Origin of the sequence: Bacillus sp. JNUCC-21 (assembly GCF_041222765.1) — a bacterium.
In the GTDB taxonomy this organism is placed as follows: Bacteria; Bacillota; Bacilli; order Bacillales; family Bacillaceae; genus Bacillus; species Bacillus velezensis.
In genome coordinates, this window is record NZ_CP166019.1 from 287,844 (window position 1) to 403,186 (window position 115,343).

Here is a 115,343-nt window from a genome sequence, read left to right on the forward strand (position 1 = left end):
CAAGCTCAGGATTCTTCTGTTCAGGGGGTGAAGTAAATGGACAGATTGCCTAGAATTCCGTTAGCAGATATCGTTGACCGGTTTGTTGACTGGCTTACCATGACGTTCGGAGGTTTCTTTGACGGAATCTCAAACGGTTTGGCCGCTTTCGTAAACGCGATTGTGAGCGGTTTGGGTTTCATCCCGTCTATTTTATTGACTGTTATTTTTGCAGCTCTCGCTTGGTGGATCAGTACGAGAGGAATTGCACTCTTTACGTTAATCGGATTCCTTGTTATTGATTATTTGGGCTATTGGTCGCCGATGCTGCAAACGTTGGCGCTTGTCGTCACATCTGTTTTGATTTCCATTATTATCGGGGTTCCGATCGGCATATGGGCGTCTCAGAAAGAAACGGTCCGCCGCATTGTTACACCGATTCTGGATTTAATGCAGACCATGCCGGCTTTCGTATATCTGCTGCCTGCAATTTTCTTCTTTAATATCGGGGTTGTGCCAGGCGTCGTGGCATCTGTTATTTTCGCGATGCCTCCGACGATCCGCATGACGGTTCTCGGTATTAAACAAGTTCCGGCTGATTTGATCGAAGCGACGGAAGCATTCGGTTCAACGACGTCTCAGCGTCTGTTCAAGGTGCAGCTTCCGCTTGCCACAAAAACAATTCTTGCCGGTATTAACCAAAGCATCATGCTTGCTTTGTCAATGGTCGTTATCGCGGCCATGGTCGGTGCGCCGGGTCTCGGTTCTGAAGTATACAGCGCCGTGACACAGTTGAAAACCGGTGTCGGAGTGGAAGCGGGTATCGCGATCGTTATCGTAGCGATTACACTCGACCGTATCACGCAAAACATTAAAGTGAAGAAGAAGAGCAGGGGGAATGCCTGATGCTTAAGAAAATCATCGGTGTCGGCGTTACCGCTGCGCTGGCTCTTTCTTTGGCTGCCTGCGGTTCGCAGACTGATGGTAAGGCAACGGCTGCGGACCAGGTGAACAAAACCATTATCGGTATTGATCCGGGATCGGGGATCATGGCCCTGACGGATGAGGCCGTGAAGGATTACGGATTGAAAGACTGGAATGTCGTCACGGCGTCAAGTGCCGCCATGACGGCGACATTGAAGAAATCATATGACCGGAAAAAGCCGATCATCGTAACGGGCTGGACGCCGCACTGGATGTTCTCCAGATACAAGCTGAAGTTCCTTGATGATCCGAAAAAAACGTACGGAACTGCCGAGCAGATTCATACAATTACAAGAACCGGCTTCAGTAAGGAACAGCCTAACGCGGCCAAAGTTCTCAGCCAGTTCAAATGGACGCAGGACGATATGGGAGAAGTCATGATTGCCGTTGAAGAAGGCGAAAAGCCGGCCAAAGCCGCTGCTGAATATGTGAAAAAACACAAAGACCAAGTGGCTCAATGGACAAAAGGCGCCCATAAAGTTAAAGGGGATAAAATTAACCTGGCTTATGTGGCATGGGACAGTGAAATCGCAAGTACGAATGTAATCGGAAAAGTATTTCAAGACCTCGGCTATGACGTGAAGCTGACGCAAGTGGAGGCAGGACCGATGTGGACTGCGATTGCGACAGGCAGCGCGGATGCGTCATTGTCTGCTTGGCTTCCGAATACCCATAAGGCATATGCGTCTAAATATAAAGGCAAATATGAAGATGTAGGAACGAGTCTGACAGGCGTCAAGATGGGTCTGGTCGTTCCTCAGTATATGAAAAACGTCAATTCAATTGAAGATTTGAAGAAATAACGAAGAAAAGCAGCCCTGTAACGGGCTGCTTTTTTTATGCTTCAAACGATTTGAGGACGGCAGCCGTTAATATCTCAACGCCTGTAAAGATGGCGCTTCGGTCAAATGTCATTTGGGGATGGTGAAGCCCCGGCTGCAGACCGCATCCTAGGCCGAGCATCGTCGTTTTTAAGTTCGGCACCTTTAACCCGTAAAAGTGAAAATCCTCTCCTCCGGTTGTCAAAAGAGGTTCATCCACATGTTCTTCTCCGAGAATGCCGCTTATCGCAGATGCCATGATGGCTTCCGCCTCCTTGTTTCGCTCGGCTGCCGGGAGGCTGTGTTCTTTTTGCAGTTCGATTTTTGCTCCGAATGCGGCAGCCGCCGCCTCACAGGCTCTTTCGGTTTCGGCGGTTAATTTCTCCATGGCGGCATTGGTTTGTGCGCGGAGATCAAGGCTGAACGATGCTTTTCCCGGAATGATATTGGAACTCTCACCGCCTGCCTGAAGCTTTGTCATCTTCACGGAATGCGGGATGCCGGGATCAAGATGAATGAAGCTGAGTTTTTGGACGAGAAGAGCGGCGATTTCGATACTGTTAAGGCCGAGATGCGGTCTCGCGCCGTGGGCTTCTTCTCCGATAATCAGGCCTTCTATATGCTGGCTTGAGCCATGCAGAATGGACGGTGCGCATCGGCCGTTTGCCGTTTCCTGTACGGGGCGCACGTGCACGCCGTATAAGAAGTCAACATCATCCAGTACGCCTTTTTCAATCATTTTCAGCGCTCCGCCTCCTTTTTCTTCAGCCGGCTGAAAAATAAAGCGGATGGTGCCCTTCGGAAGTTTCGGCTGACTCTTTAAAAGCATCATCGTGCCGAGCGCCATCGTCATATGTGAATCATGTCCGCATGAATGGTTCGCCTGAAAGACACCGTCCACTTCCTGCCACAGCGCGTCAATATCCGCCCGGACAGCCACAACGGGCGAGCCTTCTCCGATTTCGCCGACAACACCGGTACAATCATCAAACGTGCGGGTCCGGCAGCCGGCCTCTTTCAGTTTTTCAGTCAGATATTCAGTTGTTTGATATTCTTTCCAGCTTACTTCGGGATTGGCGTGCAGGTGGTCAAAAATATCCATAATGACTTGCTTTTCATGCGCTGTGAGTCTGTTCATGCCGTAAGTCCTCCTTCAAAAGCTGTCTATTTTTTATTTTTGATATTGAAAACAGGCAATCGGTCTGTATATAATATAGCACATATCTGTATTTTCTGAATAGTTTATAAATTTAAAGCGGGATGGTGATGTTATGGCTGTGCCGAAGGCCGAACCTGTATTGAAAAAGAAGAAATTGTTTGTGATGCCTGATGCTTATGTGCTGCTGTTCATTGTCGCTTTACTATGCGCGATAGCGTCGTACATCGTTCCCGCGGGGGAATTTGACAGGGTGACAAAGGGCAGTGTGACGTCCGCCGTCCCGGGAAGCTATCATTCTTTAGACCAGTCTCCTGTCAGCCCGATCGCTTTTTTTACCGCGATTCAGGAAGGGATGACAAGTTCCGCGCCGATTATTTTTTTAATCCTGTTTACGGGCGGCACCATTGCGATTTTGGAGAAAACGGGCGCCATCAATGGATTGATCAGTAATGTCATCAGTACGTTCCGCACAAAACAGCTGCTGTTTATTGCGATTGTCGGATCTCTATTTTCGATCCTCGGCACAACCGGCATCGTCGTTAATTCCGTGATCGGTTTTATTCCGATCGGCCTGATCGTCGCCCGCTCGCTGAAATGGGACGCCGTGGCCGGAGCGGCCGTCATTTATATCGGCTGCTATGCCGGGTTTAACGCGACGATTTTATCACCTTCACCGCTCGGGTTATCACAAAGCATCGCGGAGCTGCCGCTGTTTTCCGGTATCGGCCTGCGGATTGCCGTCTACATTTGTTTTCTGTTATCATCTATTTTATATATTTATCGGTATACGAGAAAACTCAGAAAAGCAAAGGACGCCAGTCTGCTGGGGAACGATTGGTTTCCGGCGGCAGGTTCATTCCCGCAGGTTTCTGAGCCGGAGGACAAGCATGTCCCGTTTACCGTCCGCCATAAATTGATTCTGGCTGTTGCGGCTTTGTCTCTTGCCGGCTTTTTATACGGCGCGCTTACTCTTGGCTGGTCTGATTCAGAGATGGCCGCCGTGTTCATTTTTATCTCAATCGTGTCAGGCCTGATTGCGGGAATGGCGGCAAATGATATCGCAAAAACGTTTATTACAGGCTGTCAGGGGCTCGTTTACGGTGCGCTGATCGTCGGAATGGCGAGAAGCATTTCCGTTATCCTGGAACATGGAAAGCTGCTTGATACGGTAGTCAATGGACTTGCGTCACTGCTGCACGGTTTCAGCCCGATGGCAGGCGCCATCGGAATGTATATTTCCAGCGCTCTGCTTCATTTTCTGATTTCATCGGGCTCAGGGGAGGCGGTCGTATTTATTCCGATCTTGGCGCCGCTTGCCGATCTGATGGGCATCACGAGACAGGTCGCGGTTGAAGCGGTCATGCTCGGAGAAGGCGTCGTAAACTGTGTCAATCCGACTTCCGGTGTGCTGATAGCCGTACTGGCTGCCAGCGGCATTCCGTACGTAAAGTGGCTTCGCTTCATGATTCCGCTGGCGCTGATTTGGTTTGTCATCGGTCTCGTGTTTATCTGCATAGGCGTCCTGATCAATTGGGGTCCTTATTAACATTTTTGTCAATGATATTTCGGTTTATCATTATGAATCGGCAAGATATAATGGGAGTTGTAAGCCATTCTTAATAGTACGGGAGGAAGTCATGAATCAGCGTCGGAACGGACTTTCAAACGTGAATGGAAAGAGTGAGAGTGTGAAAGAGAAAGAACGAATGATTTGGTCAGAAGTCGGAATGCTTGTGGGCACACTGTCTTTGCTTGACATCATCGTACGCGGACTTGTTCTGAACTGTCCGTTTAGGGAATGGGCCGGAAGCTTGGCGGTTTTCTTCATTATAATTGTTTATTATTGCATCAGGGCGGGGGCGTCGGGAATGCTCATGCCGAGAATAGACACCAAAGAAGAACTGCAAAAGCGGGTGAAGCAGCAGCGGATAGATTCAATTGCGGTCACTTTTGCGGCAGCGGCGATTACGATGTACGACAGGGGGTTTCCCCATACATTCTTTGCTTGGCTGAAAATGATCTTTCTTTTTATCGTCTGCGGAGGCATTCTGTTTCTGCTTCGGTATGTCATTGTGAAGCTGTCTTACAGAAGAGCGATAAAAGAAATAAAAAAGAAATCATCTTGACAGGTGGTTTCTTTTTTTGTTTGAAAGCGGGAAGTCTTTTTAATTGATAGGAATATAGATTTGAATTCACTCTGTCACGTTGCTTTGATAGAGAGTGTGTGATAAGTTGAAATGTAAGCGTTAACAAAATTCTCCAGTCTTCACAACAGTTGAAAGGAGCTGAAGAAAGAGTAAGAGGAATTTTTGACTCCGCAGTCAGTCTTCAAAAATGAAATAAGGAGTGTCAAAAATGTTTGAAAAACGATTCAAAACCTCTTTACTGCCGTTATTCGCCGGATTTTTATTGCTGTTTCATTTGGTTTTGTCAGGCCCGGCGGCTGCAAACGCTGAAACTGCAAACAAATCGAATAAGGTGACCGCGTCATCGGTCAAAAACGGGACCATCCTTCATGCATGGAATTGGTCGTTCAATACGTTAACACAAAATATGAAAGATATTCGTGATGCGGGCTATGCAGCCATTCAGACGTCTCCGATTAACCAAGTAAAGGAAGGGAACCAAGGAGATAAAAGCATGAGGAACTGGTACTGGCTGTATCAGCCGACATCGTACCAAATCGGAAACCGTTACTTAGGCACTGAACAAGAATTTAAGGACATGTGTGCAGCCGCGGAAAAATATGGCGTAAAAGTCATTGTCGATGCGGTTATCAATCATACTACCAGCGATTATGGCGCGATTTCTGACGAGATTAAGCGTATTCCAAACTGGACCCATGGAAACACACAAATTAAAAATTGGTCGGATCGATGGGACGTCACTCAAAATTCATTGCTTGGGCTGTATGATTGGAATACACAGAATACTGAGGTGCAGGCCTATCTGAAACGTTTCTTGGATAGAGCATTGAATGACGGAGCAGACGGGTTCCGCTATGATGCCGCCAAGCATATAGAGCTTCCGGATGATGGGAATTACGGCAGCCAATTTTGGCCGAATATCACAAATACATCGGCGGAGTTCCAATACGGAGAAATCCTGCAAGACAGCGCGTCCAGAGATACTGCTTATGCGAATTATATGAATGTGACGGCTTCTAACTACGGGCATTCCATCAGATCCGCTTTAAAGAACCGTAATCTGAGTGTGTCGAATATCTCCCATTATGCATCTGACGTGTCTGCGGACAAGTTAGTCACATGGGTGGAATCACATGATACGTATGCCAATGATGATGAAGAGTCCACATGGATGAGTGATGACGATATTCGTTTAGGCTGGGCAGTGATTGGTTCCCGCTCAGGAAGCACGCCTCTTTTCTTTTCCAGACCTGAGGGCGGAGGAAATGGTGTAAGATTTCCCGGAAAAAGTCAAATAGGAGATCGCGGGAGCGCCTTATTTAAAGATCAGGCGATCACTGCGGTCAATACATTTCACAATGTAATGGCCGGGCAGCCTGAGGAACTCTCGAATCCGAATGGGAACAACCAAATCTTTATGAATCAGCGCGGCTCAAAAGGCGTTGTGCTGGCAAATGCAGGATCGTCTTCTGTCACCATCAATACTTCAGCGAAATTACCTGACGGCAGGTATGATAATAGGGCCGGCGCCGGTTCATTTCAAGTAGCGAACGGCAAACTGACAGGTACGATCAATGCCAGATCGGCGGCTGTTCTTTATCCTGATGATATTGGAAATGCGCCTCATGTCTTTCTTGAGAATTACCAAACGGGGGCAGTCCATTCTTTCAATGATCAGCTGACGGTCACCCTGCGTGCAAATGCGAAAACAACAAAAGCCGTTTACCAAATCAATAATGGGCAGCAGACAGCATTTAAGGATGGAGACCGACTAACGATCGGGAAAGGAGATCCAATCGGCACGACTTACAACATTAAATTAACCGGAACGAACGGCGAGGGTGCAGCGAGAACCCAAGAATACACGTTTGTTAAAAAAGACCCGTCCCAAACCAACATCATTGGCTATCAAAATCCGGACCATTGGGGCCAGGTAAATGCTTATATTTACAAACATGATGGAGGCAGGGCCATAGAATTAACCGGATCGTGGCCGGGGAAAGCCATGACTAAGAATGCAGATGGAATGTACACGCTGACGCTGCCTGAGAATGCGGATACGGCCAACGCCAAAGTGATTTTTAACAATGGCAGCGCCCAAGTGCCCGGACAGAACCAGCCCGGCTTTGATTATGTGCAGAATGGTTTGTATAACAATTCTGGTTTGAATGGTTATCTTCCGCAATAATGGATAGGGCTATCATCACATCAGCGTGCCGGAAAACCCCCGCTTCTGGGAAAGGGACAGCGCGTCTTCAATCACGCTGAAAATGTGACAGCATCCTAAAACGGTTCCGTTTTAGGATGTTGTCAACAATCCGGAAACCATCACCGATATTTTTTTGTCCAAAAATCAAACTTTTCTCTTGCAAAAGTTTGTGAAGTATTGCACAATATAAATGTGAAATACTTCACAAGATAAAAACAGACACCACGAAACACTGGAGGATGAGCATACATGATGAACGAACGAGTGAACAAAGTAGCATTAATCGGAGCAGGTTTTGTTGGAAGCAGTTATGCATTTGCGTTAATTAACCAAGGGATCACAGATGAGCTTGTGATCATTGATGTAAATAGAGAAAAAGCCATGGGAGATGTCATGGATTTAAATCACGGAAAGGCATTTGCGCCTCATCCGGTCAAAACGTCTTACGGCACATATGAGGATTGCAAGGATGCCGATATCGTGTGCATCTGTGCAGGGGCCAATCAAAAACCGGGCGAAACGAGACTTGAGCTGGTCGAAAAAAATCTCGCCATTTTTAAAAGCATTGTCGGTGAAGTAATGGCAAGCGGATTTGACGGCATCTTCCTCGTTGCCACAAACCCGGTCGACATTCTCACTTATGCGACATGGACATTCAGCGGGCTGCCGAAAGAACGCGTCATCGGCAGCGGCACGACACTGGATTCTGCGCGATTCCGTTATATGCTGAGTGAATACTTCGGAGCCGCTCCGCAAAACGTACACGCCCACATTATCGGCGAGCACGGCGATACCGAGCTTCCTGTATGGAGTCACGCCAATATTGGCGGAGTGCCGGTGCAGCAATTGCTGGAGAAACATGCAGCTTACAAACAGGACGAGCTGGATCAGATTGTTGACGATGTGAAAAACGCGGCCTACCATATTATCGAGAAAAAAGGTGCGACATATTACGGAGTGGCGATGAGCCTCGCCCGCATCACAAAAGCGATTTTGCGTAATGAAAACAGCATTTTAACCGTCAGCACATATCTGGACGGCCAATACGGTGTAAACGACGTCTTTATCGGCGTTCCGGCCGTCGTCAATCGGAACGGCATCGCAGGTGTGACGGAACTTGAGCTGAATGAAACAGAACAGGCTCAATTCAGCCGCAGCGCAAACGTGCTGAAAGATATTCTCGCTCCGCATTTCGCAGAGTAAACAAAAAAGCAGTACATGGCAAACGCCATGTACTGCTTTTTTTTAATTCGCTTTTTTCGCCATTTCCTGAGAGGTTTTTACTCTCGCTTTTCCCATAAACAAAATGGTAACGGCCGCAATGACGATCGGCGCCAGCGCAAGCGTAAATACATATGTGATGCTTTGCGACATGGCGTCAATAATGCGATCCAGAATGTGCGGCGGAATATGAGCGCGCGTGCCGGCCTGGAAAATCTCCTGCGGATTTCCGATGTTCTGCATCGCGCCGCCCGCTCCTTTCATGCCGCTGAATGAATCTGTGAGCTTGTTGGTAAACACATTCGTCTGGATGGTTCCGAAAATCGTCACACCGAGCGTCATACCGAATGATCTCAAAAACGAGTTTGTTGAGTTGGCGCTTCCGCGGTAACGCGGCTCCAGATCGTTCATGGACGCAGCCGGCAGCAGTGAGAAGTTGAAGCCGACGCCGAATCCTGAGATCAGCATGAATACCGTCAGCATCGTACGCGCCGTATCCGGTGTCATATTGGAAAGCAGCAGCATTCCGATAAAGAAAGCGACCACGGAAATCAGCATTAAAGTGCGGAACCGCACTTTTGTCTGGAAAATTCCGCCGATCATACTTCCGATAACAGAACCGATCATCATCGGCGTCAAAATAAAGCCCGCGCTTGTCGCGGTGCTTCCGTACACAGCCTGAACGAAGATCGGGATAAACACCGCTAAAATGACGAACGTGGCTCCGTAAAGGAACGCCAGAATCTGTGCCGTAGCAAATAAACGGTTTTTAAACATCCAAAATGAGATAATCGGTTCTTCCGCTTTTCTTTCCACAATAAAAAAGGCGATAAAGAACACGGCGAACACAGCGAACAGACCGATGATCTGCACGGAGTTCCAATCATACGTTTTTCCGCCGAGCTCAAGAGCGAACATCAGACCGACAATGGAAACCACCAGCGTGATTGCGCCGGCCCAGTCGATTTTCTGCTTCTTGTGTTCAAGGGATTCTTTATAATAACGAAGAATGAAAAACAATGATAAAATACCGATCGGCACGTTGATGTAAAACACCCAGTGCCAGCTGATGGAGTCGGTAATGAGCGCGCCTAAAAGCGGCCCGAGAACGCTGGACAGGCCGAAAACGGCACCGAACATGCCCGACATTTTTCCGCGTTTTTCCGGCGGAAATAAATCAAAAATGATCGTGAAGGCGATCGGCATCAGCGCGCCTCCGCCGATTCCCTGAATGACGCGGTAAATAATGAGCTGATCCATTGTTTGGGCGATTCCGCATAACGCGGATCCGATTAAGAAAAGAATAAGACCGAATAAAAAGAAGCGTTTCCGTCCGTACATATCGGACAGTTTTCCGTAAATCGGCATACCGGCCATAACGGCTACCATGTATGATGCCGTCACCCACGCGAACTTATCGAAACTTCCGAGGTCCGCCACGATATTTCCCATCGCAGTGGCAACGATTGTATTATCCATAGCCGACATTAAAATGCCCAGCAAAAGACCGATGACGACAAACTTCGTCGAGGCGTCCTTCGCGGCTGTTTGTTCCATGCTTTTTCCTCCCATACTTACTTTTGATCATTAAATTTGCTATGATCATATTAGATTTGCCGAAAATTATCTTGATCGTCAAGATAAATTGATTTTATAGGGAGGCCTGTCAGTTGTCAACAAGAAATACCAGAAGCGAGACGGAGGAAACCGCGATACAGTTATTCCGAAAGATGGCCACAAGGACGATCCTGTTTCATCAGGCGGCCGCTCAATCTCTCGGTCTGTTTCCGACCGATTTAAAATCAGCTGATATCTTAAATGAAGCAGGCCCGATGACCGCAGGTGAGCTTGGGAAAAAAACCGGTCTCAGCACAGGTTCGGTAACGGCGCTCATTGACCGGCTCGAAAAAGCGGGATATGTCATGAGGAAAAAAGACCCCGAAGACAAACGTCGGGTGATTATCGTGCCGCTGACAGCCGGAAAGGCGAATGTGAAGCAATTGTTCAGCTCCTTATCCCAGTCCACGATCAGCCTTTGCCGACAATATAAAGAAGAAGAACTGCGGCTGATATTCGATTTTTTAGGAAAAGCGACGGACATGATGGAAGACGAGCTTGAGAAATTAAAATAATATATCATAGCACGGCCCATTCATGAATAACTTGTACAAGTTGCATGAATGAGGGGGAAGCCAATGAACATCTTTTTAAGCTACATCGTTCTCGGGCTGTCATTGTCAGCACCTGTCGGACCGGTCAATGCGGCGCAAATTGACAAAGGCATCAAAAACGGCTTTTGGCATGCATGGATTTTCGGTCTTGGCGCCATGGCCGCGGACGGGCTGTATATGATTCTGATCTATTTCGGGCTGTCTCAATTTTTGACCGCTCCTTTTGTAAAAACGTTTTTGTGGCTCTTCGGTTTTTTCGTGCTGACCTATACGGGAGTCGAAACGCTAAAAAATATCAGGGAAGCCATGAATGTCAGAAGCGGAAAAGGAAAACCGGCTTTTTACAAAACATTCGGCGCGGGATTTTTTATTTCTCTTTCCAATCCGCTGAGCATTTTATTCTGGCTCGGCATATACGGCAGCATCCTCGCTAAAACCGCTGAATCCTTCGATGCAAATCAGCTTTTGATTTACAGCTCCGGCATTCTTCTCGGCATTTTGATCTGGGATTTCTGCATGGCGGTCGCCGCGAGCACTTTCAGAAATCTCCTTCATGAAAAAGCGCTCCGCTGGCTGACGGGAGCGGCGGGTGTGTCTTTGATCGTTTTTGGGTTTTATTTCGGATGGCAGGGGATTCAAATGCTCATCTCATAAATAGAAGAGTCACCCATCGCCTATCTTCATCATAACGTATCATGACGATACTGGAGGTGGGCCGATGACAAGCGGGCTGTACACAAAAAGTTGCCTTGAGGAAAAGTTATTGGATCTGCCAAATTGGCAGAGAATCGCTTTTGAGCTTCTATCAGAAACAATAGGTGATAAAGCGGATACGTTTCCGTGCATTCCCGGACGTCAGGGATTTTTGACAGATCAGCTCCGGATATCTTTTGCGGGTGATCCCCGCGAAGAGGGAACCCCGGAGGAAGTGGGGATGCTGCTGTCCGAGTACGGAAAGATCTCAAGGAATACCGGAAGATACGCGTCGCTGCTTGTGATTTTTGATACGCCTGAGGATTTAGCTGAGCATTATTCCGTTGAGGCGTATGAAGAGCTGTTCTGGTCTTTTTTAAACCGGCTGAGCGGCTGCGACCCGAAAGACTGGCCGGAAGACATGCCGGAAGACCCTGAACATTATAAATGGGAGTTCTGCTTTGACGGCGAGCCGTATTTTATTCTGTGCGCGACGCCTGCGCATGAAGCGAGACAAAGCAGAAGCTTCCCGTTTTTTATGCTGGCGTTTCAGCCGAGATGGGTTTTCGAAGGATTAAACGATTCAACCGCGTTCGGACGAAACATGAGCCGGCTGATCAGAAAACGTTTAGAGGCATATGACGAAGCCCCTCTTCATCCCCGATTGGGGTGGTACGGAGGAAAAGACAATTTAGAATGGAAGCAATATTTCCTCCGTGATGATGAGACGGAAGTGTCAAAGTGTCCCTTTTCTTATTTGAAGAGGCTGTTTAAACCGACGAAATAAGCTATGATCCGGCAGGGCTGTGTCCCTGCTTTTTTTGTACGATCCATGTCACGATCGCAATGACGGCGAGAAAACAAAGGCTGACCAGAAAACCGGGCCGGCTCGATTTCTCAAACAGCGTCCCGGAGACGGCCGCGACAATCAGCACAAGGGCGATAACAATCTGTACGGTTCCCATCTTTGTCGTTTCGAGCAGTTTCTTGCCCGAGAACAAAATGAACAGCCACGTATAAAGAAGCATCAGGCCCGCCGCGGTTGTCATGTGTTCATATATATTTTTCGGCAGCACCAATGACAGGATGATGGAGACGATGAGTCCGGCAAACGTCAATCCGAGCGCAGGCCAGCAGATTTTTTTGTTTTCCTTTAATCTGAAGCATTTCGGCGCATCTCCGTCATCTGCCATCGTACAAAGCAATGTCGTCACGGCAAACAGCGAGGCGACGAGCGTGGAAAATCCCGCAATAATAAAAATCCCGTTAAAAATATCAAGAATGATATCTAAATGAAAACCCTTCAGCGATGTAATAAACGGGCTGTCCTGTTCGGTGAATTTGCCCAGCGGCACTAACAGCAGCGCCAGGCCGAGAGAAATGACGTAAATCACCGCAAGAACGGCAAGCATCAGCCGGCCTGATTTTGAGGCTTCCTCCGGCTTTTTTAAATGCACGGTCATCAGCCCCAAGACTTCAATTCCTCCGAAGGCGTAAAACGCATAAATCAGTCCCGTCCATAACCCCATCGCTCCGTGCGGGAACAAATCCTTAGATTCGTTCGGCACCTGCACATCCGGTTTATGAGAAAATATACCGCACAGCGCCAATATGGCGATCACGATAAACATAAAAATCGCCGCCGTCTTGACAACAGCGAGCACATTTTCCGTTTTTTGAAAAACGGACAGCCCCGTAAATATAATCAAAAGACCGAGCACCGCATAGATGGAGGCGAAAATCCACAGCGGCACATTCGGAAACCAATGCTTCGTAAACAGCGAGATCGCTGTCAGCTGGCTTCCAGTGATCAGCATCTCGGACGACCAGTACACCCATCCGTTGCTGAAACCGGCCCAAGTGCCGAAAGCCTTTCTCGCATAAGCGCAAAAAGACCCCTTTTCGGGCTGTTTGGCCGAAAGCTTCGCGAGCTGCTCAAAGACAAAATAGGTGCCAAGCCCGGCAATAAGAAATGAGATCAGCGCGGAATATCCGCTTTTGACAATAGCGATGCCGGACCCGAGAAAAAAGCCCGTCCCGATTGTGCAGCCGACGCCGATTAAGGAGAGCTGCCACCAAGCGAGATTTCCTTTAGGCTGGTCCTGTGATTTACCCATGAAGTTCAACCCCTTTATCAAAGCTTAGATTGCGGCCGTCAGAAGGGGAATATACATCCAATAAATTGCTTTACATGAAACAAACGGCCGAAGTTCATAATAGAAGAAAAAAAGGAGCAGTCTGATGACACAGCAATTTATCGTACCGCCGAAAAAAGGGCTCGGCCTGAAGGTTCACAAAGGGCAGATTATAAAAGTAGTCGATGTGGAAGGGCAGCAGGTGGCTGATTTTACGGCGTATCATGCCAAGGACTTTTATGAACATCTTGATCAGGGCGCGACGATTGATGCCAACCAGTCCATTCATGTAAAAACAGGTGATCATATTTATTCGAATTTATACAAGCCGATGCTGACGCTGATTGAGGATACAGTCGGCAAGCATGACCTGCTGCTTCCCGCCTGCCGTCCGGATATGAACAGGCTTTTATACGGAAAGCATAAAGACGAGCTCCAGGATACGTGCTATGACAATATGAGCGGGGCGCTTGAACCGTTCGGGGTGCCGCGGCCGCATATGCATTACCCATTTGCCATCTTTATGAACACGGTGCTCGATGAGAAGGGGAACTTATCAGTCGAAACCCCTCTTTCTGACGCGGGTGATTATGTACGGCTCCGTGCGGAAATGGATCTCGTCGTCGCGTTTTCATCCTGTCCGATCGAAAAAGGGAAATGCAACGGAGACAGCATCACGGCGCTGCGGGTGGAAATCAGCTGATCCCGGTGTATTTGGTTCACTTAAAAACTGCACCTGTGCTATATTTAACAAAGAGTCGTACATAGTGGCATGATTCATTTTCAGTATGAACGGGAAATGAATCATAAAGAAACAATGCAGGAGGAGTGATTGGGATGAGCATCCAGAAACAAATTATGAATGATCTCCATGTAAAACCCTCAATTGATCCGAAACAAGAAATTGAGGACAGAGTGAACTTTCTGAAACAATATTTGAAAAAAACAGGTGCCAAAGGCTTTGTGCTCGGCATCAGCGGGGGGCAGGATTCCACGCTTGCGGGACGCCTCGCCCAATTGGCGGCTGAAAGCATCAGAGAAGAAGGCGGAAACGCTGAATTTATCGCCGTCCGTCTTCCGCACGGCACACAGCAGGATGAGGATGACGCCCAATTGGCGCTCAAATTCATTAAACCTGATAAATCATGGACATTTGATATTAAGTCCGCTGTCAGCGCGTTCGCTGATCAGTATAAGAAAGACACGGGCGATCAGCTGTCTGACTTTAACAAAGGAAATGTAAAGGCCAGAATGAGAATGATCGCTCAATATGCCATCGGCGGACAAGAGGGGCTGCTTGTCATCGGAACCGACCATGCGGCCGAGGCGGTGACCGGTTTCTTCACGAAATACGGTGACGGCGGAGCTGATCTGCTGCCGCTGACCGGATTAACGAAACGCCAGGGCAGACGTTTATTAGAAGAGCTCGGCGCGCCGGAACGCCTGTATTTGAAATTACCGACGGCCGATCTGCTTGATGAAAAACCGCAGCAGACTGATGAGACCGAACTCGGCATCACATACAATGACATTGATGATTATTTAGAAGGCAAGGACGTTTCTTCCGAAGTGATTGAGGCGCTGGAAAAACGCTACCTCACTACAGAGCATAAGCGCCAGGTGCCGGCATCGATGTTTGATGATTGGTGGAAATAGAATGAAAAAAACCTCCCTTTTGAAAGGGAGGTTTTTTGTTTATCTCATTTTTATTTATCTACACTTTCATAAATCCCTACCCAATACCCTTTGCTGCTGTCGTAGTATTTGCTTTTGAAAATCCATTTTGTCCCATCTAAAACGAAAGAAGCAGCGAAGTTGCCGTTAGGGCTTTGAACGAGTTTGATGGCATTAATGCCGGCATCTGCTTTCGTTGAGATTGGGCTATTTTCCGCGGATGCGGATGCTGTTGGTGATGCGGCAAAGGCAGGAGCGGCAGACATCAGTAAGGCAAGAGACAGCGCAGAACCGGTTAACACTTTTTTGAATTTCATTTCGAGCACTCCCTTTTCAAATGAAATGTGTTACAGTGTTAATAATTAGATTATTATCCATAAAATTCCTTCTGCATTTCTAAAATTTTTTTCTTAACCTTCAGAGGGGCTTTTTATTTATTGATCCATTTGCATGGATCAGGGACATGTTTTCAAAACGTTTTTTTATTTGATACGGATATGATTCAGCTTCACCATCAATCTGTCGGTGAATCTTCGAAGGCTTCCTCTCGAATCAGGCTCAAGAGGCAGATTTGCTTGGGCAGCGATCGTTTCTGCGACCTGCTGAATAGACATTTGGTCTGTATGGAGATGTTCTGTGAAGAGGCTATCAGACAGGCTGTTGATGCAGCGGTCGATTTGTTTTGCGGCCCAGGAGTTTTTTCCTTCCGCTCTGGTGCGCAGGCGTTTCAGCAATGTTTCCTTTGAAGCCAGCAGGGTAAAGTGGTGAATGGTCCGGCCATCCTGTCTCAGCCTGCTGATAATGTCATGGAAGTATTGATCGTTCGTAATGGTCATGGGCACAATGATGATGCCCTGATATGTATCTGACAAATAGGAAAGCATGCTGTAATTGAATTCCCGCCACAAAGGGTAGCTTTGAAAGTCATCTTCAGCGATATCCGGCGGTATCATCGAACGCATCGCAAACCCCATCTTTTCAGGATCATATATGTAAGACGGTTTCAGTCTTCTGTGCAGTTCAAACGCTGTTTGTGTTTTTCCGGAACCGAAAGCCCCATTTATCCAAATGATCATCATGATATCCCCCTTTTTCTATATGATACAAAAAAAGACCCTTCGATCGAAGAGTCAGCGGGAAAAAACAGACGTATATTCGCGGAGCGATTCCTTTATATGCGTAAAGGCATGTTCCCCAAAATACTCAAGAGAAACAAAACCGTCATATTGTCTGTTCATCAGCTCTTTTAAAAATGCTTTTTGATCGAGATCTCCTTGAAAAATCGGAGTTGGCTTGCTGAGATACCAGTTGTCAAAATTCCAGTGATAGTTTTTCAGATGAATGTGGCTGACGGTATGATACAGTTTTTCCAAAGCGGACATTTGGTCAACGTGATTGACGTGTAGGTTGGAGCCGTCAAAAATGGTGCGGACCCGCGGATGTCCGACATCCTCCAAAAATGCCAGAGCCGCCTCCGGTGTATCCGCGTACGTATCGTAATGAATCTCAAGCCCGATATCGACTTCATAGTCATCTGAGAGCCGTGCCGCCTGCTGAAATTGATCAACCGCACGTTGCCACTTTTCCGGTGACGTCCGGTGCGAAGGAAGATTGCCGGCAAAGACTCTGATCAAGGGACTGTGCAGCTGTCGTGCCGCGCTTAATGCCCTTTGAACATCCTTTAACGCCTGCCTTTCATCCTGAGTGGCGAAGTCAGTGTACAAACTGACGGCAGGCACCCCGATGCCTACCTCCTGAAGCTGCTGATAAAGCCTGTCGAGCGGGCCGATTTCCTCTATATATTGTTTAGCGTGTCCGTACCACAGTTCGATTCCCTCAAAGGAGTGCTCCTTCGCGAAAGAAATGATGTCGAAAATATGCTTTTTCTTAAATCCTGTCGTGCAAAAACTCAGTTTCATCGATAATCCTCCCGTAACTGTCTATCATATGTGTACTTTTTCCCCGGGTGCGATACGGATAAACAGGTGAAAAGGGCAGACACTTTTTTATAAGCGGGGTGTGTCTGCATCAGGTCAGTGCGGCACACAAATTGTTTAACGCTTTTTTGCGTCAAAGTATTAAATAATTAACCGAAGTGTTGTACAATTAATTTCATTCGAGTAAGGGGGGAGAAGCCATTGAAAAAAGAAACGGAGCTGAGGGCCTTCAGTCCCGTCCGCAATAAACCGACTCGCGCTCGTTATGTGATATTGGTTCTTTTGTTTTTTATCACTGCGATTAATTATATAGACCGAGCCAGTGTATCTATTGTCGGCCCATCCATTCAACATTCGCTGAACCTAAGCCCCGCGCTTTTGGGCATCGTTTTTTCTGCGTTCAGCTGGACCTATACGGGGATGCAGATTCCAGGCGGGCTCATTTTGGATAAATTCGGGTCAAAACGGACATACGGAATTTCTTTATTTGTGTGGTCGGTTTTTACCGGAGTACAAGCTTTTGCGACAAGTTTCGGGTTTCTATTCGGCTGCCGCCTGCTCATCGGCATAGCTGAATCGCCGGCGTTTCCGGCAAACAACCGGATTGTCACGACATGGTTTCCAAGGCGGGAACGCGCCTTTGCGACGGGTGTTTATACGGCGGGGGAATATGTCGGGCTGGCGTTTGCCACACCGGTTTTATTCTGGGTGTTAACGGCATTTGACTGGCGCGCCGTATTTATTTCCTCAGGGGTGCTCGGAATTGTTTTCTCCATTTTCTGGTTTAAAATGTATCACGAGCCGAACGGGTATCGGAAAGTGAATCGTGAGGAGCTTGATTATATTAAAGAAGGCGGCGGACTGACTGAGGTGTCTGATTCAGCCGGCGGGATATCGTGGGCGGATTTCGTCCAGCTGCTAAAATACCGCAAGCTTGTCGGATTGTATATCGGCCAATTCGCCGTAGCCTCCACGCTGTTCTTCTTTTTGACATGGTTTCCGACTTATCTGGCGGAGGCAAAGCACATGGCTTTCTTAAAAGTCGGCTTTGCCGCATCAATCCCGTATATCGCCGCTTTTTTCGGCGTATTGTTCGGCGGATTTTGGTCTGACGGCATGATGAAACGGGGGGTGTCGGTGAACGTTGCCCGGAAAACGCCCGTCATCCTCGGTCTTCTGCTGACAGGCTCCATCGTGCTTGCGAATGTTACGGATTCTGCTCCCGCGGTTTTGACGATCTTATCCATTGCTTCTTTTGCGCAGGGCATGTCCAATATATCCTGGACGATGCTGAGTGAGGTCGCGCCAAGCGAAACAATCGGATTGGCAGGGGGCGTCTTTAGCTTTTTCGCCAATATGGCCGGTATTATCACCCCGCTTCTCATCGGGTTTATCGTTTCTGCGACCGGTTCATATAACGGAGCGATTCTGTTTGTCGGCGCTGTCGCATTTATCGGGGCATTTTCTTATATTTTCATTGTCGGAAAGGTGGAACGCATTAAGCTCCGATAGAAAGAAAAACTCATCTCTTCTTATAAAGGATGGGTTTTCTTTCATTGCATTATCTCTATATTTCAATATTGAGTTATCATATAATAAACATAACTTTTTCATTTCTTAGGAGGATTTCGCCGAAGATGAACGCAAAACGTGCCATTCCCGTAAGAGAAAGAAATATCGTACTGATCGGATTCATGGGTGTCGGAAAGACAACAATCGGCCAGCTGGTCGCTAAGAAACTATACAGAGACTTTATTGATATTGATTTGCAGATTGAGAAAGATTTCAATATGTCCATCCCTGAAATGTTTGAGCAGAAGGGTGAAGCCTTTTTCCGTCAGACCGAAAAGGATTATATATTAGATATTTGCCGTAATACGAAATTCAAGATCGTGTCGCTTGGGGGCGGTTCGTTTAAACAAGAGGAAATCAGACAGTGCTGCCTTGAAAACTGCCTCGTGCTCCATCTTGATTTATCATGGGAGAATTGGAAGCAGCGGGCTGACCTGCTGATTGAAAGCCGTCCCGTTCTGCATAACCGTTCCATGGATGAAATGCAGCAGCTCTTTAACGAGCGCCAAAGCATCTATGATAAACATAATTCAAAAGTGGCGACGGATAATCTGGAACCAGAAGAAATCGCCGATTATATCGTAGAAACGTTAAAAATCGGCTGGGACCTGTATCAGCCGATGTAAAAAGAGCCGTGACGCTGTGAGCGCACGGCTTTTTTGTTTTTAAACAAACGTTTATTAAAATGTTTAGAAAATGAGTGTAAAATCGTGTTAAGATAGAGTCAGAAAATTAAATCTTATAAAACAAAGGAGAATAATCGGATATGCAATTATACGACTTGCCGCTCGACCAACTGCAAACCTATAAACCAAATAAAACCGCTCCTCATGACTTTTCGGATTTTTGGGCATCATCATTACATGAGCTTGCAAAGGAAGAGGCAAAGCCTGAATTGACGGCTGAAAGCTACCCGGCTGACGGCGTGAAAGTATTCCGGCTGACATACCGAAGCTTCGGCAAGGCGGAAATTGAGGGATGGTACGCCATTCCCGACCGGCAAGGACCGCATCCGGCCATCGTGAAATATCACGGCTATAATGCGAGCTATGACGGGGATATACATGACATCGTAAATTGGGCGCTTCACGGATATGCCGCGTTCGGCATGCTTGTCCGCGGCCAGCACAGCAGCACAGATACAAGCGTCTCACCGCACGGACACGTTCCCGGCTGGATGACGAAAGGGATTTTAGATAAAGATACATATTATTACCGCGGCGTGTACTTAGACGCCGTCCGGGCTTTGGAAGTCATCAGCGGCTTTGATGAAGTTGATGAAACGAGGATCGCCGTCATCGGCGGGAGCCAGGGAGGCGGACTTTCAATCGCCGCGGCGGCACTATCTGACATTCCGAGAGCGGTTGCGGCCGATTATCCTTATTTAAGCAATTTTGAGCGGGCCATTGATGTCGCTCTTGATGAGCCGTATCTTGAGATTAACTCCTTTTTCAGAAAGAACGGCAGCCCTGAAACGGAGAAGGCCGCGATGAATACACTGGCCTATTTTGATATCATGAATCTGGCGGACCGCGTAAAAGTTCCGGTGCTCATGTCCATCGGGCTGATTGACCGTGTGACCCCGCCGTCGACGGTATTTGCCGCGTACAATCATCTGGAAACGGAAAAAGAATTGAAGGTTTACCGGTATTTCGGACATGAATACATACCTTCTTTCCATACGGAAAAGCTGGCCTTTCTGAAAGCGCATCTGAAAGGCTGACGACAGCGAAAAGCCCAAGTACTTGGGCTTTTTTCAGGAATGATCACGGAAAAGGACGGATACAGATGAAACAAAGGATCATCGAAGAATTAAAACGAATTGAAGCACAGCACGGCGTCAAGGTGCTTTACGCCGTAGAATCAGGGAGCCGCGCATGGGGGTTTCCGTCAAGCGACAGCGACTACGATGTGCGGTTTCTCTATGTGCCGAAAAAAGAATGGTACTTTTCGATCGAACCGCATAGGGATGTCATAGAAGAGCCGATTCATGACATGCTTGACATCAGCGGCTGGGAACTGAGAAAAGCGCTTAGGCTTTTTAAAAAATCAAATCCGCCTCTTTTGGAATGGCTCTCTTCTGAGATGATCTATTATGAAGCTTTCTCAGCGGCTGAAAAGCTTCGAAAACTGAAAATCCGCGCCTTTTCGCCTGAAGCCGGCATCTATCATTATCTCAATATGGCAAAACGGAATGAAAAAACGGAATTGCGGGGCAGTGAAGTAAAGATTAAAAAGTATTTTTATGTTCTGCGTCCTCTCCTTGCCTGCAGATGGATTGAAACGTTCGGCTCCGTACCGCCGATGTCATTTCCCGTACTGGCCGATGCCTTATTGACGGATGAAGCGCTCATTTCTGAAATCAATACACTGCTTACAAGGAAAAAAAGCGGTCAGGAGCTGGCTCCGGAACCCAGAAATACGATCATTCATGCATTTATAGAAGAAGAAATAGAACGCATCGGGCACTATGTCAAAACGATCAAAACGCCGAAACCTGACATAACGGAGGAACTGAATCGGCTATTGATTCAGACCGTCGAAGAGGCGTGGGGGGAAAAAGGCGGAAATTGACGATTGCCGTCATTTCCGTCCGCCTTTTTTCGGCATAATCCGCCTGCTATCTAAGAAGCTGATTGTGGTAAAACCACAAAAATTTATCAGAATCTTTGTATTTTTAGAATATTGTGAGAGGATGTTTTGTCCATTTACAATAGACTCATACAAATACTTCTTAGATTGCGGGGTGTTAAGGTTGGAAGTGATTACAAGAGATTTTTTCTTATTTTTATCCAAGAGCAGCTTTCTCAATAAGATGGCGCGAAGCTGGGGAAGCCGTGTGGCAGCCGGCAAAATCATCGGAGGAATGGATTTCCGCAGTTCTATCCCGACAATCCGACATTTGAACAGCCAGGGGCTGTCAGTTACTGTCGATCATTTGGGGGAATTTGTCAACAGCGGTGATGTCGCGAAAGAACGCACCGAGGAGTGCATGCAGACCATCGCCTTAATCGCTGATGAACAGCTGAATTCCCAAGTGTCATTAAAAATGACGTCTTTAGGTCTTGATATAGATCTCGATCTCGTCTATGAAAATATGACGAAAATCCTCCAGACGGCTGAAAAACATAAAGTCATGGTGACGATTGACATGGAAGATGAAACGAGATGCCAGAAGACGCTGGATATCTTTAAAGACTTCCGAAGCCGGTATGAATATGTAAGCACCGTGGTGCAGGCCTATCTGTACAGAACGGAAAAGGATCTTGATGACCTCAGCCCGCTGAATCCGTTTCTGCGGCTTGTCAAAGGAGCCTATAAAGAATCGGAAAAGGTGGCCTATCCTGAAAAAAGCGACGTCGATGAAAATTATAAAAGACTCATCCGCAAACAGCTTTTAAAAGGACATTATACGGCAGTTGCCACGCATGATGACAAAATGATCGAGTTTACAAAACAGCTTGCCAAAGAGCACGGCATTCCAAACGACCGTTTTGAGTTTCAGATGCTGTACGGCATGCGCTCGCAAACCCAGCTCAGCCTGGTGGAAGAAGGATACCGCATGAGAGTCTACCTGCCTTACGGGGATGACTGGTACGGCTATTTCATGAGACGGCTCGCCGAACGCCCCTCAAACATCGCATTCGCCTTTAAAGGGATGACTAAGAAGTAAAAAAGGGAGAGATGACAATGACTACACCTTATAAACACGAACCATTCACGAATTTCCAAGATCAATCGAACGTTGAAGAATTTAAGAAAGCGCTTGCGACGGTAAATGAGTATCTGGGAAAAGATTATCCGCTCGTCATCAACGGTGAAAAGGTAGAGACGGAAGCGAAAATCGTTTCAATCAATCCGGCTGATAAAGAAGAAGTCGTCGGAAAAGTGTCAAAGGCGTCCCAGGAGCACGCTGAGCAAGCGATTGAAGCTGCTGCGAAAGCGTTCGAAGAGTGGAGATACACATCCCCTGAAGAAAGAGCGGCCGTTTTGTTCCGCGCAGCTGCCAAAGTCCGCCGCAGAAAGCACGAATTCTCCGCCCTGCTCGTCAAGGAAGCGGGAAAACCTTGGAACGAAGCTGATGCAGATACGGCTGAAGCGATTGACTTCATGGAGTATTATGCACGCCAAATGATCGAACTGGCAAAAGGCAAACCGGTCAACAGCCGTGAGGGCGAGAAAAACCAATATGTGTACACGCCGACTGGAGTGACAGTTGTTATTCCGCCGTGGAACTTCTTGTTTGCGATCATGGCAGGAACAACAGTGGCGCCGATCGTTACTGGAAACACAGTGGTTCTAAAACCTGCGAGTGCTACACCTGTTATTGCAGCAAAATTTGTTGAGGTGCTTGAAGAGTCCGGATTGCCAAAAGGCGTAGTCAACTTTGTGCCGGGAAGCGGAGCAGAAGTAGGCGATTATCTTGTTGACCATCCGAAAACAAGCCTTATCACATTTACAGGATCACGTGAAGTCGGTACGAGAATTTTCGAACGCGCGGCGAAAGTGCAGCCGGGCCAGCAGCATCTGAAACGCGTCATTGCAGAAATGGGCGGTAAAGATACGGTTGTCGTTGACGAAGATGCGGACATTGAATTGGCGGCTCAATCCATCTTTACATCAGCATTCGGCTTCGCGGGACAAAAATGTTCTGCAGGTTCACGTGCAGTTGTCCATGAAAAAGTGTATGATCAAGTATTAGAGCGTGTCATTGAAATTACGGAATCAAAAGTAACTGCTAAACCTGACAGTGCAGATGTTTATATGGGGCCTGTCATCGACCAAGGTTCTTACGACAAGATCATGAGCTACATTGAAATCGGAAAAGAAGAAGGCCGTTTAGTAAGCGGCGGCACCGGAGATGATTCAAAAGGCTACTTTATCAAGCCGACGATCTTCGCTGACCTTGATCCGAAAGCAAGACTCATGCAGGAAGAAATTTTCGGGCCTGTCGTGGCGTTTTCTAAAGTATCAAACTTTGATGAAGCGCTGGAAGTGGCGAACAATACTGAATACGGTTTGACAGGCGCGGTCATTACAAATAACCGCAAACATATTGAACGGGCGAAACAGGAATTCCATGTCGGCAACCTGTACTTCAACCGCAATTGTACGGGAGCGATTGTCGGCTACCATCCGTTCGGAGGCTTCAAAATGTCCGGCACTGATTCAAAAGCGGGCGGCCCGGATTATTTGGCCCTCCACATGCAGGCGAAAACAATCAGTGAAATGTTTTAAGAGGGACTGAATGGGCATCCTCCTCGCGGGGGGTGTCCATTTCACCATAAACATATAAAGCGGAGGAGGAAATGCCATAGCAAACATTCAGTTGATTATTTCCATTTGTATTTATATGGCGGGTATGCTGTTTATCGGTTATTTCGCCTACAGACGGACGTCAAATCTGACGGATTACATGCTCGGGGGGCGTTCTTTAGGCCCTGCCGTCACAGCGCTCAGCGCGGGAGCGGCGGATATGAGCGGGTGGCTCTTGATGGGGCTTCCGGGTGCTATGTTCTCGACAGGATTAAGCGGCGCTTGGATTGTGCTCGGGCTTGTGCTCGGGGCGTGGGCGAACTGGCTTTTCGTGGCGCCGAGACTGAGAACGTATACCGAAAAAGCGGGGAATTCCATCACCATTCCGGGTTTCCTTGAAAACCGTTTCGGTGATCATACGAAGCTTCTCAGACTGTTTTCGGGTCTTGTTATTCTCGTCTTTTTCACATTTTACGTATCATCCGGCATGGTATCCGGAGGTGTCTTATTCAACAGCATTTTAGGGTTGAATTACCACACGGGACTGTGGGTCGTGACAGGCGTCGTTGTCGCCTACACCTTGTTCGGGGGCTTTTTGGCGGTAAGCTGGACGGACTTTGTTCAAGGGATCATTATGTTTGTGGCGCTTATTCTTGTGCCGATTGTGACGATTTTCCATACGGGCGGCCCGGGGGAAACCGTTGCCGATATCCGTTCCGTCAACCCGGAACTGTTTAACATGTTCAAAGGGACGACCGTCCTTGGCATTATTTCTTTATTTGCGTGGGGGCTCGGCTATTTCGGGCAGCCGCATATTATTGTGCGCTTTATGGCGATCACGTCTGTGAAAGAAATCAAACGAGCCAGACGGATCGGAATGGGATGGATGATTTTGTCTGCACTAGGCGCGCTGTTTACGGGTCTTGCGGGAATCGCGTATTACCACCAGAACGGACTGAAGCTGGCTGATCCGGAAACCATTTTTATTCAGCTCGGCAACATTCTGTTCCACCCGATTATTACGGGATTTCTCATTTCTGCGATTTTAGCGGCCATTATGAGTACGATTTCGTCTCAGCTGCTCGTTACGTCCAGTTCTTTAGTAGAGGATTTGTATAAGTCCATGTTCAGGCGTTCGGCTTCTGATAAGGAACTCGTATTTCTGGGGAGAATGGCAGTGCTTGCGGTGTCAATCATCGCTTTGGTGCTCGCTTGGGAGAAAAACAACACGATACTTGGTCTTGTCAGCTATGCATGGGCGGGATTCGGCGCTTCATTCGGGCCGGTCGTACTGCTCAGTTTATTTTGGAAACGGATGACGAAATGGGGGGCACTCGCCGGCATGATTGCGGGAGCGATTACCGTAATCATTTGGGCGAATGCCGGTCTTTCAGACTTTTTGTACGAAATCATTCCGGGCTTTGCTGTAAGCCTTGCCGCTGTATTTGTCGTCAGCTTATTGACACAGGCTCCTTCAAAAGATGTCACAGATCAGTTTCATGAGTACCGTGATACACTTTCTCAATAAAAGCAAGGAACGAGAGGAAGAAGGGACCGCCCTTTTTCCTCTTTTCACGATACAGAATTCCGGATTATGCCGTTTTGGGAATATGTGAATTTTTTTCTATACAAAAAGTCACCCCGCAGAGTATGATAAAGATAAAAAGAGCATAGGAGAAATAGGTATGGAAGAGCTTTTAGAGAGAGTTTTTTCATTTACGGACATTGATAAATTAATTGATTTCATCAGTTATGAATTGCAGAAGCCCGTTATTCTGGAAAGCGCGGATTTCTTTTTGCTTGCCTATAATTCTTATTACATTAATCACTTCGACTCCGCCAACCAGCAGACGATATTTTCAAAAAAATGCCCCGTGCAGATTTTTGAAAGGTTTCTGAAGGACGGGGTGATCGAAAAGCTGAAAACCGTTCCTGAACCGTTCCGTGTCGAAAAAATAGACAGTATCGGACTGAATCAGAGAGTGGTTGTAAGCGCAAAACATAAAGGGGAAGTGATGGGCTACATCTGGATTCAGGAGCTCGACCGAAACTTGACGGACGAGGAGCTCGATTTTTTATATGAAACTTCATTCCATGTCGGAAAAATCATCTATAAAACGAACCGGCTGAAACAGGAAAAAGAAGAGAGAGCGGAAGACCTGGTGAAACGGGCGATCTTTCAGCAATTCTCCTCTGAAAAGGAGTTCAGGCGGGAAGCGGAAAAGATGAACGCCGTGCTGCCGTCGGTTTTTTCGGTAGTCGTCCTGCACGCCGCAAATGGGGATGGGGAGGCAGTCGAAGATGTGAAGGAAAATATCAAATCGTACTTGAATTTGCGGGATAAAGTCAGTCACGTCTTAACCATTGATTCCAATATTGTCATCGTCGTCGCAAGCTTCTCGCAAAAAAGCTCCGGCACTTCGGCAGCATCTGAATTCATCCACAAACTGCTGACTCATTTTCACTTTCAGAAGATCCCCACTCCCATCTATATCGGAATCGGCAATGAATACAGCAGCATCCTGAAGCTCGGCAAAAGTTATATAGAGGCCCTTGAAGTCATAAAGGCCGCCGAAATTACCGGAAACCAGGAAAATATTCCGTACGAATACAGTAAGCTCGGGATTTACCGCTATCTTGAAAGCATCGAAGAAAAAAACGCCTCACTGGAATATGTAAACGATGATTTAGCGTTATTAAAAGCCAAAGACAGAGAAAGCAGTACAGAACTGCTGAAAACGTTAGAAATCTATCTCCTCAATAACTGCAAAACAAAACCAGCCGCAGAACAGCTTTTTATTCATCAAAACACATTGAACTACCGTATCAAACAGATTCTTGACATGACATCAATTAATTTAAACGACTTCAGGACAAGGTGCCAGCTGTATCTCGATATCATGCTGATGAAAAAGAGATAAAAAAGAAACCAGTCGCCGTACTGGTTTCAGTTTTAATACCTTCCCGCTTATCAATCTCAGAACCTCACTTCTGAATCACTCCTTTTCCGCAAGAGAGAAATGAATAAACACTTCTCCTCAATATGTGTTATACTTTCATTGATATTGATTCTCAATTAAAAATGTTTGAAGTATAGATATAAACGGGAGGCAGAACGATGGCGGAAAATCATGAGGTGTATGACGTCACGATTATAGGCGGAGGCCCGATCGGCCTGTTTGCGGCTTTTTATTGCGGGATGCGCGAGCTGAAAACGAAAGTGATCGAGTTTTTGCCGCGGCTCGGAGGGAAAGTGTCTATGTTTTTCCCTGAAAAAATCATCCGTGATATCGGCGGAATACCCGGGATTGCCGGAGAACAGCTGATTAAGCAGCTGAAGGAACAGGCTGCGACATTTAAGCCGGATATCGTGTTGAATCAGCGGGTGACCGGATTTGAACGGCTGGAAGACGGAACCATTGTGCTGGAAAGTTCCAAAGGGGAAAAGCACTATACGCGCACGGTGATTTTGGCCGTCGGCATGGGGACGCTTGAGGTCAATGAACTTGACAGCGCGAATGCGAGCCGTTATTCGGGAAAGAACCTTCATTATAAGGTGGAGAAGCTTGATGCGTTTCGAGATAAGCATGTCGTGATTTCCGGAGGGGGAGATACCGCGGTTGACTGGGCGAATGAGCTGGAACCGATTGCGGCGTCTGTTACCGTCTTGCACCGCAGGGAGGAGTTCGGCGGTTTGGAAAGCAGCGTGGCGAAAATGAAGCGGTCTTCCGTGCGGGTGCTTGCGCCATATCGTCTGAAGCATCTCAACGGCACCGGAGAACGGATCGAGAGCGTCACCATTTGCCAAACCGAGTCCGGACTTTCTGAAGTCATCAAGCTTGATGAGCTCATTATCAACCACGGGTTTAAAATTGATCTCGGTCCGATGAAGGACTGGGGGCTTGAGATAGAAGAAGGCAGGATTAAAGCTGACAGACATATGCGGACGAATCTTCCGGGCGTGTTTGTCGCAGGTGACGCCGCCCATTATGAAAGTAAGCTCAGATTGATTGCAGGCGGTTTCACGGAGGGGCCGACCGCCGTGAACAGCGCCAAAGCCTATTTGGACCCGCAGGCGGATCAGATGGCGATGTATTCGACTCACCATAAAAAATTGGTGACACAATAAAAAAGGGCTGACCCCCGATGTTGAGTCTGGGGGGTCAGAAAAGCATTCCGGCGTATCAGCTGTGAACGAGCATGTCTTTCATTTCATTTCGTATAAACGCAAATAACTGTTCCTGATTTTTCACGGCGGTAAACCCGCAGCCGGCGGGGACGTCTTCGCCCATGCAGATGACGGGAGGGCGGTTTGCTGACGGATCCGGTGATATGCCGATTTGTTTTCCGGCGCTGATCAAATGCTGAGCGGATTCTTTGCCAGTACAGATAATCATTTGCAGAGGAGACTCACTGATCGTGCGTTCGATCATGGAAGTGAACCGCTCATCTGCGATATGTTCATGGGTGATATAAAACGGGCATGATTTTGAGTCTGACAAGTTTTCTGCTGCTTGACGGCTTCCTACAATGAGTGAATGCGGAGAATCAATTTGACATTCGGATAGGAGAAAGCCCCGTTTTGTCAGTTCCGTCTTTGCGGCTTCAGTCGCTGCATTCAGGCTTGAGGTCACCCGGCGGATGTCGATCTGCTTGAAAGCCAGTGTGTCAAAGAATTCGCATACCGCAAGGCGTGATGTGAAAAATAGTTGTTCAAAGGTACTGATCTGTTTCAGGATATTTTCGTTTGCGGGCATTTTTTTAACGATCCGCTTCGGCCATTCAATAACATCGGCGCCATATTCGCGCAGCTTGTCTGTCAATGTGTGTTCTTCATCGCCATGAGTGACAACCATGATATGCTGCCCGATGAACGGCTTGCTTTCAAACCAGCTGTGTGTTTGAAAATTGACAATATCACCGATGACGATAATGGCTGGGTTGGTGATGTTTTGGCTTTGAACTTTTTCATGGATATCCTGAAGCGTTCCTTTAACGCTCCGCTGCCGCCCCCACGTCCCCCATTGAATGACGAGTACGGGAACGGAAGGGGATTTTCCGTACTCCGTAAGCTTACGGCATATAAATGACAGATTTTTAACGCCCATATAAAACACAAGCGTTTGAACGCTTCGGGCAAGCCCTTCCCAGTCGAGATTCGGCCTGCCGTGCAATGATGTATCATGAGCGGTGATCATCGCGAAGGACGAAGCGAAATCACGATGGGTGACGGGGACTCCCGCATACAGCGGCGCTGCGATTCCCGAGGTGATGCCGGGCACCATTTCGTAGCGGATGCCGTGCTGATGAAGCGCCTCTGCTTCTTCGCCGACTCTGCCGAACACACTTGGGTCTCCGCCTTTCAAGCGGACAACGGTGAAGCCCTCCGCCGCTTTTTCAATTAGCAGGGCATTTATCTCAGACTGTTTCATAAAATGGCGGTCGGGCAGCTTTCCGCAATAAATGAACCGGCAGTCCGGTGAGGCATATTCAAGAAACTTTGGGTTTGCGAGCCGGTCATACAAAATAATATCCGCTTTCTCCAGAGCCTGTTTTCCTTTTACGGTGATCAGCCCCGGGTCTCCTGGTCCGGCACCGACAAAATATACGATTCCGTTTTTCATGATGGCCTCATCCCTTCAGCAATTTAAAAAATGAAGGACCACTTGAAAAAGTGATCCGGTCTTTGCTCAATACAGGAGGTATACATTCTCTCCTTCAATCAGTGTTTCGTATGTTTTGACACAGCCATGATCCGGCTCTTGGACTTTTCCGTCTTCTAAGGAGATTTTCCAGTCATGCATCGGGCAGAAGACGTATTCTCCGCTGACGATGCCTTCAGCCAGGACGCCCCCTTTATGGGGACAGCGGTTTTCGACGGCGCGGACGCTCCCGTCAGAAAGCTTAAATACGGCAAGCTCTTTATCTTCTATATATACGGTTTTTCCTAACTCCTCGGGTAATTCGTTTACTTTGCCTATGCAAACCTTTGTCATATCTTTATTCACCATGTCCGTTCCCCCTTACTGTTTTATGAAGTCGTGACGACATTTTCGAATAGATCTTTAGATGCTTTTTTATCTTTAAGGAAGTATTGCCACGGATCTTTGTGGACAGAGAGTGTCTCATTCATTCTGTCGTTGAGCTCCTGCCGTTTTTCCGGATCGTTTAATACGGATTGGACATGAGATAAACCGACGCGCTCAAGCCATGCGGATGTCCGCTCCAGATAGTTTGCCGTTTCTCTGTAGTACTGAAGGTAAGCCCCCGCATATTCTAAGACTTCTTCATTCGTTTTTACTTTCATCAGCAAATCACCGGCGCACAAATGGGTTCCGCCGTTTCCGCCGACATAAAGCTCCCAGCCTCCGTCGATGCCGACAACGCCAAGGTCCTTAATGCCTGATTCCGCACAGTTCCGCGGGCAGGCGGACACGGCCATTTTGACCTTATGAGGCGTATTGAGCCCTTCGAATTTTTTCTCAAGCGCAATGCCCAGTGCCATGGAGTCTTGCGTGCCGAAGCGGCAGAATTGTTCGCCTACGCACGTTTTTACCGTGCGGAGTGTTTTTCCGTACGCGTAGCCTGACGGCATATCAAGCTCGGCCCATACTTTCGGCAGGTCTTCTTTTTTGACGCCGATGAGATCAATTCGCTGGCCGCCTGTCATTTTAACGAGCGGGATCTCATATTTGTCGACGACATCGGCGATCTTGCGGAGATCTTGAGAGTTGGTCACGCCGCCGTACATCCGGGGCACGACTGAGTATGTTCCGTCTTTTTGAATATTGGCGTGCATCCGTTCGTTCACAAAACGGGATGTTCTGTCATCCTCGTATGTAGCCGGATTAATCATGCCTAAGTAGTAGTTGAGGGCAGGACGGCATTTGGAGCAGCCCTCCGGCGTTTTCCAGCCGAGCACGTTCATGATTTCTCTTGTATGGGACAGCCCTTTGGCTTTGATTTCTTCTACGACTTCATCTCTCGACAGTGATGTGCAGCCGCAAATCGCTTCTTTTTGCGCGGACGCGTCAAATTCTGAGCCCAGTGTATATTGAAGAATGTCTTCCACGAGCGGTTTACAGCCTCCGCAGGAACGGGATGCCCCGGTGCATGCTTTGATTTCGTCCGTAGATGTGCAGCCTTTTTCCTGAATGGCTTGAATAATCGCGCCTTTTGAAACGCCGTTGCATCCGCAGATGATTTCATCGTCGCTCATCGCCGCGGTCATGCTTGCGCCTGCTTCCTGATCAAGAGGCTGTAAGATTGATATTTTGGAAGTTTCGGAGATATCGGCTTCTTTTTGAATCATAGAAAACAGGCGGCCGCCCTCGCTGCTGTCGCCGAACAAAACAGCGCCGACAATTTGATTGCCCCTCAGGACGATTTTTTTATAAATGCCGTCCTGCTCATCGAACACTTTAATCGCTTTTTTGTCCTCTGATTCGTTAAAGTCACCGGCAGAGAAGACTTCGACGCCTGATACCTTTAATTGAGTGGAGAGAACGGAGCCTTCATACGGTTTTGTGTCAATGCCGCAAATATGTTTGGCCAGCACTTTTGCCTGTTCATAGAGCGGCGCCACAAGACCGTATGCGATTCCGCGGTGCTCGGCACATTCACCGACCGCGTAAATGTGCGGAATGTCAGTCTGCATATAATCGTTGACAATGATTCCGCGGTTTACCGGAATGCCGCTTTCTGTGCCAAGCTGTGTATTCGGGCGGATGCCGACCGCCATGACGACCAGGTCAGCTTCGATGCTTGTGCCGTCTTTGAAGCGTACGCCTTCGACACGGTCAGTACCGAGAATTTCTTCGGTTTGCTTTTCAAGGAAAAAGGTCATGCCTTGTTTTTCTAATTCGTTTTGCAGCAGGCGTCCCGCCGCTGCGTCAAGCTGGCGCTCCATCAGGAATGGGGCGAGGTGGATGACAGACACGTCCATTCCGAGATTCAGCAGTCCGCGTGCGGCTTCCAAACCAAGCAGTCCTCCGCCGATGACGGCTGCTTTTTTATATTGTTTTGACGCGGAGAGCATCGTGTCTGTATCTTTTATATCCCGGAATGCCGTGACGCCTTGTTTGTCTGCGCCCGGAATCGGAAGGATAAAAGGGACAGAGCCTGTCGCCAGGATGAGTTCATCGTAAGGCTGGATTCTGTCTGCATCGGTGATGACGGTTTTGTTTTCCGTGTCGACTTTGATGACTGTTTCACCGGTATACAGCTGAATGTTGTTTTCTTTGTACCAGTTCCAATCGTTTAACGTAATGTCTTGAATATCGGTATCGCCTTGCAGCACTTTTGACAGAAGGATTCGGTTATAGTTGGGATGAGGTTCGGCCCCGAATATTGTAATCTCGAATTCGTCTTTTGAAACACGCAGTATTTCTTCAATCGCTCTTACCCCGGCCATTCCATTTCCAACAAGAACTAGCTGTTTTTTTCCCATCAGATGATCCGCTCCTTATCTTTGTTTTTTTTAGCGTAGCACAGCAAAAACAAATATTTAAGATGCATGTTATGAAATGTAACAAAAAATACTAAAAAATCTAAAAATTTTATGAAAAATTATATAGGGCTGATTCGTACCGCACACATCTTAAAACCGGGCATTTTACAGTCCGGATCCAAGGCTTCACCAATTAAGTCGTTGACGTTTTGCGTGTCAGACCAATGGATGGGAACAAACAACGTGTCTTTTCGTACTTTCTCCGACCATCTGCTCCGGACCGTGATGCTGCCCCGGGGGGATTCTATTTTCACGAGAACACGGTCTTCGATATGATAGTCGGCCGCCGTTTTTGGATGGATTTCCACAAAGGATTCGAAATGTCTTGCAGCCAGGGCAGAGCTTTTTCTCGTTTGGACACCCGTTAAGTAATGAGACATCACCCTTCCTGTGATTAAATAAAGCGGATAGCCGGCGCTCGGTTTCTCTTTCGGGACGGCCGGTTCATTTGGAATCACGCTTAATTCAGCTCTGTGATCGGGATGGGCAAATGAGTGCTCAAACAATCGCCCGGTTCCGGGGTGATCCGCTTCAGGACATGGCCACTGAATGCCGCCTTCCCGCCTGAGCCTGTCATAGGTGATGCCAGAGTAATCAGCAATTCCGCCGCGGCTCGCTTCTCTCAGTTCGTTAAAGATTTCCTCCGACGACGTATAGGGAAAATAATGCCCTTTACCAAGAGCCGAGGCAATGTCACAGATGATCTGCCAATCATGTTTCGCTTCTCCGGGGCAGGTGCGGCTCGCTTCTCTTAATGTCACGCGGCCTTCTACATTTGTCATCGTGCCTTCGTCTTCCAAATAAGAGGAGGCGGGTAAAATCACATCCGCGAATGCCGCGGTCTCAGAAATAAATAAGTCAACTGCGACAAAGAATCTCAGTTTCTTGATTGCCTGCTTGACGAAATTCGCATTTGGGCCGGAAACAGCCGGATTGGAACACATGAGAAACAGTCCTTTGATGTCGCCGCTATCTATTTTTGCTATCATTTCATAGGCTGAGACGCCTTTGCGCGGCAGCTCATCCTGATGAATCCCCCACACCTTCGCAATGTGCGCCCGGTGTTCTTCAATTTCGATAGAACGGTAGCCCGGAAGCTGATCCGCTTTTTGGCCGTGTTCTCTCGCGCCTTGTCCGTTGCCTTGACCGGTAATCGCCCCGTAACCTGAGAAGGGCTTGCCGATTTTTCCCGTGATCAGCACCATATTTAAGAAAGCTTTCACTGCCGCGGTACCGTCAGTCTGCTGTTCGATCCCCCGCGCTGTAAACAGCATGCCGGATGTTTCCTTGGCAAACTTCACGGCGGCCTTTCGTATATGCTCCAAAGGAACACTTGTCTGCTCGGAGATCTCTTTCAGATCCAAAGCGTCGGTATGCCGTTTGAGCTTATCGAATCCGTTTGTGCGTGTGCGGATAAAGTCTTTGTCTGTAAGCTGTTCGTCAATGCAGATTTTGACGAGTCCGTTTGCCAGGGCTGCGTCTGTGCCGGGCTTGATTTTCAGGTGAAGATCGGCTATTTTGGTCGTCGCCGTTTCCCGGGGATCAATGGCGATAATGTAAGCCCCGTTTTCTTTCGCTTTATCAAAATACGGCATGATCGTCGGCTGGCATTCGGCGATATTGGTGCCTGCCAGGATGATGACACGTGTATGCGGGATGTCCGATAATGGATTCGTCAGGCCCCTGTCCGCGCCGAATGTCTGGCCGGCCGCCGTTGCTGCGGCAGACATACAGAGCCGCCCGTTGTAATCGATGTATTTCGTCTGTAAGCCGACCCGTGCGAACTTTCCAAGCAGATAGGCTTCTTCATTTGTAATTGAGGCGCTCCCATAGACAGCCATCGCATCATTGCCGTGTTCGGTTTGGATCAGATTGATTTGTTCCTTAATGCGATTCAGTGCTTCAGCCCAAGAGACAGGCACAAATTCACCGTTTTTTTTAAGCAGGGGGCGTGTAATGCGGGAAGAGTGCACGGCATGCTGATGGGCATTCATGCCTTTTGTACATAAACGGCCATGTGTCGTCGGATTATCAATGCCGATTGCAGTGTGTTTCTTCCGTGCCGCGAAGGTTTGTTCCGTAAGCTGCATTTTGCATTGCATGCTGCAGAACGGGCATTGCGTCTCATATGTTTTTTCCGATTGGACATCTTGCAGTTTGTCACGGAAATAACGGAGCATCGGTTCAGTCAAAAAGCTTCATCCTTTCGTATGGCGTTTTCCCGGCAGACAGGTTTTGCAGCAGGGATATGTCTGAACGGAGATTTTTCAGAAGCTGTGTCCGCATATCTTCTTCAAAAAGCATTTCTCTGATATGGACGAGGCCGAGTCTGTCAACCCATTGATAAATCGCTTCGTTGTAGTGAGCTGTTTCGCGATAATATTGAATAAGGCCTTTCATCATAGCGGCGGTACTGTCTTCGTTATCCGTCACACAAAAAAGGCTGCCGGCGCGGGCTTGTTTTCCGCGGACGCCCCCGATATAAATCTCCCAGCCAGTTTGTGTCTGAAGCGCGCCGATATCCTGAATGTAAGCATCGGTGCAATTGTTTTCACATGACAAGCTGACGGATACATAAGCGGGTACGGCAAGCGTGTCGGTATCTCGTTCAATCCTGCTTGCCAGCTCTTGAAAGGAGCGATGCTGTCCGCACGTACATGCTTTGATTTGCATCGTCCAGCGGTGCCGGGGGGAGAAAACCGGCATGTTCAGTGCTTTTCTGATGCTTGCAAGGTCATTTGGCCTTATTCCGGAAAGCCTCAGCCGGTGACTGTCAGTCATCGAAACCTCGGGGATGCCGTATGCTTCGATGACGTCTGCGATGTTTTTGAGCTCTGCCGCACTTGTCAGTCCGCCGTACATTTGCGGAATCAGGGTGCATGTCTCTTCTGCCGATATTTCATTGAACTGCATAAAATCAGGCCGCGTCCTTTCCAAGTAATAGTGAAGCGCCGGAATACAAATGCGGCAGCCGTTTTCTGTTTTCCAGCCGCTCTCTCTCATTACCTCGGCGGCATCAGTGAACGGACGGCGCCGAATTTCGGCGATGACTTCTTCTTCCGTCAAATCGGTGCAGCCGCAAAACGAAGGCTGGCGGGAGGGTTTTGTGTAATCATCGCTCGCCATATACTTCAGCAAGTCTTCAACGAGCGGCCTGCATCCTCCGCAAGATCCGGACGCTTTTGTCATGTGCTTCACTTCCTCCGCGGTTTTTAAGCCATATTTGTTCACCGCTTCTTCAATGGAGCCCTTGGTCACTGAGCTGCATTGGCAAATGGTTTCATGGGGAGGCATGGATTCAAAGGATATACCGCCCTGATCCGGTTCCATGAGCTGTTTTTTCACGATGGAAATATCTCTTTGCTTCACAAGACTGTCGAGAAGCCGCTGTTTACCGCGCGTGTCCCCGAATAAAATAAAGCCGGCCGGTTTATCGTCCTCAAAGAGCGCTTTTTTGTAGATGCCTGCATGCTCATCATGGAACAATATGCCGGCTGTGTGCTCATCCTCGTGCACCTTTCCTGCCGACCATACATCAATACCGGCTATTTTTAAGGCTGCAGATTGTGCAAAGCCTTGAAACCCTTCGCACGGGACGCCGCATAGATGCTGCGCGAGCACTTTTCCCTGTTCATAAAGCGGCGCCGCCAATCCGTATACAATCCCGTCATGCTCCGCGCATTCACCGACGGCATACACATTCGGTTTGTTCGTCTGCATGAATTGATTGACGATAATTCCTCTGTTCACTGAAAGTCCGGCAGATGGAGCCAATCGGATATTGGGCCTCACACCGGCGGCCATGACAATCAGGTCTGCTTCTATGGAAGAACCGTCTTTGAAACGAATGCCTTCCGCCCGTGAGTTCCCTGTAATGGATGCCGTGCCTTTCTCTAAAAGAAAGACTAAGCCTTTTCGTTCCAGCTCTTTCTGCAGCAGGCGGGATGCCGTTGGATCAAGCTGTTTTTGCATAATGGCGGAAGAGTGGTGAATGACGCTGACGTCCATGCCGAGCTGCCGTAAGCCGACGGCCGCTTCAAGACCTAATAAACCGGCGCCGATGACCGCCGCCTTTTGATACCGGCCGGCCGCATTGATAAGGGATTGGCAGTCTTCTATTGTCCGAAAGCCGTACACACCTTCTTTATCTGCTCCGGGTATGGGGAGAATATAAGGAGAGGAGCCCGTTGCAAGGATGATTTGATCGTAAGTCATGCTGCGCTTCCGATCCGTTGTGACAACCTGCCGTTCTGTATCAATGTGTACAACCGTTTCTCCTGTGTAAAGCGTAATTCCGTTTTTTTCGTACCATTCGCGGCTGTTCAGCGTAATGTCATCAAGCGAAACCTCACCTTGTAAAACGGAGGATAAGAGAATGCGATTGTAATTGGGATGAGGTTCGCTTCCGAAAATGACAATCTCAAACATGTCACGGTTCATCTTTAAAATGTGTTCAATACAGCGGATTCCGGCCATTCCGTTCCCTGCTGCAATTAATCGTTGTTTCTTCATTCGCCAAACCTCCTTTGCAGCTGCCTGTAAGATTGCTTCTCTATGAGAAATTATGGCACATTGCCTGATTAACGCATTAAATGTGTCGCATTATCTTACACATGTCTTTTCCGGTGAATGCCGGTCATATATTCTTGATTCAGCAATTTGAAATGATAGAAGACCGGAAAGGAGAATGTTATGAAGCTGTCGGAATTAAAAACAAGCGGTCATCCGCTCACTCTGCTCTGTTCCTTCTTATATTTTGATGTGAGTTTTATGATTTGGGTAATGCTGGGGGCGCTCGGCGTTTATATTTCTCAGGATTTCGGGTTATCTTCTTTTGAAAAAGGGTTTGTCGTGGCTCTGCCGATCTTATCAGGATCTGTGTTTCGGATCATTTTAGGTGTGTTAACGGACAGGATCGGGCCGAAGAAAACAGCCGTGATCGGGATGCTGATCACGATGATCCCGCTGCTTTGGGGGGCATTCGGCGGCCGTTCTTTGACTGAGCTGTATGCGATCGGCATTCTGCTGGGCGTAGCGGGCGCAAGTTTTGCTGTTGCGCTTCCGATGGCGAGCCGGTGGTATCCGCCTCACTTGCAGGGGCTTGCGATGGGGATAGCAGGTGCCGGCAACAGCGGCACTTTGTTTGCGACATTGTTCGGCCCCCGCCTTGCGGAACAGTTTGGGTGGCACAGTGTAATGGGAATTGCGCTTCTTCCGTTGATGATCGTTTTTATACTGTTTATCGTCATGGCGAAGGACTCTCCTGCACAGCCCGCACCGCAGCCGCTTAAAAACTACCTTCACGTGTTCAGGCAGAAGGAAACATGGTGTTTCTGTCTTCTGTACGGCGTCACTTTCGGAGGTTTTGTGGGATTATCAAGTTTTTTGGCGATTTTTTTCGTTGATCAATATCAATTGTCAAAAATCCATGCCGGTGATTTCGTCACAATATGTGTCGCAGCGGGCAGTTTTTTTCGCCCTGCAGGAGGCTGGATTTCAGATCGGGCGGGAGGTGCGAAAGTTCTGGCTGTACTGTTTGTCATCGCGGCTCTGTGTATGGCGGGAGTCAGCAGCCTGCCTCCGCTTTCAACGGTGATCGTTCTGCTGTTTATCGGAATGATGGCGCTCGGTATGGGCAACGGAGCGGTATTTCAGCTTGTCCCTCAGCACTTTGCAAAAGAAATCGGAATGGTGACGGGAATCGTCGGAGCAGCCGGCGGCATAGGGGGTTTTTTCCTTCCGAATATTTTAGGATCATTGAAGCAGATGACGGGAACGTATGCGATCGGTTTTATCTCTTTCTCATGTATCGCATTGCTCGCATTTGTGCTTGTTCTGGCCGCAGGCTATTTTTGGAGAAAAAGCTATGGCACTGAAAACAGTCCTGCGGATGTTTAAGTTTGGGCGGAAGACACGTATGACAGCGTGTCTTTTTTATGATTGATTATTTTTCACTTGATTTTAAACGGAGAATACATCAGAATAAATAGTAACGATTACGATTTATAATAATGTACATCATGGTGATAATAAGGCAGGTGCGGGGTGTAAATCGTAATCATTCTATTTTGTCAGGAGGCTATTTTATGAAAAAAATTCCGGTTACAGTATTGAGCGGCTATCTTGGTGCCGGAAAGACGACCGTTTTGAATCATATTTTACAAAACCGCAACGGTTTAAAAATTGCCGTCATCGTCAATGACATGAGCGAAGTAAATATAGACGCGGGCTTGGTGAAGCAGGGAGGCTGCTTGTCAAGGACGGATGAGAAACTCGTAGAATTATCCAACGGCTGTATCTGCTGCACGCTGCGTGAAGATTTATTAGTCGAAGTTGAGAAACTCGCGAAAGACGGCAGATTTGATTATATAGTGATTGAATCAACCGGGATCAGCGAACCGATTCCCGTTGCCCAGACATTTTCTTATATAGATGAAGAAATGGGCATTGATCTGACAACATTCTGCAGGCTGGACACAATGGTGACCGTGGTGGATGCAAACCGCTTCTGGCATGATTTCCAGTCCGGTGACAGCCTTCTTGACCGGAAGGAAGCGGCGGGAGAAGAGGATGAACGGGTGATTGCCGATTTATTAATTGACCAAATCGAGTTTTGTGATGTGCTCATTTTAAATAAATGCGACATGGTCGGCGAAAAAGAGCTTGAACAGCTGGAAACGGTTCTTCGCGCATTACAGCCCCGTGCCAGACTGATCCGGTCCGTCCGCGGAGAAGTGCCCGCCGAATACATATTGAATACCGGTTTATTTGAGTTTGAGGAAGCGAGTTCATCAGCAGGATGGATAAAGGAGCTGACGGCAGGTCATGAAGCGCACACTCCGGAAACGGAAGAGTACGGTATCACTTCGTTTGTGTACTCGCGGCGTTTGCCGTTTCATACCGTTCGTTTTGACAGCTGGCTGCATCAATCAATGCCTGACAACATTGTGCGCGCAAAAGGAATTGCTTGGTGCGCAACCCGCAACAGTCTTGCGCTGCTGATGTCTCAGGCGGGTCCGGCGGTTTCGATTGAGCCTGTTTCTTATTGGGTGGCGGCAATGCCGAAACTTGAGCAGGAGCAAATCAAACAGCAGGAACCGGAGATTCTGGAAGATTGGGACGACCAATTCGGAGACCGTCATACGAACCTGGTGTTTATCGGAACAGATTTAGATGAAGCAGCCATTACAAAGGAATTGGATCAGTGCCTGCTCACGCCGTCTGAGTTCGATTCTGATTGGTCGCAGCTTGAAGATCCTTTTCAATGGGATATTCAGCGGGCCGAATAACATACCGGCCAAGTTTAGAAGCAGGTGAAAAGGGAAGGAGTGATGAAAAAGGAGCTGACCAAGTGTGAAAGCACTGACATACCAAGGAAAAGAACATATGGAAGTGAAAGAAGTCCCGGCACCCGCCATTCAAGATGAGAGAGATGTCATCGTTCGAATCACCGCAACCGGGATATGCGGTTCAGACCTTCATTTATATAAAAACGGAATACCCGCCGATCCGGGTTATATCGTCGGGCATGAGCCGATGGGAATCGTTGAAGAAACGGGCAGTCAAGTCAAAAAGCTGAAAAAAGGCGACCGGGTCGTGATTCCTTTTAACATCGGCTGCGGAGAATGTCATTATTGCAAGCACCAGATGGAAAGCCAGTGTGATGAATCTAATCCAAATCCTCATACAGATGCCGGCGGCTTATTCGGTTTTTCGGAGTTTAACGGTAATTATCCCGGCGGGCAGGCTGAATATTTACGTGTTCCTTATGCTGATTTCTCTTCTTTTCTGGTTCCGGCAGACAGTGAGCTTGAAGATGAGCAGGTGCTGCTTCTGTCAGATGTCATGCCGACCGCCTTTTGGAGCGTCCAGCACAGCGGAGTGAAAAAAGGAGATACAGTCGTTATTCTGGGATCAGGTCCGATCGGTTTAATGGCGCAAAAATTCGCGTGTAAAAAAGGAGCAAAGCGGGTTATCGCAGTCGATCAAGTCCCGCATCGCCTTGAACATGCGAGACGCATAAACGGAGCAGAGACCTTCAATTTTTCAGAACATGATGAGATCGGGAAACTGCTGCATGAACAAACGTCAGGGGGCGCGGATGTAGTGATTGATTGTGTCGGAATGGACGGCACGCCGCTTTCAAAAGAAAAAACAGAGCAAAAACCGAATCAGTTCGGAACGATCAGTCCGATTCTTACAGCATCAGAAGCCGTTAAGAAGTTCGGAACCGTGCAGCTCACGGGCGCATACATTTCTGAAGCGGACGGCTTTCCGCTCGGTGATTTTTTCACACGCAACGTTTCTTTGAAAATGGGCCAGGCACCCGTTATTCATCTGATGCCGATGCTGTATCAAATGATCGAACAAAATGAAATTGATCCGACGGATATCATTACACACAAAATGAGTCTTGCGGAAGCTCCTGCTGCATATGATATATTTGACAAAAAAGAAGATGGCAACATTAAAGTGATTTTAAAGCCATAGCGAGGAGAAACACGATGAATATTTACAGACCGGCGGGATTTTGGATCAGATTGGGAGCCGTGGTACTCGACTATTTAATTACTTCAGTGCCTTTGGCGATTATTTTTATGCTGGCAACAGGAAAAGATCCGAATGAGAGCACAATGATCAGCATCATTTTGACTCTTTATGCTATTTTGCTCCCTGTATACTGGAACGGTTATGTTATCGGCAAAAAGATCTGCGGTATCCGCATCGTCAAAAAAGACGGCACTCAGGTAGGCTTTCTCACTATGATTTTGAGAGTGCTTGTGGGCGGCCTGATATATGGCGTGACGTTTGGAATCGGCGTGATCGTGAGCGCATTCATGGTCGGAATGAGAGAAGACAGACGGTCAATCCACGATTTTGTAGCGGGAACGTATGTCACATACGCGCTGCCGGACGAATCGATTGAAAAGAGCGAATAATTTCGCTCTTTTTTTTGCATAAAAAATGGATGAGGGAGCAACATATAACAAACGTTAAAGGAGGAAAGAGTCATGAAAAAAGCTGCATTGTCTTTAGCTGCGTTTTTCATTACAGCAATGGTTTTCACAATGCCGGCACACGCCGCCGGAACAAAAATGCCTTCAACAATGTCACTCACGGAACAGCAGAAAAAAGAAATTGAATCACTTGAAAAAGAAGTGCTCGAAAAACGAAAACATGTTATATCCAAATATGTTGAGTACGGGGTCCTGCCGAAAGAAAAAGCAGAACATATTAAACAGCATATGGACAGGCGCTTTAACATGATGAAACAAAATGGGTTTGTCCCGAAGCCTCCGCCTCATAAATTGGAAAAGCGGCATCATCATTCTTAAGCATCCGGCAAGCCGGATGCTTTTTTGTTTTTATCGGGATTGCTCTGAAACGCGTTTCATAACGTATGATATCAATATCATACGCATCAGGAGGATGAAACACATGATACATAAAAAACAGGGCCTGTTCCCTGATACATTTCTATGGGGGTCAGCCTCGGCTGCCTATCAGGTTGAAGGAGCCTGGAATAAAGACGGTAAAGGACCTTCAGTATGGGACTTATTCACGAAAATACCGGGTAAAACGTTTAAAGGCTCAAATGGCGATACAGCAGTCGGCCATTATGAGCGTTATAAAGAAGATATCGCCTTGATGGCAGAAATGGGTTTGAAAGCTTACCGCTTTTCTGTCAGCTGGCCGAGAATTTTTCCGAATGGCAGAGGGGAAATCAACGAATCAGGGATCGCATTTTACGAAGACCTGATCGATGAATTGATTTCTAACGATATTGAGCCGGTGCTGACTCTTTATCATTGGGACTTGCCTCAGGCGCTGATGGATGAATACGGCGGCTTTGAATCAAGAAAAATTATTGATGATTTTAATGATTACTGCATTGCGTTATACAAAAGATTTGCCGGCAAGGTGAAATACTGGGTCACGTTAAACGAGCAGAATTATAATTTTCATAACGGGTTTATTACAGCTGCACATCCGCCCGGCGTAAAGGACAGAAAACGATTTTATGAAGCGAATCATATCGCATTTTTAGCTAATGCCAAAGCGATTGAATCCTTCAGACAATATGTTCCTGACGGTTTGATCGGCCCGAGCTTCGCTTATTCACCGGCTTATCCGCTTACAAGTCATCCTGAAGACATAACTGCATTTGAAAACGCAGAGGAATTTATGAATCATTGGTGGCTTGATATGTATTGCCGGGGGACTTATCCGCAAATTCCTTTCAATTATTTAAAGGAAAAGGGCTGGGCGCCCGCCATTGAAGCCGGGGATATGGAATTGCTTGCAAAAGGCAAGCCGGATTTTATCGGTGTTAATTATTATCAGACGATTACGTACGAAAGAAATCCTCTTGACGGTGTATCGGAGGGGAAAATGAACACGACTGGTCAGAAAGGGACAAACCAGGATACCGGTATACCGGGGCTGTTTAAAACGAAAAAGAATCCTAACCTCGTGACGAGTAATTGGGATTGGACGATTGACCCGATAGGTCTGCGCATCGGCCTCCGACGTATAACGAGCCGCTATGAGCTGCCGGTTTTTATAACAGAAAACGGGCTGGGGGAATTCGATAAAATAGAAGAAGACGGCTCAATTCAGGATGACTACAGAATTGACTATTTACGCTCCCATCTTGAACAGTGCAGAGAGGCCATTAGTGACGGAGTTCATCTCATCGGCTACTGCAGCTGGTCATTCACGGATCTGTTAAGCTGGCTGAACGGCTATCAAAAACGCTACGGTTTTGTCTATATCAATCGAGATGAAGAAGATGAAAAGGATTTGAAACGGATCAGGAAAAAAAGTTTTTATTGGTACCAGAATGTAATTGAAACAAACGGTAAAAGTTTATAAAAGTTCCCTGAGAGAAATAAGATTCTCTCAGGGATTTCTTTTACATTGCGGCTGCATCAATAATATACGTATCCGCATGAAGATCGGATATTTCGGCAGGCACTGAATAACAGGTAAGGCTGTATCGGCCTTTCGGAATATTAAAAGAAAGCCGCTTTGACATCACGCTTTCAATCTCAATTCCATCTTTTACAGCCTCAAAGGGAACAGTCGCTTTTTTCTCATAGGATGGTACCGGTTCACTTGTGTTAAGCCTGAGGACGATAAATGCCCTCGTATTTCTCCTTGCCTCAAATGAAACAGCTCCGTCAGCTTCCGCATATCCTTTTTCAATGGCTTCATCGGTCCAATCGATAACAGGCGGTTCTGAATCTTTTTGGAAGATTGTAAATTGATGATAAGAAATGGCCAGTTCTTGCGGTTTCCATGATTTAATCAATGCGCTGTTCCTCCTGTTTTTTACTTAATTTTAAATAATACTCTTGTTCCGTCGGGATCATTGGTAAGCTGGTGTCCGACCCATGAGCCGGCTCCGCGGTTGTCTGCCGGAGAAATATATTCTACGGAGGCGTTGTTTCCGCCCTGTTTACAAACCGCCATCGGCCATTCATCCCTATCGTATCCCGTTTTGACGGGCACATGTTTAAGAGATTGCTCACGCCGCTTATGTACTCCGTCTCTGTCAATGGTGCATATGCTGGAATGTCCTTCTTTTATCGCGTCCTTAATATGCTTTGCTGTTTCCGGATATCGATCGGACGGAAATAAGATTACTTTGTCGTAATCACTCTTCTGAACGGTCTGCTCGTTATCTGAGAAAAGATCACCCTTGATCAGGGCCGCGACTGCTCCGGCAATGATGATAAGAACAAGCAGCAGTGCTTTTAATGTTTTCAAGAGTATCAATCACCTCCAGTTTTAATTGCTGTAAAGCTGGTCCAAGAATAAAGCAGAATCGGGTTGCTGTAAAGCTGTTAAAATATATTTCTCAGCCGCAATTCAGCTGAATATCTGTAAAACCATCCGCACAAATCAATTTTATTCATTAAAAATCCGATCAGAAAGTGTTTTTTGCCGTTTCCCTATTCAGAAATGAATGGTTGCGGGTATATCGTCAATTGACTTATTATAGCGATAAGCTCACCGGCAGGATATCTTCGTCTGCGAGTGTCCGACCCGAAAACCTTGGCCTGCGTGACCGTGCGCAACAAGACGATAAAAAGACGGCCATCTGATAAGAAGGCCGTCAGCAAATCATTCCAGATTCGCATGCTTTGTAAACATGTCTGCTGAATTCAATTCTTTTTTCTCCATGATTTTTAGAATAACCGCATCGTAAAACAGCAGAAGAGTTTGTTCGAATAAAGAACCCATCGGCTGAATCGTCTTTCTGTCTCCGCCGGTCTCTTCCTTAGGAGAGCCGGGAATCGTTATTGTAAGATCCGCAAGTTTGCCGAGACTTGAGTCGGGGTTAATCGTTAATGCAGTGATGATGCTGTTAAGGCTTTTGGCTTTTTCAGCCGTATGAAGCAGACTTTTTGTTTCGCCTGAGCCTGAGCCGATGATGACGAGACCGCCTTCTTGGAGGGGAGGGGTAAGCGTCTCGCCGACGATGTAAGCGTTCAGACCGATGTGCATCATCCTCATGGCGAACGCTTTAGCCATAAAGCCGGAACGTCCCGCTCCGGACGTGAAGATTTGATCTGCCGATAAAATCTGATCCGCAAGCTTGTCAGCTTCACTGTCGGATATTAATGCTGCGGTGCGGGATATTTCATTTAGTATTTCATGTAAGTATTCAGTCGTTTTCATGATCCTTGTGTGATCAGCTGTTTCATTTTAGCAGCAGCATCCGCTTTATTGTCAGCTCCCGTAATGCCTCCGCCGACAATGATTAAATCTGGGTTTTGTTTGATGGCTTCAGGAAGCGTATCAAGTTTAATGCCTCCGGCAATTGCGGTTTTAGCGCTCTTGACCGCTTTTTTAATCGCCGTCAGTTCCTCGAATGAATTTTTTCCTTCTGCTTGAAGATCATAACCTGTGTGAACACAAATATAATCAACACCGAGTTGGTCAATTTCTTTTGCCCGTGTTTCAAGGTTTTTTACGTTAATCATGTCGACGAGGATTTTTTTCTGCTGTTTTTTTGCTTCGGCAACCGCCCCTTTGATCGTTGAGTCGTCTGTCGCTCCTAAAACGGTGATGATGTCGGCTCCCGCTTCTGCCGCTTTCATAATCTCGTAACCGCCTGCATCCATGATTTTAAGATCGGCAAGCACTTTCAAGTGAGGAAAGGCTGTTTTCATTTCCTGCACGGCTTTCAGTCCTTCATTAATGACAACGGGAGTGCCGATTTCTACAACATCTATATATGGTTCGACCTCTTTCACAAGTTCAATTGCTTGCGGGATATTTACTAAGTCTAATGCCAGCTGTAATTCCACTTTATATCCACTCCTCTTTTTTATGTATTTTCATTCTATAGAGTGCCCCGCATGTTGAGAAGTACGCACTTTGAAGTCTAATAGTTACTTTGAGAATACTGTCCCCGCAGGCAATGCGCTTTGTTTCAGCAAAACTGCGTGGTAGTATAAACTGATGAAAGTTGTGTGAAAAAGTAAGCATGTATGAATAGATGATGACCGTACAAAAAGTAAGAGGAAGGAGAATTGTCCGTGAGCCGAATGGATGAGAAAACGTTTAATTGCGAAAAGGAATTGACGCTTGCCGTGATAGGCGGGAAGTGGAAAATGCTGATTATGTGGCACTTGGGAAAAGAAGGGACGAAGCGGTTTAATGAGCTGAAAGCTTTAATTCCGGATATTACGCACAAAATTCTTGTGAATCAGCTCAGGGAGCTGGAGCAGGATCTGATCGTTCACAGGGAAGTTTACCCTGTCGTCCCTCCGAAAGTGGAGTATTCTTTAACGGCGCAAGGAGAAAGCCTTATGCCGATTCTGGACGCCATGTATAAGTGGGGAAAAGATTATATGGAATTAATCAACATTGATAAAACTGCAATAAAGGAATCTTTTTGAAGTGCTCTATGTAAAATAGAGTGCTTTTTTTGCGGTTTAATGAAATCATATTGCGAACATTCGGACCGTCTGTTTCGGTTCTTGCGCTGTTTTTTCCGGGTCAGCTTACGTACGTAAATTTTTTTCATTCTGCCATAACTGGATATTCGACAGATTTTCATTATAGTTTAAAGATTTTTAATTTTACGTAAATAATATTTTTGAAAATAAATTGCGGGATGCCGCAAAATACCCTCTGGATTTGTCGGATTTTTTTTCGGTGTGCCGCATGAAACTTTTCACCCATTTTTCGGTGATAAAAACAATATTTTCATATAAAGTGAACGTAAGTAGATATATAGAAATACATGCAGAAATAGGTAAACCTTTCGTGCTTACAATCAATGGCTTTTTGTCTTGATTTCTCATAAATTTGATGCCGCATTTCGGACTGCGCGGGTGAACGGATGACGGATTTCGGCGGTGATTGAATCGGGATCGTTTTTGGAGGTAAGTGGTTCTTTTGGCTTGAGAATGAGTTAGGGACATAGAGGGAGGCTGTTTCTAAGGGAGAATTGACATCTTTATCTTAAAAAGGGGAGGCGCACACATATGGAAATAACTTTTTATCCTTTAACAAATGCTCAAAAACGTATCTGGTATACAGAAAAATTCTATCCGAACACAAGTATTTCAAATCTTGCCGGGTTCGGGAAACTCATTTCTGAAGACGGAGTACAGGCTCATTACGTTGAGAAAGCGATACAGGAATTCGTTCGGCGGTATGAGTCGATGAGAATCCGTCTGCGGCTTGATGATGAGGGGGAGCCCGTTCAATATGTGAGCGAATACCGTCCGCTCTCCATCGGGCACACAGATATCAGGCAAGCCGGCTGCTCTGCGGACGAGCTGTCAAAATGGGGGCGTGAAGAAGCTGGCAAGCCTCTGGCGTTATATGATCAGGATTTATTCCGTTTTTCCGTGCACACGATCAGTGAAAATGAGGTCTGGTTTTACGCTAATGTGCATCACATTATTTCAGACGGGATTTCCATGACGATTCTGGGCAATGCGATTACTGATATTTATTTGGAACTTTCAGGCGGAGCAAGTGAGGAACAAACGGAGATTCCTTCTTTTATCGAGCACGTGCTGACAGAGCAGGAATATGTGCAGTCGAAGCGGTTTAAGAAGGATCGGGACTTTTGGAACGGGCAGTTTGAGACCGTGCCGGAGCTTGTGTCCCTGAAACGGAGCCGGGCAGATGCGGGTCTTGATGCGAAACGGTTTTCTCAAGAAATTCCTCACGACTTATATGGCCGCATTCATTCATTCTGCGAGGAGCATAAAGTCAGCGTACTATCTCTGTTCCAGTCAGCTCTGATCACTTATCTCTACAAAGTGACCGGCCGGGATGACGTTGTCACGGGTACGTTTATGGGAAACCGGACGAATGCGAAAGAAAAGCAGATGCTCGGGATGTTCGTATCTACGGTGCCTGTGCGGACAAGCGTTGACGGAGGACAGTCGTTCTTGGAATTCGTTAAAGGCCGGATGAAGGATCTGATGAAAATTCTCCGCCACCAAAAGTATCCGTATAACCTGCTTGTCAATGATTTGCGCGCTTCGAAAAGTTCGCTGAGCAGATTGTTTACGGTGGCTCTGGAGTACCAGGTGATGCAGTGGCAGAAAAAAGAGAATCTGTCCTTCCTGACAGACCCTATTTTCAGCGGAAGCGGTACAAATGATATTTCGATTCATGTGAAGGAACGATGGGACACCGGGAAATTGACAATTGATTTTGACTATCGCAGCGACATTTTCAAGGGGGAAGAGATTGAATCTGTTTCTGAACGTTTGATCACGCTGATTGAAGATGCGATTTCATCTCCTGATCGCATAATTGATGAACTTACTCTTCTTTCTGAATCCGAGAAAGAGCGGCTGCTGAAACGGGCCTCCGGCAATCCGGTGAATTACCGCAAGGAGATGACGATACCGGGGCTGTTTGAAGAGAAAGTGAAGTCACTGTCTGACAAACCCGCGGTTGTGTATGAAGGCCGAACATTGTCCTATCGCACATTGCATGAACAGTCAGGCCGTATTGCCGGACGCCTTCTTCAAGCCGGGATATCAGCCGATTCTCCTGTCGCGGTGCTGCTTGGCCGTTCTGAGCGTGTCATTGCGGCAATATTGGGAATTTTGAAAGCGGGCGGCGCCTATGTGCCGATAGATCCTGACTTTCCGGCGGATCGGATTCAGTACATTTTAGAGGACAGCGGAGCGAAGGCTGTTCTGACGGAGGCCGGAATACAGGTGCCCGCAGCGGATGCCGAACGGATTGATTTTGACGAGGCTGTTCAGTATGAGACGGCTGCGGACGGTGTCAGCACACAATCAGACCGGCTGGCTTACATCATCTACACGTCAGGTACAACGGGGCGGCCGAAAGGCGTGATGATTGAGCACCGGCAAGTTCATCATCTGGTGCAATCACTGCAGCAGGAGATTTATCAATGCGGTGAGCAGACATTAAGAATGGCGCTTTTGGCTCCGTTTCATTTTGATGCGTCCGTCAAACAGATTTTTGCCTCGCTTCTTTTGGGACAGACGCTTTATATCGTGCCGAAAACGACTGTAACGAATGGCTCGGCACTGCTGGACTATTATCGTCAAAACCGGATTGAAGCCACTGACGGAACGCCTGCGCATCTGCAGATGATGGTTGCGGCGGGAGATGTCAGCGGAATTGAATTGCGCCACATGCTCATTGGGGGAGAGGGCCTGTCCGCCGCTGTTGCTGAACAGCTGATGGCGCTCTTTCATCAATCGGGCAGGGCGCCGCGTCTGACGAATGTCTACGGGCCGACAGAAACGTGCGTAGATGCGTCCGTGCATCAGGTGTCAGCCGATAACGGAATGAATCAACAGGCGGCGTACGTTCCGATCGGAAAACCGCTCGGCAACGCCCGTCTGTATATATTGGATAAGCACCAGCGGCTTCAGCCCGACGGCACGGCCGGTGAGCTGTATATCGCGGGTGACGGTGTAGGCCGCGGCTATTTAAATCTTCCGGATTTGACCGCAGAGAAGTTTTTGCAGGACCCGTTCAACGGAAGCGGCCGCATGTACCGCACGGGTGATATGGCGCGCTGGCTGCCGGACGGGACGATCGAATATATCGGCCGTGAAGATGATCAGGTGAAAGTCCGCGGCTACCGCATTGAGCTGGGAGAAATTGAAACGGTGCTCAGAAAAGCTCCGGGCGCGGCGCAGGCCGTCGTGCTGGCACGGCCGGATCAGCAGGGCAGCTTAGATGTCTGCGCATATATCGTTCAGGAAAAAGGAACCGAGTTTCACCCTGCCGAGTACAGGGAGTATGTGTCCAAGCACCTTCCTGATTACATGGTGCCCGCTTACTTTACAAAAACGGACGAAATTCCGCTCACGCCGAGCGGGAAGGCGGACCGCAAAAAGCTGTTTGCGCTTGATGTGCAGGCTGTCAGCTCATCTGAATATGCCGCGCCGAGAAATGAAACGGAGGAAACACTTGCCGTCATCTGGCAGGAAGTTCTCGGAATGGACAAGGCGGGCATTTATGATCATTTCTTCGAGTCAGGCGGTCATTCATTAAAGGCAATGACGCTTCTGACGAAAATTCATAAGCAAATGGGCGTTGAAATTCCGCTGCAATACTTGTTTGAGCATCCGACGATTGCGGCGCTTGCCGATTATGCGGAAAACCGAAACGAAGGACCGGCATTCAGGGCAATTGAGCCGGCTGAGAAGCAGGCGAGCTATCCGCTTTCGCTCGCTCAGCAGCGGACTTATATCGCAAGCCAATTTGAAGACGCGGGAGTCGGATATAACATGCCGGCTGCGGCCATGATTGAGGGCGCTTTAGACCGTGAAAAGCTTGAGCGTGCATTTTCTGCCTTAATCAGCAGGCATGAAGCGCTCAGAACATCGTTTCAATCAGAGGACGGCACGCCGAGACAAGTGATTGGCGAGCATGTTCCGTTTCATATTGAAATGATCGAAGCGCGCGGAAGAACGAATGAACAGGTCATGAAGGACTTTGTGCGCCGTTTTGATTTATCTGAGGCGCCGCTGTTCAGAATCGGCCTGCAAACGCTCGGTCACAATCGCCATATGCTGCTGTTTGATATGCATCACCTGATTTCTGACGGGGTGTCTATTTCCATCATGCTGAAGGAACTGGCTGACATCTACGGCGGAAATCAGCTGCCTGAATTGCGCATTCAATATAAAGATTATGCCGTATGGCAGGCGGAACGGGCGAAAGCAGGCTACAAGAAGGAGCGGGCGTACTGGAAAGAAGTCTTCAGCGGCGAACTGCCGGTGCTTCAGCTGCTCCCTGATTATCCGCGGCCGCAGGTGCAAAGCTTTGAAGGTGACCGCGTGTCCGCCAAGCTGCCGAAAATGCTGCGGGAACGGCTGCAGAAGCTTGCCGAGAAAAACGGGGCCACCCTTTACATGGTGCTGTTATCAGCATACTATACGCTGCTTTCTAAGTATTCGGGACAGGAAGACATCATCGTGGGAACACCGTCAGCGGGAAGAAATCACTCCGATACCGAGGGGCTTATCGGGATGTTTGTCAACACGCTTGCGCTGCGAAGCTCCGTGAAGCAGGATCAGACATTTGCCGGCTTGTTAGGTCATGTGCGCAAGCAGGTGCTGGATGCGTTTTCTCATCAGGATTATCCGTTTGAGTGGCTGACCGAGGAGCTGAACGTGCCCCGGGACATGAGCAGGCATCCGATATTTGACACGATGTTCAGTCTGCAAAATGCTTCGGACGGAATTGCGGAGATCGGTAATCTGACGCTGTCTCTTCATGAAACAAACTTCAATATCGCCAAATTCGACCTGACGATGCAGGCTCGGGAAACAGCGGAAGGCATTGCGCTTGATTTGGATTATTGCACGAAGCTGTTTAAGCGCTCAACTGCGGATCGCATGCTTGCGCACTATGTCCGTCTGCTGGAAAGCGCGGCAGCTCAGCCGGATGCGAAAATCAGCGAATATGATCTGCTTTCTGAACGGGAGGCTTTGAATCAATTACAGCGGTTCAACCCGGAACGCACGGTATACCCGAAAGAGCAAACGATCGTGCAGATCTTTGAAGAACAAGCCCGGAAGAACCCTGACCGGACGGCTCTACAGTTCGAAGGGGAAACCCTGTCGTATCAGCAGCTGAATGAACGCGCCAACAGGCTTGCGCGGCATATTCTTTCGGTCGGAGGCGGCGGAAAAACCGCGGCTGTTCTGTGTGAACGGTCAATGGATATGATTGTTTCCATTATGGCTGTGTTAAAAGCGGGGTCCGCCTATGTGCCGATTGATCCTGAGCATCCGGTTCAGCGGATTCAGCATTTCTTCCGCGACAGCGGGGCGAATGTGCTCCTGACTCAGCAAAGCCTCAAGCCGCTTGCGGAAAAGGCCGGTTTTCAAGGCGTCATTGTGCTTGCTGATGATGAGGCGAGTTATGAAAAGGACTCTCGCAATCCAGCATTGCCGTTTGATTCCAAAACGATTGCCAATCTCACTTATACATCAGGCACGACGGGAACGCCGAAAGGAAACATCGTCACACATGCCAACATTTTGCGGACGGTAAAAAACACGAACTATTTGACTGTTTCTGAAGAGGACACAGTGCTCGGTCTGTCAAACTACGTCTTTGACGCTTTTATGTTTGATATGTTCGGTTCGCTGTTAAACGGTGCAAAGCTTGTGATCGTCCCGAAAGATACGGTGCTGGATATGTCACGCCTGTCCCGTGTGATCAAACGGGAGAACGTCAGCATTCTGATGATTACGACGGCCCTGTTCCACCTGCTTGTTGATATGGAGCCGTCCTGTCTGACGACGCTTCGGAAAATCATGTTCGGGGGCGAAAGAGCGTCTGTAGAACATGTCAAAAAGGCGCTTGCGGCAGTCGGAAAAGGAAGACTGCTTCATATGTACGGCCCGTCGGAAAGCACGGTGTTTGCGACATACCATCCGGTGGATGTCATTGAAGAGGATACGCTCTCCGTTCCGATCGGGAAACCGGTCAGCAATACGGAAGTCTTTATCATGAACTCAGCCGGACGCATTCAGCCGGCGGGTATCGCGGGAGAGCTGTGCGTCAGCGGGGAAGGACTCGTAGAAGGCTACTACAACCGTCCTGAACTGACGGAAGAAAAATTTGTAAAGCATCCGTTTAAGGAAGGTGAACGGATGTATAAAACGGGCGACTTGGCCAGATGGCTTCCGAATGGCGATATCGAGTTTATCGGACGTATCGACCATCAGGTGAAAATCCGCGGTCAGCGGATTGAGCTTGGCGAAATTGAGCATCAGCTCCAAAGTCATGACCAGATTCAGGAATGTATTGTGCTCGCTGTAGATCAGGGTGCGGGTGACAAACTTCTTTGCGCGTATGTTGTCGGCCTCAGGGAAATCTCTTCCCGGGAGCTGAGGGAGCATACGGCGAAGGATCTTCCGGCTTATATGATTCCGTCCGTCTTTATTCAATTGGATGAACTGCCTCTTACAGGGAACGGAAAAATCGACAGGCGGGCGCTGCCGATGCCGGATGTGACCGCAGCGAATGCCGTGTCATATACGGCGCCGCGCAATGAAACAGAACAAAAACTGGCGGATATTTGGGCTGAGGTGCTGCAAATGGAGCGGGTCGGCGTCCATGACCAGTTCTTTGAGATCGGAGGCCACTCGTTAGCGGGGATGAAACTGCTGGCCCTTATCCAGAAGACATTCGGCGTGCAGCTTACCTTAAAGGATCTGTTCACTTCTCCGACGGCTGCGGGGCTGGCGAAGCTGATTGAAGGGGCTGAGCGGAAAACGGCAGAGAGCATCGCACCGGCGGCCGAGCGGGAAACGTATCCGGTTTCTTCACCGCAGAAGCGGATGTTCGTGCTTCAGCAGCTGGAAGGCGCTGAAACAAGCTATAACATGCCGTCTGTGCTCCGCTTAAAAGGAAAGCTTGATGCAGAAAAGCTGAAATCCGTCATGAAACAGCTGACAGAACGCCATGAAGCCTTCAGAACGACATTTGACATAAAGGATGGGGAAACGGTTCAGCGCATATGGACGGAAGCTGATATCGACATGGAATATTATGAAGCCTCTGAAGAAGATGCTGAACGGATTATTCAGAGCTTTATCCGGCCGTTCCGCCTGGATCAGCTTCCTCTCGTCAGAACGGGACTGGTCAAGCTGGCTGAACATGACCACCTGCTGCTGTTTGACATGCACCATATCATTTCGGACGGCGCTTCAGTCGGCGTGCTGATAGATGAACTGTCCCGCTTGTATGGCGGCGAAACGCTTGAGCCGCTGCGGATTCATTATAAAGACTATGCGGTATGGCAGCAGAAATTTATTCAATCAGAGCAGTACCGCAAGCAGGAGGAGCATTGGCTTCGGGAGCTTGACGGCGAGCTTCCGGTATTGACGCTGCCGGCTGATTACAGCCGTCCGGCCGTGCAAACCTTTGAAGGAGACAAGCTGGTCTTTTCTCTGACTGAGGAACAGACGTCGGCTCTTCGCAGTCTTGCGAAACAAACGGATTCTACCATGTACATGGTGCTGCTGGCGTCATACAGCGCCTTTCTCTCAAAACTGAGCGGACAGCATGACATCATTGTCGGCTCGCCGGTTGCGGGACGGTCACATGCGGATCTCGCAAACGTCATCGGTGTTTTTGTGAATACACTCGCGCTTCGTACGTATCCGGAAGCGGACAAAACGTTCACAGACTATCTTAAAGAAGTAAAACAAACCGCTTTACATGCATTTGACGCGCAGGATTATCCGCTTGAAAACCTTCTGCAAAAGGTTGAGGTGCAGCGTGATACGAGCAGAAATCCGCTGTTTGATGCGGTATTCTCAATGCAAAATGCAAATGCGGAAGATCTGGTCATGGAAGGAATTGAGCTGAAGCACCATCCGTTTGACAGAAAAACAGCCAAGTTTGACCTGACAATGACGGCTGAGGACACAGACGAAGGTTTAACGTTTGTGCTTGAATATAACACCGCGCTGTTTAAACCGGAAACGGCAGAGACATGGAAGCATTACTGGCTTCAACTGTTAGAAGCCGCAGCGGAAAATCCGGCTGCGAAGCTTTCTGAGCTTTCATTGGTGAATAAAACAGAAAAACAAGCTCTCCTCAACGCATGGAAGGGAAAAACACTTTCTGTGCCGCGGGACAAAACGGTTCACCGTCTCTTTGAAGATACGGCCGCCCGCTACGCGAACCGGCCGGCCGCGGCATACAACGGCGCGAAATGGACGTACGGCGAGCTGAACGCAAGGGCGAACCGGATCGCGCGCATTCTCATGGACTGCGGCGTCACGGCTGACGAACGTGTCGGCATTTTGACGAAACCGTCCTTGGAAATGGCCGCGGGCGTACTCGGCGTCCTGAAAGCGGGCACGGCATTTGTGCCGATTGATCCCGACTACCCGGAAGAGCGCATCAGCTACATTCTGCAGGACAGCGGCGCCAAGCTTCTTCTCACACAGGAAGCGCTCGACGTGCCGGAAAGCTACAACGGAGAAACGATTCTGCTTGACGGCAGCCGCTCCATTCTGAGCCTGCCGCTTGATGAAAACGATGAAGCGAACCCGCAGACGGAAACAACGGCGGATCATCTCGCTTATATGATTTACACGTCAGGAACGACCGGACAGCCGAAGGGTGTCATGGTCGAACACCATGCGCTGGTGAACCTGTGTTTCTGGCATCACGACGCATTCGCCATGACGGCGGATGATAAAAGCGCCAAATACGCGGGCTTCGGTTTTGACGCCTCTATCTGGGAAATGTTCCCGACATGGACCATCGGCGCGGAGCTTCACGTCATTGACGAAGCGATCCGGCTGGATATCACCCGCTTAAATCACTATTTCGAAGAGCACGGCGTGACCATCACTTTCCTGCCGACGCAGCTGGCCGAACAATTTATGGAGCTGGAAAATACCTCTCTCCGCATGCTTCTCGTCGGCGGCGACAAGCTGAAGCGGGCGGTGAAACAGCCGTACACGATCGTCAACAACTACGGCCCGACGGAAAACACCGTCGTCGCGACAAGCGGCGTCATCAATCCGGAGGAAGGATCGCTTTCGATCGGACGGGCGATTGCCAATACGAGAGTTTATATTCTCGGCGACGGCGATCAGGTGCAGCCGGAAGGCATTGCCGGTGAATTGTGCGTGGCCGGCCGCGGTCTGGCGCGCGGATACCTGAACCGTGAAGAAGAAACGGCGAAGCGGTTTACCGCAGATCCGTTCGTGCCCGGCGAGCGCATGTACCGGACCGGCGACCTCGTCAAATGGAACGCGCAGTGCGGCATCGAATACATCGGCCGTATTGACCAGCAGGTCAAAGTGCGGGGCTACCGGATCGAGCTTTCAGAAATCGAAGTCCGCCTCGCCCAGCTTGCGGACGTTCATGACGCAGCGGTGACGGCCGTGGAAGACAAAGCGGGCAATACCGCGCTTTGCGCCTATGTCGCGCCTCAGCAGGACGATATTGAAGCGCTCAAATCCGCGCTGAAAGACACGCTGCCTGACTACATGGTGCCGGCGTTCTGGGTGGAGATGGACGAGCTTCCGGTCACCGCAAACGGAAAGATTGACAAAAAAGCCCTGCCGGCGCCTGACATTGAAGCGGGAAGCGCCGTATATAAAGCGCCGGAAACGGAGATGGAGACGCTGCTTTCCGACATTTGGCAGGAAGTGCTCGGTCTTGATCAGATCGGCGTAAGCGACAATTTCTTCACGCTCGGCGGCGACTCGATCAAAGGCATCCAAATGGCGAGCCGTCTGAACCAGCACGGCTACAAATTGGAGATGAAAGATCTCTTCCAGCATCCGACCATCGAAGAGCTCGTCTCGTATGTGGAGCGGACGGAAGGCAAGCAGGCCGACCAGGGACCGGTCGAAGGCGAAGCGGCCTTAACGCCGATCCAGCGCTGGTTCTTTGAACGAAACTTTACCGACAAACACCACTGGAACCAATCCGTCATGCTTCACGCGAAAGACGGCTTTGATCCGGAGATAACAGAAAAAACATTACATGTCCTGACGGTGCACCATGATGCGCTCCGGATGATTTATCGTGAAAAAAAACCGTATTACAGAGGGCTTGAGGATGCGTCTGTTGAACTGAACGTCTTTGAGCTGAACGGACCTGCTGAAGACCATGAGGACCGTATCGAAAGGGAAGCAGACCGTCTTCAAAGCAGTATTTCACTGGAAACAGGACATCTCTTGAAGGCCGGGCTCTTCCGGGCTGAAGATGGAGACCACCTTCTTCTCGCAATCCATCACTTAGTCGTGGATGGTGTATCTTGGCGGATTTTACTGGAGGACTTCACGTCCGTTTATACGCAGCTGAAGCAAGGCAATGAACCGGCGCTGCCGCCGAAAACACATTCATTCGCCGAATTTGCCGAGAGAATCAAAGAATACGCAAATACGAAGGCGTTTCTGAAAGAAGCGGATTACTGGAGAGAGCTTGAGGAAAAAGAGGTATGCACTCAGCTTCCGAAAGACAGGCAGTCTGGTGATCAGCGCATGAGACATACGAGAACGGTCAGCTTCTCTCTGACGCCTGAACAAACTGAACAGCTGACGACAAACGTACATGAAGCCTATCACACCGAAATGAACGACATCCTGCTCACGGCGCTCGGACTGGCGCTGAAAGAGTGGACGGGTGAAGACACGATCGGCGTTCATTTGGAAGGCCACGGGCGCGAAGACATTCTTGACGGCCTGAATATCACCCGGACGGTCGGATGGTTTACGAGCATGTATCCGATGATCCTTGAGATGAAGCACGCCGACGATCTTTCATATCAGCTGAAACAAATGAAAGAAGACATCAGACACATCCCGAACAAAGGAGTCGGCTACGGCATTCTGCGTTATGTAACGGCGCCTGAGCATAAAGAGAATCTTTCATTTGAGATTGATCCGGATATCAGCTTTAACTACTTAGGCCAGTTTAATGAGATGTCGGATTCCGGCTTATTTACAAGATCCGGGATGCCGTCAGGACAATCGCTGAGCCCTGACACAGAGAAGCCGAATGCGCTTGATATTGTCGGATTTATAGAAAATGGGCAGATGACGATGACGTTTTCCTATCATTCTCTCGAATTTCATGAAAAAACCATTCAATCGTTCAGTGACAGTTTTAAAGGGCACCTCTTGAAAATCATAGATCACTGCCTGGCCCAAGACGGACCTGAGCTTACGCCTAGCGATCTTGGCGATGATGATCTGACGCTTGATGAACTTGATAAATTAATGGAAATTCTCTAACAGAAAAGACAGAGGTGACATATGAGCAAAAAATCGATTCAAAAGGTGTATGCACTCACACCGATGCAGGAGGGAATGCTGTATCATGCGCTGCTTGATCCGCATTCTTCCTCCTACTTCACACAATTAGAGCTTAGGATTCACGGAAGCTTTCAGCTGGAGCTTTTTGAAAAAAGCGTCAATGAGCTGATCCGGACATATGACATTTTGCGTACGGTATTCGTGCACCAGCAGCTTCAAAAACCGCGCCAAGTCGTATTGGCGGAGCGGAAGACGAAGGTGCACTATGAAGATATCAGTCAATTAGATGAATCGCGCCAAACCGAATATATTGAACGCTATAAACGCGGCGTGCAGCAGCAGGGCTTTCATCTGGCGAAAGATATTCTCTTTAAAGCGGCGGTGTTCAGACTCAGTGAGAAGGAGCTGTATCTCGTCTGGAGCAATCATCATATCGTCATGGACGGCTGGAGTATGGGCGTTTTGATGAAAAGCCTGTTCCAAAACTATGAAGCGCTTCGTGCCGGCCGGCCTGCCGGGGGAAGCCAAGGCAAACCTTACTCTGACTATATCAAATGGCTCGGAGGCCGGGATTATGAGGAGGCGGAACAATATTGGAGCAGCCGACTGGCGGATTTCGAACAGCCGAGCCTGCTCCCGGGCCGTCTGGCATCAGAAAAGAAAGACTACCAAAATGAAGAATATTCTTTTGTCTGGGATGAAGAGCTGGTCGCGCAGATTCAGCAGACCGCCAACCGGCATCAAGTCACGGGGCCTAACCTGTTTCAGGCCGTTTGGGGTGCGGTGCTCAGCAAATACAACTATACAGACGATGTGGTGTTCGGCACCGTCGTATCAGGCCGTCCTTCAGAAATCAACGGCATAGAAACGATGGCGGGGCTGTTCATCAATACAATTCCCGTCAGAATCAAGATTGACAAAGATGCAGCCTTTTCGGACGTGATGGCGGCAGTTCAGAAAAACGCCGTGGAAGCCGAGCGCTATGATTATGTGCCGCTCTATGACATTCAAAAGCGCTCCGCCCTGGACGGCAGCCTCTTAAATCATTTGGTCGCGTTTGAAAACTATCCGCTGGACAAAGAGCTGGAAAACGGGGGCATGGAGGAAAGACTCGGCTTTTCCATTAAAGTTGAACATGCTTTTGAGCAGACGAGCTTTGATTTCAATCTCATCGTGTATCCGGGAAAAACGTGGACTGTCAAAATCAAATACAACGGAGCGGCTTTCGCTCATGATGCCATCGAACGAACGGCGCACCATCTGACCCGCATGATGAAAGCCGCGGTCGGAACGCCTGACGCGCCCGTGCGGGAACTCGGCCTTGTTTCAGGCGAAGAAGAGCGGCAGATTGTTGAGATATTCAATGATACGAAAACGGCGCTTCCGGAAGAGGAGGCCGTTCACCGTTTGTTTGAAGCACAGGCAAACCGGACGCCTGCAAGCATCGCGATAAAAGAAGCGGGACGCGAATGGACCTACCGTGAAGTGAACGAAGCGGCCAACCGCCTGGCGAGACACCTTGTGAAGAGCGGGCTGGAAAAAGGCCGGACCGCTGCTATTATGAACGACCGGTCTGCGGAAACCGTTGTCGGAATGCTTGCCGTCCTAAAAGCAGGCGGCGCATATGTGCCGATTGATCCGGCTTTTCCGGAGGACCGTCTCCGCTTTATGGCGGAAGACAGCTCGATTCGGCTCGTGCTGACAGTTCAGGACTATCAAGAACAAGCGGGCACATTGCAAGTCCCGGTCGTCATGCTGGATGAAAGCGCGGATGAAACGGTAAGCGGAACAGACTTGAATCTTCCGACCGGCGGCAACGACTTGGCGTATATCATGTATACATCCGGATCGACCGGCAAACCGAAAGGCGTCATGATTGAACACAGAAATATCATCAGGCTCGTCAAACATTCGAATTACGTGCCGGTGCATGAAGAAGACCGGATGGCGCAAACGGGAGCCGTCAGCTTTGATGCCGGAACCTTCGAAGTCTTCGGCGCATTGCTGAACGGAGCGTCATTGCACCCGGTGAAAAAAGGGACGCTGCTTGATGCCGGACAATTTGCCCAATTTCTGAAAGAGCAGCGGATCACGACCATGTGGCTGACGTCTCCGCTGTTTAATCAGCTTGCCCAAAAGGATGCCGGCATGTTTAACACGCTCCGGCACCTCATCATCGGCGGTGATGCGCTTGTGCCGCATATCGTCAGCAAAGTGAGAAAGGCATCACCGGAGCTGTCGCTTTGGAACGGCTACGGGCCGACGGAGAATACGACGTTTTCGACGAGTTTTCTCATTGATCAGGACTACGACGGCTCGATCCCGATCGGGAAGCCGATCGGAAATTCCACTGCGTACATTATGGATGAAAACCGCAACCTCCAGCCGATCGGCGCGCCCGGTGAGCTGTGCGTCGGCGGAAGCGGAGTGGCAAGAGGCTATGTGAATCTGCCTGAATTAACGGAGAAGCAGTTTGTCCGCGATCCGTTCAGACCGGATGAAATGATATACCGGACGGGGGACTTGGCGAAGTGGCTTCCGGACGGCACGATCGAGTTTCTCGGCAGAATTGACAACCAAGTAAAGGTCCGCGGTTTCAGAATCGAGCTCGGCGAAATCGAGGCGAAAATCAGCCAGGCGGAGAATGTGACCGAATCTGCGGCTGTGATCCGGAAAAATAAAGCGGATGAAAATGAAATCTGCGCTTACTTTACCGCAGACCAAGCCCTTTCGCCGGAAGACCTGCGCAAAACGCTTTCGGAATCACTTCCGGAATATATGATTCCCGCGCACTTCATCCAGATGAATCAGTTTCCGCTGACGGCGAACGGAAAGATTGATAAAAAAGCGCTGCCTGAGCCTCAGGCTGAAGCCGTTCAAAAAGAATACGAAGCGCCGAAAACGGAAGCGGAGCAGAAACTCGCGGACATTTGGGAAGGTATTCTCGGTGTAAAAGCGGGTGTGACTGACAATTTCTTCACGATTGGCGGACATTCTTTAAAAGCCATGATGATGACCGCTAAAATCCAGGAGCACTTTCAAAAAGAAGTGCCGATTAAAGTGTTATTTGAAAAGCCGACCATTCAGGAGCTTGCGCATTATTTGGAGCATGAGAGCGAGGAGGAACAGCAGTTTGAACCGATCCGACAAGCGCCTTATCAGAAGCATTATCCTGTTTCCTCAGCACAGCGCAGGATGTATATCCTTAATCAGCTCGGACAGGCCAGCACGAGCTACAACGTCCCTGCTGTACTTCTGCTGGAAGGATCAGTAGACAAAAAGCGTCTTGAAGAGGCCATGCAGGCATTAATCAACCGTCATGAGACACTGCGTACGTCGTTTGACATGGCAGATGGAGAAGTTGTGCAGACCATTCATAAAAATGTGTCGTTTGAGCTTGAAACCGCCGAGGGCCGGGAAGAAGATGCAGAAGAGCTGACAAAAGCCTTTATCAGGCCGTTTGCGCTCAACCGCGCGCCGCTTGTCCGTTCGAAGCTGATCCGGCTTGAAGAAGACCGGCATCTTCTGCTGATTGACATGCACCACATTATTACGGACGGAAGCTCAATGGGCATTTTCATCGGTGATCTTGCGAAGCTTTATCAAGGCACGGAGCTTGCGCTGCCAAAGATTCATTATAAGGATTTTTCAGTCTGGCAGCGTGAAAAAGCAAATCTCGATCAGCATGAAGCCTACTGGCTTGATACGTTCAAAGGCGATCTGCCGGTGCTGGATCTGCCGCTTGATTTCCCGCGTCCTGCTGAGCGCAGTTTTGAAGGGGAACGCGTCATCTTCGGGCTTGATAAACAGGTGACGGCGCAGATTAAGAAGCTGCTGGCTGATACGGATACGACGATGTACATGTTCTTGTTAGCCGCTTTTCAAGTGCTGCTGTCCAAGTATTCGGGTCAGGAAGACATCATAGTCGGGTCTCCGGCGGCCGGAAGACAGCATCCTGATCTCCAAGACGTGCCGGGCATGTTTGTCAACACAGTTGCACTTCGGTCGCATCCTGCCGGCAAAAAAACGTTCAAGCAATTTCTGGATGAGGTGAAAACGGCGAGTCTTCAAGCTTTTGAGCATCAAAGCTATCCGCTTGAAGAATTAATTGAAAAACTGCCGTTAACGAGGGACACAAGCCGGAGTCCGCTGTTCAGCGTGTTATTTAATATGCAGAACATGGAGATCCCGGCCCTGCGGCTCGGAGATTTGGAGATTTCTTCATACTCCATGCATCATCATGTCGCTAAATTTGATCTTTCCTTAGAAGCGGCTGAACGCGGAGAAGAGGTCGGATTGAGCTTTGATTACGCGAAAGCCTTATTTGCGGACGAAACCATCCGCCGCTGGAGCGCTCATTTTGTCAATCTGATTAAAGCCTGCGCTGAAAATCCGGATATTCAGCTGGCCGACGCAAGCCTGCTGTCCGCTCCTGAACGGGAAGCGCTCCTTTCTGATGAAAAACGTACGGAAGCGGATCTGCCTGAGGGCACTTTTGTTTCGCTGTTTGAACGGCAAGCGCAAAAAACGCCTGATCTCACGGCGGTTGCGGGCGGAACAAGCCTGACATATCGTGAGCTTGATGAACGCTCGAACCGGTTTGCCCGCCACCTTCAGGCTTGCGGAACGGGCAGTGAGGACATCGTGGCCATTATGATGGATCGTTCGGCTGACTTGATTACCGCGATTCTCGGCGTCATGAAAGCCGGAGCGGCATTTCTCCCGATTGATCCGGAGACTCCTGAAGAGAGAATCCGCTACTCTCTTGAAGACAGCGGAACGAAGCTTCTGGTCGTCAATGAGAGAAACATGACCGCGGCCGCCGTTCATAAAGGAAAAACGGTCGTAATGGAAGACGGAGAATGGCAGAACGAAAGCGCCGGCCGGCTTGAAACGAAGCCCGGCGCCGACCAGCTTGCCTATATCATTTATACCTCGGGAACAACGGGCAAACCGAAAGGCGTCCAGCTGGAGCACCGCAATCTAATCAATTATGTCACATGGTTCAGCCGTGAAGCCGGTTTGACCGAAGCTGACAAATCTGTGCTGCTGTCTTCTTACGCATTTGATCTCGGCTATACGGCTATATTCCCGATTCTTCAGGCGGGCGGCGAGCTGCACATTGTGCCGAAAGAGACGTACACCGCGCCTGATCAGCTTGGTGAGTATATACAGAAAAACGGCATTACGTTTATGAAACTGACGCCGTCATTGTTCCATATGATCGTCAATACAGCCCGTTTTACGTCAGAACGCCGTTTCAGCCCGCTTCGTTTAGTGGTGCTCGGCGGAGAAAAGATCATCACGTCCGATGTCCGCAAGTTTCATGACGTATACGCCCATACCGACTTCATCAATCACTACGGGCCGACGGAAACGACGATCGGCGCCATTGCCGGACGGATCAATATGGAGCGCCTTGATCAATATGAGCAGCGTCCCGTCATCGGCCGCCCGATCGCGAATACCGGCGCGCTTGTATTGGACGGAGCAATGCAGCTCGTTCCTCCGGGCGCAAGCGGTGAGCTTTATATTACCGGGAAGGGGCTTGCCAGAGGATATCTTCACCGTCCGCAGCTGACGGCGGAGAAATTTCTCTCAAATCCTTTTTCACCGGACAGCCTCATGTACAAAACGGGAGATGTCGTCCGCAGGCTTCCTGACGGGACGATTGAATTTATCGGCCGTGCGGATGATCAGGTGAAAATCCGGGGCTACCGCATTGAATTAAAAGAGGTTGAAACCGTGCTGTTAAGCATAAACGGCATTCAGGAGGCGGTCGTTCTCGCAGTCAGCGAAGGCGGGCTGCCGGAACTGTGCGCATACTATAAAGCCGGCAGCGAGCTGAAAGGCTCTGAGCTTCGCAAACGGCTTTCCGAAACATTGCCGTCTCATATGCTTCCGGCTTATTTCGTGCAAGTAGACCGCATTCCGCTCACAGCCAACGGAAAAACCGATAAAAACGCCCTCCCGAAACCGGGCGTCAGCCAAACGGCGCAAACAGTTTCAGCCTTGCCGGAAACGGAATTGGAGGAAAAGTTGTGCCGCATTTGGAAACAGACACTCGGTACGGATACGCTCGGCATCGACGATAATTTCTTCGATTATGGCGGGCACTCTTTAAAAGGCATGATGCTCCTCGCCAATATTCAGGCTGAACTGGACAAAACGGTTCCGTTAAAAGCGCTGTTCGAACAGCCGACTGTCCGCCTGCTTGCCGCATATATCGAAAAATCGGCGGTATCTGAGGGATATCGGATGATCACGCCGGCCGACAGTGCAGACGCGTACCCGTTATCATCCGCCCAAAAACGGATGTACGTCCTGAACCAGCTTGACCGGGAGACAATCAGCTATAATATGCCGTCCGTTCTTCTGATGGAAGGAGAAGTCAATATTTCAAGGCTTCAGGAAGCGCTCAATCAGATGATCAATCGCCACGAATCTTTGCGGACGTCCTTTATCGATCAAAACGGCCGCCCGATGCAGCAGATCGCAGAACAGGCTGACATTGACCTGCACATCTTTGAAGCAGCGGACGAGGAGAAAGCGGATCTTATCATTCAGGCATTCATTAAGCCGTTCGATCTGAGTGCGGCTCCGCTCATTCGGGCCGCTCTTGTCAGACTGAATGAAAAGAAACACCTGCTGCTGCTGGATATGCATCATATTATTGCCGACGGCGTGTCCAGAAGCATGCTGGTCAAAGAGCTCGCTCACCTTTATAAAGGGGGAAGTCTGCCGTCGCCGAACCTGCACTATAAAGACTTCGCCGTCTGGCAGAATGAACCTGAGCAGGCCGAACGGATGAAAGACCATGAGCGTTATTGGCTCTCCGCATTTTCCGGCGAGCTTCCTGAATTGAATCTGCCGACTGATTTTCCCCGTCCGCCGGTTCAAAGTTTTAAAGGACAATCCGTCCGTTTCAGAGCGGGGCGTGAAACGGAAAAAGCGGTGCGTGAATTAATGGAATCATCGGGAGCGACTCTTCATATGGTGCTTCACGCCGCGTTCCATGTCTTTTTGAGCAAAATCACGGGGCAGCGCGATATCATTATCGGCTCGGTGACAGCCGGAAGAACGAGCGCCGAAGTTCAGGAAATGCCGGGGATGTTTGTCAATACGCTTGCGCTTCGCAATGAAACGCGCAAAGAGCAGACCTTCGCCGGGCTGCTCGAACGGGTGAAACAAACCAATCTCGACGCGCTGGCGCATCAGGATTATCCGTTTGAGGATCTGATCGGAAAGCTTGACCTGCCGAGAGACATGAGCCGCAACCCGTTGTTCCAGGTGATGGTGACGACAGAAGATCCGGATAAAGAAACACTGGAACTGGAGAACCTGCGCATCACTCCGTATGAGTCGAACCAAGGCACGGCGAAATTCGATCTGACACTCGGCGGCTTTACGGATCAAGAAGGCCTCGGCCTTCAGTTTGAATATGCGACTGATCTGTTTAAAAAAGAAACAATTGAAAAGTGGAGCGCCGGGTTCTTGCGGATTCTGAAGCAAGCGGCAGAAAGTCCGGACAGAAAGCTGCCTGAGATTTCACTGATCAGCGATGCTGAAAAACAAGCCCTCCTTGACGCATGGAAAGGAAAAACAATTTCTGTGCCGCGGGACAAAACGGTTCACCGTCTCTTTGAGGAAACGGCCGCCCGCCACGCGAACCGGCCGGCCGCGGCATACAACGGCGCGAAATGGACGTACGGCGAGCTGAACGCAAGGGCGAATCGCATCGCGCGTATTCTCATGGACTGCGGCGTCACGGCTGACGAACGTGTCGGCATTTTGACGAAACCGTCCTTGGAAATGGCCGCGGGCGTACTAGGCGTCTTGAAAGCGGGCGCGGCATTTGTGCCGATTGACCCCGAATACCCGGAAGAGCGGATCAGCTACATTCTGCAGGACAGCGGCGCCAAGCTTCTTCTCACACAGGAAGCGCTCGACGTGCCGGAAAGCTACAACGGAGAAACGATTCTGCTTGACGGCCGCCGCTCCATTCTGAGCCTGCCGCTTGATGAAAACGATGAAGCGAACCCGCAGACGGAAACAACGGCGGATCATCTCGCTTATATGATTTACACGTCAGGAACGACCGGGCAGCCGAAGGGCGTCATGGTCGAACACCATGCGCTGGTGAACCTGTGCTTCTGGCATCACGACGCATTCGCCATGACGGCGGATGATAAAAGCGCCAAATACGCGGGCTTCGGTTTTGACGCCTCCATCTGGGAAATGTTCCCGACATGGACCATCGGCGCGGAGCTTCACGTCATTGACGAAGCGATCCGGCTGGATATCACCCGCTTAAATCACTATTTCGAGGAGAACGGCGTGACCATCACCTTCCTGCCGACACAGCTGGCCGAACAATTTATGGAGTTGGAAAATACCTCTCTCCGCATGCTTCTCGTCGGCGGCGACAAGCTGAAGCGGGCGGTGAAACAGCCGTACACGATCGTCAACAACTACGGCCCGACGGAAAACACCGTCGTCGCGACAAGCGGCGTCATCAATCCGGAGGAAGAATCGCTTTCGATCGGACGGGCGATTGCCAATACGAGAGTTTATATTCTCGGCGACGGCGATCAGGTGCAGCCGGAAGGCATTGCCGGTGAATTGTGTGTGGCCGGCCGCGGTCTGGCGCGCGGATACCTGAACCGTGAGGAAGAAACGGCGAAGCGGTTTACCGCAGATCCGTTCGTGCCCGGCGAGCGCATGTACCGGACCGGCGACCTCGTCAAGTGGAACGCACAGTGCGGCATCGAATACATCGGGCGTATTGACCAGCAGGTCAAAGTGCGGGGCTACCGGATCGAGCTTTCAGAAATCGAAGTCCGCCTCGCCCAGCTTGCGGACATTCATGACGCAGCGGTGACGGCGGTGGAAGACAAAGCGGGCAATACCGCGCTTTGCGCCTATGTCGCGCCTCAGCAGGACGATATTGAAGCGCTCAAATCCGCGCTGAAAGACACGCTGCCTGACTACATGGTGCCGGCGTTCTGGGTGGAGATGGACGAGCTTCCGGTCACCGCAAACGGAAAGATTGACAAAAAAGCCCTGCCGGCGCCTGACATTGAAGCGGGAAGCGCCGTATATAAAGCGCCGGAAACGGAGATGGAGACGCTGCTTTCAGACATTTGGCAGGAAGTGCTCGGTCTTGACCAGATCGGCGTAAGCGACAATTTCTTCACGCTCGGCGGCGACTCGATCAAAGGCATCCAAATGGCGAGCCGTCTGAACCAGCACGGCTACAAATTGGAGATGAAAGATCTCTTCCAGCATCCGACCATCGAAGAGCTCGTCTCCTATGTGGAGCGGACGGAAGGCAAGCAGGCCGACCAGGGCCCTGTCGAAGGCGAAGCGGACTTAACGCCGATCCAGCGCTGGTTCTTTGAACGAAACTTTACCGACAAACACCACTGGAACCAATCCGTCATGCTTCACGCGAAAGACGGCTTTGATCCGGACCTGGTGGAAAAAACCCTGCAAGCATTGATTGAACACCATGATGCGCTCCGCATGGTTTACCGTGAAGAAAGGGAAGGCATCATTCAGACATACCTCCCTGTCACAGAATGCAAGGCAAGCTTTGAAATCGTTGATCTGTACGGAACTGACGAGGATATGCTGAAAAGCCAGATTCAGCGGCTTGCCGATCATCTTCAGGGAAGTCTGGATCTGGAGAACGGCCCGCTGTTAAAAGCGGAGCAATACCGGACAGAACAAGGCGATCATCTGTTAATCGCGATTCACCATCTCGTCGTGGACGGGGTTTCATGGAGAATTCTGCTTGAGGATTTCGCTTCAGGTTATAAACAGGCGCAGCAGCAAAACAGCATCGTCCTCCCGCAGAAAACCCACTCCTTTAAAGATTGGGCGGAGGCGCTGAACACGTTTGCGCAATCAGAAGAGCTGAAAAAGCAGGCGGCTTATTGGGCGCAGGCAGATGCGGAAGAACTTCAGCCGCTGCCGAAAGACCATGATCCGAACAAACGGCTCGTCAAACATACGGCGGCCGTGAAATGTGAATTGACTGAGGAAGAAACGGCACAGCTGCTCACAGATGTTCATCATCCGTACGGAACGGAAATCAACGACATTCTGCTCAGCGCGCTCGGCTTAACGATCGGTGAATGGACGGAAAACGGCAAAGTCGGCATCAACTTAGAAGGACACGGCCGGGAAGAAATCATACCGAATGTCAATATTTCACGGACGGTCGGCTGGTTTACGGCCCAATATCCTTTGATTCTGCAGATCAGCAAGGAAGACGGCGTCTCTTCCGTCATTAAAACGGTAAAAGAGACGGTGCGGCGCGTTCCTGATAAAGGTGTAGGATACGGGATTCTCCGGTATCTGTCATCCGATAAAACAGAAAAAGGCGCCGCGCCTGAAATCAGTTTTAACTATTTGGGGCAGTTTGACAATGAAGTGAAAACGGAATGGTTTGAGCCGTCTCCATATGATATGGGACGTCAAGTCAGCGAAGAGTCAGAGGCGTTATACGCACTGAGCTTCAGCGGGATGGTTACAGGCGGCCGCTTCGTCATTTCCTGCTCATACAATCAGGAAGAATATGAAAGAAGCACCGTCGAAACACAGATGCAGCGGTTTAAAGACAATCTCTTAATGATCATCCGCCATTGCACGGCCAAAGAGGAGAAAGAATTTACGCCGAGCGATTTCAGCGCGCAGGATCTTGAGATGGATGAAATGGGAGACATCTTTGACATGCTTGAGGAGAATTTAACGTGACAAAAACAGATAACAGAAGGGGGGAGCGGAGCAGATGAGCCAATTCAGCAAAGATCAGGTTCAGGACATGTATTATTTGTCGCCGATGCAGGAGGGAATGCTGTTTCATACTCTCCTGAATCCCGGCCAAAGTTTTTACATCGAACAAATGACAATGAAAGTAAAAGGCAGCTTGAATATCAAAAGCCTTGAAGAAAGCATGAATGTGATCATGGACCGGTACGATGTATTTCGTACCGTGTTCATTCACGAAAAAGTAAAAAGGCCGGTCCAAGTCGTATTGAAAAAACGGCAATTTCAGATAGAAGAAATCGATCTGACACATGTAACGGACAGCGAGCAAACAGCCAAAATCAATGAATACAAAGAACAGGATAAGATCAAGGGCTTTGATTTGACGCGGGATATTCCGATGCGGGCAGCCATTTTTAAAAAATCGGAAGAAAGCTTTGAATGGGTGTGGAGCTACCACCACATCATTTTGGACGGCTGGTGCTTCGGCATCGTCGTGCAGGATCTGTTTAAGGTATACAATACCCTGCGTGAACAAAAGCCGTACAGCCTGCCGCCGGTCAAACCGTATAAAGACTATATCAAGTGGCTTGAAAAGCAGGATAAACAAGCATCACTGCATTACTGGCGCGGGTACTTAGAAGATTTTGAAGGACAAACGACATTTGCGGAGCAAAGAAAGAAACAAAAGGACGGCTATGAGCCGAAAGAGCTGCTCTTCTCACTGCCGGAGGCGGAAACAAAAGCATTTACCGAGCTTGCAAAATCGCAGCATACCACTTTGAGTACGGCGCTTCAGGCGGTTTGGAGTGTATTAATCAGCCGCTACCAGCAGTCCGGCGATTTGATCTTCGGCACAGTCGTTTCCGGGCGTCCCGCAGAAATCAAAGGCGTTGAACATATGGTCGGGCTGTTTATCAATGCTGTTCCGAGGCGGGTGAAGCTGTCTGAGGATACCACATTTAACGGCTTGCTCAAGCAGCTGCAGGAGCAATCGCTGCAGTCTGAGCCGCATCAATATGTGCCGCTCTATGATATTCAAAGCCAGGCCGATCAGCCAAAGCTGATTGACCACATCATTGTGTTTGAAAATTATCCGCTTCAGGATGCAAAAAATGAAGAGAACAGTGAAAACGGCTTTGATATGGAGGATGTACACGTTTTTGAGAAATCGAATTATGATCTCAACCTGATGGCTTCTCCAGGTGATGAGATGCTGATTAAGCTTGCCTATAACGGGAATGTGTTTGATGAGGCGTTTATCCTGCGCTTAAAATCTCAGCTTCTCACAGCGATTCAGCAGCTCATCCAGAAGCCGGATCAGCCTGTCAATACCATCAGACTTGTTGATGAAAAGGAAAGAGAGCTTCTGCTTACCGGCTTAAACCCGCCGGCTCAGACTCATCAGGCGAAGCCTCTGACAGATTGGTTCAAGGAAGCGGTGAATGTAAATCCAGATGCATCGGCGCTTACGTATTCCGGCCAGACTCTTTCCTATCGTGAATTAGATGAGGAAGCGAACCGTCTTGCGCGCCGTTTGCAAAAGCAAGGTGCGGGTAAGGACACTGTTGTCGCGTTGTACACGAAGCGCTCGCTTGAGCTGGTGATCGGCATTCTCGGCGTATTAAAAGCAGGAGCGGCTTATCTGCCGGTTGATCCGAAGCTGCCGGAGGACCGAATCTCGTACATGCTGGCTGACAGTGCGGCAGCCTGTCTGCTGACACATCAGGAGATGAAAGAAAAAGCGGCTCAGCTGCCGTATACAGGAACAACACTCATCATCGATGATCAAGCACGGTTTGAGGAACAGGCAAGCGATCCTGCAGCCGCAATTGATCCCGATGATCCGGCGTATATTATGTATACGTCCGGCACAACCGGAAAGCCGAAGGGCAATATCACCACTCATGCCAATATTCAAGGATTGGTCAAGCATGTAGATTACATGGCATTTTCTGAAAAAGATACGTTCTTATCTGTTTCCAATTACGCCTTTGACGCATTTACCTTTGATTTCTACACATCAATACTGAATGCGGCACGGCTCATTATCGCAGATGAACATACACTGCTTGATACAGAACGGCTCACTGATCTGATCCGGCAGGAGAATGTCAATGTCATGTTTGCGACAACCGCACTTTTTAATCTTCTCACCGATGCGGGAGAGGAGTGGCTGAAGGGGCTTCGCTGTGTGTTATTCGGGGGTGAGCGCGCGTCAGTGCCTCACGTCAGAAAGGCGCTTGAGATCATGGGGCCCGGCAAGCTGATTAATTGCTACGGGCCGACTGAGGGCACGGTGTTTGCGACAGCTCACGTCGTGCATGATATACCGGATTCCCTTTCCTCATTGCCGATCGGAAAGCCGATCAGCAATGCCAGTGTTTATATTCTTAACGGGCAAAATCAGCTTCAGCCGTTTGGAGCTGTCGGTGAACTGTGCATCAGCGGAATGGGTGTATCAAAAGGGTATCTGAACCGTCATGACCTGACGAAGCAAACGTTTATCCCAAACCCGTTCAAGCCGGGAGAAACGCTTTACCGCACAGGGGATTTAGCACGCTGGCTGCCGGATGGAACAATTGAATACGCCGGGCGTATTGACGACCAGGTCAAAATACGCGGACACCGGATTGAGCTTGAAGAAATCGAAAAGCAGCTGCAGGAATACCCGGGTGTGAAAGATGCGGTCGTTGTTGCAGACCGCCATGAGTCTGGAGATGCATCAATCAACGCCTACCTCGTGAACCGGACGCCGCTTTCAGCTGAAGACGTAAAGAGGCACCTGAAAAAACAGCTTCCTGCTTACATGGTGCCGCAAACCTTTACTTTCTTAGAGGAGCTTCCTTTAACGACAAACGGGAAGGTCAATAAACGGCAGCTGCCGAAACCGGATCAGGCTCAGGCGGCGAAAGAATGGATCGGGCCTCGAAACGCGACGGAAGAAACGATTGCACACATCTGGTCCGACATCCTCGGCAGACAGCAGATCGGGATTCATGATGATTTCTTCGCGCTCGGAGGCCATTCCTTAAAAGCGATGACGGCAGCGTCGCGCATTAAAAAAGAGCTCGGTACGGACATTCCGGTGCAGCTGTTATTCGAAGCGACGACAATCGCAGACATTGCCGGTTATCTGCTTCACGGTGAAGAAAAAGGAATGAAAGATCTCACCATCATGAATAAAAATCAGTCTGACACACTGTTTGCGTTCCCGCCGGTTCTCGGTTACGGGCTGATGTACCAGCCGCTGGCAAAACAGCTGTCCGGCTATAAAATCTGTGCGTTTGATTTTATTGAGGAAGACAACCGCATCGAACGCTACACAGAGCTGATCAATCAGCTCCAGCCGGAAGGACCGGTCAAGCTGTTCGGATACTCGGCAGGCTGCACGCTCGCCTTTGAAACGGCCAAACGCCTTGAAGCAGGGGGCCGTAAAGTGGAGCGGCTGATCATGGTTGATTCCTATAAAAAACAAGGCGTCAGCGACTTGGAAGGCCGCACCGTAGAAAGTGATGTCCAGGCGCTGATGAAGGTAAACCGGGACAATGAAGCGCTGAATGACGAAGCTGTCAAAGAAGGTCTCGCCAAAAAAACAAACGCGTTTTATTCTTATTTTGTGCATACCGTCAGCACCGGCACGGTCAATGCGGATATAGATCTTTTAACGTCAGAACCGGACTTTGCGATGCCGCCGTGGCTCGCTTCGTGGGAGGAAGCCACGACAGGTGAATACCGTGTGAAAAAAGGCTGCGGCACGCACGCAGAAATGCTTCAGGGGGAATGTCTCGAAAGGAATGCGGCATATTTGCTCGAATTCCTAAAGAAGGAACATCTGAAGCTGACAACTTCACGATAGAAAAGGAGGAAGCCCGCCAATGGTCCAGCTCTTTAAATCGTTCGATACCACAGAAAAAACGCAGCTCATCTGTTTTCCGTTCGCAGGAGGCTATTCCGCATCATTCCGCCCGCTCCACACCTACCTTCAAGGTGAGTGTGAGATGCTTGCCGCGGAACCGCCGGGACACGGAACAAATCAAATGTCCGCCGTTGAGGATTTTGAACAGCTTGTCAGTTTATACAAGCAGGAGTTGAATCTCCATCCCGACCGCCCTTTTGTGCTGTTCGGCCATAGTATGGGAGGCATGGTCGCTTTCAGGCTGGCGCAAAAGCTGGAGCGGGAGGGCATTTACCCGCAGGCCGTGATCATCTCAGCCATTCAGCCGCCGCATGTGGAAAGGAAAAAAGTGTCTCATCTTGATGATGAAAAATTTCTCGCCCATATTATCGAGCTTGGCGGAATGCCGCAGGAGTTAGTGGAGAATAAGGAGGTCATGTCATTTTTCCTGCCTTCTTTCAGATCCGACTACCGCGCGCTTGAAAGCTTCCGTCCGTCTGATTCTCACATCATTCAATCACCCGTCCATATTTTTAACGGGCGGAAAGATAAAAAATGTATCAAAGATGCGGACGGATGGAAAAAATGGGCCGACAATCCCGTATTTCATGAGTTTTCGGACGGCCACATGTTCATATTAAGTGAAACTGAAAAAGTGGCGGAACGAATCTATGAGATTATTAACAGGAGCACTGCAGGCCAATTGTTATAGGATATGACAGACAGCATTCGCTGTCTGTTTTTTGTAACAAAATCTGCCCGCGAGTTTTCTCATTTATCAAAAATTTTATGTTATGATTTGATGGAATATAATTTTGAAGGGATTGTCGTACATGAATGATGCAGCAAAAGAGCTGAACAGAACATTATCTGAAGAAAACCCGCACGTGCTTCATATGCTTTCTGATTTGGGCAGAGAGTTGTTTTATCCGAAAGGGGTGCTGACACAATCGGCGGAAGCGAAAGCCAAGGCCGGAAAGTATAATGCCACGATCGGAATCGCCACCTCACAGGGCGAGTCCATGCACTTTTCCCATATTCAAGAGACACTGTCCGCCTATAACCCCGATGATATCTACGATTATGCTCCGCCGCAGGGAAAAGAGCCGCTCAGACAGGAATGGCTGAAAAAAATGCGTCTCGAAAATCCTTCATTAGCCGGCAAAGACATCAGCGCGCCGATCGTGACAAACGCTTTAACACACGGGCTGAGCATCGCCGCCGACTTGTTCGTCAATGAAGGGGATACGCTGCTTCTGCCTGATAAATATTGGGGAAATTACAATTTCATTTTCGGTGTCCGGCGCAAGGCATCCATTGAGACGTACCCGCTTTTTCAGCAGGATGGGCGTTTTAATGCGGCGGGGCTGTCCGAGCTGCTGAAAAAGCAGGAAGAAAAGGCGATTGTCGTGCTGAATTTCCCGAATAATCCGACAGGCTATACGCCGGGAGAAGAGGAAGCGGCAGAAATCGTCAGCGTGATTCTGGAGGCAGCGGAGGCCGGCAAAGAGATTGTCGTGCTCGTAGACGATGCGTATTACAATCTGTTTTACGATGAAACGGCCATTCAGGAATCCATCTTCAGCAAACTCGCCCAAGTGCACGACCGGGTGCTTTGCGTAAAAATAGACGGCGCGACGAAGGAAAATTACGCGTGGGGTTTCCGCGTCGGTTTTATTACGTACAGCACAAAAAGCGAAAAAGCGCTGCGCGTGCTTGAGGAAAAAACAAAAGGGATTATCAGGGGAACGATTTCAAGCGCCCCGCACCCGTCCCAAACGTTTATGCTGCGGGCGATGCAGTCACCGGAATACGAGAAAGAAAAATCGCTGAAATATAACATCATGAAAAAACGGGCTGACAAAGTGAAAGCCGTTCTTGCAGAAAACAAGCACTATGAAGACGTATGGACGCCTTATCCGTTTAACTCGGGTTATTTCATGTGTGTCCGGCTGAAAGACATAAACGCCGGCGAATTGAGAGTATCGTTGCTTGAAAAGAGAGGAATCGGGACGATATCCATTAATGAAACCGATTTGCGAATCGCATTTTCATGTGTTGAAGAAGAACACATCGCGGATCTGTTCGAAGAAATTTATCAAGAAGCAAAGCAGCTGCAGAAACAGGCGGAAATATCAGGCTGACAAAAAAGGAGGGGGGCACCCTCCTTTTTGTCTTTTATTCTGTTACATTTACTTTCTCATTCACATTTTCCCGGAGCATTTGCCTGAAAACGGCGATATCTTTTTGCGAATAGAAAAGTCGTTTCGGCAGCAGAAGTGTTCCGTAACCCGATGTTTGTAATCGAAACATATCTTTGTGCTCCCTAGCCGAGAGCAGTTCATCCCATTCAAAAAGAATGCTTGCGTTTTTTTGTTTTTGGCTGATTCCGAGCTGATGAATCGTAATACTTCTGGCAGATTTCAGCCGCTGATTCGTTTTGTATGTTCTGTAAAGACGGAAGAATGAGATTGCCGTTGCGATCACCGTGACTGCCAAAGAGAGAATCACAGCTGCAAGGAAATTCAGGAGAGCTCTGACGCCCCATGTGCCGCCTGTAACCGGGCCGTTCATTCAAAACAGATGGCAGAAGCCAGCAGCATAATCAAAAAACAGACAGCCGCGGATTTTCCTTGATGATGGCCAAAGTGTTTTCTTACATCGGCAAATGTTAAGCAGCCCGCGAGATAGATATTTTCATTTCGTGTGTTGATCATATTCCGTCTTCGTTTCCTTTCATTTTTTCCCTATGTCGTAATATGCTTTTTTTCCGCCGTCCTGAAGCATTGCTTCCCAAGACTCCGATGACGATACAGACGGCCCCGGCGATATGATACCAGCGGAGTGACTCATGGAGAACGAGGACACCCGCAAGCATCGTCACGATGACGGACAAATTGTTAAAGGCGCTCATCTTAAACGCTTCAATCTTGGACAGCGCGTAGTTTGACATCAATGATGTAATGAGAGAAGACAAAATGCCTAAATACAGAATCGCTGCGATAAAACCGGGATCGCGGAAGGGCAGAAAATACTGCCCGATCGTTCCTTCCGCTCCGTGCCGGAAGAGAGCGATGCAGTTGAAGGAAGCAAAGCCGATCGCAGACATGCACCAGGTCAGCTCACCCAATGAAAAACGCAGGGTCATGCGTCTCGCTGCCGTATTGTAAAGGGCGGAGGACAGCGCGGACAACAGGATCAGGAAAGCACCTTTAAAACTCGCCGATTCCGCGGACACCCCTTTCATTGTGAAAATAAATACCACCCCGGCCACTGACAGGCATGTGAATCCCTTTTGCGCCCATGTCGGACGTTCCTTTAAAAAGTAAGACGAAAACAGCATCGTAAAAATCGGGATGGCGGCTTGAATGATACCGGCTTCCGATGATGAAGAATACAAAAGGCCGAACGCCTGAAAACTGAAAAACAAAGCCGGATATAAAAGGGCCAAAGGCAAGATCGCCAGCACATTCTTCCAGCTGACGGACAGTTTGATCCAGCCGAATAAAACAGGAAGCATTGCACAGATGAAGGCCGCTGTGAACCGATGAGCCAATATATCAAACGGATTGGCGGATTGAAGCGCAATCTTGACAAATATAAAGGAAAAACCGATAATCAGCGCATTTAAAATGGCAGCGAGGTAAGCAGCAGCCAAACGGTTTTGATTAATCATCTTTACGAACTCCTTTAATGAGATCGAGCGCCGGCCGCTCCCTTTTATTGTATGGGAAGGGAAGAAGCAGTACAATGAGAATAATGATAAACTGTACCGGTACAGATGGAGGTTCAGCATGGAAAAGTATATGAACGTGATGATAGAAGTGGAGAGTCTCATTGAAGGCGGCACTTTTCAGGAAGGGGCGCGGCTGCCTTCTATCAGGCAGCTGGCCGAGCGTTTTCACGTCAGTAAAAGCACCGTCATCCGTGCGCTTCAGGAGCTTGAAAAACGGCACATTATTTATGCCGTGCCGAAAAGCGGCTACTATCTTATTAAAAATGACAAAAAGCAGGAGCGAGAACAAACAGGTATCATTGATTTTGCAGCCTCGGCGCCGGACCCTGATATTTTTCCGTACCGCGACTTTCAGCATTGCATCAACAAAGCCATTGATATGTATAAAAATGATTTGTTCATTTACGGCACGCCGCAGGGGCTTCCGTCTTTAATCCGGGTGCTTCAGACGCTGTTATCCGATTATCAGGTATTTGCAAAAGAGCGGAACATTTTTATCACCTCGGGTGTGCAGCAGGCGTTATCCCTGCTGTCTCTGATGCCGTTTCCGAACGGAAAAAAGAAGATTTTAATCGAACAGCCGAGCTATCATCTGATGGTGGAGCAGCTTGAAGCGCTGCGCCTTCCCGCCTGCGGCATTAAACGGACGGCTGAGGGGCTTGATATGGCGGAAGTCGAGCGGCTGTTTCAGACGGAGGAAATTAAGTTTTTTTACACGATGCCCCGATTTCATAATCCGCTCGGCAGCTCTCTGACAGAATGGCAAAAACGAGAGCTTGTCCGATTAGCGGAGGCGTATGACGTTTATTTGGTTGAGGATGATTTCCTAGGAGATTTAGAGGACAATCAGAAGGCAGACCCGCTGTACGCCTACGATCTGTCTTCCCGCGTGATTTATTTGAAAAGCTTTTCGAAAATGATTTTTCCGGGGCTGCGTGTTGGAGCGGCTGTGCTCCCGGATTCGCTGGCCCCGGTTTTCCATACGTATAAAAAGCTGAGCGATATCGACTGTTCGATGATATCCCAAGCGGCCCTTGAAGTGTATATCAAAAGCGGCATGTTCAAAAGGCATAAAGAAAAAATCCGGGCCTCTTACAGAGCACGTTCCGAGCTGCTCCAAAACGCGCTGCAGGAGTACGACGGTTTTTCTGTAAAGCAAACGTCGATCCATACCCATCTCGTGCTGGAGAAAAGCCTTTCCGCTTCAAGAGTTGTGCAGCGTCTGAAAGCGCAAGGCGTGCTGGTGGAGCCGATTGACAGCCATTACCTATCGGATTTTCCGAAAGAAAATATCATCAAACTCAACGTGTCCAACGTCAAGACAGGGGATATCACGCGAGGCATCAAAATGCTGACGGATTGCTTATAACAGCTCTTCATACGTTTTCATCTCAATCCCGTCACAAAAATCGGGATGCGCCGCACAAACGGCCAGCTTATACTCCTCGTCCGCATCATATGTGCGGATGAAACAAGGTTCATGTCCGTCCGGGAGCTCAATGGACACATGGCCGTCGTCTTTGAGGCGGACGCTGAATGAATCAAGCGGCAGGGAAAGCCCTTTTCCGGCCTGTTTGATAAAGCTTTCTTTCATCGACCACAGGTGGTAAAAATAATCGGTCTGCTGATCGGGGTGTTTCGCTTGCAGATCACTGTATTCCGTCGGCGAAAAAAACCGTTTGGCGATATCAATCGTGCCGGGCTTCATTTTTTCAATATCAATGCCGATCGGTTTTGAATCAACGGCGCACACGATCCAGCGACCGGAGTGGGAAATATTAAAGTGCATGTCCGGAAGCGCGGGGATGTACGGCTTTCCGTATTCCTGAACGCTGAATGAAATCCCGGCCGGATCAAGTCCGTAAGCCTTCGCCGCAGCGGTGCGGATCAGCATGTCGCCGATCAAGGTGCGGTGAGCATCCTCCTTATGGTAAAAGCGCCGGCATTTTTCCCGCTTTTCGGCGGACACGGCCGCCATCATCCGATCCTCTTCCCCTGCAGAAAGCGGGCGGTCCATATATACTCCGTAAATTTTCATGTCCAGATCCTCCGTCTGAAAATATTGTCAAAACCATCCTATCATATCAGGCGAAAGCTGTCCGAAAATAAAAAAACAAAACCGTTTCGGCTTTGTTTTTAATGAACGGACGTTGCCCGCCCGGAGATCGCGTATGTTAACAGTTTAGAGGACTGCGGCAAAGAAAAACGCAGAATCAGCCCCGTCAAAACAGCCGTAATAATGGTTCCGGCGCCGATCGGTCCGCCCATCATCCAGGCTGCGGCAAGAATCGTCAGCTCAATGCCGTTCCGCACCCATTGCACGTTCCAGCCCGTTTTTTCAGATATCAGCATCATCAGAGAGTCCCGGGGGCCCGCGCCGAGCCCTGCTGATACGTAAATACCGACGCCGCAGCCGATCAGCAGCAATCCGATAGAAAAACACATGGCCGCTAAGGAAAAAGCGTGCGTCTCAGGAAGCAGAAACGAAAAGAAATCAATAAACATTCCCATCAGCACCATGTTTAAGATAGCGCCGATTTTCGGGAGTGTCCTTGTGAACAGGCAGGTTAAAGCCACGATGACCGCGCCGACCACGATGGACCATTGGCCGACAGAAAGCCCGAAATGCTGAAAAAGCCCATAATGAAAGGCATCCCAAGGGCTGATGCCGAGAGCTTTTCCTTTAATGGTTAACGATACCCCGAAAGACAAAATTAACAGACCGGCAAAATAAAACGTCCAGCGCATCAAGAATTCCCGCTTCAAAGAGGTCCCTTCTTTCATAAAATTTCATTAATTGTCATTGTAGCATAACCGCCAAAAAAAAGAAGAAGCGAAATCAGTGTTTCGCTTCTTCTCCCGCTCCTACAAAGGATTCAGTATACGATTTAAAAACCGCTGCGTGCGTTCTTCTTTCGGCGCGGAGAAAATTTGCTCCGGCGGTCCTTGTTCCACAATGACGCCGCCGTCAATGAAGATGACTTCATCGGCCACTTCCTGCGCGAATTTGATTTCATGGGTGACGACGACCATCGTCCAGCCTTCGTTCGCCAGATCCTTAATCACTTTGAGCACCTCGCCGACCAGCTCCGGATCAAGCGCTGACGTCGGTTCGTCAAACAGCATCAGCTCGGGCTGAATCGCAAGCGCGCGGGCGATGCCGACACGCTGCTGCTGACCGCCGGAAAGCTGGAACGGATATAAATCCATTTTGTCTTTCAGTCCGACTTTTTCCAGAAGCTCCATCGCTTCTTTTCTGACTTGCTCCTTGTCGCGCTTTTGCACTTGAACGGGTCCTTCCATGACGTTTTCAAGCGCCGTGCGGTGAGGAAACAGATGATACGCCTGAAAGACCATGCCTGATTTGCGGCGGAGGCGAAGAATATCAGCCTGCTTCACTTTTTTGGAGAAATCTATTGAAAAATCGGAGAATGCCAGCTCGCCGCGATTGGGGATCTCAAGCGCGTTCAGACAGCGCAGAAGCGTCGTTTTTCCTGAACCGGACGGTCCCAGAACGGCGATGACTTTCCCTTTTTCTATCTCCATATCTATCTTTTTTAAAATTTCATTCTGTCCGAATGATTTATTTAATCCTTTGACGGAAAGCATATCGAAACCTCCTTATTTGGCCACATAACGGTCGAGACGCCGTTCGATCACGTGCTGTACGATTGACAGCAAGAAGCAGATGATCCAATAAATAAAGGCGGCTTCAATATAGATGACCAAGATTTGATCAAGGTTTTGCGCGCCGATTTCCTGCGCTTTTCTGAACAGCTCCGCGACGAGAATCTGTGACGCGAGAGATGTATCCTTGATCAGGCTGATAAATGTATTTGATAATGGCGGAATGGACACGCGAAACGCCTGCGGCAGGATCACGCGGAACAATGTCTTGCGATAGGTCATGCCGATCGTATAACCGGCTTCCCATTGCCCTTTCGGCACGGATGAAATAGATGCCCGGATGATTTCAGAAGCGTAGGCGCCCACGTTTAATGAAAACGCGATGACTGCGCTTGGGAAAGGATCCAGCGTAATATTAAATGTCGGGAACAGATAAAAAATGATGAACAATTGAACGAGAAGAGGAGTGCCGCGCACTGCTGATACGTATACGCTGAACACCCATCTCAATGGTTTCATATTTGACATTCTGGCGAGCGCCGTAATCAGCGCGATGATCATTCCGAAAATAAAGGAAAGAATGGTAAGGGGAATCGAATAATAGATTCCCCCGGAAAGAATCGGCCAGAATGACTGCTGCACCAGATCCCAAGGAATGGCTGTTGCAATCACGGGTTCCGGCATGTTACTTAGAAACATCTTCGCCGAACCATTTTTTCGCTATTTTAGAAAGAGTCCCGTCCTCTTTCATTTCTTTTAACGCTTTGTTGACGTGAGTCACAAGTTCGCCGCTTCCTTTTCGGAATGCGAAATACGTCTGCTGCGGCTGGCCTGCTTCAAACGCGATTTTCACGTTTTTATTGCCGGACGTTTTTAAGTAGTTCAGTACGGCAAGCTTATCGTTGTAAGTCAGATCAGCGCGGCCCTGCTGAATGAGCTGAAGGGATTGCGCCATGCCTTCAACGCCTTCAATTTTCGCGCCGGCTTCTTTCGCTAATTTATTGTAATTGCTTGTTAATGACTGAGCCGCTGTTTTTCCTTTGACATCAGCCTCTTTCGCAATCGTGCTGTCTTTTTTCGTCACGACGACTGCATTTGACGTTGTGTATTTATCCGAAAAATCATATTGGTTCTCACGGCCTGTTTTGCCGACTTGGTTGGCAACGACGTCAAACCGTTTCGCGTTTAATCCGGCAAACATGCTGTCCCATTGCGTTTCTTTGAAGTCAGCTTTCAGACCGAGGCGTTTCGCGACTTCTTGAATCACTTCAACATCATATCCGGTCAGTTTGTCAGTCTTTTTATCATGGAAGGTAAACGGTTCGTACGTTCCTTCTGTACCGACGGTCAGTACGCCTTTTTTCTTGACAGAAGCCCAAAGATCGCCGTCTTTTGACTTAGATCCGCTGTCCTGTGAGTTTCCGCAGGCTGCAAGCATTGCGATGCTGACCATCATGAACAAAGCGAATAATGCTTTTTTCATCTTCTTTATTCCCCACTTTTCTGAGTAGTTTTATTGAGAAAAAATAGCTCCCAATTGTAAAGGATAACTTTTTTTTAGTATGAGTCAAGTAATTGGTTTTCATAAGCGGGAATTCTTCGTGTTCCGGATCAAAATAATGCCAAAAACTGTCTGACCGGCTTCGGCAGATAGCTGTCTTTTCTCCAGATGACGGCCGGTGTCATGACAAACGGGTTGTCTTCGATGATAACCGTTTTGACATGCGAGCGCATATGGACGGGAATCATCGTCAAAGGCAGAATTGTGGCGCCGAACCCTGATGATACGAGGCTCAAGAGCGTCGCGGAGTCATGGCACTCACAGACAACCTGAAGGTCGAGACCGTACTGTTCACAAACTTGGAGGACTTGGTCATACACACCTCTTCCATTGACGGTGCGCAAAAGGATCAAAGGCAAAGAGGCGATGTCATTCAGTTTAATCGTTTCACCGCACAGTCGTTTTGAATGCTCGGACAGCACCAATACACACGGAATGTCTTCAAGCTCCTTCGATTCAATGCCGTCGTTTTTAATCAAGGTGGTGGTGACGGCGGCGTCAATCTGCCGGGTTTCCAGAAGCTCGAGCAGTGAGACGGGCTCATCTTCCCAAATGTTAAAGGTGAGATGCGGAAACCGCTCTTTCATCTGTGACACTTTCTCAAGCATGAGCGCGGCGCAGTAAATGGTTGACCCGACGGCAAGTGTCCCGGCCACCTCCTCCTTCAGCTCTTGTACCTCGATTATAGCGTCCTCAAACTTATGAAGAATCTCTTTCGCTCTTTTCAAAAAGACATTTCCTTCATATGTAAGGGTCATTTGTTTCTTTTTATTGCGGTCAAACAGAATGACGCCCAATTCTTCTTCGAGCTGTTTCAGCTGTCTGCTTAAAGGCGGCTGTGCCATATGAAGCTTTTTGGCGGCCGTCGTGATTTTCTGCTCTTGGGCAATGGTGATGAAATAACGCAATTGCCGGATATCCATGAGAACGCGCTCCTTTCTTTTATACCTTTAAGGTATGATACATAGATTTAACGAATATTTTTCATATGGATATATCAGGAGTATGATGGTTTTGACACCACATTTCAAGCGTAAAGGAGGGGTCAATATGAAGCTTGTCATCGGAATGACCGGGGCAACAGGAGCCATATTCGGGATCAGGCTTTTAGAATATTTAAAAGCCGCGGAGATCGAAACCCATCTTGTCGTGTCTCCTTGGGCAAATGTCACCATTACACATGAAACCGATTATACGTTAAAAGATGTCGAGAAACTCGCATCCTATACGTATTCTCACAAAGACCAAGCGGCGGCGATTTCAAGCGGCTCGTTTGAAACGGACGGGATGATCATCGCTCCGTGCAGCATGAAATCACTGGCAAGCATCCGCACCGGAATGGCTGACAATCTGCTGACAAGGTCGGCTGACGTCATTCTGAAGGAGCGGAAAAAACTTGTGCTGCTGACAAGAGAAACGCCGCTCAGCCAAATTCATTTAGAAAATATGCTAGCGCTTACAAAAATGGGTTCCGTCATTCTTCCGCCGATGCCGGCATTTTATAACAAGCCGGCTGACATGGATGAATTGATCGACCATATTGTGTTCCGGACGCTCGATCAGTTCGGCATCCGTCTGCCGGAAGCGAAACGGTGGTACGGAATTGAAAAACAAAAAGGAGGAATCTGATAATGGCCTATCAGGATTTTAGGGAATTTCTCGCCGCTCTTGAAAAAGAAGGGCAGCTCTTAACAGTCAACGAAGAGGTAAAACCGGAGCCGGATCTGGGCGCCGCCGCGCGTGCAGCCAGCAATCTCGGGGATAAAACCCCTGCGCTTTTGTTTAACAATATTTACGGACATCACCATGCGCAGGTGGCTCTGAATGTCATCGGCTCGTGGCCGAATCATGCGATGATGCTCGGCATGCCGAAAGATTCGCCTGTTAAAGAACAATTCTTTGAGTTTGCCAAACGGTACGATGCATTTCCGGTGCCGGTCAAACGGGAAGAAACCGCGCCGTTTCATGAAAATGAAATAACGGAAGATATCAATCTATTTGACATCCTTCCGCTATTCAGAATCAACCAGGGGGACGGCGGCTACTATTTGGATAAAGCGTGTGTCATTTCACGCGATCTTGAAGATCCGGACAATTTCGGCAAGCAGAATGTTGGCATTTACAGAATGCAGGTAAAGGGAAAAGACCGCCTCGGCATTCAGCCCGTGCCTCAGCATGATATTGCGATTCATCTTCGCCAAGCTGAAGAACGCGGCGTGAATCTTCCCGTTACGATCGCGCTTGGCTGTGAGCCGGTGATTACGACAGCTGCGTCAACTCCGCTGTTATACGATCAATCCGAGTATGAAATGGCCGGCGCGATTCAAGGGGAGCCCTACAGAATCGTCAAATCTAAACTGTCTGATTTAGACATCCCTTGGGGCGCTGAAGTCGTTCTGGAAGGAGAGATCCTTGCGGGAGAACGGGAATACGAAGGACCTTTCGGTGAGTTCACGGGCCATTATTCAGGCGGCCGCAGCATGCCGGTGATCAAAATCAAACGGGTATATCATAGAAACAATCCGATTTTTGAACATTTATACTTAGGCATGCCGTGGACGGAGTGCGATTATATGATCGGCATTAATACGTGCGTGCCGCTTTACCAGCAGCTCAAGGAAGCTTATCCGAACGAAATTGTCGCCGTGAACGCGATGTATACGCACGGCCTGATCGCCATCATTTCCACGAAAACGCGCTACGGCGGATTTGCCAAGGCGGTCGGCATGCGCGCCCTGACCACGCCGCACGGACTCGGCTACTGCAAAATGGTCATTGTCGTGGATGAGGATGTCGATCCGTTTAACCTGCCGCAAGTCATGTGGGCGCTCTCAACGAAAATGCATCCGAAACACGATGCAGTCATCATTCCTGACCTGTCTGTCCTTCCGCTTGACCCGGGGTCTGATCCGGCAGGGATGACACACAAAATGATTCTTGACGCGACAACGCCCGCCCCGCCGGAAACAAGAGGCCATTATTCTCAGCCGCTTGATTCTCCGCTGACAACGAAAGAATGGGAACAAAAACTGATGGACTTAATGAATCAATAAGAAAGGATGAGGTTGCAATGAAAACTTGCCCGCGCTGTGAATCGAAAAAAGGAGAAACCGTCAGCCAATCGCCGGTCAAAGGCGCTTGGGAAATTTACCAATGCCAAACCTGCTTTTTCACATGGAGATCCTGTGAACCGGAAAGCATCACGAATCCGGCGGCATTCAACCCGGCATTTAAAATTGATCCGAAAGAAACGGAGACGGCCGCACATGTTCCCGCTGTTCCGGAAAGAAAAGCGTAATGCTGACGGAGCACTTGCCGGAGGCGCTTTACACGCTTTTAGACGGGACGGAGCTTGAAAAAAAGCAGCACGACGCATTTGTGCTCCAATCCGTGACAAAAGAAGGCCGTCCGCACGCGGCCATGATCAGCGCCGGTGAAATCGTGGCCGTGAGCAGAACAAATCTCCGGCTCGCCTTATGGAAAAACACGACGACCGTAAGCAGCCTTCTGCATTCGGGACAAGCTCTTTTCATCGCCTGGCACGGAGGAGCCGCATATTACGTCACATTGGAATGTGAGGCGCTTCCGCCGCTGAAAGAGGCGAAACACGAGCGGGAACGGTTCAGCTGCCGCGTGATCACCGTCAAGGAAGATCGGGCGAAATACGCGGATCTGACATCCGGACCGGCCATCCAGCTCCACGAACCGGAAGATGTCTTGAAGAGATGGAGAGAAACACTTGAGGAGTTAAAACAATAGACGCATCAAAAAAGCCTGCGGACGATTCCGCAGGCTTTTCTTTATCTGTTATTGTACGCCTTTCATCGCCCGTTTAATGACGGGAGACAGAAGAATCAAAATAATACCGAGAATGATCGAAACAAGACCGATTGAGCCGAAGTAGGCCGCTTCAGAAATCTTATCAAACAAACCGACTACTTTTGCGTTCAGGGCTTGACCGCAGGCGTTTGTTAAAAACCACATGCTCATCGTCTGCGCTGAGAAAGCGGCAGGCGCAAGTTTTGTTGTGACGGATAAACCGACCGGTGAAAGGCAAAGCTCACCAAGCACAACCAAAAGGAAGCTGAGCACAAGCCAAAGCGGGCTCACAAGCTCGCCGCTCCCGCCCATAACCGGAAGCACCATGACTAAAAATGATAATCCGGCAAGGATAATGCCGATCGCGAATTTAATCGGTGTTGAAGGCTGGCGTTTGCCGAGCTTCATCCAGATCCAGGCGAACACCGGCGCGAAAATAACGATGAATAATGGGTTCAGAGACTGGAACCATGAAGACTCAAGATGCATGCCCGCAAAGGAAAGTCTCGTGCGCTGATCCGCATATAAAGCAAGAATCGTCGCGCCCTGCTCCTGAATCGCCCAGAACATTGCCGCTGCAACAAACAGCGGAACATAAGCCGCAAGCCGTGATTTTTCCGTTTTCGTCGCTTTTTTGCTCGTGAACATCACGATAAAGTAAATAACCGGAATGACAATGCCGAGGATACTGACGGTATCAATCACACGCTGGATCGTCAGCCAGCCGGTTTGAATCAGAACGATGATAACGGCTGCTGCGATGACCACTCCGATTCCCGTGCCGATCACTGATGATTTAGAAATCGGATTCGGTACATTGGAGCCTGCTTTGCCGAGGTATTTCTTTCTCGTAAGAGCGAAAACAATCAGTCCGAGGAACATACCGGCCGCGGCGCATCCGAAGCCTAAGTGGTAGTTGTACTTCTGTCCGAGTGTTCCGACAATTAGCGGCGCAAGCAATCCGCCGAGGTTGATCCCCATGTAAAAGATGCTGAAACCTGAGTCGCGGCGCTCGTCTTCCTTCGTATATAAATCTCCGACAACGCTGGATACGTTTGGTTTAAGCAGGCCGGTTCCGATAATGATCAGAGCCATGCTGGTAAAAAACGCCGCCGTGCTGCCAGGGAAGGCAAGAGCGATGTGCCCGAACATAATTAAAATTCCGCCGTAAAATACGGTGTTTGCCGTGCCGAATACCCGGTCGGCCAGCCATCCGCCGATGACGCTCGACATGTATACGAGAGACCCGTATATGGACATGATGGCAACTGCGGTCGTTTTATCAAAGCCGAGACCGCCATGAGCGACTTCCGTGTATAAATAGTAAAGCAATATGGCTCTCATACCATAGTAGGAGAAACGCTCCCAAAATTCGGTGAAAAACAGTGTGAACAAGCCGCGGGGATGACCGAAAAAGCCTCGTTGCGGCACAGTTTCTGTTATAGAGTCCTTATCAATAGATGCCACCTGAGCCAACCCTTTCTTAAAAAAGTGTATTACAAAAATCATATTCTTATATAATACTTGTGTCAATATAATTTATACTGAATTCAAAAAATTCCAGAATGAAAAGATATTAAAACGTTGAATATAGACGAATTTTCCTAATTCCAATGACTTATTTTGTTATATTATCTGACTAAACTATCTTTATAAACTTTTTTAATAAAATTTAAAGTATGTACAGGCGGAGCGGGATATGGCGGAATAAGATGACAATAAGAGAGGAAGGAGGAGATTATCACTTGCCGAATCGTATATTGGATATTACGGATTGCGGTGTGGAGGCAGACGGAAAAACCGATGTGACGGGCGCCATCAACCAATGCTTGGCCAAGGCCGTCAGCGAAGGCTGTCATACGGTGTTTTTTCCGCCGGGAACCTATAAAATCAACGGCACGCTTGGCGGGGACAGAAGCCAGCCGTTTCGGAACGCCGGGATTAACGTGCCGAGCCATCTCACCGTCGTTTTAGATCCGGAATGCACGATTAAAGTGGCGCCGAACAGCTCCTGGGGCTACTCGGCTTTCTATATAGGCAGGCGTGAAAATGTCACCATCACCGGCGGCCGGATCATCGGGGAACGGGATGAACACACGTATACCAATGTCCCTTTGCGGTCGACCCATGAATGGGGGTTTGGAATCTGTATTGAAGGCAGCAGCAATGTGCTGATCGAAAATGTGAAGATTTCGGATTTTACGGGAGACGGCATAATTGTCAGCCCGCTCGGGTTAAAAACAAACAGTGATTACGAAACTTCAGAACAGGTGACCATCCGCCGCTGTGAGATCAGGCAGTCAAGGCGGAACAACATTTCAATCACCGGCTGCCATACCGTTACGGTGGAAGAATGCGTGATTGAAGACGCCGGGCAAGGGAACGGAACGGCTCCGAAATTCGGAATCGATATTGAATCGTACGGAGAAGGCGATATTGATTATGAAGAAGCTCTTCATATTACGGTCCGCAACAACTTCTTTTCCGGAAACGCCGCAAGCTCAGTCACCAACTTTAACGGATATCATGTGTTAATTGAAGGAAATCATTCCGATAACACAATCAGCTACGGGTATGGGGCACATACCGTCATTTCGGGGAATATCTTCTTTCGGTCAGACGGCGGCTCAAGGACCGCAGTCGCCGGACAAGGTGTGTCACAGGGACAGGACAGCAGCAATGCCGTCATTTCCAACAATCTGATTACCGGTTTTTCCACCGGAGTAGATGTAAGGGGAAAAAGCGTCCTCGTCACCCATAACAAAATCAGTCAATTTGAAAATACGGGCATTTCCGTCTATCAGGCGGAAGATGTGACCGTTGACGGCAATGTCATTGAAAACGGACGTTCCGAAACGAGACGAAGCACGGGGATGCGGGCGACGCTGTCGGAAAACGCCGTCTTTATGAATAATACTCTGAATCAGGTAACGGACGGAATCAGCATGTCGGCCGGCAATATCACCGTAAAACAAAATGTGCTGAAATCGTTCAGCCGGGGCATATGGGTCACAGGCGGAAATGCCGTTATTGAAGGAAATACGCTGATTCCGAATGCGTATCAGGGCGTCGCGGAGTCCTATGCCGTATCTGTGACAAATGACGCCAGGGCTGTCATCAAGGGAAATCTCTTCAAAAGCTACAAAAACTATCCCATTTTCAGTTCAACATCCTCGGGAACCTCTGTCATCAGCAACCGTTTTGAATCATCACCGCTTATCGTTACCGTGTATCTGAATTCAGGCACGCATGAAGTCATAGACAATACGCTCACGATCAACCGAACGGCGGGCAGCCCGATCGGCATCTATCTGAACGGATCCTCAAATTCCCTCGTGTCGGGAAATACCATCAACAACCTTTCCGCCGCTTCTGCTTCCGCCATCCAAACCAATTCCTCCGCAAGTACTAAAATCATCGGCAACCGCATTATCAAAGGCGTCATTGTGAAACACGCGACAGATACGGACAGCGGAAATATCGTCATCTGAAAACGGTCCCGCCGGAAAAATAAAAAGAACACATGAACTCCGAAAGAAGGAGGGATGTGTTCTTTTTTGAAACAATACAGCCGTGCGCCTGTCAGGCATCTTTTTTACCTGATTTATATAAAACGATCATTTCTCTGATTAAAAAGAGGGCGAATAAAAACAGCATCAGCCATTCTGAGAAGGTGGTCAATTTAAAAGCGGACAGGTTGTTTTGGACCGCTCCATAGAAACTGAAACCTTGCAGCATATCTATCGTTACTGAAATGATCAGACAGGCAGCCAGCAAAAAAAATGAAACCCCCAATATTTTCATGCGCATCACTCTCCCTTTTTATCCTTTTCGATTACGCAGAACTTATACAGACTTTCCGCCGTGCATAATCTTTTGCCGTACAGGAAGAATATGAAAAAAACGAGGAAAGGTTTTTTGCGATATGCCGCCATTTTTTAAGCAGAAGAAACAAAAAAAAGCCGATCAAAACGACCGTGACAATGAAGGCAGAAAAGAAGCGGACAGCCAGCCGGACAAAGAGCGGGATGAGCCGATCTCCCTCAGCTTAAAGCAAAATATGAAGAAGCTGTCTGAGAGGTTCGGCAACAGTGCCGATGTCGTCATCCGCCGGCTTAAAATCGGAAAAGAAGAGCTTCCGGCCGCAATTGTGTATATCGCCGGTTTGGTAGACGAACAGCTCGTCAGCCAATCCCTTCTGGAGGATTTAATCGACATCCCGTCCGTTCAGCCGGAACAAGCGGTCTGCCTGATATACGATAAAACGCTTGCGATCGGCGGGGTGAAAGAGGCAGAAAAATGGAAAAGTCTTTATGCCGGGCTGGTGGCGGGCAGCACGCTCATTTTTATCGACGGGGCTGACAAGGCGCTGATCGCCAGCACGGAAGGGGGAGAGCACCGGTCCATTCAAGAACCGAGCACTCAGGTCTCTTTCCGCGGCCCGCGGCAGGGATTCACTGAATCTCTGCAAACCAATATTTCCATGATCCGCAGGTATGTAAAAACGCCTGATGTATGGGTTGAAAAAATGGAGATCGGACACGAAACGAATACGGATGTCGCGCTGATGTATATTAACGGAATTTGCGATAAAAAGCTGATTAAGGAAGTCCGCAAGCGGCTGAAGCACATTGACATCGACAGCATTCTGGAATCCGGCTACATTGAACAGCTCATTGAAGACGCGCCGTTTTCTGTGTTTCCCACCGTATATCATACGGAGCGGCCGGACGTTGTGGCGGGGAATCTGCTGGAAGGACGATTTGCGATTATCGTGGACGGAACGCCGTTCGTTCTCATCGCGCCGGCCTTATTTATTCAATTTTTTCAATCCGTTGAGGATTATTATTCACGATTTGATATCGCCACTAGCATCAGGGTGCTGCGGGTTTTGATTTTCTTCATTTCACTGGTGGCGCCGGGGATTTATGTGGCGGCGACGACCTTTCACCAGGAAATGATTCCGACGCAGCTGCTGATTGTCATCGCGGCTCAGCGGGAGACGGTGCCGTTCCCGGCCGTGATTGAAGCGCTGACGATGGAAGTGGCCTTTGAGATTCTCAGGGAGGCGGGTGTCCGGCTTCCGAGAGTTGTCGGCTCCGCTGTTTCCATAGTCGGAGCGCTTGTCATCGGCCAGGCCGCCGTACAGGCCGGCATTGTTTCCCCAGCCATGGTTATCGTCGTCGCCCTGACGGCGATTGCCAGCTTTGCGACCCCGGCTTTTGACATGGCGATATCTGCGCGGCTGATCCGGTTTCTTTTTATTCTGTCGGCGGCGGTCATGGGATTTTACGGGCTGATTCTGGGCATTATCATGATGTTTGTCCATCTGTGCGGCCTGCGTTCATTCGGATTTCCGTATATGTCCCCGCTCGCTCCTTTAACCCCGGGCGGGCTGAAAGATTCCCTCCTCCGAGCTCCGTTATGGGCGGATGAAAAAAGGCCGGGACTGCTCGTGCAGGAAAACAACAGGCGCCAAGGGGAACATCAAAGACCGAAACCGGAGACATCCAGAGGAATGGTTAATAAAGATGTAGAAGAGGGCGACGGTAATGAAAAGACGTAAATGGATGCTTATCCTTTGTACGATGGTTTCCCTTATGTTTGTATCCGGATGCTGGGATAAAAGGGAGCTGACCGATCTAGCGGTGATCTCCGCCATCGGTATTGACCGAACCGAAACGGGAAAATACGTCCTTCACTTGCAAATTATCAATCCGGGAAACGTGGCCGGCGGTCTGCAGGGCGGCGGAGCGGGAGACCGGCCTCCGGTTTCCGTCTATTCGGTGTCCGGAGACAATATGACGGAAGCTTTGAGAAAAGGCTCGATGAAAGTGTCCAGAAGGCTCTATTTTGCGCATACGAATCTCGTGGTGTTCAGTGAAAAACTGGCGAAAGAGGAAGGGCTCAGTTTTATTCTGGATAATCTTGACCGCGACACCGAATTCAGGACGACCGCAACCGTTGTGATCGCGCATAATTGCAAGGCTGAAGACATTATTAAAGTGCTGACGCCGATTGATAAAATCCCTTCCAATAAAGTGAACAAGACGCTCAGCTTCACGCAGGAACAATACGGCAGAGTCATTAAAACCAACCTTCAGGACGTTCTGATTGATCTCGCTTCTCCGACCGGGTCGCCGTTTATTCCGGGTTATGAAATGCACGGAGACGATAAAGCCGGTCCTACGATGGAAAATACGCAGACAACTGAACCGAAAGCAGTGCTGTCAGCGGACGGACTGGCGGTGTTCAAAAAGGATGGGAGGCTGGATTACTGGATTGAGGATGACGACAGTGTGGGGGCTGTATGGCTGCTCAATAGGATCAAGCATACGTTCATCAATGCGGATTGGAAGAACGTGAAGCATGCAATCAGTCTGCAGGTCACCCGCCAGAATACAAAGGTGACGGCCACTTTTCCGAACGGAAAACCGCATATTCACGTGCATGCTCAGGTCGAAGGGCTGGTGGACGCTGTCAGATACCCTTTCCATCTGTCTGATCCGCAAGTGCTGATGACGATGCAAAAGGCGCTCAGCGTGCAGCTTGAGAAAGATATCACCAAATCGATTGAAGATATAAAAGCCCATAAGAATGACTTCGTCGGCTTCGGAGACCTGATCTATCGGAAGCATCCGGACAAATGGAAAAAGTTCAAAGGGAAGTGGGATGAAGAATATTTCCCCAATCTCCCCGTAGATGTCAAAACAGAAGTCATTATCAGAAGAACGGGCTTGCGGAATAATCCTCTCTCAGACAAGCTTGAGCATGATTGATTTGAGGAGAAAGGAGCGAAGCGTATGGAAAATGCGAAAATCGGCACGCGTCAGCTGTTTATTATGATCATTTTGTTTGAATTGGGCAGTTCGTTATTGATCCCGCCGGGCACGATGGCCGGGCGGGATGCGTGGCTGTCCGTGCTTCTCGGGTGCGTTATCGGTCTCGGACTTTTCTACGTTTATCAGGCGCTGTATCAATTTTTTCCTGAGTCTTCTCCGAGAGATTACATGAACGAACTGATCGGCAGACATCTGAGCTGGGCGGTCTCCCTTCTTTATATTCTCTATTTTGCTTATATCGCCGCCCGCGTATTGCGGGATTTTGGCGAAATGCTTGTCACCTTCGCCTACCAGGACACGCCGCTTTTAATTGTGAATGCCATGCTGATGATCGCCGCAATATTTGCGGTCAGAAAGGGAATTGAAGTGATAGCGAGAGCCGGCGAGCTGCTGTTTGGCATTATGTATTTCCTGACAGCCGTCGGGCTGATCCTCATTATCAGCTCAGGCACGATAAACCTCAGATTTCTCCAGCCCGTTTTAGCGGAGGGTGCAGGAACGGTCATTTATTCCGTGTTTAAACAGACGATGTTCATCCCGTTCGGTGAATTAATCGTGTTTGTCATGATTTTCCCTTATTTAAAAGATCGGAAAAAGGTGAAGAAAACCGGATTTCTGGCGATTATCATCAGCGGGCTGTTTTTGGCAATGTCAGTGGCGATTAATATTTGTGTGCTGGACGTCAACCTAATGCTCCGCTCTCAATTTCCGCTGCTGAGCACCATACAGACAATTAAAGTGGAAGAGTTTTTAGACCGGCTGGATGTCTTTTTCATGCTCGTGCTCGTCATCGGCGGTTTTTTCAAAGTCAGCCTTTTTACATATGCGGTTGTCGTGGGCGTGTCCACGCTGTTTAAAGAAAAAAATCCGTCCCAGCTGGCCTTCCCGGTCGGATTGGGGGTGCTGATTCTCTCCATCAGCATCGCAAGCAATTTTTCGGAACACATGAATGAAGGCTTAAACATTGTGCCGATCTATATTCATCTTCCGTTTCAAGTGCTGTTCCCTGTTTTGCTGCTTATCATTGCCGTTATTAAGAAAAAGGTCAAAGGGACCGTCTATACAGTTTCGAAGAAATAACCCGGCCGGTGCGCCGGGTTTTTTAAAAAAACATGATTTTTGTCTTAATGCATTGACAAACTTGCGTGACAATTGTACATTTTGATTTATTCTTATAAAATTACTAGGAAATATAGGTTTAGTGGTGTTAATATGTTCCGAACCGTATTTCAGAATAGAAGGAGATCCATCATGACAAAGAAAAAAGAAATCAAACTCGGTGTGTTTCTCGCGGGCACCGGCCATCATGTCGCTTCTTGGAGACATCCTCAGGCACCGGCGGACGCGAGCATGAATTTGGATTATTTCAAAGAACTGGCGAAAACAGCGGAGCGGGGGAAATTGGACATGCTGTTCTTGGCGGACAGTTTATCAATAGACGGCAAATCACATCCGAATGTGCTGACGCGCTTTGAGCCGTTTACGCTGCTGTCGGCGCTCGCTCAGGTCACATCCCGCATCGGTCTGACGGCGACCGCGTCTACCACATACAGCGAACCGTTCCATATCGCGAGACAATTTGCATCGCTTGACCATCTTTCCAACGGCCGCGCGGGCTGGAATGTCGTCACATCTTCGATTGAATCGACCGCGCTTAATTTCAGCGGCGAAAAGCATCTTGAGCACCATCTCAGATATCAGCGCGCGGAAGAATTCGTTGAAGTCGTCAAAGGATTATGGGATTCGTGGGAGGAAGACGCCTTTATCCGTGACAAAGAATCAGGAGCATTTTTCGATAAAGACAAAATGCATGAATTGAACCATAAAGGAACATATTTCTCCGTGAGAGGGCCGTTAAATGTTGCCCGCACACCTCAAGGGCGCCCGGTCATTATTCAGGCCGGATCATCAGGAGACGGAAAAGCGCTGGCCGCCAAAACGGCGGAGGTCATTTTCACCGCGCAAAATCATTTGGAGTCCGCGCAGGAATTCTATCAATCTATTAAAGAACAAGCGGCTTCTTTCGGCCGTGATCCTGAAAAAATCGCGATCATGCCGGGAATTTTTCCCGTTATCGCCGATACCGAAGAAGAAGCGCAGGCAAAATATGAAGAGCTCCAAGACCTCATCATTCCGTCTGTCGGCCTGAACATTCTGCAAAACTATCTGGGCGGCGTCGATCTTTCCGCCTGCCCGCTTGACGGCCCGCTGCCTGAATTGGATGCGGATGCGTCGAATGCCGTTAAAAGCCGCTTCAAGCTCGTTCAGGAGATGGCCAAACGTGACAACATGACCATCCGCGAGCTGTACAAATATGTGGCGGGTTCAAGAGGCCATCATATCTTTGTCGGAACGCCAGAACAGCTTGCCGATAAGATGGAAGAATGGGTCGGAAAACAAGCTTGTGACGGTTTCAACATCATGCCGCCGCTTTTGCCTGAAGGTCTCACTCTTTTTGTAGACAAAGTGATTCCGATTTTACAAGAACGGGGCGTGTTCAGAAAAGAGTATGAAGGAACGACGCTGAGAGAACATTTCGGACTGGAAAAACCGGCAAACCGATATGCCGACTAAAGGAGGGCTCATCATGTCAAGACAATACCGGCTCGCAACGGAGGCAGACGCTGATGAGCTGCTTTCACTGACACTGCGGGCGTATGAACCGATCCGCAAGCTCGGCATCAACTTTGCCGCTGCCACGGCGGATAAAGAACTCGTTTTGAATAACATACAAAAAAACGCCTGTTACGTTTTGGAGGAAGACGGCCGGATTCTGGCGACGATTTCTCTGCGGATGCCGTGGGGGCCGAATCCCGGGCCGTACGGTGTTCCACATATTTGGTGGTTTGCCGTCGATCCTGAAACCGGAAAAAAAGGGACGGGCTCAGACATGCTGGAGTGGCTGGAGAATACAGTGCTCCGCGACACATTAAAAGCGCCTTTCGTGTCACTGGGCACAGCGGACAAGCATCCGTGGCTGATCGGCATGTATGAGCGAAAAGGCTACGTCCGTGCAGGCGAAAAGGATCTAGGAAAAGGGCACATCACCATCTATTTAAAAAAACAATTGCAGGATTAACATATTAATAGGAAAAGGCGGGATTTTAATGAAGAAGAAAACATGGGCTTTGCTGCTGTCTGCCGCGCTTTTGGCGGTCTTATCAGCATGCGGAAACGGAAAAGAAAGCGAAGGCGGCGATAACGTACTGCATGTCGGCGCCACGGGACAAAGCTATCCGTTCGCATATAAAGAAAATGGCAAGCTGACCGGCTTTGACGTGGATGTCATGGAAGCCGTCGCGAAAAAAATCAACATGAAACTGGACTGGAAGCTGCTTGAATTCAGCGGACTGATGGGAGAGCTCCAGACCGGCAAACTCGACACCATCTCTAACCAGGTCGCTGTCACGGACGAACGCGAGAAAACGTATAACTTCACAGAACCGTATTCGTATGCGGGCACTCAAATCGTCGTCAAAAACGATAACAAAGACATCAAATCAGTCAACGATCTAAAAGGAAAAACAGTGGCGGCCGTTCTGGGCTCAAACCACGCGAAAAACCTTGAGAGCAAGGACCCGGATAAAAAAATCAACATGAAAACGTATGAAACACAAGAAGGCACGCTGAAAGACGTGGCTTACGGACGGGTTGACGCTTATGTAAACAGCCGCAGCGTCCTGATCGCCCAGATCAAAAAGACCGGTCTGCCTCTGAAATTAGCAGGAGACCCGATTGTCTATGAAAAAGTCGCTTTCCCGTTTGCGAAAGATGCGGCTCACGATAAAATCCGCAAAAAAGTAAACAAAGCCATTGAAGACCTGCGAAAAGACGGCACGCTGAAAAAGCTGTCTGAAAAGTACTTTAAAGAAGATATCACAACAGAAGCAAAGCATTAAGAAACGGCGGTGAAAATCGAGAATGAACAGCATTGATTGGGGATTTATGTTTTCAGCTTTTCCCGCGTTAATCGAAGCCTTGCCGATCACATTACTAATGGCCGTCGCGGCTATGGTATTTGCCGTGATCGGCGGCCTTATATTAGCGCTTATCACAAAAAATCGTGTTCCTGTACTTCACCAGCTGTCAAAGGTGTATATTTCATTTTTCCGGGGCGTGCCGACGCTCGTCCAGCTTTTCTTAATTTATTACGGCCTGCCTCAGCTGTTTCCCGGAATGAGCAAGATGACGGCGTTAACTGCGGCGATTATCGGGTTAAGCCTGAAGAATGCCGCCTACTTGGCTGAAATCTTCCGCGCGGCGCTCAATTCAGTCGATGAGGGGCAGCTTGAAGCCTGTCTGTCTGTCGGAATGACAAAATCCCAGGCGTACAGGCGGATCATTTTCCCGCAAGCCGTCAGAAACGCGCTTCCTGCGACGGGAAATACGTTTATCGGCCTGTTAAAAGAAACATCGCTCGCCTTTACATTAGGAGTGATGGAAATGTTCGCCCAAGGAAAAATGTACGCATCAGGCAACCTCAAATATTTTGAGACGTATTTAGCCGTCGCGGTCATGTACTGGATTCTTACGATTATTTACAGTGTGCTGCAGGATCTGCTCGAACGGGCGATCAGCAAGCCTTATCGCACATAGGAGGAGGCTCAGGATGATACAAGTCAGACATATTCGAAAAGCATTTAAAGACCTTACCGTACTTGACGGGATCGACCTTGAGATCAAAAGCGGCGAAGTCACGGCCATCATCGGCCCGTCAGGCTCGGGAAAATCAACGCTCCTCCGTTGTTTGAATCTGCTGGAGCGCCCGGATGACGGCATCATTGAAATCGGTGATGCAAAGCTGAATGCAGCGTCCTATTCGCGCAAAGACGTTCATAAGCTTCGCCAGCAGACGGCGATGGTGTTTCAGAATTACAACCTGTTCAAAAACAAAACCGCCCTGCAAAATGTGACAGAGGCGCTGATCACCGCGCAAAAGAAATCGAAAAAAGAAGCGGAACAGATCGGTATGGATCTGCTGCGGCAAGTCGGTTTAGAACACAAAGCGGACAGCTACCCGATTACGATGTCAGGCGGACAGCAGCAGCGGATCGGGATTGCGCGCGCCTTGGCCGTTGATCCTCACGCGATTTTACTGGATGAACCGACTTCGGCCCTTGACCCTGAGCTTGTAGCCGGGGTGCTCCAAGTCATCAAATCAATTGCCGAAAAACAGACAACCATGATCATCGTCACGCATGAGATGGCTTTTGCTCGTGAAGTGGCCGACAAAGTTATTTTTATGGCGGACGGACGCATCATCGAACAGGGAACGCCGGAAGAGCTGTTTGACAATCCGCAGAACGAACGGACGAAAAAATTCATTAAGCAAGTGGGAGAGCCCGCCGAACTTGTCTAAGAAGGGAAGAAGAAGAAATGGCAAATGAAACGTATGAATCATTAAACAAACGTTTAATCAATATCCGCCGCGACCTTCATGAACACCCTGAGCTGTCAGGCGAGGAATACGAAACGACGAATAAAATCCGCCGCTGGCTGGAGGAAGAAGGAATTACGGTTCTTGATATGCCGAAACTTCAAACCGGAGTGATCGCTGAAATCAAAGGAGACAAAAGCGGCCCCGTCATCGCCGTCAGAGCGGACATCGACGCACTGCCGATCGAAGAGAATACAAACCTTCCGTTTGCTTCGCGAAACAGCGGCGTGATGCACGCCTGCGGCCATGATTTCCATACGGCATCTATCCTCGGCACGGCTTTTTTATTAAATGAGAGAAAGCATGAGCTGAAAGGAACGGTGCGGTTTATTTTTCAGCCCGCGGAAGAAATCGCCGCCGGAGCAAGACAGGTCATTGAAGCCGGCGCGCTTGACGGTGTATCGGCGATATTCGGCATGCATAACAAACCTGACCTCCCCGTCGGCACGGTCGGTCTGAAAGAAGGCCCGCTGATGGCGAGTGTCGACCGCTTTGAAATCACTGTTAAAGGAAAAGGCGGCCACGCCGGAATCCCTGATAACAGCATTGATCCGATTCAGGCGGCAGGGCAGATTATCGGCGGCCTGCAATCGGTTGTCAGCAGAAATATCAGCTCGCTTCATAATGCCGTCGTCAGCATCACAAGAGTTCAAGGCGGCAGCTCTTGGAATGTCATCCCGGACCATGTTGAAATGGAAGGCACCGTCCGGACGTTTCAAAAAGAAGCGCGTGACGCTGTTCCGAAACATATGAAGCGGGTTGCCGAAGGAATCGCAGCCGGATTCGGGGCAGAGGCTGATTTCCGCTGGTATCCTTACCTTCCGTCAGTGATGAACGACGCCCGTTTCATACAGGCGGCGGAACAAACGGCTGAAAGCCTCGGGCTTCAGACCGTTCGGGCAGAACAGTCGCCCGGCGGTGAAGACTTTGCATTATATCAAGAAAAAATCCCCGGCTTTTTCGTCTGGATGGGAACAAACGGAACAGAAGAATGGCACCATCCCGCCTTCACACTCGACGAAAAAGCGCTCCCGGCAGCGGCTGAGTTTTTCGCTCGGCTTGCCGTCAACGTATTGGAGCAGACGGAATGAATACGGAAAATCTGACGGCCGGGCTTGCTCAGGCCGTCATGTCGTCTGTGCCGGAAACATCCGCTGAAGCGATGAAAGAAGCGCGCAAAGGACTGCTTGATTTTACAGCGGCAGCTTTTGCGGGGAGACGGGATAAAGGAGTTGAAAAGCTGGTAAAACTGGCCGAAGAAGAAGGCGGGGTGCCGATAGCGCCGCTTATCGGCAGAAATCAGAAAACCACGCCGTCCCAATCCGCGCTCATTAACGGATTCATCGCACATGCGCTTGATTTTGACGATGTTCATTCTGATGTAAGAGGACATCCGAGCGCAGTCATCCTTCCGGCTTTGATTGCAGCCGCATCAGCCGGCCGTATAGACAAAAGCCGTTTTCTCGGTGCTTATGTGACGGGAATTGAAGTGATGGCGCGGCTCGGCGAGTCAGCTGGAAGGCATCATTACGAGAAAGGCTGGCACAATACAGGAACGTTAGGTGCCATTGCGGCCGCATGCGCCGTCGGATTCGCGGAGAATCTGAATCAAACCCAATTGCAGAAAGCAATTGGGTTTGCGGCTGCCCGCTCCGGAGGCATGAGAGTGCAATTCGGGACAGAGATGAAGCCGCTCCACGCCGGACTGGCCGCTCAAGCCGGGTTGTTCGCCGTGCAGCTTGCAAAGGCTGGTATCGGCGGCTCAGTTCATGCGCTCGACGGGGAGAAAGGTTTTTTCGGACTGTACGGCGATCTTGAACGGGCAGAAACCCTCCTTGTAAGCGGGTGGGGAAAACCTTGGCGGATTGTGAGCCCGGGACTTTGGTTTAAGGTTTATCCGTTTTGCTCGGCGGCTCATCATGCGGCGGACGCCATTCTCAAGCTGAAGGCCGAACATGGTCTCATTTTCGGCCAAACGGAACGGATCGACGTGATTTATCCGCCGGGCGGTGACGCCGCATTGACAGAACGGCGTCCGAAAACAGGCGAAGCGGGGAGATTCAGCGTGGAATATGTGATCACCTTAGCTTTGCACGGTAAGGATTTTTCAGTTGAATATTTCACATCCGAGCCGATTCCGGAATCCCTTCAAAAAGGATTTGAGCGGATTCACCGCAGCTGCGATGATCAAATTCAGCCGGCTGACAACGCCGTTCCGAAGGGCCGTTTTACAATTGTACGGGTCACGGCTACCGGCGGTCATGTCTATGAAACACGTATCGACTGTCCGAAGGGAGCGCCGGGAAACGGTCTTTCTGAAAAAGACATTGAAGACAAACTCCGGCTCGCTTTGCCGGGAGAAGAGAAAAAGGCGGAAGAATTGATCAAAGCAGCCGGACAATCAAATATGGACCGTTATTTACAGCTGATATAAATAAAAAGAGCGGGGGGATGCAGCCCTCGCTCTTTTTACGTTCACTTCTATTGAATAGGGGGATATAGGGTGCGCCCCTGTCTGCGCTGGCAGGGGCGCGGTATCAGGAAACAGCCGTGCCGTTTTCTTTGACCGTGAAACTTCCTCTTGATAAGCGGATGTTGATATCAGACACTTTGGCAATTTGTTCGTCGTGCGTAACCATGATGACGCATTTGCCGTCTTTATGCGCCAGATCCTGAAAGAGCCGGACGATTTCCTTTGACGTATCCTCGTCGAGATTTCCCGTCGGCTCGTCCGCGCAAATCAAATCCGTGTTACAGCTGAAAGCCCGCGCAATTGAAACGCGCTGCTGCTGTCCGCCGCTTAATGTCAGCACCCGCTGACGGGCCTGCTGTTCGGTGATGCCGACTTTTTTCAGCATGCTGAGCGCGAACGCATCTTTGCTGTTCTCCTTAGAGCCGGTGATCTCCATCGCCGTTGTGACATTCTGGAGCGCCGTCATATACGGGATCAGATGATAAGATTGAAAGACGATAGAGACATATTGATTTCTGAATTTGGTTAATCCGATTTTGGAGATGTCTTTTCCGTTATAAAGGATGCTTCCCTCTTTAGGTGTGTCAAGGCCGCCCGCCAGAGACAAAAACGTTGTTTTCCCCGTTCCGGAGGCGCCGGCAATTGTATAAAACTTCCCTTTTTCAAAGCTGATCGTTATATCCTGAAACAGCGGCTGTGATTTATCTTGGTACCAGTAGCCGGTCTGTTGAAAGGTTAATAGGCTCATTATGCTGCCTCCTCTTATTCCTGCTTGGTCAGGATCGTTTTAGGGTGAAGCCGCATGACTGATACAGACGGCAGTAATGTGGCGATGACGGCAATTGCGACGCCGATGCCGCCGAGAATCAGAAGGTCATTCAGCGAGACGTTTACCTGCATTGTACTGATGATATCCGCGCCGGATGAATGCTGACCGAACATGCCGCCTCCCCGCGGCATTTCTCCTCCGCCCCAGCCGCTTGTTTGCTGCTGTGAATCATCGGCTGAGCTGACCTGCTGGGAAAGAAGCTGATTTCCGAGCTGATTCGCCACAAGGCTGCCCGTGACGGATGCGATCCCGATGGCAATAACGGCGACAACCAGAATTTCCGTTAAGAATTGTCCGATGAGCTTCCAGCGCTTTTCGCCGATCGCCATCAAGACACCCATTTCATACTTGCGTTCCCTGATCGACATCATTACGATCAACCCGAGAATGACTGCGCCCGCGATGGATACAAGGTACACCACGTTTTTAGAAAATGACGCGACATTTTCAATCGGGCCGGCCATTTGCTGATACACCTGATCATTTGTCGTCAGCGCGTAGGTTTTATCATCTATAGATGTTTTTTTCGCAGCCGCAACGAATGAGTCAATATATTTGGCATCATCCATATAATAAACGGCTGAGCTGATTTTGTTTTTGTTATCAGACCCTTTTAACGCCGCCGCGGCGGTGTAAGGCGTATAGATTTTATTGTCAGGATTTAAGAATGAAAAATGCTGTGCCTGATCGTCTCCTGATGATGTTGTTTTATAGATTCCCACAATTTTAAGCTTCGTTTTCACAGAATCATCCGCTGCTGAGGAAACGGTAATGGAGCCGCCGACCTTCAGCTTGTTTTGATCTGCCAGCGTTTCATTAATCACGGCGACTTTTGCGTCCGCATCTGTTTTTGTGATGGCGCGGCCGTCAGTGATTTTTGAGCTCCCGCCTGTGAAATCATCAAGCAATGCCGTAGAGAGCACGCCTTCGATCGAGATATCAGCTGAAATCATCTGTCTTCCGCCGCCTTGAAAACGGCCGGCGCCGGAACTGTTATCGGCTGATTCGCCTGAGCTTTTTATCGAATCAAAGCTTTCTGCATTTGCTGACGCTGTCGTGAGGAAGTTGTAATTTTTAACATGCTGTAAAGATGTAATCTTCTTGGCATCTGAGACGGAAATCGGCGTTGATTCAAACGTCCTCTTTTCACCGTCTTTTTGCTGCTGCGCCATTTGCTTTTGGCGGTCAGCCTGGAGTGTGACGCTCCCGCCGAGCTGCTGCCTTGCCAGTTCGCTTGATTTCTTTGCCGCTGACTGGATCGTAAGACCGGATAGGACAAAAATGCAAATCACTGAAAACACAACCAGCTGCAAAAATGTTTTTCCCTTTTTTGCCTTCATGCTCCAAAAGGCTCTTTTTATAAAGTTCATGTCTGTTCCTCCGTGTGGGTGTCAGATCTTGTAAAACCGGCCTTCTTTAGCACCGGCCATTCGATATGTATATAGTAGGAGAAATGTATGAAAAAAATATGAACAAACTATTTCCGGGTGATGAAATAAAAACTAACAATTGTGAAACCCGAAAACACCCGGGTAAAATGGTGCTATTATAAGAAAAAGCGTGAAGATAAGCGGAGGAACCAATGAAGATATTAATGATAGAAGACAATATAAGCGTATGCACCATGACGGAAATGTTCTTTTTTAAAGAAGGATTTGAAGCCGAATTTGTCCATGACGGAGTGGAAGGCTATCAGCGTTTCACGGAAGAGGACTGGGATTTGGTCATTCTGGACATTATGCTTCCATCAATGGACGGAGTGACGATCTGCCGGAAAATAAGAGAGACGAGCAGTGTGCCGATTATTATGCTGACCGCAAAGGACACGGAGTCTGATCAGGTGATCGGGTTTGAAATGGGGGCGGACGACTATGTCACCAAGCCGTTCAGTCCGCTGACGCTAGTAGCGCGGATTAAAGCGGTGATCAGAAGATACCGGGCGACGGGGCAGGCCGTAAAAAGCGACGACTTGATCGAAACGGCGTGTTTTTCAATCAATAAGAAGACGCGGGAAGTGTTTCTGCACGGAAAACCTGTCGAGAATCTGACGCCGAAGGAATTCGATCTGCTCTTTTATCTCGCACAAAACCCGCGCCAGGTCTTTTCGAGAGAGCAGCTGCTTGAGCAGGTGTGGGGCTATCAATTTTACGGCGATGAACGTACGGTTGATGTTCATATTAAACGGCTGCGCAAAAAACTGTCCAGTGAGGAAAAACCGTTTTTATACACGGTGTGGGGGGTAGGATACAAATTTGATGAGGATTAAATACTTATATCAGCTGCTGTTAAGCCATGTCAGCATTTTGATTTTGGCCTTTTTCATCATCATTTCCCTGTTTTCGCACTTTGTGAAAGATTTTGCGTATCAAAATAAAGTGGATGAGCTGTCTTCTTACGCGCAGCAGATCACAAGCGAGCTGAACGGCCGCGATCTTGATCTGCGCCGCCTGTATCCGTATCAGGACATGTTAAAAACGCGCGAGACCAGGTTTATTATTTTCGATGAACATCAGCGGCCTTACTTTTTTCCTGACGATATGCCGCCGCGCGAGAAGCTGAAAAGTAAAGAGTGGCACATGCTGAAGCAAGGGAAAACCGTTCAGATCAGAGCGGAGATGAACCGTTTTAATACGGAAGGCTTGGAAGTATCGCTTGTCGCAAAACCGCTTTTTATCAACGATCAATTTAAAGGCGCGGTGCTGCTCGTGTCTCCCGTCAGAGGGGTCGAGCAGATGATCAGCCAGGTCAACCGCTATATGATTTACGCGATCATCAGCACCCTTATCATCACGATTCTGCTGAGCTGGCTTTTATCTAAATTTCACGTCAAGCGGATTCAGACATTGCGGGATGCGACCGGAAAAGTGGCATCCGGTGATTACGATATTTCGCTCAAGAACAGCGGCGGCGATGAAATCGGCATGCTGGCGTCCGATTTCAACATCATGGCCAAAAATCTGAAGCAATCGAGAGAGCAGATTGACCGCCTCGAAAAACGGAGGCGCCAATTTATCGCCGATGTCTCCCATGAGCTGAGAACGCCTTTGACGACCATTAACGGACTTGTGGAGGGGCTTAACAGCAACACCATCCCGGAAAAAGATAAAGAGAAATGCTTCTCGCTGATCAGCGAAGAAACGAAGCGGATGCTCAGGCTCGTGAAAGAAAACCTGGATTATGAAAAAATCAGATCCCAGCAAATCAAACTGGACAAGCTCAGTCTGCCGCTCATCGAGGTGTTTGAAATTATTAAAGAGCATCTCAATCAGCAGGCGGAGGAAAAACAAAATCAGCTGCGGATTCAAGTGGAGGATGGCGTCAAAGTATTCGCCGATTATGACAGGCTGATCCAGATTCTCGTCAACATCACGAAAAACAGCATACAATTTACGCAAAAGGGAGACATCACACTGCGCGGGTATGAAGGCTATAAAGAAACGGTGATTGAAATCGAAGACACCGGGATCGGCATCTCCAAAGAGGAAATTGAGCATATATGGGAGCGGTTTTATAAGGCGGACGTGTCCCGGACGAATACGGCATACGGCGAATACGGACTCGGCCTGTCCATCGTCAGGCAGCTCGTCGAAATGCACAGGGGTACGATAGATATTGACAGCGAAAAAGGAAAAGGCACGACCTTTACAATCCGCCTTCCGCTGAATACGAAAAATGAATCATCTTGAAACCGGCGGTCCCGTCTGGCCGCCGTCTGTTTTATCTCCACTCGGAAAATTGCGCTCTGCCGAAACAAAGTTTGCGTGTTTTTCGGGATGGAAAGAGACGGAAACGTGATAAAATAACTGGTAAACAGGTCTTGGATGGGGAGGGTGAAGGAATGAAGAGCGGGTTAATTCCTTCTTCAGCAGTCGGGCAGAAAATTAACGAGTGGTATCGATACATCAGAACATTCAGCGTGCCGGATGCGGAGATCTTGAAGGCCGAGATCAAACAAGAGCTTGACCATATGGAGCCTGATTCGAACTTAGTGCTTTATTATTCCCTCATGGAATTTCGCCATCAGCTGATGCTGGACTACTTGGAGCCGCTGGAAAAACTGAAGATAGAAGACCAGCCGACCCTGTCGGAAATTCTTGATAACATTGATAACAGCCAGGCCGGCCTCAAAGGGCTTCTCGATTATTACGTCAACTTTTTCAAAGGCATGTTTGAATTTGATAAAAGAGAATTTATCTCAGCGATTACATATTATAAACAAGCTGAGAAAAAACTGGCCTTCGTATCGGACCACGTGGAACGGGCGGAGTTTTATTTTAAAGTGGCCGAAGCTTATTATCATATGAAACAAACGTATTTTTCTTTGATACATATAAAAAACGCTTATGAAATTTACGTAGAGCAGGACACATATAACGTCCGGATCATTCAATGCCATTTTGTATTCGGCGTCAATTTAATGGATGAAAGGCGATTTGAACAGGCGGCCAAACATTTTCAGCACGCTCTGCAAATGGCCGAAAAAGAACAAAAAGCGCAGCTTGTCGGGAGGGCGCTGTATAACCTCGGACTGTGCTACTACAATCAGGACCGCATCGGCGAAGCGATTCCGTACTTTGAACGGGCGGTCGATACATTTGAATCACAAAGAATCGTCAATTCTCTTCCTCAAGCATATTTTCTAATCACACTCATTTACTTTAAACTCGGAAAAAAAGAAAAAGCGTCGGAATATCACAAGCGGGGATATGAATATGCTAAAGAAACAGACGATCCCGTTTATACGGTAAAATTCGAATGGCTGCAGGCTCTGTATCAGGCGAAACCGGATGAGGAGACAATCAGCGCGTGTTTCCGTTACCTGGAAGATAAAAATTTATACGCCGATATAGAGGATTTAGCACTAGAAGCAGCTAAATATTACTATGAACAAAATTGCTTTAAAATTTCTTCTGACTATTTTCTGAAAGTCGAAGAGGCAAGGAAACAAATACAAAGGAGTGAGGGTTTGTATGAAATTGAAATCTAAATGGTTTGTTATTTGTTTAGCAGCCGCCGCGATTTTTACAGTGACAGGTGCAGGCCAGACAGATCAGGCTGACTTCCATGTAGCTGAAAGAGGAATGACGTGAGAAGAAAATAACCTGAACAAAGGAAAAGACTGCCTGGGAATGTTCCCGGCAGTCTTTTTTGCGCGGCCGGACTCGTACAGCGGCGGAAAACAAAAGAAAACGCCGCAGGTCAAAACCCGCAGCGTCCTCATATAGACGGAGTGATGCTTAGAAACCGCCAACGAAGGCAGTACCTACAATAATCAACAGGATAAATAAAACAACGATCAAAGCGAAAGAGCTGACTCCTGAATATCCTGACATGAGCTTCACCTCCATATTGTCTATACCATACAATATGTAAAAGAAGCTGCTTTGTAAGGGATATTAGTGGACAAGAGAAAAAAGAGGCGGTGTCCTATGAGAGTAAGACTCCGGCGAAAAATTCGTCATACAGTGCCCGCACCGCGTGTCTTTCCTGTTCTTCTTTCACTCCGAACATCATGCTGACTTCCGATGACCCTTGATTGATCATCTCGATGTTGACGCCGGCTTCCGACAGTGCTTTGGATGCCCTGGCGGTTGTGCCGACATTATGGCGCATCGCTTCCCCGACGACCATAATCAGCGCCAGATTGTGCCTGACTGTGACTTCATCTGCTTGAAGTTCCTGCTTCAGACGGGTGACGAGCCTGTGTTCCAGTTCTGAGTCCATCTGATTGTGCCGAAGGATGATCGTGATGTCGTCAATGCCGGATGGAACGTGTTCATACGTCAATCCTTCTTCCTCCAAAATGTGAAGGGCTTTGCGGCCGAAACCGATTTCCCGGTTCATTAAATATTTGCTTATGTAAATGCTGCAAAAGCCCGTGTCGCTTGCGATGCCGATGACTGGCCCGTTCGTATTGTCACGGCTGCTGACGACGCGTGTTCCTTTCGCATCCGGATTATTCGTATTCTTAATCTGAACGGGGATGCCGGCCCGAAATGCGGGAATCAGCGCTTCATCATGAAAAACGGAAAATCCGGCATAGGAGAGCTCACGCATTTCCCGATACGTCAGTTCGTTAATTTCTTTCGGATGCCGCACGATTGACGGGTTGACGGAATAGACGGCGTCCACATCAGTAAAGTTTTCGTACAGGTCGGCTTTTAAGCCGCTGGCGAGGATGGAGCCGGTAATATCAGAACCGCTCCGGGAAAACGTCACAATCTCATGCTCCTTCGTGTAACCGAAAAATCCCGGAAAAATGATCAAGCCTTCACGGTTTCTCAGACGGTACAAATGACCATAAGACTCAGGGAGCACCTGCGCGCTTCCGGGTTCATTCGTCACAAACAGCCCCGCTTCTTTCGGACTTACGTATTCCGCTTTCACGCCCTGCCGTCGGAAGTAGGCTGCGATCAGCTTCGCGTTGTTGTCCTCGCCGCTCGCCTTCACCGCATCCATATATTGTTCGGGATTGGTTTTACAGCTGTTTAAAAGAGCGAATAGGTCACTGCGGATTCTTTCTATAATAGAGAAATCCAGGTTCAGCTCACGCGCGATGGCGGCGTACCGTTCAATGACCGTTTCGGCAAGCTCGGGCGCTGCACCTTTTTGCAAATAATGCTCCGCACAGCGGATTAACAGATCCGTCACCTTTGTATCGTCCGAGAAGCGTTTTCCCGGTGCCGATACGACGACGGCTTTCCGCGCGGGATCAGCCGTCACGATTTGAAACACTTTCTCAAGCTGGGCTCCTGACGCAAGAGAGCTGCCTCCGAATTTTACAACTTTCATGATTTACATCCCCTAATATTTAAATTTTCTCACAAATTTAATTTTTATTATCTCTCTTTCAAACATGTAAATCAAGGATTTTTTCTACGTGGGAAGAACATTTGTATTTTCGTGAAGGAATTTTGCCGCTGTTTGTCAGATTTGTTTCCCTCAAGCGTGTCATCATGTGCAAAAAATGATAAGCAGCCAAATGTAGGTTATAGAAAATCCTGCAAATTCTTGATAGACTGATTGTAAGACAATTTAGTGTACGGCCCGCGGATGACCGCTTTTGAAAGCAAAACTGTATTGACTGCGCTTGGAAAGATGATAAGATTATAATTGTCGTTGATAATGATAATCATTACGAGTGGGATATATGGGAGTTGTTTGGCAATCAGTCATACCGTTTGTGATGGGTGCAGGGAGGCAGCATGAAGCTACGTTACTTACTTTTGCTACTGGCGGTTTTGGCGTGTACTTCTATATTTATCGGTGTAGAAGATTTGTCGCCGCTGGATATTTTTCATTTAAATAAAGAACAGGCGGGTACATTGTTTGACAGCCGGCTGCCGCGTTTGGTGAGCATTATCATCGCCGGCATGAGCCTGAGCATCTGCGGATTAATCATGCAGCAGATCAGCCGGAATAAATTTGTATCGCCGACGACTGCGGGAACGATGGATTGGGCAAGGCTCGGAATCTTGATTTCATTAATGCTTTTTACGTCAGCGAGTCCGCTTGTGAAAATGTCTATCGCTTTCGTTTTCGCGTTGGCGGGAAATTTCCTTTTCATGAAAATCCTCGAGAGAATCAAGTTCAATGATGCGATTTTTATTCCTCTCGTCGGTTTAATGCTTGGGAACATCGTCAGCTCAATCGCCACGTTTATCGCATATAAATATGACCTGATCCAAAACCTGTCGTCTTGGCTGCAGGGAGATTTCTCACTGGTCGTCAAAGGCCGGTATGAGCTTTTATATCTGAGTATCCCGCTTTTGATCATAGCTTATGTGTATGCGGATAAATTTACGGTGGCGGGAATGGGAGAGAGCTTTTCCGTCAATCTCGGCCTGAAATACAAACGCGTCGTCAATATCGGTCTGATTATCGTGTCGCTCATCGCTTCACTGGTGATCCTGACCGTCGGGATGCTGCCGTTTCTCGGTTTGATCATTCCCAATATGGTGTCGATTTACAAAGGGGACAACCTGAGGAGCAGCCTGCCTCACACCGCTCTGCTGGGCGCTGTTTTTGTGCTGTTTTGCGACATTTTGGGAAGGGTGATCATCTTCCCGTACGAAATTTCCATCGGCCTGATGGTCGGTGTTATCGGCAGCGGCATCTTCCTGTATATGCTGTTAAGGAGAAAAGCATATGAGTCATAATAAAAAAATTACGCTGCTGGCGGCGCTCGCCATGATATGTATCGGATTCTTCCTGTTCTACGGACTGGGCAATTGGGAATACTCCCTGCCGAGACGATGCTTCAAAGTGCTTGCCATGATGCTCACCGGAGGAGCGATCGCGTTTTCAACGGTCATCTTCCAGACGATTACAAATAACCGCATACTGACACCGGGCATTTTAGGCCTCGATTCCCTGTATATGCTCATTCAGACCGTCATCGTGTTCCTGTTCGGTTCAATGAATATCGTCATGATGAACAAAAATCTTAATTTCGTCATCTCCGTCGGGCTGATGGTGCTCTTGTCACTCGTTTTGTATCAGCTCATGTTTAAAGGCGAGGGGCGGAACGTGTTTTTCCTTCTGCTTGTCGGCGTCGTGTTCGGCACGCTGTTCAACAGTCTGTCATCCTTTATGCAGATGCTGATTGATCCGAATGAGTTCCAGGTTGTTCAGGACAAAATGTTTGCCAGTTTTAACAATATCAATACCGATCTTTTAGGGTTTGCCGGTGCTGTCTTTCTTCTGACGGGCATTTATGTCTGGCGGTTCACGCGGTTTTTTGACGTGCTGTCGCTCGGCAGGGAGCACGCCGTCAACCTGGGGATTGATTACGATAAGCTTGTGAAACAGATGCTCATTGTCGTTGCCATTCTTGTGTCTGTCTCTACGGCTCTTGTCGGGCCGATTATGTTTTTAGGACTGCTTGTCGTCAATCTGGCGAGAGAGTTTTTAAAAACCTACAGGCACACGTATTTAATCGCGGGTTCTGTCCTGATCAGCATCGTCGCGCTCGTCGGGGGCCAGTTCGTCGTGGAGAAAGTGTTCACGTTTTCCACGACGCTGAGCGTCATCATTAATTTTGCCGGCGGGATTTATTTTATCTATCTGCTGTTAAAGGAGAATAAATCATGGTAGAGGTCAAAAATGTAAGCAAACAATACGGAGGGAAAACCGTCCTTGAGAAAACGTCTCTATCCATTCAAAAGGGCAGGCTCACCTCATTTATCGGTCCGAACGGCGCGGGAAAAAGCACGCTGCTGTCTATCATGAGCCGGCTGATTAAGACGGATTCCGGGGAAATCACGGTCGACGGGCAAGAGATCGGTGCCTGTAAAAGCAACGATCTGGCAAAAAAAATCAGCATCCTGAAGCAGACGAACCAAATCAATATCAGGCTGACGATTAAAGACCTGGTCAGCTTCGGCAGATTTCCGTATTCCCAGGGGAAACTGACGGATGAAGATTGGGTGCATATCAACCAGGCACTCAGTTATATGAAGCTGGATGACTTAAAGGATAAATATCTCGATCAGCTCAGCGGAGGCCAGTGCCAGAGGGCGTTTATCGCGATGATCATCGCTCAGGATACGGACTATATTTTTCTCGATGAGCCGCTGAACAATTTAGATATGAAGCATTCCGTTGAAATGATGAAGCTGTTGAAGCGGCTTGTGGAAGACTTCGGAAAAACGGTCGTCGTAGTGATTCACGATATCAACTTCGCATCCGTATATTCAGACCATATCGTTGCACTGAAAAACGGCCGGATCGTCAAAGAAGGGCCGGCGGAGGAGATCATTGAAACCTCCGTGCTTGAAGATATTTATGATATGACCATCCCGATTCAAGAGATTGACAGTCAGCGGATCGGTGTGTACTTTTCTTAAAAACCAGATGAGGTGAAAATCATGAAAAAATTCGCGCTGCTATTCATTGCGCTCGTTACGATTTTTGTTGTTTCTGCATGCGGAAACGGGGACAAAACATCAGGCAAATCAAAAGAAACAATCACAATCAAAGATGACCTGAACAAAGAAGGCGTCAAAGTGCCGAAGAATCCGAAAAAAGTCGTCGTATTCAACTTCGGAATGCTGGACACGATGGATGAACTCGGTTTACAGGATCATGTGGCGGGACTTCCGAAACAAAACCTTCCAAAATACTTATCTTCATATAAAAGTGATAAATACGCCAATACAGGCGGTTTAAAAGAACCGGATTTTGAAAAAGTCGCGGATATTGATCCGGATTTAATCATTATCGCCCACAGACAATCTGATTCTTTTAAAGAGTTCTCAAAAATCGCTCCGACGATTTATCTTGATGATGACTATACAAACTACGTTGACAGATTCAAGCACAACACCGAAGTGATCGGCAAAATCTTTAACAAAGAAAATGAAGTGAAAGATAAGCTTGCGAAAATTGACAAATCCATTGCGGATCTGAAGAAAAAGACAAGCAGCACGGATAAAAACGGGTTAGTGGTGATGGCGAACGACGGCAAAATCAGCGCGTTCGGATCTAAATCAAGATACGGCTTCATTCATGATGTGTTCGGCGTCAAACCGGCTGACAAAAACATCGAAGCCTCATTGCACGGACAAAGCATTTCTTATGAATATATCGCCAAAACAAACCCTGATTATATGTTTGTCGTTGACCGCGGAACAGCGATCGGCACAAAATCTTCAACAAAACAAGTGGTTGAAAATGATTATGTAAAATCGGTGAAAACCGTGAAAAACAACCATGTTGTCTACCTTGATTCAGCTACATGGTATTTATCAGGAGGCGGCCTGGAATCCATGGCGCAAATGGTGAAAGAAGTTAAAGACGGAATCGAGAAGTAAAAAAAGAACCCGGTCACATACGTGATCGGGTTCTTTTTGGTTTACCGCGTAACGGCCTGCTGCTGCTCGGGCTGACGCGGTTTTTTCTTCAATATAAAAGATAGGAGGAAGCCGGCCAGCGCGATGCAGGCGGCTACGACAAATGCCGCATTCATGCCATGCAGGGCGGCGTTTGCCGGAGTTGTCGCATTTGCGTGCGCGGCCTGGCTGCTCATCACGGAAACTAGCAGCGCCGTACCGATAGAACCGCCGACTTGTCGGACGGTATTGTTCATGGCTGTGCCGTGCGGAATTAAGTGGCGCGGCAGGGCGTTGATACCCGCTGTCGTCACCGGCATCATAATCATGGCTGTTCCCAAAAGCCGCGCGGTATAAACGACGACAATCCAAATGAGAGACGTCGAGTCCGTCAGATTCATAAACGGCAGGGACGTGAGCAGGATGATGAAGAATCCGGTCATCGCAAGGCCCTTTCCGCCGATTTTGTCAAACACCCGGCCGATAAACGGAGACATCATCCCCATCACAATCGCGCCCGGCAAAAGCATTAATCCGGTATCAAACGCGGATACGCCCCGGACTTTTTGCGTGTAAAGCGGGAGAATGGTTTCCGTTCCGATCAGCAGCGCGAAAACAAGCGTTCCGAGCAGGGTGGTCAGGCTGAAAATCCCGAAAGAAAACACGCGGAATTCCAGCATCGGTTTTTTGAGCTTCATCTGTCTTGCGATAAAGAAAATCAGTGCGACCGCTCCGACAAGCAGCGAAGTCAGCACTTCAGCACTGGTCCACCCTGATGAACCGGCGCTTGAGAAGCCGTAAAGCAGACCGCCGAATCCGAGGGTCGATAAGATCACGGATACAATATCAATCTGTGTTTCTCGTAATGTCGTGACGTTTTTCATCAGAATAATCGCTAAAAGCAAATCGATGACTGCGATCGGGAAGATGATATAAAACAAAGACCGCCAAGAGAATGCTTCGACCGCCCATCCGGAAAGCGTCGGGCCGATCGCCGGCGCGAACGAAATAACCAAGCCGACCATACCCATGGCGCGGCCGCGCTTTTCCATCGGGAAAATCGTGAGAAATACCGTCTGCATGAGCGGCAGCATAATTCCGGCGCCGGCCGCCTGAATAATCCGGGCCGTTAAGAGCACCGGAAAGTTCGGGGCGAATGCGCCGACAATGGTGCCCGCCGTGAAAATACTCATGGCGGAAATTAAGAGGGTGCGGCTTGTGAATTTCTCTATTAAAAACGCGGTAATCGGAATCAAAATCCCGTTCGTCAGCATAAACGATGTTGTCAGCCATTGCGCTTTGTTGGCGTCTATATTGAAGTCATTCATAATGTGCGGCAGCGCCGTGATAAGCAGTGTCTGGTTCAAAATGGCGACGAACGCACCCGCCAAAAGAATCCCGACAATGACAGAGCGGTTGTATGGTGCAGTTTTAATACTCTTATTCAAGCTGATTCCTTCTTTCTTTATAGTTTGAGCAATGTTTTAACGGCTGCAAGCGGCTGGTGCAGCGGTCCGGCCTGCTCCAAATAACCGATGAGCGCTTTGATGAGAAAATCCCGCGGCTGTTTGTCCGCTGATTCTTTCTCCAGCATAGCCGCCGCGGAAGCGAGTCCTGCGGCGTCATATTTTTCCTCCGGAAGGGCTGAGACGGCTTCTTTCAGTTCCTTCAGGCTTTCAGCCAGCAATACGGTTTTGTCTTTCGGCTCAAATGAGGAAGCGGAGGCGATATAAAGGTCAATCATCTCCTGAGGCAAAGCGGTTTCGGCTGTCCTGTTTTCGACGATGAGATTGAGGTGGCGGATGATAAACTCCGTGAGCGGCTCCAGGGCGAGCGGTTCTTTTTCCAGCTTAATCAGCGTGATGCATTCTCTCAGGAGCCCCTGCAGGACGATCACCAGCTCCCATACATAAGGAATAATGTCTTCGCCGTACGTCTGAATCAGTGAATCGCGATGCCAGCAGATAAAGGTGGAGCGGGCTCTGTGGATATGCCGTTTTACCCGCTCATTAATGGAAGAGGGGCTTCCGTACATCAGCATATTAAAAAACTGCTGATTGCGCCTGAAGCCTTCAAGCTCAGCCATCAGTTTTTTGGCAAACCGTTCCTCAGGGGAGAGGCTTGTTTCTTCATTCAATAATGAAGCGGCGGCTACCATCTGTTTCTGGTTAAAGTCGAGCAGCTCCAACAGCAGGTCTTCCTTTGATTCAAACAGCTTATATAAAGATGCTTTGGAGACTTTGCACTCCTCTGCGATCGCCTGCATCGAAACCGACGAAAAGCTTTTCCCGGAAAAAAGCTTCCTTGCCGCCAGCAGAATATCCGTTTTCTTATCATTCATAAGCCCAGATTCCTTCTTTCGTCACAATAGAAAACCCATCGGTTCACAGAAAACCAATGAGTATATGATGAAAATATTAACAAAAATTTTTACATAGTGTCAACGCTTTTGTTTGAGGAACAGAAAAAACCTGCCGGAGTGTTCCGGCAGGCTGATCCGCTTATTTATCCGTCTTAAACCCTTGTTTTTCAAGCATTTCACGAATGTGAGGATAATAAAGCTGCTTATAGTAGGAGGTGATGCCTTGTGACCAGTTTCTCGTTTCCTGTCCGTCGGTGCGTTTTTTCATGTATTCGGACATCTGCTTGTCATAGGCCTCGATATGTGTTCTTAAATCTTCTTCTTGATACGTTTCATGATGCAGAACGGCTGCTTGCGGCAGACGAGGTTTTTTCGCGGAGCGGTCTGCCGGATGGCCGATGACGAGACCGGAAACCGGGAAAACGTATTTCGGAAGTTTCAGCAATTCAATGAGTTCGTCCGGCTTGCCGCGCACGGCGCCGATCGGCACAGTGCCGAGTCCCATTGATTCAGCCGCAGCCGTTGCCGTACCCAGCGCAATCCCGACATCTACGGCTCCGACTAAGACGGACTCTAAACCGTTCGTGATCTCAAGCGGTGTATCATTATACTCTTCAAGCGCAATTTTGGCGCGGTTAAAATCAGCGCAGAATAAAAGGAAAACCGGCGCTTGGTCAATCCACGGCTGGCCGCCAGCCAATTCGGATATTTTTTTCTTCCGCTCCTTATCTTTCACCGCAATAACGGTAAATTGCTGGCCGTTAATGGAAGTGGGCGCTGCCTGAGCGGCTTGGATGATAAGGTCCAGCTGTTCATCCGATACGGGTTCATCTGTGTAGCTGCGGATGGAACGGTGGTCTGTTAATAATTGAAGGACTTCGTTCATGTCATTCATCCTTTCGTTACTCTGACAGTTCTGTGCGGACGACGTCAAGCGGCGCACTCAGCACTTCTTTCGCTTTTGCCACGAATCCTTGGAAATGGTCAGTTGCGTTGTGGAATTTCATCGCTTCTTCATCTTTCCATTGCTCAAGCATGACGAACGTATTTTCCTCACCGACTTTTTCGAAAAGGTCGTACTGCACATTTCCTTCTTCCGCGCGTGAATGCTGAACAAGTGATTGCGCTTCTCCTAAAAATTCCTCGCGTTTATCCGCTTTTACTTTCATGTAAGCCTGTAAGACGATCATGGTTATTCCTCCTGATTGGGTTAATTTGTTATAGTTCGAATATTATCGAACTAACTGTAACATGTTTCGCTGCGAATGGTAAAGGAAAAACCCTCACCGCCTAAATTGTCACCCGCCGATGATCTGTGTTACATTTGACTCATGAACATTCCAAACCATCCTGAAACCGAACGCTTACAGCTGACAAAGGTTCTTCATGCTCTGAGTGATCCGCTCC

At 48.8% G+C, this 115,343-nt stretch carries 92 protein-coding genes and 2 pseudogenes (2 of these 94 cut by a window edge); 61 read left to right on the plus strand and 33 right to left on the minus strand.

Annotation, left to right across the window (positions count from 1 at the left end; genetic code table 11):
* The 3 genes in view from opuAA to JNUCC21_RS01590 are tightly spaced (each overlapping or abutting the next) and all read left to right on the plus strand, a layout consistent with a single transcriptional unit that may run on beyond the window.
* Positions 1–36: the 3' end of a glycine/proline betaine ABC transporter ATP-binding protein OpuAA gene (gene opuAA, locus JNUCC21_RS01580; protein ID WP_003156640.1), read on the plus strand. The gene continues 1,221 nt to the left of window position 1, outside the view; only the last 36 of its 1,257 coding nucleotides appear in the window; its start codon lies off the left edge, out of view; its stop codon occupies positions 34–36.
* On the plus strand, positions 37–885 hold the full coding sequence (opuAB, locus tag JNUCC21_RS01585) for a glycine/proline betaine ABC transporter permease subunit OpuAB (RefSeq protein ID WP_003156639.1): 849 nt from the start codon (positions 37–39) through the stop codon (positions 883–885). It begins immediately after the preceding gene.
* Positions 885–1,766 (plus strand): glycine betaine ABC transporter substrate-binding protein, encoded by an 882-nt coding sequence (locus JNUCC21_RS01590; RefSeq protein WP_007409051.1) that lies wholly within the window; start codon positions 885–887, stop codon positions 1,764–1,766. The genes opuAB and JNUCC21_RS01590 overlap by 1 nt, the downstream gene beginning before the upstream one ends.
* Positions 1,767–1,800: 34 nt before the next feature.
* Here the strand turns inward: JNUCC21_RS01590 and JNUCC21_RS01595 are convergent, their stop codons facing one another.
* A complete protein-coding gene (locus JNUCC21_RS01595) occupies positions 1,801–2,922 on the minus strand; it encodes a M20 peptidase aminoacylase family protein (RefSeq protein ID WP_039062549.1) in 1,122 nt (373 codons plus the stop codon).
* Positions 2,923–3,055: 133 nt separating this feature from the next.
* Between JNUCC21_RS01595 and JNUCC21_RS01600 the strand changes: the two genes are divergently transcribed.
* The 4 genes from JNUCC21_RS01600 to JNUCC21_RS01615 all read left to right on the plus strand — a co-directional run bounded on the left by JNUCC21_RS01600 (position 3,056) and on the right by JNUCC21_RS01615 (position 8,502).
* Entirely contained in the window at positions 3,056–4,489 is a 1,434-nt protein-coding gene (locus tag JNUCC21_RS01600) for a YfcC family protein (RefSeq protein WP_369878507.1), read from the plus strand.
* A 91-nt stretch (positions 4,490–4,580) separates the two neighbouring features.
* Positions 4,581–5,069 carry a DUF6773 family protein gene (locus JNUCC21_RS01605; protein WP_020955284.1) on the plus strand — a complete coding sequence of 163 codons (489 nt, stop codon included), beginning with the start codon at positions 4,581–4,583 and terminating at the stop codon, positions 5,067–5,069.
* Between the two features lie 229 nt (positions 5,070–5,298).
* Positions 5,299–7,278 carry a starch-binding protein gene (locus JNUCC21_RS01610; protein ID WP_369878508.1) on the plus strand — a complete coding sequence of 660 codons (1,980 nt, stop codon included), beginning with the start codon at positions 5,299–5,301 and terminating at the stop codon, positions 7,276–7,278.
* Between the two features lie 270 nt (positions 7,279–7,548).
* On the plus strand, positions 7,549–8,502 hold the full coding sequence (locus JNUCC21_RS01615; RefSeq protein WP_011996292.1) for an L-lactate dehydrogenase: 954 nt from the start codon (positions 7,549–7,551) through the stop codon (positions 8,500–8,502).
* 42 nt (positions 8,503–8,544) lie between these two features.
* Here JNUCC21_RS01615 and JNUCC21_RS01620 read toward each other — a convergent pair whose 3' ends face one another.
* Positions 8,545–10,077, minus strand: a complete 1,533-nt coding sequence (locus JNUCC21_RS01620) for an MDR family MFS transporter (RefSeq protein ID WP_015239110.1) — start codon at positions 10,075–10,077, stop codon at positions 8,545–8,547.
* A gap of 113 nt (positions 10,078–10,190) precedes the next feature.
* On the opposite strand from JNUCC21_RS01620, the gene JNUCC21_RS01625 reads away from it, so the two are divergent.
* The 3 genes from JNUCC21_RS01625 (at position 10,191) to JNUCC21_RS01635 (ending at position 12,171) form a co-directional block, all read left to right on the plus strand.
* Positions 10,191–10,652 (plus strand): MarR family transcriptional regulator, encoded by a 462-nt coding sequence (locus JNUCC21_RS01625; protein WP_003156626.1) that lies wholly within the window; start codon positions 10,191–10,193, stop codon positions 10,650–10,652.
* Between the two features lie 63 nt (positions 10,653–10,715).
* Positions 10,716–11,345: a LysE family translocator gene (locus tag JNUCC21_RS01630; protein ID WP_007409057.1), complete on the plus strand. Its 630-nt coding sequence runs from the start codon at positions 10,716–10,718 to the stop codon at positions 11,343–11,345.
* A gap of 64 nt (positions 11,346–11,409) precedes the next feature.
* Positions 11,410–12,171 carry a YqcI/YcgG family protein gene (locus JNUCC21_RS01635; protein WP_052827023.1) on the plus strand — a complete coding sequence of 254 codons (762 nt, stop codon included), beginning with the start codon at positions 11,410–11,412 and terminating at the stop codon, positions 12,169–12,171.
* Position 12,172: 1 nt separating this feature from the next.
* Here JNUCC21_RS01635 and JNUCC21_RS01640 read toward each other — a convergent pair whose 3' ends face one another.
* Positions 12,173–13,501 (minus strand): amino acid permease, encoded by a 1,329-nt coding sequence (locus tag JNUCC21_RS01640; RefSeq protein WP_150940977.1) that lies wholly within the window; start codon positions 13,499–13,501, stop codon positions 12,173–12,175.
* A 124-nt stretch (positions 13,502–13,625) separates the two neighbouring features.
* Between JNUCC21_RS01640 and JNUCC21_RS01645 the strand changes: the two genes are divergently transcribed.
* Together JNUCC21_RS01645 and nadE are read left to right on the plus strand one after the other, a co-directional pair.
* Positions 13,626–14,222 carry a DUF1989 domain-containing protein gene (locus tag JNUCC21_RS01645; RefSeq protein ID WP_011996295.1) on the plus strand — a complete coding sequence of 199 codons (597 nt, stop codon included), beginning with the start codon at positions 13,626–13,628 and terminating at the stop codon, positions 14,220–14,222.
* Between the two features lie 134 nt (positions 14,223–14,356).
* Positions 14,357–15,175: an ammonia-dependent NAD(+) synthetase gene (gene nadE / locus JNUCC21_RS01650; protein WP_072588774.1), complete on the plus strand. Its 819-nt coding sequence runs from the start codon at positions 14,357–14,359 to the stop codon at positions 15,173–15,175.
* A 50-nt stretch (positions 15,176–15,225) separates the two neighbouring features.
* Here nadE and JNUCC21_RS01655 read toward each other — a convergent pair whose 3' ends face one another.
* The 3 genes from JNUCC21_RS01655 to JNUCC21_RS01665 form a co-directional block, all read right to left on the minus strand.
* Positions 15,226–15,510 carry an antimicrobial peptide LCI gene (locus JNUCC21_RS01655; protein ID WP_007409062.1) on the minus strand — a complete coding sequence of 95 codons (285 nt, stop codon included), beginning with the start codon at positions 15,508–15,510 and terminating at the stop codon, positions 15,226–15,228.
* Positions 15,511–15,675: 165 nt separating this feature from the next.
* Positions 15,676–16,269 (minus strand): tunicamycin resistance ATP-binding TmrB, encoded by a 594-nt coding sequence (gene tmrB / locus JNUCC21_RS01660; RefSeq protein ID WP_007409063.1) that lies wholly within the window; start codon positions 16,267–16,269, stop codon positions 15,676–15,678.
* 54 nt (positions 16,270–16,323) lie between these two features.
* On the minus strand, positions 16,324–17,112 hold the full coding sequence (locus JNUCC21_RS01665) for a sugar phosphate isomerase/epimerase (RefSeq protein ID WP_038456907.1): 789 nt from the start codon (positions 17,110–17,112) through the stop codon (positions 16,324–16,326).
* 219 nt (positions 17,113–17,331) lie between these two features.
* On the opposite strand from JNUCC21_RS01665, the gene JNUCC21_RS01670 reads away from it, so the two are divergent.
* The 9 genes from JNUCC21_RS01670 to JNUCC21_RS01710 all read left to right on the plus strand — a co-directional run bounded on the left by JNUCC21_RS01670 (position 17,332) and on the right by JNUCC21_RS01710 (position 28,087).
* Entirely contained in the window at positions 17,332–18,642 is a 1,311-nt protein-coding gene (locus JNUCC21_RS01670) for an MFS transporter (RefSeq protein WP_038456908.1), read from the plus strand.
* 125 nt (positions 18,643–18,767) lie between these two features.
* Positions 18,768–19,328, plus strand: a complete 561-nt coding sequence (locus JNUCC21_RS01675; RefSeq protein ID WP_038456909.1) for a shikimate kinase — start codon at positions 18,768–18,770, stop codon at positions 19,326–19,328.
* A gap of 140 nt (positions 19,329–19,468) precedes the next feature.
* Entirely contained in the window at positions 19,469–20,425 is a 957-nt protein-coding gene (cah, locus tag JNUCC21_RS01680; protein ID WP_038456910.1) for a cephalosporin C deacetylase, read from the plus strand.
* A gap of 65 nt (positions 20,426–20,490) precedes the next feature.
* Positions 20,491–21,276, plus strand: coding sequence for a nucleotidyltransferase domain-containing protein (locus JNUCC21_RS01685; protein WP_011996301.1), 786 nt, complete (start codon positions 20,491–20,493; stop codon positions 21,274–21,276).
* A 187-nt stretch (positions 21,277–21,463) separates the two neighbouring features.
* Positions 21,464–22,375, plus strand: a complete 912-nt coding sequence (locus tag JNUCC21_RS01690) for a proline dehydrogenase family protein (protein WP_087920787.1) — start codon at positions 21,464–21,466, stop codon at positions 22,373–22,375.
* Positions 22,376–22,392: 17 nt separating this feature from the next.
* Complete coding sequence (gene pruA, locus JNUCC21_RS01695) at positions 22,393–23,940, plus strand: L-glutamate gamma-semialdehyde dehydrogenase (protein WP_011996302.1); 1,548 nt, start codon at positions 22,393–22,395, stop codon at positions 23,938–23,940.
* Between the two features lie 91 nt (positions 23,941–24,031).
* Positions 24,032–25,486, plus strand: a complete 1,455-nt coding sequence (gene putP, locus JNUCC21_RS01700) for a sodium/proline symporter PutP (RefSeq protein WP_015239118.1) — start codon at positions 24,032–24,034, stop codon at positions 25,484–25,486.
* Between the two features lie 157 nt (positions 25,487–25,643).
* The gene (locus JNUCC21_RS01705) at positions 25,644–26,879 is read left to right on the plus strand and encodes a CdaR family transcriptional regulator (protein WP_003156600.1); all 1,236 of its coding nucleotides are present in this window, start codon (positions 25,644–25,646) and stop codon (positions 26,877–26,879) included.
* Between the two features lie 197 nt (positions 26,880–27,076).
* Positions 27,077–28,087: an NAD(P)/FAD-dependent oxidoreductase gene (locus tag JNUCC21_RS01710; RefSeq protein WP_072588775.1), complete on the plus strand. Its 1,011-nt coding sequence runs from the start codon at positions 27,077–27,079 to the stop codon at positions 28,085–28,087.
* Positions 28,088–28,142: 55 nt separating this feature from the next.
* Here the strand turns inward: JNUCC21_RS01710 and cobA are convergent, their stop codons facing one another.
* From cobA to nirB, 5 genes are all read right to left on the minus strand, one after another.
* Positions 28,143–29,582 (minus strand): uroporphyrinogen-III C-methyltransferase, encoded by a 1,440-nt coding sequence (gene cobA, locus JNUCC21_RS01715; RefSeq protein ID WP_326145693.1) that lies wholly within the window; start codon positions 29,580–29,582, stop codon positions 28,143–28,145.
* Between the two features lie 66 nt (positions 29,583–29,648).
* The gene (gene nirD / locus JNUCC21_RS01720) at positions 29,649–29,969 is read right to left on the minus strand and encodes a nitrite reductase small subunit NirD (protein ID WP_007409365.1); all 321 of its coding nucleotides are present in this window, start codon (positions 29,967–29,969) and stop codon (positions 29,649–29,651) included.
* 20 nt (positions 29,970–29,989) lie between these two features.
* Complete coding sequence (gene nasD / locus JNUCC21_RS01725) at positions 29,990–32,407, minus strand: NADPH-nitrite reductase (protein ID WP_369878509.1); 2,418 nt, start codon at positions 32,405–32,407, stop codon at positions 29,990–29,992.
* Between the two features lie 119 nt (positions 32,408–32,526).
* The gene (locus tag JNUCC21_RS01730) at positions 32,527–34,659 is read right to left on the minus strand and encodes a nitrate reductase (RefSeq protein WP_326145697.1); all 2,133 of its coding nucleotides are present in this window, start codon (positions 34,657–34,659) and stop codon (positions 32,527–32,529) included.
* Positions 34,652–36,979 (minus strand): nitrite reductase large subunit NirB, encoded by a 2,328-nt coding sequence (gene nirB / locus JNUCC21_RS01735; RefSeq protein ID WP_369878510.1) that lies wholly within the window; start codon positions 36,977–36,979, stop codon positions 34,652–34,654. The genes JNUCC21_RS01730 and nirB overlap by 8 nt, the downstream gene beginning before the upstream one ends.
* Before the next feature lie 180 nt (positions 36,980–37,159).
* Between nirB and JNUCC21_RS01740 the strand changes: the two genes are divergently transcribed.
* The 6 genes from JNUCC21_RS01740 (at position 37,160) to JNUCC21_RS01765 (ending at position 43,342) form a co-directional block, all read left to right on the plus strand.
* Positions 37,160–38,365 (plus strand): MFS transporter, encoded by a 1,206-nt coding sequence (locus JNUCC21_RS01740; RefSeq protein WP_014416869.1) that lies wholly within the window; start codon positions 37,160–37,162, stop codon positions 38,363–38,365.
* A 188-nt stretch (positions 38,366–38,553) separates the two neighbouring features.
* The gene (locus JNUCC21_RS01745; protein WP_369878511.1) at positions 38,554–39,756 is read left to right on the plus strand and encodes a GTP-binding protein; all 1,203 of its coding nucleotides are present in this window, start codon (positions 38,554–38,556) and stop codon (positions 39,754–39,756) included.
* 64 nt (positions 39,757–39,820) lie between these two features.
* Positions 39,821–40,957: a zinc-dependent alcohol dehydrogenase gene (locus tag JNUCC21_RS01750; RefSeq protein WP_072588780.1), complete on the plus strand. Its 1,137-nt coding sequence runs from the start codon at positions 39,821–39,823 to the stop codon at positions 40,955–40,957.
* 14 nt (positions 40,958–40,971) lie between these two features.
* Positions 40,972–41,406, plus strand: a complete 435-nt coding sequence (locus JNUCC21_RS01755; protein WP_007409358.1) for an RDD family protein — start codon at positions 40,972–40,974, stop codon at positions 41,404–41,406.
* A gap of 117 nt (positions 41,407–41,523) precedes the next feature.
* On the plus strand, positions 41,524–41,802 hold the full coding sequence (locus JNUCC21_RS01760; RefSeq protein WP_263612330.1) for a YckD family protein: 279 nt from the start codon (positions 41,524–41,526) through the stop codon (positions 41,800–41,802).
* A 103-nt stretch (positions 41,803–41,905) separates the two neighbouring features.
* Positions 41,906–43,342 (plus strand): glycoside hydrolase family 1 protein, encoded by a 1,437-nt coding sequence (locus JNUCC21_RS01765; RefSeq protein WP_076425807.1) that lies wholly within the window; start codon positions 41,906–41,908, stop codon positions 43,340–43,342.
* Between the two features lie 40 nt (positions 43,343–43,382).
* Here the strand turns inward: JNUCC21_RS01765 and JNUCC21_RS01770 are convergent, their stop codons facing one another.
* From JNUCC21_RS01770 to hxlA, 4 genes are all read right to left on the minus strand, one after another.
* Positions 43,383–43,781, minus strand: a complete 399-nt coding sequence (locus JNUCC21_RS01770; RefSeq protein ID WP_014416873.1) for a competence protein ComJ — start codon at positions 43,779–43,781, stop codon at positions 43,383–43,385.
* A gap of 20 nt (positions 43,782–43,801) precedes the next feature.
* Positions 43,802–44,239, minus strand: a complete 438-nt coding sequence (locus tag JNUCC21_RS01775; protein ID WP_003156588.1) for a NucA/NucB deoxyribonuclease domain-containing protein — start codon at positions 44,237–44,239, stop codon at positions 43,802–43,804.
* A gap of 357 nt (positions 44,240–44,596) precedes the next feature.
* Entirely contained in the window at positions 44,597–45,154 is a 558-nt protein-coding gene (hxlB, locus tag JNUCC21_RS01780; RefSeq protein ID WP_150940979.1) for a 6-phospho-3-hexuloisomerase, read from the minus strand.
* Positions 45,151–45,786, minus strand: coding sequence for a 3-hexulose-6-phosphate synthase (hxlA, locus tag JNUCC21_RS01785; protein WP_025284209.1), 636 nt, complete (start codon positions 45,784–45,786; stop codon positions 45,151–45,153). The genes hxlB and hxlA overlap by 4 nt, the downstream gene beginning before the upstream one ends.
* A 231-nt stretch (positions 45,787–46,017) precedes the next feature.
* On the opposite strand from hxlA, the gene JNUCC21_RS01790 reads away from it, so the two are divergent.
* The 9 genes and pseudogenes from JNUCC21_RS01790 (at position 46,018) to JNUCC21_RS01830 (ending at position 74,562) form a co-directional block, all read left to right on the plus strand.
* The gene (locus tag JNUCC21_RS01790) at positions 46,018–46,380 is read left to right on the plus strand and encodes a helix-turn-helix domain-containing protein (RefSeq protein WP_007409352.1); all 363 of its coding nucleotides are present in this window, start codon (positions 46,018–46,020) and stop codon (positions 46,378–46,380) included.
* Between the two features lie 591 nt (positions 46,381–46,971).
* Positions 46,972–57,726: a surfactin non-ribosomal peptide synthetase SrfAA gene (gene srfAA, locus JNUCC21_RS01795; protein ID WP_369878512.1), complete on the plus strand. Its 10,755-nt coding sequence runs from the start codon at positions 46,972–46,974 to the stop codon at positions 57,724–57,726.
* Positions 57,727–58,321: 595 nt separating this feature from the next.
* The gene (locus JNUCC21_RS01800; protein WP_367205035.1) at positions 58,322–58,612 is read left to right on the plus strand and encodes a hypothetical protein; all 291 of its coding nucleotides are present in this window, start codon (positions 58,322–58,324) and stop codon (positions 58,610–58,612) included.
* A 77-nt stretch (positions 58,613–58,689) separates the two neighbouring features.
* Positions 58,690–60,840 (plus strand): annotated as a pseudogene (locus JNUCC21_RS01805) (amino acid adenylation domain-containing protein); the annotation flags it as partial.
* 16 nt (positions 60,841–60,856) lie between these two features.
* Positions 60,857–61,021 carry a competence protein ComS gene (gene comS / locus JNUCC21_RS01810; protein ID WP_269195014.1) on the plus strand — a complete coding sequence of 55 codons (165 nt, stop codon included), beginning with the start codon at positions 60,857–60,859 and terminating at the stop codon, positions 61,019–61,021.
* A pseudogene (srfAB, locus tag JNUCC21_RS01815) lies at positions 60,967–68,508 on the plus strand (surfactin non-ribosomal peptide synthetase SrfAB); the annotation flags it as partial. The gene comS and the pseudogene srfAB, both read left to right, overlap by 55 nt.
* Before the next feature lie 34 nt (positions 68,509–68,542).
* Entirely contained in the window at positions 68,543–72,379 is a 3,837-nt protein-coding gene (srfAC, locus tag JNUCC21_RS01820) for a surfactin non-ribosomal peptide synthetase SrfAC (RefSeq protein WP_369878513.1), read from the plus strand.
* 19 nt (positions 72,380–72,398) lie between these two features.
* Positions 72,399–73,130 carry a surfactin biosynthesis thioesterase SrfAD gene (gene srfAD, locus JNUCC21_RS01825; protein ID WP_012116775.1) on the plus strand — a complete coding sequence of 244 codons (732 nt, stop codon included), beginning with the start codon at positions 72,399–72,401 and terminating at the stop codon, positions 73,128–73,130.
* 121 nt (positions 73,131–73,251) lie between these two features.
* Positions 73,252–74,562, plus strand: a complete 1,311-nt coding sequence (locus JNUCC21_RS01830; protein WP_076425721.1) for an aminotransferase class I/II-fold pyridoxal phosphate-dependent enzyme — start codon at positions 73,252–73,254, stop codon at positions 74,560–74,562.
* Positions 74,563–74,596: 34 nt separating this feature from the next.
* Here the strand turns inward: JNUCC21_RS01830 and JNUCC21_RS01835 are convergent, their stop codons facing one another.
* Complete coding sequence (locus tag JNUCC21_RS01835) at positions 74,597–74,992, minus strand: YcxB family protein (protein ID WP_012116777.1); 396 nt, start codon at positions 74,990–74,992, stop codon at positions 74,597–74,599.
* 139 nt (positions 74,993–75,131) lie between these two features.
* A complete protein-coding gene (locus tag JNUCC21_RS01840) occupies positions 75,132–76,094 on the minus strand; it encodes a DMT family transporter (protein WP_082187758.1) in 963 nt (320 codons plus the stop codon).
* 118 nt (positions 76,095–76,212) lie between these two features.
* Here JNUCC21_RS01840 and JNUCC21_RS01845 point away from each other — a divergent pair, with 118 nt between their 5' ends.
* Positions 76,213–77,523 carry a PLP-dependent aminotransferase family protein gene (locus tag JNUCC21_RS01845; RefSeq protein ID WP_052827034.1) on the plus strand — a complete coding sequence of 437 codons (1,311 nt, stop codon included), beginning with the start codon at positions 76,213–76,215 and terminating at the stop codon, positions 77,521–77,523.
* Here JNUCC21_RS01845 and JNUCC21_RS01850 read toward each other — a convergent pair.
* The 6 genes from JNUCC21_RS01850 to JNUCC21_RS01875 all read right to left on the minus strand — a co-directional run bounded on the left by JNUCC21_RS01850 (position 77,518) and on the right by JNUCC21_RS01875 (position 82,265).
* Positions 77,518–78,192: a 4'-phosphopantetheinyl transferase superfamily protein gene (locus tag JNUCC21_RS01850; RefSeq protein WP_024084876.1), complete on the minus strand. Its 675-nt coding sequence runs from the start codon at positions 78,190–78,192 to the stop codon at positions 77,518–77,520. The genes JNUCC21_RS01845 and JNUCC21_RS01850 overlap by 6 nt on opposite strands.
* Positions 78,193–78,290: 98 nt before the next feature.
* A complete protein-coding gene (locus JNUCC21_RS01855) occupies positions 78,291–78,938 on the minus strand; it encodes a YitT family protein (protein ID WP_079891049.1) in 648 nt (215 codons plus the stop codon).
* An 81-nt stretch (positions 78,939–79,019) separates the two neighbouring features.
* Complete coding sequence (gene tcyC, locus JNUCC21_RS01860; RefSeq protein ID WP_012116781.1) at positions 79,020–79,763, minus strand: cystine ABC transporter ATP-binding protein TcyC; 744 nt, start codon at positions 79,761–79,763, stop codon at positions 79,020–79,022.
* Between the two features lie 12 nt (positions 79,764–79,775).
* Positions 79,776–80,480: an amino acid ABC transporter permease gene (locus JNUCC21_RS01865; RefSeq protein ID WP_003156375.1), complete on the minus strand. Its 705-nt coding sequence runs from the start codon at positions 80,478–80,480 to the stop codon at positions 79,776–79,778.
* Complete coding sequence (gene tcyA, locus JNUCC21_RS01870) at positions 80,467–81,264, minus strand: cystine ABC transporter substrate-binding lipoprotein TcyA (protein ID WP_003156373.1); 798 nt, start codon at positions 81,262–81,264, stop codon at positions 80,467–80,469. Before tcyA ends, JNUCC21_RS01865 begins: the two co-directional genes overlap by 14 nt.
* A 128-nt stretch (positions 81,265–81,392) precedes the next feature.
* Positions 81,393–82,265, minus strand: a complete 873-nt coding sequence (locus JNUCC21_RS01875; RefSeq protein WP_072588787.1) for a LysR family transcriptional regulator — start codon at positions 82,263–82,265, stop codon at positions 81,393–81,395.
* A 91-nt stretch (positions 82,266–82,356) separates the two neighbouring features.
* On the opposite strand from JNUCC21_RS01875, the gene JNUCC21_RS01880 reads away from it, so the two are divergent.
* The 4 genes from JNUCC21_RS01880 to JNUCC21_RS01895 are packed head-to-tail and all read left to right on the plus strand — an operon-like array spanning position 82,357 to position 85,101.
* On the plus strand, positions 82,357–82,971 hold the full coding sequence (locus JNUCC21_RS01880; protein ID WP_087920750.1) for a non-oxidative hydroxyarylic acid decarboxylases subunit B: 615 nt from the start codon (positions 82,357–82,359) through the stop codon (positions 82,969–82,971).
* A gap of 2 nt (positions 82,972–82,973) precedes the next feature.
* Positions 82,974–84,395: a phenolic acid decarboxylase BsdC gene (gene bsdC / locus JNUCC21_RS01885; protein ID WP_072588788.1), complete on the plus strand. Its 1,422-nt coding sequence runs from the start codon at positions 82,974–82,976 to the stop codon at positions 84,393–84,395.
* Between the two features lie 17 nt (positions 84,396–84,412).
* Positions 84,413–84,640, plus strand: coding sequence for a non-oxidative hydroxyarylic acid decarboxylases subunit D (locus JNUCC21_RS01890; RefSeq protein WP_007410250.1), 228 nt, complete (start codon positions 84,413–84,415; stop codon positions 84,638–84,640).
* Positions 84,640–85,101 (plus strand): hypothetical protein, encoded by a 462-nt coding sequence (locus JNUCC21_RS01895; RefSeq protein WP_007410251.1) that lies wholly within the window; start codon positions 84,640–84,642, stop codon positions 85,099–85,101. The genes JNUCC21_RS01890 and JNUCC21_RS01895 overlap by 1 nt, the downstream gene beginning before the upstream one ends.
* Positions 85,102–85,149: 48 nt before the next feature.
* On the opposite strand, the gene JNUCC21_RS01900 is transcribed toward JNUCC21_RS01895, so the two are convergent.
* On the minus strand, positions 85,150–86,628 hold the full coding sequence (locus tag JNUCC21_RS01900; protein WP_012116786.1) for a peptide MFS transporter: 1,479 nt from the start codon (positions 86,626–86,628) through the stop codon (positions 85,150–85,152).
* A 278-nt stretch (positions 86,629–86,906) separates the two neighbouring features.
* Here JNUCC21_RS01900 and JNUCC21_RS01905 point away from each other — a divergent pair, with 278 nt between their 5' ends.
* Positions 86,907–88,652, plus strand: coding sequence for a right-handed parallel beta-helix repeat-containing protein (locus tag JNUCC21_RS01905; RefSeq protein ID WP_369878514.1), 1,746 nt, complete (start codon positions 86,907–86,909; stop codon positions 88,650–88,652).
* A 91-nt stretch (positions 88,653–88,743) separates the two neighbouring features.
* Here JNUCC21_RS01905 and JNUCC21_RS01910 read toward each other — a convergent pair whose 3' ends face one another.
* A complete protein-coding gene (locus tag JNUCC21_RS01910; protein ID WP_007410254.1) occupies positions 88,744–88,965 on the minus strand; it encodes a hypothetical protein in 222 nt (73 codons plus the stop codon).
* A 121-nt stretch (positions 88,966–89,086) separates the two neighbouring features.
* Here JNUCC21_RS01910 and gerKA point away from each other — a divergent pair, with 121 nt between their 5' ends.
* The 10 genes from gerKA (at position 89,087) to JNUCC21_RS01960 (ending at position 99,874) form a co-directional block, all read left to right on the plus strand.
* Complete coding sequence (gerKA, locus tag JNUCC21_RS01915; protein ID WP_369878515.1) at positions 89,087–90,727, plus strand: spore germination protein GerKA; 1,641 nt, start codon at positions 89,087–89,089, stop codon at positions 90,725–90,727.
* Positions 90,714–91,940, plus strand: coding sequence for a Ger(x)C family spore germination protein (locus JNUCC21_RS01920; protein WP_060563071.1), 1,227 nt, complete (start codon positions 90,714–90,716; stop codon positions 91,938–91,940). The genes gerKA and JNUCC21_RS01920 overlap by 14 nt, the downstream gene beginning before the upstream one ends.
* A 24-nt stretch (positions 91,941–91,964) precedes the next feature.
* Positions 91,965–93,083: a GerAB/ArcD/ProY family transporter gene (locus JNUCC21_RS01925; RefSeq protein ID WP_014416891.1), complete on the plus strand. Its 1,119-nt coding sequence runs from the start codon at positions 91,965–91,967 to the stop codon at positions 93,081–93,083.
* Between the two features lie 168 nt (positions 93,084–93,251).
* The gene (locus JNUCC21_RS01930) at positions 93,252–94,577 is read left to right on the plus strand and encodes an LLM class flavin-dependent oxidoreductase (RefSeq protein ID WP_029326230.1); all 1,326 of its coding nucleotides are present in this window, start codon (positions 93,252–93,254) and stop codon (positions 94,575–94,577) included.
* A 13-nt stretch (positions 94,578–94,590) separates the two neighbouring features.
* Positions 94,591–95,082 carry a GNAT family N-acetyltransferase gene (locus tag JNUCC21_RS01935; RefSeq protein ID WP_003156352.1) on the plus strand — a complete coding sequence of 164 codons (492 nt, stop codon included), beginning with the start codon at positions 94,591–94,593 and terminating at the stop codon, positions 95,080–95,082.
* A gap of 28 nt (positions 95,083–95,110) precedes the next feature.
* Positions 95,111–95,902: an amino acid ABC transporter substrate-binding protein gene (locus tag JNUCC21_RS01940; protein ID WP_020955317.1), complete on the plus strand. Its 792-nt coding sequence runs from the start codon at positions 95,111–95,113 to the stop codon at positions 95,900–95,902.
* Between the two features lie 22 nt (positions 95,903–95,924).
* On the plus strand, positions 95,925–96,599 hold the full coding sequence (locus JNUCC21_RS01945; RefSeq protein ID WP_007410261.1) for an amino acid ABC transporter permease: 675 nt from the start codon (positions 95,925–95,927) through the stop codon (positions 96,597–96,599).
* A 13-nt stretch (positions 96,600–96,612) separates the two neighbouring features.
* Positions 96,613–97,362: an amino acid ABC transporter ATP-binding protein gene (locus tag JNUCC21_RS01950; protein WP_326145204.1), complete on the plus strand. Its 750-nt coding sequence runs from the start codon at positions 96,613–96,615 to the stop codon at positions 97,360–97,362.
* Positions 97,363–97,379: 17 nt separating this feature from the next.
* Positions 97,380–98,531, plus strand: a complete 1,152-nt coding sequence (locus JNUCC21_RS01955) for a M20 peptidase aminoacylase family protein (protein WP_012116793.1) — start codon at positions 97,380–97,382, stop codon at positions 98,529–98,531.
* Positions 98,528–99,874, plus strand: a complete 1,347-nt coding sequence (locus JNUCC21_RS01960; protein ID WP_150940985.1) for an MmgE/PrpD family protein — start codon at positions 98,528–98,530, stop codon at positions 99,872–99,874. The genes JNUCC21_RS01955 and JNUCC21_RS01960 overlap by 4 nt, the downstream gene beginning before the upstream one ends.
* Before the next feature lie 103 nt (positions 99,875–99,977).
* Here the strand turns inward: JNUCC21_RS01960 and JNUCC21_RS01965 are convergent, their stop codons facing one another.
* Both JNUCC21_RS01965 and JNUCC21_RS01970 read right to left on the minus strand, forming a co-directional pair.
* Positions 99,978–100,661, minus strand: coding sequence for an ABC transporter ATP-binding protein (locus JNUCC21_RS01965; RefSeq protein WP_033575085.1), 684 nt, complete (start codon positions 100,659–100,661; stop codon positions 99,978–99,980).
* Between the two features lie 14 nt (positions 100,662–100,675).
* Positions 100,676–102,112: an ABC transporter permease gene (locus JNUCC21_RS01970; protein ID WP_369878516.1), complete on the minus strand. Its 1,437-nt coding sequence runs from the start codon at positions 102,110–102,112 to the stop codon at positions 100,676–100,678.
* A gap of 212 nt (positions 102,113–102,324) precedes the next feature.
* Here JNUCC21_RS01970 and JNUCC21_RS01975 point away from each other — a divergent pair, with 212 nt between their 5' ends.
* The 4 genes from JNUCC21_RS01975 (at position 102,325) to JNUCC21_RS01990 (ending at position 105,832) form a co-directional block, all read left to right on the plus strand.
* A complete protein-coding gene (locus tag JNUCC21_RS01975; RefSeq protein ID WP_007410267.1) occupies positions 102,325–103,008 on the plus strand; it encodes a response regulator transcription factor in 684 nt (227 codons plus the stop codon).
* Positions 102,995–104,428 carry a HAMP domain-containing sensor histidine kinase gene (locus tag JNUCC21_RS01980; RefSeq protein WP_161936390.1) on the plus strand — a complete coding sequence of 478 codons (1,434 nt, stop codon included), beginning with the start codon at positions 102,995–102,997 and terminating at the stop codon, positions 104,426–104,428. The genes JNUCC21_RS01975 and JNUCC21_RS01980 overlap by 14 nt, the downstream gene beginning before the upstream one ends.
* Positions 104,429–104,580: 152 nt before the next feature.
* Complete coding sequence (locus tag JNUCC21_RS01985; RefSeq protein WP_007410270.1) at positions 104,581–105,729, plus strand: Rap family tetratricopeptide repeat protein; 1,149 nt, start codon at positions 104,581–104,583, stop codon at positions 105,727–105,729.
* Positions 105,713–105,832 carry a PhrC/PhrF family phosphatase-inhibitory pheromone gene (locus JNUCC21_RS01990; protein ID WP_033575081.1) on the plus strand — a complete coding sequence of 40 codons (120 nt, stop codon included), beginning with the start codon at positions 105,713–105,715 and terminating at the stop codon, positions 105,830–105,832. Before JNUCC21_RS01985 ends, JNUCC21_RS01990 begins: the two co-directional genes overlap by 17 nt.
* Positions 105,833–105,979: 147 nt before the next feature.
* On the opposite strand, the gene JNUCC21_RS01995 is transcribed toward JNUCC21_RS01990, so the two are convergent.
* Entirely contained in the window at positions 105,980–106,090 is a 111-nt protein-coding gene (locus JNUCC21_RS01995; RefSeq protein WP_369878517.1) for a YjcZ family sporulation protein, read from the minus strand.
* A gap of 79 nt (positions 106,091–106,169) precedes the next feature.
* Entirely contained in the window at positions 106,170–107,534 is a 1,365-nt protein-coding gene (locus JNUCC21_RS02000; RefSeq protein ID WP_059366589.1) for an aspartate kinase, read from the minus strand.
* A gap of 413 nt (positions 107,535–107,947) precedes the next feature.
* Here JNUCC21_RS02000 and JNUCC21_RS02005 point away from each other — a divergent pair, with 413 nt between their 5' ends.
* Genes JNUCC21_RS02005 through JNUCC21_RS02020 form a run of 4 tightly spaced genes read left to right on the plus strand, consistent with a single transcriptional unit; the run spans position 107,948 to position 111,556 of the window.
* Positions 107,948–108,901 carry an ABC transporter permease gene (locus JNUCC21_RS02005; protein ID WP_059366593.1) on the plus strand — a complete coding sequence of 318 codons (954 nt, stop codon included), beginning with the start codon at positions 107,948–107,950 and terminating at the stop codon, positions 108,899–108,901.
* Positions 108,891–109,838 carry an iron chelate uptake ABC transporter family permease subunit gene (locus JNUCC21_RS02010; RefSeq protein WP_007410274.1) on the plus strand — a complete coding sequence of 316 codons (948 nt, stop codon included), beginning with the start codon at positions 108,891–108,893 and terminating at the stop codon, positions 109,836–109,838. The genes JNUCC21_RS02005 and JNUCC21_RS02010 overlap by 11 nt, the downstream gene beginning before the upstream one ends.
* Complete coding sequence (locus JNUCC21_RS02015) at positions 109,832–110,590, plus strand: ABC transporter ATP-binding protein (RefSeq protein ID WP_003156330.1); 759 nt, start codon at positions 109,832–109,834, stop codon at positions 110,588–110,590. The genes JNUCC21_RS02010 and JNUCC21_RS02015 overlap by 7 nt, the downstream gene beginning before the upstream one ends.
* A gap of 21 nt (positions 110,591–110,611) precedes the next feature.
* The gene (locus JNUCC21_RS02020; protein ID WP_369878518.1) at positions 110,612–111,556 is read left to right on the plus strand and encodes a siderophore ABC transporter substrate-binding protein; all 945 of its coding nucleotides are present in this window, start codon (positions 110,612–110,614) and stop codon (positions 111,554–111,556) included.
* A 41-nt stretch (positions 111,557–111,597) separates the two neighbouring features.
* On the opposite strand, the gene JNUCC21_RS02025 is transcribed toward JNUCC21_RS02020, so the two are convergent.
* The 4 genes from JNUCC21_RS02025 to JNUCC21_RS02040 form a co-directional block, all read right to left on the minus strand.
* Positions 111,598–113,022 carry an MDR family MFS transporter gene (locus tag JNUCC21_RS02025; RefSeq protein ID WP_063096193.1) on the minus strand — a complete coding sequence of 475 codons (1,425 nt, stop codon included), beginning with the start codon at positions 113,020–113,022 and terminating at the stop codon, positions 111,598–111,600.
* A 17-nt stretch (positions 113,023–113,039) separates the two neighbouring features.
* Complete coding sequence (locus JNUCC21_RS02030) at positions 113,040–113,915, minus strand: TetR/AcrR family transcriptional regulator (protein ID WP_015416814.1); 876 nt, start codon at positions 113,913–113,915, stop codon at positions 113,040–113,042.
* A gap of 160 nt (positions 113,916–114,075) precedes the next feature.
* The gene (nfsA, locus tag JNUCC21_RS02035; protein ID WP_025284232.1) at positions 114,076–114,822 is read right to left on the minus strand and encodes an oxygen-insensitive NADPH nitroreductase; all 747 of its coding nucleotides are present in this window, start codon (positions 114,820–114,822) and stop codon (positions 114,076–114,078) included.
* Positions 114,823–114,838: 16 nt separating this feature from the next.
* The gene (locus JNUCC21_RS02040) at positions 114,839–115,126 is read right to left on the minus strand and encodes a putative quinol monooxygenase (RefSeq protein ID WP_003156323.1); all 288 of its coding nucleotides are present in this window, start codon (positions 115,124–115,126) and stop codon (positions 114,839–114,841) included.
* Positions 115,127–115,267: 141 nt separating this feature from the next.
* On the opposite strand from JNUCC21_RS02040, the gene JNUCC21_RS02045 reads away from it, so the two are divergent.
* A protein-coding gene (locus tag JNUCC21_RS02045; RefSeq protein ID WP_032866940.1) for a helix-turn-helix transcriptional regulator crosses the window boundary here: on the plus strand, positions 115,268–115,343 show its 5' portion. 239 nt of this gene lie beyond the right edge of the window; only the first 76 of its 315 coding nucleotides appear in the window; the start codon lies at positions 115,268–115,270; its stop codon lies beyond the right edge, outside the window.

Excerpts from the sequence above, each read along its gene's own strand:
- JNUCC21_RS01590 (WP_007409051.1), top strand. The coding sequence starts at position 885 with ATGCTTAAGAAAATCATCGGTGTCGGCGTTACCGCTGCGCTGGCTCTT.
- JNUCC21_RS01935 (WP_003156352.1), top strand. The coding sequence starts at position 94,591 with ATGTCAAGACAATACCGGCTCGCAACGGAGGCAGACGCTGATGAGCTG.
- srfAC (WP_369878513.1), top strand. The coding sequence starts at position 68,543 with ATGAGCCAATTCAGCAAAGATCAGGTTCAGGACATGTATTATTTGTCG.
- JNUCC21_RS01665 (WP_038456907.1), bottom strand. The coding sequence starts at position 17,112 with ATGAAACTGAGTTTTTGCACGACAGGATTTAAGAAAAAGCATATTTTC.
- JNUCC21_RS01605 (WP_020955284.1), top strand. The coding sequence starts at position 4,581 with ATGAATCAGCGTCGGAACGGACTTTCAAACGTGAATGGAAAGAGTGAG.
- JNUCC21_RS01620 (WP_015239110.1), bottom strand. The coding sequence starts at position 10,077 with ATGGAACAAACAGCCGCGAAGGACGCCTCGACGAAGTTTGTCGTCATC.
- JNUCC21_RS01615 (WP_011996292.1), top strand. The coding sequence starts at position 7,549 with ATGATGAACGAACGAGTGAACAAAGTAGCATTAATCGGAGCAGGTTTT.
- JNUCC21_RS02030 (WP_015416814.1), bottom strand. The coding sequence starts at position 113,915 with ATGAATGATAAGAAAACGGATATTCTGCTGGCGGCAAGGAAGCTTTTT.
- nfsA (WP_025284232.1), bottom strand. The coding sequence starts at position 114,822 with ATGAACGAAGTCCTTCAATTATTAACAGACCACCGTTCCATCCGCAGC.
- JNUCC21_RS01940 (WP_020955317.1), top strand. The coding sequence starts at position 95,111 with ATGAAGAAGAAAACATGGGCTTTGCTGCTGTCTGCCGCGCTTTTGGCG.
- nirB (WP_369878510.1), bottom strand. The coding sequence starts at position 36,979 with ATGAAGAAACAACGATTAATTGCAGCAGGGAACGGAATGGCCGGAATC.
- bsdC (WP_072588788.1), top strand. The coding sequence starts at position 82,974 with ATGGCCTATCAGGATTTTAGGGAATTTCTCGCCGCTCTTGAAAAAGAA.
- JNUCC21_RS01595 (WP_039062549.1), bottom strand. The coding sequence starts at position 2,922 with ATGAACAGACTCACAGCGCATGAAAAGCAAGTCATTATGGATATTTTT.
- JNUCC21_RS01920 (WP_060563071.1), top strand. The coding sequence starts at position 90,714 with ATGAAAAGACGTAAATGGATGCTTATCCTTTGTACGATGGTTTCCCTT.
- hxlB (WP_150940979.1), bottom strand. The coding sequence starts at position 45,154 with ATGAAAACGACTGAATACTTACATGAAATACTAAATGAAATATCCCGC.
- JNUCC21_RS01835 (WP_012116777.1), bottom strand. The coding sequence starts at position 74,992 with ATGAACGGCCCGGTTACAGGCGGCACATGGGGCGTCAGAGCTCTCCTG.
- srfAD (WP_012116775.1), top strand. The coding sequence starts at position 72,399 with ATGGTCCAGCTCTTTAAATCGTTCGATACCACAGAAAAAACGCAGCTC.
- JNUCC21_RS01945 (WP_007410261.1), top strand. The coding sequence starts at position 95,925 with ATGAACAGCATTGATTGGGGATTTATGTTTTCAGCTTTTCCCGCGTTA.
- JNUCC21_RS01705 (WP_003156600.1), top strand. The coding sequence starts at position 25,644 with ATGGAAGAGCTTTTAGAGAGAGTTTTTTCATTTACGGACATTGATAAA.
- tcyA (WP_003156373.1), bottom strand. The coding sequence starts at position 81,264 with ATGAAAAAAGCATTATTCGCTTTGTTCATGATGGTCAGCATCGCAATG.
- JNUCC21_RS01800 (WP_367205035.1), top strand. The coding sequence starts at position 58,322 with ATGAGGAGGCGGAACAATATTGGAGCAGCCGACTGGCGGATTTCGAAC.
- JNUCC21_RS01950 (WP_326145204.1), top strand. The coding sequence starts at position 96,613 with ATGATACAAGTCAGACATATTCGAAAAGCATTTAAAGACCTTACCGTA.
- JNUCC21_RS02015 (WP_003156330.1), top strand. The coding sequence starts at position 109,832 with ATGGTAGAGGTCAAAAATGTAAGCAAACAATACGGAGGGAAAACCGTC.
- JNUCC21_RS02010 (WP_007410274.1), top strand. The coding sequence starts at position 108,891 with ATGAGTCATAATAAAAAAATTACGCTGCTGGCGGCGCTCGCCATGATA.
- JNUCC21_RS01710 (WP_072588775.1), top strand. The coding sequence starts at position 27,077 with ATGGCGGAAAATCATGAGGTGTATGACGTCACGATTATAGGCGGAGGC.
- JNUCC21_RS01635 (WP_052827023.1), top strand. The coding sequence starts at position 11,410 with ATGACAAGCGGGCTGTACACAAAAAGTTGCCTTGAGGAAAAGTTATTG.
- JNUCC21_RS01610 (WP_369878508.1), top strand. The coding sequence starts at position 5,299 with ATGTTTGAAAAACGATTCAAAACCTCTTTACTGCCGTTATTCGCCGGA.
- nirD (WP_007409365.1), bottom strand. The coding sequence starts at position 29,969 with ATGGTGAATAAAGATATGACAAAGGTTTGCATAGGCAAAGTAAACGAA.
- JNUCC21_RS01975 (WP_007410267.1), top strand. The coding sequence starts at position 102,325 with ATGAAGATATTAATGATAGAAGACAATATAAGCGTATGCACCATGACG.
- JNUCC21_RS01600 (WP_369878507.1), top strand. The coding sequence starts at position 3,056 with ATGGCTGTGCCGAAGGCCGAACCTGTATTGAAAAAGAAGAAATTGTTT.
- JNUCC21_RS01630 (WP_007409057.1), top strand. The coding sequence starts at position 10,716 with ATGAACATCTTTTTAAGCTACATCGTTCTCGGGCTGTCATTGTCAGCA.
- JNUCC21_RS01655 (WP_007409062.1), bottom strand. The coding sequence starts at position 15,510 with ATGAAATTCAAAAAAGTGTTAACCGGTTCTGCGCTGTCTCTTGCCTTA.
- JNUCC21_RS01755 (WP_007409358.1), top strand. The coding sequence starts at position 40,972 with ATGAATATTTACAGACCGGCGGGATTTTGGATCAGATTGGGAGCCGTG.
- JNUCC21_RS01890 (WP_007410250.1), top strand. The coding sequence starts at position 84,413 with ATGAAAACTTGCCCGCGCTGTGAATCGAAAAAAGGAGAAACCGTCAGC.
- JNUCC21_RS01675 (WP_038456909.1), top strand. The coding sequence starts at position 18,768 with ATGAACGCAAAACGTGCCATTCCCGTAAGAGAAAGAAATATCGTACTG.
- comS (WP_269195014.1), top strand. The coding sequence starts at position 60,857 with ATGAGAGCGAGGAGGAACAGCAGTTTGAACCGATCCGACAAGCGCCTT.
- JNUCC21_RS02020 (WP_369878518.1), top strand. The coding sequence starts at position 110,612 with ATGAAAAAATTCGCGCTGCTATTCATTGCGCTCGTTACGATTTTTGTT.
- JNUCC21_RS02000 (WP_059366589.1), bottom strand. The coding sequence starts at position 107,534 with ATGAAAGTTGTAAAATTCGGAGGCAGCTCTCTTGCGTCAGGAGCCCAG.
- opuAB (WP_003156639.1), top strand. The coding sequence starts at position 37 with ATGGACAGATTGCCTAGAATTCCGTTAGCAGATATCGTTGACCGGTTT.
- JNUCC21_RS01985 (WP_007410270.1), top strand. The coding sequence starts at position 104,581 with ATGAAGAGCGGGTTAATTCCTTCTTCAGCAGTCGGGCAGAAAATTAAC.
- tcyC (WP_012116781.1), bottom strand. The coding sequence starts at position 79,763 with ATGCTTTCCGTCAAAGGATTAAATAAATCATTCGGACAGAATGAAATT.
- JNUCC21_RS01855 (WP_079891049.1), bottom strand. The coding sequence starts at position 78,938 with ATGAAAGAAGGGACCTCTTTGAAGCGGGAATTCTTGATGCGCTGGACG.
- JNUCC21_RS01760 (WP_263612330.1), top strand. The coding sequence starts at position 41,524 with ATGGTTTTCACAATGCCGGCACACGCCGCCGGAACAAAAATGCCTTCA.
- cobA (WP_326145693.1), bottom strand. The coding sequence starts at position 29,582 with ATGAAAAACGGAATCGTATATTTTGTCGGTGCCGGACCAGGAGACCCG.
- tmrB (WP_007409063.1), bottom strand. The coding sequence starts at position 16,269 with ATGATCATTTGGATAAATGGGGCTTTCGGTTCCGGAAAAACACAAACA.
- JNUCC21_RS01740 (WP_014416869.1), top strand. The coding sequence starts at position 37,160 with ATGAAGCTGTCGGAATTAAAAACAAGCGGTCATCCGCTCACTCTGCTC.
- JNUCC21_RS01910 (WP_007410254.1), bottom strand. The coding sequence starts at position 88,965 with ATGAAAATATTGGGGGTTTCATTTTTTTTGCTGGCTGCCTGTCTGATC.
- srfAA (WP_369878512.1), top strand. The coding sequence starts at position 46,972 with ATGGAAATAACTTTTTATCCTTTAACAAATGCTCAAAAACGTATCTGG.
- JNUCC21_RS01745 (WP_369878511.1), top strand. The coding sequence starts at position 38,554 with ATGAAAAAAATTCCGGTTACAGTATTGAGCGGCTATCTTGGTGCCGGA.
- JNUCC21_RS01845 (WP_052827034.1), top strand. The coding sequence starts at position 76,213 with ATGGAAAAGTATATGAACGTGATGATAGAAGTGGAGAGTCTCATTGAA.
- JNUCC21_RS01830 (WP_076425721.1), top strand. The coding sequence starts at position 73,252 with ATGAATGATGCAGCAAAAGAGCTGAACAGAACATTATCTGAAGAAAAC.
- JNUCC21_RS01850 (WP_024084876.1), bottom strand. The coding sequence starts at position 78,192 with ATGAAAATTTACGGAGTATATATGGACCGCCCGCTTTCTGCAGGGGAA.
- nadE (WP_072588774.1), top strand. The coding sequence starts at position 14,357 with ATGAGCATCCAGAAACAAATTATGAATGATCTCCATGTAAAACCCTCA.
- JNUCC21_RS01640 (WP_150940977.1), bottom strand. The coding sequence starts at position 13,501 with ATGGGTAAATCACAGGACCAGCCTAAAGGAAATCTCGCTTGGTGGCAG.
- gerKA (WP_369878515.1), top strand. The coding sequence starts at position 89,087 with ATGCCGCCATTTTTTAAGCAGAAGAAACAAAAAAAAGCCGATCAAAAC.
- nasD (WP_369878509.1), bottom strand. The coding sequence starts at position 32,407 with ATGGGAAAAAAACAGCTAGTTCTTGTTGGAAATGGAATGGCCGGGGTA.
- JNUCC21_RS01990 (WP_033575081.1), top strand. The coding sequence starts at position 105,713 with ATGAAATTGAAATCTAAATGGTTTGTTATTTGTTTAGCAGCCGCCGCG.
- pruA (WP_011996302.1), top strand. The coding sequence starts at position 22,393 with ATGACTACACCTTATAAACACGAACCATTCACGAATTTCCAAGATCAA.
- JNUCC21_RS01685 (WP_011996301.1), top strand. The coding sequence starts at position 20,491 with ATGAAACAAAGGATCATCGAAGAATTAAAACGAATTGAAGCACAGCAC.
- JNUCC21_RS01840 (WP_082187758.1), bottom strand. The coding sequence starts at position 76,094 with ATGATTAATCAAAACCGTTTGGCTGCTGCTTACCTCGCTGCCATTTTA.
- JNUCC21_RS01970 (WP_369878516.1), bottom strand. The coding sequence starts at position 102,112 with ATGAACTTTATAAAAAGAGCCTTTTGGAGCATGAAGGCAAAAAAGGGA.
- JNUCC21_RS01895 (WP_007410251.1), top strand. The coding sequence starts at position 84,640 with ATGCTGACGGAGCACTTGCCGGAGGCGCTTTACACGCTTTTAGACGGG.
- JNUCC21_RS02005 (WP_059366593.1), top strand. The coding sequence starts at position 107,948 with ATGAAGCTACGTTACTTACTTTTGCTACTGGCGGTTTTGGCGTGTACT.
- JNUCC21_RS01965 (WP_033575085.1), bottom strand. The coding sequence starts at position 100,661 with ATGAGCCTATTAACCTTTCAACAGACCGGCTACTGGTACCAAGATAAA.
- JNUCC21_RS01865 (WP_003156375.1), bottom strand. The coding sequence starts at position 80,480 with ATGTTTCTAAGTAACATGCCGGAACCCGTGATTGCAACAGCCATTCCT.
- JNUCC21_RS01645 (WP_011996295.1), top strand. The coding sequence starts at position 13,626 with ATGACACAGCAATTTATCGTACCGCCGAAAAAAGGGCTCGGCCTGAAG.
- JNUCC21_RS01925 (WP_014416891.1), top strand. The coding sequence starts at position 91,965 with ATGGAAAATGCGAAAATCGGCACGCGTCAGCTGTTTATTATGATCATT.
- JNUCC21_RS01995 (WP_369878517.1), bottom strand. The coding sequence starts at position 106,090 with ATGGAGGTGAAGCTCATGTCAGGATATTCAGGAGTCAGCTCTTTCGCT.
- cah (WP_038456910.1), top strand. The coding sequence starts at position 19,469 with ATGCAATTATACGACTTGCCGCTCGACCAACTGCAAACCTATAAACCA.
- JNUCC21_RS01960 (WP_150940985.1), top strand. The coding sequence starts at position 98,528 with ATGAATACGGAAAATCTGACGGCCGGGCTTGCTCAGGCCGTCATGTCG.
- JNUCC21_RS01875 (WP_072588787.1), bottom strand. The coding sequence starts at position 82,265 with ATGGATATCCGGCAATTGCGTTATTTCATCACCATTGCCCAAGAGCAG.
- JNUCC21_RS01955 (WP_012116793.1), top strand. The coding sequence starts at position 97,380 with ATGGCAAATGAAACGTATGAATCATTAAACAAACGTTTAATCAATATC.
- JNUCC21_RS01765 (WP_076425807.1), top strand. The coding sequence starts at position 41,906 with ATGATACATAAAAAACAGGGCCTGTTCCCTGATACATTTCTATGGGGG.
- JNUCC21_RS02040 (WP_003156323.1), bottom strand. The coding sequence starts at position 115,126 with ATGATCGTCTTACAGGCTTACATGAAAGTAAAAGCGGATAAACGCGAG.